Origin of the sequence: Actinomadura parmotrematis (assembly GCF_019458805.1) — a bacterium.
Taxonomy (GTDB): Bacteria; Actinomycetota; Actinomycetes; order Streptosporangiales; family Streptosporangiaceae; genus Spirillospora; species Spirillospora parmotrematis.
Window position 1 is genome coordinate 1 of the sequence record NZ_JAIBOA010000015.1, and the last position, 111,692, is coordinate 111,692.

The 111,692-nt window shown below is 73.6% G+C and carries 108 protein-coding genes and 1 tRNA gene (1 of these 109 running past the window's edge); 60 read left to right on the top strand and 49 right to left on the bottom strand.

What is annotated here, in order from left to right:
• The first annotated feature begins 18 nt into the window (after positions 1–18).
• The 3 genes from K1Y72_RS22615 to K1Y72_RS22625 all read left to right on the top strand — a co-directional run bounded on the left by K1Y72_RS22615 (position 19) and on the right by K1Y72_RS22625 (position 3,233).
• Positions 19–1,473, top strand: a complete 1,455-nt coding sequence (locus K1Y72_RS22615) for a PucR family transcriptional regulator (RefSeq protein WP_220168425.1) — start codon at positions 19–21, stop codon at positions 1,471–1,473.
• Between the two features lie 285 nt (positions 1,474–1,758).
• Positions 1,759–2,244 carry a DUF4189 domain-containing protein gene (locus K1Y72_RS22620; RefSeq protein ID WP_220168426.1) on the top strand — a complete coding sequence of 162 codons (486 nt, stop codon included), beginning with the start codon at positions 1,759–1,761 and terminating at the stop codon, positions 2,242–2,244.
• Between the two features lie 128 nt (positions 2,245–2,372).
• Entirely contained in the window at positions 2,373–3,233 is an 861-nt protein-coding gene (locus K1Y72_RS22625) for a DNA adenine methylase (protein ID WP_220168427.1), read from the top strand.
• 137 nt (positions 3,234–3,370) lie between these two features.
• Here K1Y72_RS22625 and K1Y72_RS22630 read toward each other — a convergent pair whose 3' ends face one another.
• The 4 genes from K1Y72_RS22630 to K1Y72_RS22645 all read right to left on the bottom strand — a co-directional run bounded on the left by K1Y72_RS22630 (position 3,371) and on the right by K1Y72_RS22645 (position 7,149).
• Positions 3,371–4,624, bottom strand: coding sequence for an MFS transporter (locus K1Y72_RS22630; protein ID WP_220168428.1), 1,254 nt, complete (start codon positions 4,622–4,624; stop codon positions 3,371–3,373).
• Between the two features lie 203 nt (positions 4,625–4,827).
• Positions 4,828–5,430, bottom strand: a complete 603-nt coding sequence (locus K1Y72_RS22635) for an SRPBCC domain-containing protein (protein WP_220168429.1) — start codon at positions 5,428–5,430, stop codon at positions 4,828–4,830.
• Between the two features lie 43 nt (positions 5,431–5,473).
• The gene (locus K1Y72_RS22640) at positions 5,474–6,085 is read right to left on the bottom strand and encodes a TetR/AcrR family transcriptional regulator (protein ID WP_220168430.1); all 612 of its coding nucleotides are present in this window, start codon (positions 6,083–6,085) and stop codon (positions 5,474–5,476) included.
• Positions 6,086–6,255: 170 nt separating this feature from the next.
• Positions 6,256–7,149: a LysR family transcriptional regulator gene (locus K1Y72_RS22645; protein ID WP_220168431.1), complete on the bottom strand. Its 894-nt coding sequence runs from the start codon at positions 7,147–7,149 to the stop codon at positions 6,256–6,258.
• An 84-nt stretch (positions 7,150–7,233) separates the two neighbouring features.
• Between K1Y72_RS22645 and K1Y72_RS22650 the strand changes: the two genes are divergently transcribed.
• Complete coding sequence (locus tag K1Y72_RS22650; RefSeq protein WP_220168432.1) at positions 7,234–7,788, top strand: NuoB/complex I 20 kDa subunit family protein; 555 nt, start codon at positions 7,234–7,236, stop codon at positions 7,786–7,788.
• A 21-nt stretch (positions 7,789–7,809) separates the two neighbouring features.
• On the opposite strand, the gene K1Y72_RS22655 is transcribed toward K1Y72_RS22650, so the two are convergent.
• Positions 7,810–8,454, bottom strand: coding sequence for a TetR/AcrR family transcriptional regulator (locus K1Y72_RS22655; RefSeq protein WP_220168433.1), 645 nt, complete (start codon positions 8,452–8,454; stop codon positions 7,810–7,812).
• 336 nt (positions 8,455–8,790) lie between these two features.
• Between K1Y72_RS22655 and K1Y72_RS22660 the strand changes: the two genes are divergently transcribed.
• Positions 8,791–10,077: a YncE family protein gene (locus tag K1Y72_RS22660; RefSeq protein ID WP_258573350.1), complete on the top strand. Its 1,287-nt coding sequence runs from the start codon at positions 8,791–8,793 to the stop codon at positions 10,075–10,077.
• Positions 10,078–10,444: 367 nt separating this feature from the next.
• A complete protein-coding gene (locus K1Y72_RS22665) occupies positions 10,445–11,041 on the top strand; it encodes a cadmium resistance transporter (RefSeq protein ID WP_220168434.1) in 597 nt (198 codons plus the stop codon).
• 342 nt (positions 11,042–11,383) lie between these two features.
• On the opposite strand, the gene K1Y72_RS22670 is transcribed toward K1Y72_RS22665, so the two are convergent.
• Positions 11,384–11,456: transfer RNA gene (locus K1Y72_RS22670), tRNA-Lys, on the bottom strand.
• 109 nt (positions 11,457–11,565) lie between these two features.
• On the bottom strand, positions 11,566–11,775 hold the full coding sequence (locus K1Y72_RS22675; protein ID WP_220168435.1) for a hypothetical protein: 210 nt from the start codon (positions 11,773–11,775) through the stop codon (positions 11,566–11,568).
• Positions 11,776–11,858: 83 nt separating this feature from the next.
• Here K1Y72_RS22675 and K1Y72_RS22680 point away from each other — a divergent pair, with 83 nt between their 5' ends.
• Positions 11,859–12,551, top strand: coding sequence for a dienelactone hydrolase family protein (locus K1Y72_RS22680; RefSeq protein ID WP_220168436.1), 693 nt, complete (start codon positions 11,859–11,861; stop codon positions 12,549–12,551).
• 133 nt (positions 12,552–12,684) lie between these two features.
• On the opposite strand, the gene K1Y72_RS37280 is transcribed toward K1Y72_RS22680, so the two are convergent.
• Complete coding sequence (locus K1Y72_RS37280) at positions 12,685–15,237, bottom strand: ATP-binding protein (RefSeq protein ID WP_220168437.1); 2,553 nt, start codon at positions 15,235–15,237, stop codon at positions 12,685–12,687.
• Positions 15,238–15,336: 99 nt separating this feature from the next.
• Here K1Y72_RS37280 and K1Y72_RS22690 point away from each other — a divergent pair, with 99 nt between their 5' ends.
• Entirely contained in the window at positions 15,337–16,407 is a 1,071-nt protein-coding gene (locus K1Y72_RS22690; protein WP_220168438.1) for an alkene reductase, read from the top strand.
• 49 nt (positions 16,408–16,456) lie between these two features.
• On the opposite strand, the gene K1Y72_RS22695 is transcribed toward K1Y72_RS22690, so the two are convergent.
• The 3 genes from K1Y72_RS22695 to K1Y72_RS22705 all read right to left on the bottom strand — a co-directional run bounded on the left by K1Y72_RS22695 (position 16,457) and on the right by K1Y72_RS22705 (position 19,082).
• The gene (locus K1Y72_RS22695) at positions 16,457–16,999 is read right to left on the bottom strand and encodes a C40 family peptidase (protein WP_308287198.1); all 543 of its coding nucleotides are present in this window, start codon (positions 16,997–16,999) and stop codon (positions 16,457–16,459) included.
• Positions 17,000–17,566: 567 nt separating this feature from the next.
• Positions 17,567–18,145, bottom strand: a complete 579-nt coding sequence (locus tag K1Y72_RS22700) for a C40 family peptidase (protein WP_308287199.1) — start codon at positions 18,143–18,145, stop codon at positions 17,567–17,569.
• Positions 18,146–18,785: 640 nt separating this feature from the next.
• Positions 18,786–19,082, bottom strand: coding sequence for a YiaA/YiaB family inner membrane protein (locus tag K1Y72_RS22705; RefSeq protein ID WP_220168439.1), 297 nt, complete (start codon positions 19,080–19,082; stop codon positions 18,786–18,788).
• A gap of 162 nt (positions 19,083–19,244) precedes the next feature.
• Here K1Y72_RS22705 and K1Y72_RS22710 point away from each other — a divergent pair, with 162 nt between their 5' ends.
• Positions 19,245–20,582, top strand: a complete 1,338-nt coding sequence (locus tag K1Y72_RS22710; protein WP_220168440.1) for a family 1 glycosylhydrolase — start codon at positions 19,245–19,247, stop codon at positions 20,580–20,582.
• Between the two features lie 9 nt (positions 20,583–20,591).
• Here K1Y72_RS22710 and K1Y72_RS22715 read toward each other — a convergent pair whose 3' ends face one another.
• On the bottom strand, positions 20,592–20,906 hold the full coding sequence (locus K1Y72_RS22715; RefSeq protein ID WP_220168441.1) for a hypothetical protein: 315 nt from the start codon (positions 20,904–20,906) through the stop codon (positions 20,592–20,594).
• A gap of 135 nt (positions 20,907–21,041) precedes the next feature.
• On the opposite strand from K1Y72_RS22715, the gene K1Y72_RS22720 reads away from it, so the two are divergent.
• The 3 genes from K1Y72_RS22720 to K1Y72_RS22730 are packed head-to-tail and all read left to right on the top strand — an operon-like array spanning position 21,042 to position 22,587.
• The gene (locus tag K1Y72_RS22720) at positions 21,042–21,623 is read left to right on the top strand and encodes a hypothetical protein (RefSeq protein ID WP_308287188.1); all 582 of its coding nucleotides are present in this window, start codon (positions 21,042–21,044) and stop codon (positions 21,621–21,623) included.
• An 11-nt stretch (positions 21,624–21,634) separates the two neighbouring features.
• On the top strand, positions 21,635–21,874 hold the full coding sequence (locus tag K1Y72_RS22725; protein WP_220168442.1) for a BON domain-containing protein: 240 nt from the start codon (positions 21,635–21,637) through the stop codon (positions 21,872–21,874).
• The gene (locus tag K1Y72_RS22730; RefSeq protein ID WP_220168443.1) at positions 21,871–22,587 is read left to right on the top strand and encodes a metallophosphoesterase family protein; all 717 of its coding nucleotides are present in this window, start codon (positions 21,871–21,873) and stop codon (positions 22,585–22,587) included. The genes K1Y72_RS22725 and K1Y72_RS22730 overlap by 4 nt, the downstream gene beginning before the upstream one ends.
• Here the strand turns inward: K1Y72_RS22730 and K1Y72_RS22735 are convergent.
• Together K1Y72_RS22735 and K1Y72_RS22740 are read right to left on the bottom strand one after the other, a co-directional pair.
• Complete coding sequence (locus K1Y72_RS22735; RefSeq protein ID WP_220168444.1) at positions 22,547–23,578, bottom strand: DNA topoisomerase IB; 1,032 nt, start codon at positions 23,576–23,578, stop codon at positions 22,547–22,549. The genes K1Y72_RS22730 and K1Y72_RS22735 overlap by 41 nt on opposite strands.
• Positions 23,575–24,423, bottom strand: coding sequence for an SDR family oxidoreductase (locus K1Y72_RS22740; RefSeq protein ID WP_220168445.1), 849 nt, complete (start codon positions 24,421–24,423; stop codon positions 23,575–23,577). The genes K1Y72_RS22735 and K1Y72_RS22740 overlap by 4 nt, the downstream gene beginning before the upstream one ends.
• Before the next feature lie 125 nt (positions 24,424–24,548).
• Here K1Y72_RS22740 and K1Y72_RS22745 point away from each other — a divergent pair, with 125 nt between their 5' ends.
• The 3 genes from K1Y72_RS22745 to K1Y72_RS22755 all read left to right on the top strand — a co-directional run bounded on the left by K1Y72_RS22745 (position 24,549) and on the right by K1Y72_RS22755 (position 27,317).
• Positions 24,549–25,322, top strand: a complete 774-nt coding sequence (locus K1Y72_RS22745) for an SDR family oxidoreductase (RefSeq protein WP_220168446.1) — start codon at positions 24,549–24,551, stop codon at positions 25,320–25,322.
• Between the two features lie 8 nt (positions 25,323–25,330).
• Positions 25,331–26,095, top strand: a complete 765-nt coding sequence (locus tag K1Y72_RS22750; RefSeq protein WP_220168447.1) for a crotonase/enoyl-CoA hydratase family protein — start codon at positions 25,331–25,333, stop codon at positions 26,093–26,095.
• Positions 26,096–26,231: 136 nt separating this feature from the next.
• The gene (locus K1Y72_RS22755; protein WP_220168448.1) at positions 26,232–27,317 is read left to right on the top strand and encodes a hypothetical protein; all 1,086 of its coding nucleotides are present in this window, start codon (positions 26,232–26,234) and stop codon (positions 27,315–27,317) included.
• Positions 27,318–27,335: 18 nt separating this feature from the next.
• On the opposite strand, the gene K1Y72_RS22760 is transcribed toward K1Y72_RS22755, so the two are convergent.
• On the bottom strand, positions 27,336–27,920 hold the full coding sequence (locus K1Y72_RS22760) for a hypothetical protein (protein WP_220168449.1): 585 nt from the start codon (positions 27,918–27,920) through the stop codon (positions 27,336–27,338).
• A 211-nt stretch (positions 27,921–28,131) separates the two neighbouring features.
• Here K1Y72_RS22760 and K1Y72_RS22765 point away from each other — a divergent pair, with 211 nt between their 5' ends.
• The 3 genes from K1Y72_RS22765 (at position 28,132) to K1Y72_RS22775 (ending at position 31,570) form a co-directional block, all read left to right on the top strand.
• The gene (locus K1Y72_RS22765; RefSeq protein ID WP_220168450.1) at positions 28,132–28,860 is read left to right on the top strand and encodes a response regulator transcription factor; all 729 of its coding nucleotides are present in this window, start codon (positions 28,132–28,134) and stop codon (positions 28,858–28,860) included.
• Positions 28,861–28,867: 7 nt separating this feature from the next.
• Positions 28,868–30,319, top strand: a complete 1,452-nt coding sequence (locus K1Y72_RS22770; protein ID WP_308287189.1) for a sensor histidine kinase — start codon at positions 28,868–28,870, stop codon at positions 30,317–30,319.
• A 276-nt stretch (positions 30,320–30,595) separates the two neighbouring features.
• Positions 30,596–31,570 carry a S1C family serine protease gene (locus tag K1Y72_RS22775; RefSeq protein WP_220168451.1) on the top strand — a complete coding sequence of 325 codons (975 nt, stop codon included), beginning with the start codon at positions 30,596–30,598 and terminating at the stop codon, positions 31,568–31,570.
• 259 nt (positions 31,571–31,829) lie between these two features.
• On the opposite strand, the gene K1Y72_RS22780 is transcribed toward K1Y72_RS22775, so the two are convergent.
• Complete coding sequence (locus tag K1Y72_RS22780) at positions 31,830–32,678, bottom strand: oxygenase MpaB family protein (protein WP_220168452.1); 849 nt, start codon at positions 32,676–32,678, stop codon at positions 31,830–31,832.
• A gap of 94 nt (positions 32,679–32,772) precedes the next feature.
• Between K1Y72_RS22780 and arfB the strand changes: the two genes are divergently transcribed.
• Entirely contained in the window at positions 32,773–33,198 is a 426-nt protein-coding gene (arfB, locus tag K1Y72_RS22785; RefSeq protein ID WP_220168453.1) for an alternative ribosome rescue aminoacyl-tRNA hydrolase ArfB, read from the top strand.
• 9 nt (positions 33,199–33,207) lie between these two features.
• On the opposite strand, the gene def is transcribed toward arfB, so the two are convergent.
• Together def and K1Y72_RS22795 are read right to left on the bottom strand one after the other, a co-directional pair.
• Positions 33,208–33,762 (bottom strand): peptide deformylase, encoded by a 555-nt coding sequence (def, locus tag K1Y72_RS22790; protein WP_220168454.1) that lies wholly within the window; start codon positions 33,760–33,762, stop codon positions 33,208–33,210.
• 63 nt (positions 33,763–33,825) lie between these two features.
• The gene (locus tag K1Y72_RS22795; protein ID WP_258573357.1) at positions 33,826–34,896 is read right to left on the bottom strand and encodes a DivIVA domain-containing protein; all 1,071 of its coding nucleotides are present in this window, start codon (positions 34,894–34,896) and stop codon (positions 33,826–33,828) included.
• 274 nt (positions 34,897–35,170) lie between these two features.
• Here K1Y72_RS22795 and K1Y72_RS22800 point away from each other — a divergent pair, with 274 nt between their 5' ends.
• The 5 genes from K1Y72_RS22800 (at position 35,171) to K1Y72_RS22820 (ending at position 42,180) form a co-directional block, all read left to right on the top strand.
• Positions 35,171–35,692 carry a gamma carbonic anhydrase family protein gene (locus tag K1Y72_RS22800; protein ID WP_220168455.1) on the top strand — a complete coding sequence of 174 codons (522 nt, stop codon included), beginning with the start codon at positions 35,171–35,173 and terminating at the stop codon, positions 35,690–35,692.
• 95 nt (positions 35,693–35,787) lie between these two features.
• Complete coding sequence (locus K1Y72_RS22805; RefSeq protein WP_220168456.1) at positions 35,788–39,510, top strand: hypothetical protein; 3,723 nt, start codon at positions 35,788–35,790, stop codon at positions 39,508–39,510.
• Between the two features lie 172 nt (positions 39,511–39,682).
• Positions 39,683–39,877, top strand: coding sequence for a hypothetical protein (locus K1Y72_RS22810; RefSeq protein WP_220168457.1), 195 nt, complete (start codon positions 39,683–39,685; stop codon positions 39,875–39,877).
• A 528-nt stretch (positions 39,878–40,405) separates the two neighbouring features.
• Positions 40,406–41,023: a DUF47 domain-containing protein gene (locus tag K1Y72_RS22815; RefSeq protein WP_220168458.1), complete on the top strand. Its 618-nt coding sequence runs from the start codon at positions 40,406–40,408 to the stop codon at positions 41,021–41,023.
• The gene (locus tag K1Y72_RS22820) at positions 41,020–42,180 is read left to right on the top strand and encodes an inorganic phosphate transporter (RefSeq protein WP_258573360.1); all 1,161 of its coding nucleotides are present in this window, start codon (positions 41,020–41,022) and stop codon (positions 42,178–42,180) included. Before K1Y72_RS22815 ends, K1Y72_RS22820 begins: the two co-directional genes overlap by 4 nt.
• Before the next feature lie 116 nt (positions 42,181–42,296).
• On the opposite strand, the gene K1Y72_RS22825 is transcribed toward K1Y72_RS22820, so the two are convergent.
• Positions 42,297–43,970, bottom strand: a complete 1,674-nt coding sequence (locus K1Y72_RS22825; protein WP_220168459.1) for a bifunctional metallophosphatase/5'-nucleotidase — start codon at positions 43,968–43,970, stop codon at positions 42,297–42,299.
• A 94-nt stretch (positions 43,971–44,064) separates the two neighbouring features.
• On the opposite strand from K1Y72_RS22825, the gene mshD reads away from it, so the two are divergent.
• The gene (gene mshD / locus K1Y72_RS22830; RefSeq protein ID WP_220168460.1) at positions 44,065–44,919 is read left to right on the top strand and encodes a mycothiol synthase; all 855 of its coding nucleotides are present in this window, start codon (positions 44,065–44,067) and stop codon (positions 44,917–44,919) included.
• A gap of 90 nt (positions 44,920–45,009) precedes the next feature.
• Here mshD and K1Y72_RS22835 read toward each other — a convergent pair whose 3' ends face one another.
• On the bottom strand, positions 45,010–46,260 hold the full coding sequence (locus K1Y72_RS22835) for a sensor histidine kinase (protein WP_220168461.1): 1,251 nt from the start codon (positions 46,258–46,260) through the stop codon (positions 45,010–45,012).
• A complete protein-coding gene (locus K1Y72_RS22840; RefSeq protein ID WP_220168462.1) occupies positions 46,257–46,913 on the bottom strand; it encodes a response regulator transcription factor in 657 nt (218 codons plus the stop codon). The genes K1Y72_RS22835 and K1Y72_RS22840 overlap by 4 nt, the downstream gene beginning before the upstream one ends.
• A gap of 116 nt (positions 46,914–47,029) precedes the next feature.
• Between K1Y72_RS22840 and K1Y72_RS22845 the strand changes: the two genes are divergently transcribed.
• The 8 genes from K1Y72_RS22845 (at position 47,030) to pstB (ending at position 54,705) form a co-directional block, all read left to right on the top strand.
• Positions 47,030–47,545 carry a hypothetical protein gene (locus K1Y72_RS22845; RefSeq protein ID WP_220168463.1) on the top strand — a complete coding sequence of 172 codons (516 nt, stop codon included), beginning with the start codon at positions 47,030–47,032 and terminating at the stop codon, positions 47,543–47,545.
• Positions 47,542–48,585 carry a peptidoglycan-binding protein gene (locus tag K1Y72_RS22850; RefSeq protein ID WP_308287190.1) on the top strand — a complete coding sequence of 348 codons (1,044 nt, stop codon included), beginning with the start codon at positions 47,542–47,544 and terminating at the stop codon, positions 48,583–48,585. The genes K1Y72_RS22845 and K1Y72_RS22850 overlap by 4 nt, the downstream gene beginning before the upstream one ends.
• Entirely contained in the window at positions 48,582–49,280 is a 699-nt protein-coding gene (locus tag K1Y72_RS22855) for an ABC transporter ATP-binding protein (RefSeq protein ID WP_220168464.1), read from the top strand. Before K1Y72_RS22850 ends, K1Y72_RS22855 begins: the two co-directional genes overlap by 4 nt.
• Positions 49,277–50,473, top strand: a complete 1,197-nt coding sequence (locus tag K1Y72_RS22860; RefSeq protein WP_220168465.1) for an ABC transporter permease — start codon at positions 49,277–49,279, stop codon at positions 50,471–50,473. Before K1Y72_RS22855 ends, K1Y72_RS22860 begins: the two co-directional genes overlap by 4 nt.
• Before the next feature lie 314 nt (positions 50,474–50,787).
• Positions 50,788–51,891: a phosphate ABC transporter substrate-binding protein PstS gene (gene pstS / locus K1Y72_RS22865; RefSeq protein WP_220168466.1), complete on the top strand. Its 1,104-nt coding sequence runs from the start codon at positions 50,788–50,790 to the stop codon at positions 51,889–51,891.
• Positions 51,892–51,998: 107 nt separating this feature from the next.
• On the top strand, positions 51,999–52,979 hold the full coding sequence (gene pstC, locus K1Y72_RS22870) for a phosphate ABC transporter permease subunit PstC (protein WP_372452962.1): 981 nt from the start codon (positions 51,999–52,001) through the stop codon (positions 52,977–52,979).
• Positions 52,976–53,890: a phosphate ABC transporter permease PstA gene (pstA, locus tag K1Y72_RS22875; protein ID WP_372452964.1), complete on the top strand. Its 915-nt coding sequence runs from the start codon at positions 52,976–52,978 to the stop codon at positions 53,888–53,890. Before pstC ends, pstA begins: the two co-directional genes overlap by 4 nt.
• Positions 53,891–53,928: 38 nt before the next feature.
• Positions 53,929–54,705 carry a phosphate ABC transporter ATP-binding protein PstB gene (gene pstB / locus K1Y72_RS22880; RefSeq protein ID WP_220168467.1) on the top strand — a complete coding sequence of 259 codons (777 nt, stop codon included), beginning with the start codon at positions 53,929–53,931 and terminating at the stop codon, positions 54,703–54,705.
• A gap of 73 nt (positions 54,706–54,778) precedes the next feature.
• On the opposite strand, the gene K1Y72_RS22885 is transcribed toward pstB, so the two are convergent.
• Positions 54,779–55,495, bottom strand: a complete 717-nt coding sequence (locus K1Y72_RS22885; RefSeq protein WP_220168468.1) for a winged helix-turn-helix transcriptional regulator — start codon at positions 55,493–55,495, stop codon at positions 54,779–54,781.
• A 193-nt stretch (positions 55,496–55,688) separates the two neighbouring features.
• Between K1Y72_RS22885 and K1Y72_RS22890 the strand changes: the two genes are divergently transcribed.
• The 10 genes from K1Y72_RS22890 to K1Y72_RS22930 all read left to right on the top strand — a co-directional run bounded on the left by K1Y72_RS22890 (position 55,689) and on the right by K1Y72_RS22930 (position 62,066).
• A complete protein-coding gene (locus K1Y72_RS22890) occupies positions 55,689–55,949 on the top strand; it encodes a MoaD/ThiS family protein (RefSeq protein WP_220168469.1) in 261 nt (86 codons plus the stop codon).
• Positions 55,950–56,072: 123 nt separating this feature from the next.
• Positions 56,073–56,768, top strand: coding sequence for an LmeA family phospholipid-binding protein (locus K1Y72_RS22895; RefSeq protein WP_220168470.1), 696 nt, complete (start codon positions 56,073–56,075; stop codon positions 56,766–56,768).
• A 55-nt stretch (positions 56,769–56,823) separates the two neighbouring features.
• Positions 56,824–57,342 (top strand): sigma-70 family RNA polymerase sigma factor, encoded by a 519-nt coding sequence (locus K1Y72_RS22900; RefSeq protein ID WP_308287191.1) that lies wholly within the window; start codon positions 56,824–56,826, stop codon positions 57,340–57,342.
• Entirely contained in the window at positions 57,339–58,052 is a 714-nt protein-coding gene (locus tag K1Y72_RS22905) for an anti-sigma factor family protein (protein ID WP_220168472.1), read from the top strand. The genes K1Y72_RS22900 and K1Y72_RS22905 overlap by 4 nt, the downstream gene beginning before the upstream one ends.
• Positions 58,053–58,127: 75 nt before the next feature.
• A complete protein-coding gene (locus K1Y72_RS22910; RefSeq protein ID WP_220168473.1) occupies positions 58,128–58,553 on the top strand; it encodes a TlpA family protein disulfide reductase in 426 nt (141 codons plus the stop codon).
• Between the two features lie 152 nt (positions 58,554–58,705).
• Positions 58,706–58,771: a putative leader peptide gene (locus tag K1Y72_RS37615; RefSeq protein ID WP_372452972.1), complete on the top strand. Its 66-nt coding sequence runs from the start codon at positions 58,706–58,708 to the stop codon at positions 58,769–58,771.
• Positions 58,772–58,864: 93 nt separating this feature from the next.
• Complete coding sequence (locus K1Y72_RS22915; protein WP_220168474.1) at positions 58,865–59,302, top strand: DUF4395 domain-containing protein; 438 nt, start codon at positions 58,865–58,867, stop codon at positions 59,300–59,302.
• Positions 59,299–60,138, top strand: coding sequence for a sulfurtransferase (locus K1Y72_RS22920; protein ID WP_220168475.1), 840 nt, complete (start codon positions 59,299–59,301; stop codon positions 60,136–60,138). The genes K1Y72_RS22915 and K1Y72_RS22920 overlap by 4 nt, the downstream gene beginning before the upstream one ends.
• A 103-nt stretch (positions 60,139–60,241) precedes the next feature.
• Positions 60,242–60,550, top strand: coding sequence for a DUF1416 domain-containing protein (locus tag K1Y72_RS22925; protein ID WP_220168476.1), 309 nt, complete (start codon positions 60,242–60,244; stop codon positions 60,548–60,550).
• A 148-nt stretch (positions 60,551–60,698) separates the two neighbouring features.
• Positions 60,699–62,066: a S8 family serine peptidase gene (locus K1Y72_RS22930; RefSeq protein WP_220168477.1), complete on the top strand. Its 1,368-nt coding sequence runs from the start codon at positions 60,699–60,701 to the stop codon at positions 62,064–62,066.
• Between the two features lie 61 nt (positions 62,067–62,127).
• On the opposite strand, the gene eccCa is transcribed toward K1Y72_RS22930, so the two are convergent.
• Positions 62,128–66,108 (bottom strand): type VII secretion protein EccCa, encoded by a 3,981-nt coding sequence (eccCa, locus tag K1Y72_RS22935; protein WP_220168478.1) that lies wholly within the window; start codon positions 66,106–66,108, stop codon positions 62,128–62,130.
• Positions 66,109–66,294: 186 nt separating this feature from the next.
• Here eccCa and eccD point away from each other — a divergent pair, with 186 nt between their 5' ends.
• From eccD to K1Y72_RS22980, 9 genes are all read left to right on the top strand, one after another.
• Positions 66,295–67,680: a type VII secretion integral membrane protein EccD gene (eccD, locus tag K1Y72_RS22940; RefSeq protein WP_220168479.1), complete on the top strand. Its 1,386-nt coding sequence runs from the start codon at positions 66,295–66,297 to the stop codon at positions 67,678–67,680.
• A 7-nt stretch (positions 67,681–67,687) separates the two neighbouring features.
• Positions 67,688–69,121 (top strand): type VII secretion protein EccB, encoded by a 1,434-nt coding sequence (eccB, locus tag K1Y72_RS22945; RefSeq protein ID WP_220168480.1) that lies wholly within the window; start codon positions 67,688–67,690, stop codon positions 69,119–69,121.
• A gap of 409 nt (positions 69,122–69,530) precedes the next feature.
• Positions 69,531–69,851 carry a WXG100 family type VII secretion target gene (locus K1Y72_RS22950; protein ID WP_308287192.1) on the top strand — a complete coding sequence of 107 codons (321 nt, stop codon included), beginning with the start codon at positions 69,531–69,533 and terminating at the stop codon, positions 69,849–69,851.
• Between the two features lie 46 nt (positions 69,852–69,897).
• Positions 69,898–70,194, top strand: a complete 297-nt coding sequence (locus K1Y72_RS22955) for a WXG100 family type VII secretion target (RefSeq protein ID WP_220168482.1) — start codon at positions 69,898–69,900, stop codon at positions 70,192–70,194.
• Positions 70,195–70,315: 121 nt separating this feature from the next.
• The gene (locus K1Y72_RS22960; protein ID WP_220168483.1) at positions 70,316–70,960 is read left to right on the top strand and encodes a WXG100 family type VII secretion target; all 645 of its coding nucleotides are present in this window, start codon (positions 70,316–70,318) and stop codon (positions 70,958–70,960) included.
• Positions 70,961–70,992: 32 nt separating this feature from the next.
• Entirely contained in the window at positions 70,993–72,213 is a 1,221-nt protein-coding gene (locus K1Y72_RS37285) for a WXG100 family type VII secretion target (RefSeq protein WP_220168484.1), read from the top strand.
• Positions 72,214–72,335: 122 nt separating this feature from the next.
• Positions 72,336–73,586 carry a S8 family peptidase gene (locus tag K1Y72_RS22970; protein ID WP_220168485.1) on the top strand — a complete coding sequence of 417 codons (1,251 nt, stop codon included), beginning with the start codon at positions 72,336–72,338 and terminating at the stop codon, positions 73,584–73,586.
• A 488-nt stretch (positions 73,587–74,074) separates the two neighbouring features.
• Entirely contained in the window at positions 74,075–75,001 is a 927-nt protein-coding gene (locus K1Y72_RS22975; protein ID WP_220168486.1) for a class I SAM-dependent methyltransferase, read from the top strand.
• On the top strand, positions 74,998–75,507 hold the full coding sequence (locus K1Y72_RS22980) for a hypothetical protein (protein WP_220168487.1): 510 nt from the start codon (positions 74,998–75,000) through the stop codon (positions 75,505–75,507). Before K1Y72_RS22975 ends, K1Y72_RS22980 begins: the two co-directional genes overlap by 4 nt.
• 93 nt (positions 75,508–75,600) lie before the next feature.
• On the opposite strand, the gene K1Y72_RS22985 is transcribed toward K1Y72_RS22980, so the two are convergent.
• The 8 genes from K1Y72_RS22985 to K1Y72_RS23020 form a co-directional block, all read right to left on the bottom strand.
• A complete protein-coding gene (locus K1Y72_RS22985) occupies positions 75,601–77,340 on the bottom strand; it encodes a serine/threonine-protein kinase (protein WP_220168488.1) in 1,740 nt (579 codons plus the stop codon).
• Between the two features lie 189 nt (positions 77,341–77,529).
• Positions 77,530–77,724 (bottom strand): hypothetical protein, encoded by a 195-nt coding sequence (locus K1Y72_RS22990; protein WP_220168489.1) that lies wholly within the window; start codon positions 77,722–77,724, stop codon positions 77,530–77,532.
• A gap of 345 nt (positions 77,725–78,069) precedes the next feature.
• Positions 78,070–78,642, bottom strand: a complete 573-nt coding sequence (locus K1Y72_RS22995; RefSeq protein ID WP_220168490.1) for a hypothetical protein — start codon at positions 78,640–78,642, stop codon at positions 78,070–78,072.
• Positions 78,643–78,686: 44 nt separating this feature from the next.
• Positions 78,687–79,157: a hypothetical protein gene (locus K1Y72_RS23000; protein WP_220168491.1), complete on the bottom strand. Its 471-nt coding sequence runs from the start codon at positions 79,155–79,157 to the stop codon at positions 78,687–78,689.
• 99 nt (positions 79,158–79,256) lie between these two features.
• A complete protein-coding gene (locus tag K1Y72_RS23005) occupies positions 79,257–80,207 on the bottom strand; it encodes a WXG100 family type VII secretion target (RefSeq protein WP_220168492.1) in 951 nt (316 codons plus the stop codon).
• Entirely contained in the window at positions 80,207–80,644 is a 438-nt protein-coding gene (locus K1Y72_RS23010; protein WP_220168493.1) for a hypothetical protein, read from the bottom strand. The genes K1Y72_RS23005 and K1Y72_RS23010 overlap by 1 nt, the downstream gene beginning before the upstream one ends.
• 25 nt (positions 80,645–80,669) lie before the next feature.
• Complete coding sequence (locus K1Y72_RS23015; RefSeq protein WP_220168494.1) at positions 80,670–81,104, bottom strand: YbaB/EbfC family nucleoid-associated protein; 435 nt, start codon at positions 81,102–81,104, stop codon at positions 80,670–80,672.
• Between the two features lie 56 nt (positions 81,105–81,160).
• Positions 81,161–81,355, bottom strand: coding sequence for a hypothetical protein (locus K1Y72_RS23020; protein WP_220168495.1), 195 nt, complete (start codon positions 81,353–81,355; stop codon positions 81,161–81,163).
• Positions 81,356–81,716: 361 nt separating this feature from the next.
• On the opposite strand from K1Y72_RS23020, the gene K1Y72_RS23025 reads away from it, so the two are divergent.
• From K1Y72_RS23025 to K1Y72_RS23035, 3 genes are all read left to right on the top strand, one after another.
• Positions 81,717–82,529 carry a helix-turn-helix domain-containing protein gene (locus tag K1Y72_RS23025; RefSeq protein WP_220168496.1) on the top strand — a complete coding sequence of 271 codons (813 nt, stop codon included), beginning with the start codon at positions 81,717–81,719 and terminating at the stop codon, positions 82,527–82,529.
• A complete protein-coding gene (locus K1Y72_RS23030) occupies positions 82,529–82,732 on the top strand; it encodes a DUF397 domain-containing protein (RefSeq protein WP_220168497.1) in 204 nt (67 codons plus the stop codon). The genes K1Y72_RS23025 and K1Y72_RS23030 overlap by 1 nt, the downstream gene beginning before the upstream one ends.
• 87 nt (positions 82,733–82,819) lie before the next feature.
• The gene (locus tag K1Y72_RS23035; RefSeq protein WP_220168498.1) at positions 82,820–83,026 is read left to right on the top strand and encodes a DUF397 domain-containing protein; all 207 of its coding nucleotides are present in this window, start codon (positions 82,820–82,822) and stop codon (positions 83,024–83,026) included.
• A gap of 21 nt (positions 83,027–83,047) precedes the next feature.
• Here the strand turns inward: K1Y72_RS23035 and K1Y72_RS23040 are convergent, their stop codons facing one another.
• Positions 83,048–83,899, bottom strand: coding sequence for a hypothetical protein (locus K1Y72_RS23040; RefSeq protein WP_220168499.1), 852 nt, complete (start codon positions 83,897–83,899; stop codon positions 83,048–83,050).
• A 203-nt stretch (positions 83,900–84,102) separates the two neighbouring features.
• Between K1Y72_RS23040 and K1Y72_RS23045 the strand changes: the two genes are divergently transcribed.
• Positions 84,103–84,621: a hypothetical protein gene (locus K1Y72_RS23045; protein ID WP_220168500.1), complete on the top strand. Its 519-nt coding sequence runs from the start codon at positions 84,103–84,105 to the stop codon at positions 84,619–84,621.
• Positions 84,622–84,686: 65 nt separating this feature from the next.
• Here K1Y72_RS23045 and K1Y72_RS23050 read toward each other — a convergent pair whose 3' ends face one another.
• The 3 genes from K1Y72_RS23050 to K1Y72_RS23060 are packed head-to-tail and all read right to left on the bottom strand — an operon-like array spanning position 84,687 to position 87,150.
• Complete coding sequence (locus tag K1Y72_RS23050; protein WP_220168501.1) at positions 84,687–85,460, bottom strand: ABC transporter permease; 774 nt, start codon at positions 85,458–85,460, stop codon at positions 84,687–84,689.
• Positions 85,457–86,455: an ATP-binding cassette domain-containing protein gene (locus tag K1Y72_RS23055; RefSeq protein WP_220168502.1), complete on the bottom strand. Its 999-nt coding sequence runs from the start codon at positions 86,453–86,455 to the stop codon at positions 85,457–85,459. The genes K1Y72_RS23050 and K1Y72_RS23055 overlap by 4 nt, the downstream gene beginning before the upstream one ends.
• A 35-nt stretch (positions 86,456–86,490) precedes the next feature.
• Entirely contained in the window at positions 86,491–87,150 is a 660-nt protein-coding gene (locus K1Y72_RS23060; RefSeq protein WP_220168503.1) for a DUF4097 family beta strand repeat-containing protein, read from the bottom strand.
• Between the two features lie 238 nt (positions 87,151–87,388).
• Between K1Y72_RS23060 and K1Y72_RS23065 the strand changes: the two genes are divergently transcribed.
• Entirely contained in the window at positions 87,389–88,135 is a 747-nt protein-coding gene (locus K1Y72_RS23065; protein ID WP_220168504.1) for a GbsR/MarR family transcriptional regulator, read from the top strand.
• Between the two features lie 3 nt (positions 88,136–88,138).
• Here K1Y72_RS23065 and K1Y72_RS23070 read toward each other — a convergent pair whose 3' ends face one another.
• The 9 genes from K1Y72_RS23070 to K1Y72_RS23110 form a co-directional block, all read right to left on the bottom strand.
• Positions 88,139–88,549, bottom strand: a complete 411-nt coding sequence (locus K1Y72_RS23070) for a hypothetical protein (protein WP_220168505.1) — start codon at positions 88,547–88,549, stop codon at positions 88,139–88,141.
• Positions 88,550–88,568: 19 nt separating this feature from the next.
• Complete coding sequence (locus K1Y72_RS23075) at positions 88,569–89,858, bottom strand: hypothetical protein (protein ID WP_220168506.1); 1,290 nt, start codon at positions 89,856–89,858, stop codon at positions 88,569–88,571.
• Positions 89,859–89,868: 10 nt separating this feature from the next.
• Positions 89,869–90,714: a hypothetical protein gene (locus tag K1Y72_RS23080; protein ID WP_220168507.1), complete on the bottom strand. Its 846-nt coding sequence runs from the start codon at positions 90,712–90,714 to the stop codon at positions 89,869–89,871.
• A 13-nt stretch (positions 90,715–90,727) separates the two neighbouring features.
• Positions 90,728–91,186 carry a hypothetical protein gene (locus K1Y72_RS23085; RefSeq protein ID WP_220168508.1) on the bottom strand — a complete coding sequence of 153 codons (459 nt, stop codon included), beginning with the start codon at positions 91,184–91,186 and terminating at the stop codon, positions 90,728–90,730.
• Positions 91,187–91,325: 139 nt separating this feature from the next.
• Complete coding sequence (locus K1Y72_RS23090; RefSeq protein ID WP_220168509.1) at positions 91,326–92,240, bottom strand: hypothetical protein; 915 nt, start codon at positions 92,238–92,240, stop codon at positions 91,326–91,328.
• A 143-nt stretch (positions 92,241–92,383) separates the two neighbouring features.
• The gene (locus tag K1Y72_RS23095; RefSeq protein ID WP_220168510.1) at positions 92,384–93,313 is read right to left on the bottom strand and encodes a hypothetical protein; all 930 of its coding nucleotides are present in this window, start codon (positions 93,311–93,313) and stop codon (positions 92,384–92,386) included.
• Positions 93,306–103,556 carry an ADP-ribosyltransferase gene (locus K1Y72_RS37290; protein WP_220168511.1) on the bottom strand — a complete coding sequence of 3,417 codons (10,251 nt, stop codon included), beginning with the start codon at positions 103,554–103,556 and terminating at the stop codon, positions 93,306–93,308. The genes K1Y72_RS23095 and K1Y72_RS37290 overlap by 8 nt, the downstream gene beginning before the upstream one ends.
• A 3-nt stretch (positions 103,557–103,559) precedes the next feature.
• The gene (locus tag K1Y72_RS23105) at positions 103,560–103,862 is read right to left on the bottom strand and encodes a WXG100 family type VII secretion target (RefSeq protein WP_220168512.1); all 303 of its coding nucleotides are present in this window, start codon (positions 103,860–103,862) and stop codon (positions 103,560–103,562) included.
• Positions 103,859–104,269 carry a YbaB/EbfC family nucleoid-associated protein gene (locus K1Y72_RS23110; RefSeq protein WP_220168513.1) on the bottom strand — a complete coding sequence of 137 codons (411 nt, stop codon included), beginning with the start codon at positions 104,267–104,269 and terminating at the stop codon, positions 103,859–103,861. The genes K1Y72_RS23105 and K1Y72_RS23110 overlap by 4 nt, the downstream gene beginning before the upstream one ends.
• Positions 104,270–104,997: 728 nt before the next feature.
• On the opposite strand from K1Y72_RS23110, the gene K1Y72_RS37295 reads away from it, so the two are divergent.
• Complete coding sequence (locus tag K1Y72_RS37295) at positions 104,998–106,653, top strand: nucleotide-binding protein (RefSeq protein WP_220168514.1); 1,656 nt, start codon at positions 104,998–105,000, stop codon at positions 106,651–106,653.
• Positions 106,650–107,099: a hypothetical protein gene (locus K1Y72_RS23120; protein ID WP_220168515.1), complete on the top strand. Its 450-nt coding sequence runs from the start codon at positions 106,650–106,652 to the stop codon at positions 107,097–107,099. The genes K1Y72_RS37295 and K1Y72_RS23120 overlap by 4 nt, the downstream gene beginning before the upstream one ends.
• A gap of 16 nt (positions 107,100–107,115) precedes the next feature.
• On the opposite strand, the gene K1Y72_RS23125 is transcribed toward K1Y72_RS23120, so the two are convergent.
• On the bottom strand, positions 107,116–107,751 hold the full coding sequence (locus K1Y72_RS23125; RefSeq protein WP_220168516.1) for a hypothetical protein: 636 nt from the start codon (positions 107,749–107,751) through the stop codon (positions 107,116–107,118).
• A 301-nt stretch (positions 107,752–108,052) separates the two neighbouring features.
• Here K1Y72_RS23125 and K1Y72_RS23130 point away from each other — a divergent pair, with 301 nt between their 5' ends.
• A complete protein-coding gene (locus tag K1Y72_RS23130; protein ID WP_220168517.1) occupies positions 108,053–108,439 on the top strand; it encodes an RNA-binding S4 domain-containing protein in 387 nt (128 codons plus the stop codon).
• 25 nt (positions 108,440–108,464) lie between these two features.
• Here the strand turns inward: K1Y72_RS23130 and K1Y72_RS23135 are convergent, their stop codons facing one another.
• From K1Y72_RS23135 to K1Y72_RS23150, 4 genes are all read right to left on the bottom strand, one after another.
• A complete protein-coding gene (locus K1Y72_RS23135; protein ID WP_220168518.1) occupies positions 108,465–109,061 on the bottom strand; it encodes a TetR/AcrR family transcriptional regulator in 597 nt (198 codons plus the stop codon).
• A 121-nt stretch (positions 109,062–109,182) separates the two neighbouring features.
• Positions 109,183–110,079, bottom strand: coding sequence for an NADP-dependent oxidoreductase (locus K1Y72_RS23140; RefSeq protein WP_220168519.1), 897 nt, complete (start codon positions 110,077–110,079; stop codon positions 109,183–109,185).
• A 49-nt stretch (positions 110,080–110,128) separates the two neighbouring features.
• Entirely contained in the window at positions 110,129–110,878 is a 750-nt protein-coding gene (locus K1Y72_RS23145; RefSeq protein WP_220168520.1) for an SDR family oxidoreductase, read from the bottom strand.
• Positions 110,879–110,990: 112 nt separating this feature from the next.
• A protein-coding gene (locus tag K1Y72_RS23150; RefSeq protein WP_220168521.1) for a DUF1266 domain-containing protein crosses the window boundary here: on the bottom strand, positions 110,991–111,692 show its 3' portion. Its footprint extends 699 nt past the window's final position; 702 of the gene's 1,401 nt are visible here — the last part of the coding sequence; the start codon falls outside the window, past its right edge; it ends in the stop codon at positions 110,991–110,993.

The following is a 111,692-nucleotide window of genomic DNA, read 5'->3' on the forward strand; positions in this document are numbered from 1 at the left end:
CGGTGCCACAATGCGGGCATGTCCTACGTGGCGGACCTGCTCCGCTCAGGCTCCCGGATCCCGCTGCGGCTGCTGGCCGGACCGGCGGACGCGACGCCGCTCGCCTCCGTCACCGCCGTCGAGACCCTCGACGGCCTCGGCCGCGCCCCCGCCGACGCGCTCGCCGTCGTCACCAGCCGGTCGGCCGCGCGCGCCGCCGGCTACCAGGTCGACATCGCGATCCGGACCGCCGCCGAGCGCGGCGTCCCCGCCCTGGTGCTCATCGGCGGCGGCCCGCTGCCGCTCACCGCGACGCGCCTCGCCGCGCGGGCGGGCCTCGCCGTCCTGACGGCGGAGGAGGACTGCGACGTCGCCGAGCTCGTCCTGCACCTCGGCCAGGTCATCCAGGGCAACGCCGCGGACTCGATCGCCCGCGCCCACGCCGCGCTCCGCGCCGTCCGCGACTGCACCGGCGGCGTCGACGAGCTGCTGCACGAGACGGGCCGCGTCCTCGGCCGCACCCTCACCCTCTCCGACGACCTGTCCGGCCCCGGCGACGGCGAGCCGGTGTGGGTCGCGGGCCGGCGGCACGGCAGCGTCAGCGGCCCGCCCGACGACGCGGTGCGGCTCGTCCTGCCCGCCGTCGCGGCCGCCGTCGGCCGGCGCAAGCGCGTCGCGCTGGAGCGCGCGACCGCCCCCGGCCAGACCCGCTCGGACATCCTGACCGAGCTGATCGTCGCCGAGCGGGCGCGGGCCGGGCCGCTGGCCGACCGCGCCCGCACCCTCGGCTTCGCCGTCGACGACGTCCACACCGCCGTCTGGATCGCCCCGGACCGCCCGGCCGGCGCCGACCCGGCCGAGCTCGCCGAGCGGCGGCGGCTGTTCGACACCCTGTCGCTGCACGCCTACCAGGCCCCGCACCGCCCCGACGAGTCCTGGAACCTGGCCCGCCTCGCCGCCGACGTCGTCCTGGTCGGCAGCTCCCGCACCGAGATCCGCGAGGCCGACGCCCGGCGCATGATCGACTCCCTGCGCGGCGCCGTCGCCGGCGAGCACCCCGGGACCGTGCTGCGCTTCGGCATCGGCACGCCGCAGCGCGGCATCGACGGGGTGCGGCAGACGGCCACCGAGGCGCGCGCGGCGGCGTCCATCGCGGCCCGCACCCGCGAGACCGTCCGCGCGTTCGACGCCACCGGCATCAACCGGATCCTCGCCGGCATCGCCGGCTCGCCGCTCAGCCGCCGCGTCGTCGACGACCTGCTCGCCCCCCTCGACGCCCTCGGCCCCGGCAAGGCCGCCGAGGCCATCGGCACCCTCGGCGCCTACCTCGACGCGCGCGGCTCGCTGAAGGCCGCCGCCGCCCGGCTCCGGCTGCACCCGAACGCCGTCGGCTACCGCATCCGCAAGATCACCGAGCGGCTGGGCGCCGACCTGGCCGACCCCGACACCGCCTTCGCCCTGCACCTCGCCTGCCGCGTCCGCCTGCACGACTGAACGGCGCGGCGCAGACCGCTTCCGGCCGTCCGCTCGGGGCGCGCGGATAATCGAAGATCTTTAAAGGGCGGATCGCTATCCTTGTCCGGATATCTACGCTTAGCGGGAAGAGCTGTCACGGTGCAACCCCCCCAACCGCCGTACGGCGGCCAGCCCCCCTCCTACGGCCCGCCCGGCGGTCCCCCCGGGCCGCCCGGCCCGCCCGGCCCCCCGGCGGGTCCGCCGGGATGGGGCCCGCCGCCGCCCCGGCCGCCGTCGAACAACTCGCCCCTCGTCATCATCCTCGTGGCCGCCGCGGCCTTCCTGGTGCTGATCGGCGGCGGCTTCGTCGTGTGGGTGTGGCTGATCGCCGACAGCGCCCCGTCCAGGGCGGTGGCCCGGGGCATCCCCACCTTCACCTACTCCCCGCCGACCTACAGCCCCCCGACGTACACGCCGCCCACCTACACGCCGCCGACGTACAGCCCGCCGACGTACTCGCCGCCCCCGCAGTACTACGGCGCCATCGCGGTGGCGAGCAACGGCGCGATCGGCAAGGCGTGGGACTACAGCACCGCGGCCGGCGCGCGGAAGCGGGCTTTGAACTCCTGCCCCGCCTCGGGCTGCAAGGTCCTCACGACCTTCGTCAACGGCTGCGGCGCCGTCGCCTACAACTCCCGCACCAACAAGTACTGGGGCGGCAGCGGCTCCACGAAGGCCGCGGCGCAGCGGAACGCGATCTCCAACGCCGGCGGCGGCCGCTGGATCAGCTGGGTCTGCACCACCCGCTAGCCCCGCCCGGCGTCCCGCTCCCGCCACCGGCCTTTCTCCGAGGTCCTTTCATTTACCGCGCCCTTGTGCCGGCGTCCATATTCGCGCTCAATATGCTCCCGCGTCTCCGGCTTCGCTAGACTGGTGCGGTGGCGACGGATCTGCGGACGGCGAGTGGCGCTCGGGGCGAAGGCCGTTCATTCCTCAAATGGGCGGGGGGAAAGACGCGCTATGCCGGCCGGCTCGCGGCCGCCGCGCCGGAATTCACGGGCGTCTACCGCGAACCGTTCATGGGGAGCGCCGCCGTGTTCTTCGAGCTGCGCCCTGAGCGGGCCGTCCTGTCCGACGCCAACCCGGAGCTCGTCACCTGCTTCCAGCAGGTCGCCGCGCACCCGCAGGAGGTCATGCAACTGCTGGACGCGATGCCGAACGATCGCGACTTCTTCGCGTCGGTGCGGCGGCAGCAGCCGGCGAACCTGTCCGACCTCGAACGCGCCGCCCGCGTCATCTACCTCAACAAGACCTCCTTCCGCGGCCTCTGGAGGGTGAACCGCAAGGGCGAATACAACGTCCCCTACGGCGAGTACGACCGGCCCTACTACAACCGGGAAACACTTCTTTCCGCGAGCAGGGCATTGGCTGCGGCGACGATATCCGAGATGGATTTCGAGAGCGCGATCAAAGCAGCCGATCCGGGTGACTGGGTGTACCTCGACCCGCCGTACATTCCCCTCGGCGAATACTCCGATTTCAAGCGCTACACCGCCGGCCAGTTCCACGCCGAGGATCAGGAACGCCTCGCGCGGGCCATGCGCGAAGCAAGCTCGCGGGGCGTCCTGCTCACCATGACCAACAGCGAGACACCGCTCACGCGCGAGATCTTCGCCGGCTTCGACGTCTTCCGCATGGCCACCCGGAGGGACATCAACCTCAACTCGGCCGGCCGCGGAAGCTGGGACCTGGTCTTCACGAACTACGAAGCGCACATGCCAGAGCCCGCGGCTCCTTGACCGGACCGCGCCGGCGGCCGTCGCTCGGCGCCGCGCACGCGCCTCCCGCGGCGCGCAAGACCCCGGGAGGCCGGGCCGCCGTCCACGACCGCACGACGCGGGACGGGCCGTCACGCCCGGCTGGCGGGGACCGGCGCTCAGCCGGTGGTCAGGTGGACGGTGCGGTAACTGCGCCAGACGGTGATGTCGTAGCCCAGGCCGAGAGCGGCGCCCAAGAGCAGCGGAGCGCCGAGGACGGCAAGCGGGCCGGTGAGCATCGCCGTCGCGGCCAGCGGGCCGGCCGCCACCGCGACGCTGCGGGCGAGGCTGGTCATGCTGGCGGCGGCGGTACGGTGCTGCGGGGCGAAGACGGCGGCGGTGAACGCCTGCCGCGCGGGAACGTCGATCTTCGACAGCGTCTGGCGCAGCAGCAGCAGCGTCACCGCGCCGCCCAGCGTCGGCGCCAGCGGTACGCAGGCCAGCAGCACGTTGGCGGCCGCGTGCGGCAGCAGCATCGCCGCCAGCAGCCCCCGCCGCGCCGCCAGCAGCGGCGCGGTGAGCTGGGCCAGGGCGGGCAGCAGGTTCGCGGCGAAGAACATCATCCCCAGCTGCGGGGTGCCGGCCCCGTAGCGGTGGGCGAACCACCAGGCCAGCACGGCTTGGACCGCCAGCCCCCCGGCGAAGGCGTCCAGCGCGAACAGGCCCGCCAGCCGCCGGATGTGCCCCGGCACACGCACGCCCGGCGGCGTCGCCTCGGCCGCCGGAACCTTCGGCCGATCGGCCGGTGACGCCGCCGGGCGGGCCTCGGCGTCGGGGGTCAACCGCGCGAACAGCAGCACGGTCCCGATCGCCAGCACCGCGTACAACGCGAACGCCGCGTCGCCGGCCGAGACCCACGGCTGGGCGCCCAGGCCGGCGGCGGCCAGGCCGCCCAGGGCCCCGGCGGCCATCGCGGTGACGTTGTAGCAGGTGAACACGCGGGTGCGGCACGACGGCCCGCAGGTCTGGGCCAGGATGGCCTGCTCCACCCCCGAGAACGGGGTGTTGTCGTTGGTGGAGGGCGAGATCGTGCCGACGAACGCGGCGGCGATGAGCACCGGATAGCTCTCGCTGACCGCGAACAGGACCCCCGCCACGGCCATCAGGCACCCGCAGGCCATGAGCACCCGCCGCCGTCCCCAGGCGTCGGCGAACAATCCCAGGGCCAGGCTGGCGGCCACCGAGCCCGCCGCCGCCACCGCCAGCAACAGCCCGGCCTGCCAGGGCGTGTCACCGTCCTGGGTGAGCATCTCGGCCAGGAGGACGCTCGTGGTGCCGTAGCCGAAGGTGCGCAGAGCCCGCGCGGCGACCACCAGCCGACCGTTGCGTCCCAGCTCGCTCCAGAACGTGCCACTGACCTGCGGTTCTGCCATACGTCATGGTGACCGTCCGCCCAGCCGGACGTGCCGCCGAACCGCAAAGATCTCCCAACGCGTTAGAGGTCGCCGCCGCCGCGCCCGGAACGCCGTCCTGGGCGAGGCCGACGTCAGGAGTTCTTCTCAGTACCAGCGGCTGAAGGCCGCGACGCCTTGACGGGCGGACGCGCGGGATCGGCCTGGCGGCCGCAGGTCCCGGTTCAGCGGTGGAGGGTTTCGACCCGCTGGGCGAGCGCCCTGTTCATGGCCTGGAACTGCGGCAAGGTGTTGGACTTCAGCATGCCCTGGGCGAAGGGGACGGCCACTCCGGTGAAGCGTTCGCTCTGCGTCAGGCGGACGCGGCCGGGGCGGATCTGCTCGATGGTGAAGCGATGCTCCCCGTCCCCGATCCATCCCGGTCCGATCTTCCCGAGCCACCGCAGTTCCCTGCCGGGGATGTCGGTCAGGACCTGGGGCGTGAAGGTCGAGTCGCCGCTCGCGTCGTGCATCACGATGCGCAGGCGCGCGCCCTTGCCGAGGCGGCCGCCGGGCGAGGTCACTTGCGCCGAGGTCAGGAACGGGTTCCACTGCGGGTAGGCGGTGAAGTCCGTCAGCACCTGCCAGACCTCCTCGGGCGTCGCCTGGATCTCGATCGAGGCGTTCAGCCGGACCGCGTGCAGGTTGGCCCACACCGTGTAGCCGCCGAGCAGCGCGACCAGTCCGGCCAGCGCCGCGAGCAGCCGGTGCCGCCGACGAGGTGCGGATCGTCGTGCGGCGGGTGCCGGGGCGTCGACCGGTGTGGGGGAGTCCGTCGTGGAGGACATGATGCGGCCTCTTTTCTATCGGCGGGGGAGCCGTGCGGAGGGTTCAGGCGGACGCGCCGCGCAGGGCGCTGCCGACGAGGCGGTCGATGTACGCCGCGTCGAGGGGGCGGCCGGTGATGAGCAGCCGGTAGTACAGGGCGCCGGCGAGCTGGTCGAACACCACCTCGGGCTCGACATCGGCGTGGAGCTCGCCGCGTTCGCGGGCTTGTCCGAGCAGCGCCAGCACCAGGGCGTTGCGGCGGTGGAACATCGCCTGGACCGCCGCGCCGACATCGGCGTGACGGGCGGCCGCGGCGGCGACCTCGGCGACCAGCCCCGCGGAGGTCTCGCCGGACGTGGCGGGCCGGCCCGCCCGCCGCATCCGGTCGAGCCCGGCGGCGATCTCGCCCAGGTAGCGGGTGAGGTCGGAGCGGACGTCCCCGCTGTACTCCACCGGCACGGAGTCCTGGAGCCGCGCGACGACGGCGACGATCAGATGGTCCTTGGTGGGCCACCTGCGGTACAGGGTGGTCTTGGCGACGCCGGCCTTCGCGGCGACCTCGTCGACCGAGAACCGGTCGTAACCGCGGTCGAGCAGCAACGCCAGCGCCGCGTCCAGCAGGCGGACGTCGGCCTCCCCGGAACGCGGCCGGCCGCGCTGTCCAGCGGATCCCAAGGCGTGCCCCCTATTTTCGCTCCGTTAGTTGCGTAAATCAGCGTAAGCGCCCTTCCCCGCTTTACGCAACAGGAGTAGCGAAAATCTTCCGCGCCCGTCTCCCGTCACCGGAACCCCGCGTTCGCCTCGCTCGACGGCGCAGAGGACTCGGAGGAGCCGGGCGGGGGAGTTCAAGGCCGGGGCGGCGTTCCGGTGGCCCGGGCGAAGTCGTGGACGACAGCGTTGTCGGTGCCGGTGGGCCAGACGGGGGCGCAGATCACCGGTGGCAGGCCGGACACCGGCACGGTGACGACATGCGGGCTGTCCGGGCGCACCGCGGCGACCGTCAGGTGGACGGCGTCTCCGGCGGCGACCAGGACGATCGCCTCCTCCAGCGAGGCGGACCTGTGCCGGTGCACCCGGCGCAGCGGGGCGCCGCCGGGGGTGGCCGGCGGTATCCACAGGTCGGCGAGCCGCTGCGGCATGCCGCTCGGATACAGGATGTCCTGACCGGCCAGTTCCTCGACGTCGACGGCGGCACGCCGGGCCAGCGGGTGCCCGGCCGCCACCAGCACCGCGCGTTCCTCGCGCGTCCAGGCGGGGCCGACGGTGAACCCCATGGCCGCCACGGGGGCGGGGTCGGCGGGCAGCCAGCCGACGAAGACGTCCACCGGCCAGTCGTCCCCCCAGCGGGTCGGATCGGTGTTGGGGTGCGCGGAGCGCACCAGGGCGCAGTGCGGACGGGCCCGCTCGAACGCCTGGATCGGCCCGTCGACGACGGCGCCGGGCAGGCTGGTCGCGATGCCGACGCGCAGCACCTCGGCGCCCGCGCTGCTGCGCGCCTCCTCCAGCGCCCGTTCCATCCGCTCGTACGCGGGGCGCAGTTCGGCGCGCAGACGTTCGCCGAGCGGCGTCAGCCGGACCCGCCTGCTCGTGCGCTCGAACAGCGGAGCGCCGACCCGGCGTTCCAGCGCGCGCACCGCCTGGCTCACGCGCGGGGCGGACACGCCCAGCCGCCGGGCCGCGCGGCCGAAGTGCAGCTCCCGGGCGACCGCCAGGAACGCCTCGATCTCGCGCATCTCCATGCGCCCATTGTGCCGCCCGGCTTAACGATCATGGCGCGATCGATCGTTGATCGTCCCGGCCCGCCCGGCCAGCCTGGAAGGACTATGGGAATCGAAGAACACCTCCCCGGGGACTTCCTGCTCACGACCGTGGAGAAGGCGGCGGGGCTGGCGCGCGCGTCGTCGATGTGGCCGATGACGTTCGGGCTGGCCTGCTGCGGCATGGAGCTGATGGCCGTCGGCGATCCGCGCCACGACTTCTCGCGGTTCGGCATGGAGCGCGCCTCGGCGACGCCGCGCCAGGCCGACCTCATGGTCGTGGCCGGGCGGGTGAGCCAGAAGATGGCTCCGGTGCTGCGGCGGCTGTACGACCAGATGGCCGCCCCCAAGTGGGTGATCGCGATGGGCGTGTGCGCCTCGTCGGGCGGCATGTTCAACAACTACGCCGTCGTGCAGGGCGTCGACCACGTCGTGCCGGTCGACATCTACCTGCCGGGCTGCCCGCCCCGCCCGGAAATGCTGCTCGACGCCATCGTCAAGCTGCACGACCAGGTGCGCAACACCAAGCTGGGCGCGCACCGCCGCACCGAGATCGCCGGCCGGGAACGGGCCCGCCTCAAGCAGCTCCCGCTGAGCGACACGCGCTCCACCACGGAGTAGGAAACGGGCGACGGGTCGCGGTCAGGTGGCGATCTTGTATCTGCCGAGCACGATCTGGAGGAGCTCCCCGGCGATCTCCTCCAGGGTCGCGTCGACCCACCCGACGGCCCAGTCGTGCATGAGGCCGTTCACGGCGCCGATGAGGGCCGCGGCGGTGATGCGGTAGTCGCCCGGGGGCGCTTCCCCGCGTTCGACGGCCTCGCCGGCCATCCGGCTCATCATCTCGATCCAGACGGCGCGGCGCTGGAGGCGCCGGCGGTCCATGCGGGGGCCGACGCCGACGATCTCGACGTAGGCGATGCGGGCATGGCGCATGTCGCAGGTGGCGCCCCTGACGTAGGCGCGCACGTACGCGGTGATCCGCTCGACGGCGGGAAGGTCCCGGACGTCGGGCAGCACGTCCAGGACGGCCTGCTGGGCGACCTCGTTGACGTACAGGTGCAGATCGGCCAGCAGGTCTTCCAGCGTGCGGTACTCCTCGTAGAACTGGCGGGTCGACAGCCCGGCCGCCTTGCACAGGTCCCCCAGCCTGGTCGCCCGGTACCCCGGGCCGGCGCCGAAGCACTCCAGGCCCGCTTCACGGAACCGCGCGCGCCGCTCGGCGCGCCGCTCGGCCGCGTCCTTGCCCCCGTACCGGCCCTGCGCCGGGGTGATCCTGCCCGCCACCGCACCCCCCGCCTGCTGATGCGCACGATCCTCGCGCACGGGTCTTGCGCCGTCTCGCAGCCCCTGCCTACTATCCGGTAACCCAAATCTGAATATGAACATATTCAGACTTGCGGGGCCGCGCGCGAGGCTCCGCAACGCCGGCGCGCCCCAGGCCGGCCATGACCGAGATCGCCACCCACCAGCCACCGGACCGCCGACTCCGCGAACCGCGATCCGCGTGAGAATCCGCGCGTGAACGCCTCCGGCGCTCACAGCCGAGCGCCGCCCCGAACGTCCAGCAGCTCCACGTTTCGCGCCCGTTCCCGGGCATCCCACCCCCTTGGAGAAACGAACATGCACGCTGCGCCCACCCCCGCCCCCACCCCCGCCCCCGCCCGCAGGCTGAGGAGGCTGCGGTCCGCGGCCGCCGCGGCCGTCCTGGCCGCCGGCGCCGTCGCGCCGGCCGTCACCTCCGCCGGAGCCGCGCACGCGGCGCCGGCGCTCCAGGAGGTGATGTTCGTCGGCAACAACTGGGAGGGCACCGCCGACGTCATCGCCTCCAGCGGCGACTTCCACAAGATCGGCCGGATCAACGTCATCCCCGACAAGGCCGAGCGGCTGGCCGCGATCTACACCAACCCGATCAACCTCGTGGTCTTCCTCGGCATCCGCCAGACCGCGGGCGAGGGCCACGACCAGTTCGTGGACGACATGTACTCCACCCCCGACGGCACGGCGATGGTGGTCTCCCGGCCCAGCTTCGGCGACGTCGTCTCCATCGACCTGGCCACCGACAAGGTCAAGTGGCGGTTCCCGGTCTCGGGCTACCGCTCGGACCACATGGCGCTGTCCCCCGACGGGACCAGGGTCGCGGTCTCCTCGTCGCTGTCCAACAGCGTCTACGTGCTCGACATCAACACCGGCAGGCAGCTCGGCTCGTTCGCCACCGGCGCCAAGCCGCACGAGAACATCTTCACCCCCGACGGGAAGATCTGGAACATGTCGATCGGCGAGGTCAACAACGACCTCGACGCGCCCTGGCAGGACTTCCTCAAGGGCGACCGGCACATCACCGTCGCCGACGCCTCCACCTACAAGGTCGTCAGGACCATCGACATGCGCTCGCGGCTGGACGCCTTCGGCCGCAAGGACCTGTCCAACGCGGTCCGGCCCGCGGTGTTCAGCCCCGACTTCGCCAAGCTGTACTTCCAGGTCTCCTACTTCAACGGCCTGGTGGAGTACGACGTCGCCACCGACAAGGTCACCCGCGTCAAGACCCTGCCCAAGAACCCCGCCACCAGCGACGACCGCACCACCTTCGTCAACGACTCCCGCCACCACGGCCTGTCCATGAACGCCGACGGCTCCAAGCTGTGCGTCGCCGGCACCATGGACGACTACGCCACCGTCGTCGACCGCGCCACCCTCCAGGAGGGCCCGCTCGTCACCGCCTCCAAGCCCTACTGGGCGACCGTGAGCGGCGACGGCGCGTCCTGCGTCATCTCCGAGAGCGGCGCCGACCAGGTCACCGCGATCAGCTTCGCCACCGGCCAGAAGACCGTGTCGGTGCCCGTGGGCGACCACCCCCAGCGCGTCCGCATCGCCCACATCCCCGCCGGCTGGACCGGCTCCACCAGCTGACCGCTTCCCCGATCTCCAGGGCGTAGGGGCGGGCACGCAGGAGCCGCCCCTACGCCCCGGCCACCGTCTCCCATCAGCTTCTTCGGCTGAGGACACCCGGCGGCGCGCCGCCGCCTGCACCGCGCCGGCCGAACCACTGCCCCACCAGCCACCTGACCGGGGACCGTTCCGGGGACGAGCGCAGCCTCGGCGTGGCGAGGATGCCGCCGCGGCCGGTGCGGGTGAGCCGGGTCGGCGCCGAACCATGTGCCGTCGTGCCGTTGTGACGGCGGTGTCCGGGCCGTCGGCGAGTGCGCGGCGGCGCTCCCGGGCGGCCGACGTCGGTAGGCTCGCCGGGAATCTCCCGTGAAAGGACGGCTGCCGCGCTGTGGACCTGGGCATCATCGGGCAGGCGGCCGGGCTGTTCGCCGTCACCAACATCGACGACATTCTGATCCTGGCGCTGTTCTTCGCCCAGGGCGCCGGGCACCGGGGCGTCACGCGCGCCATCGCGGTCGGTCAGTACCTGGGGTTCGCGGCCATCCTCGCCGTCGCGGTGGCGGCCGCTTTCGGTGCCACGTTCCTGCCCGAGGACGCCATCCCCTACCTGGGGCTGCTGCCGCTCGCGCTCGGCGTCAAGGCCGCGGTGCAGGCGTGGCGGCACCGCCACGACACCCAAGAGGAGAGGCAGGCGGCCGAGGGCGGTCCCAGGCCGTTGGAGGTGGCCGCGGTCACCTTCGCCAACGGCGGCGACAACATCGGCATCTACGTCCCGGTCTTCGCCACCGCGGGCGCCGGCGGCATGAGCGCCTACGCGGTGGTCTTCCTGATCCTGGTCGCGGTGTGGGTCGCGGCCGGCCGCTACTTCGCCACCCGCCCCGCCATCGCCAAGGCACTCAGCCGGTGGGGCCACATTCTGCTGCCCGCCGTGCTGATCGGCATCGGAGCGCTCATCCTCGTCGAGGGCGGAGCCTTCGGCCTGTAGCCCCTTCGCCGCGTTCGCTGTTGGTGTCGAGATGGACGCTGTGGCATTCCCGTGCCAGGCCGGCGGCAGTCTGCCCAAGTGTTCAGCCGGCCGTTCGTTTTGCAGGGTGATTCGTCCAGTTCACCTCTCACGTTCGGTGAACGCAAGGCGGCTTCCTGGGCGGCCTAGAGGTGCTGAACTCGTTGCTGGAACACGCAGGGACGCTCTTTGTTCCTCGGTCGGTTCCCAGCAGGCGGGTGGGGATCGCCGAGGGCGGCTCGCCGAGCGAACACGGGGACGGAACGGGGCGAAACCGGCAGGGGATAGGCCGGGCATTTTCGCGTTTGGGCTGGTCAGGGTGGGTGGGTCGCGTGGGACTCGAACCCACAACCTACGGATTAAAAGTCCGGAGCTCTGCCAATTGAGCTAGCGACCCTCGGGGCGTGCGGTGCGGCGTACATGGGTTGTACGGGCGGGCTGTCGATCCTACAGGTCCCGGTTCGAGTGTAGGGATCTGAGGCGGTGGTCGCATCCGGGTATGGGGGTCAGCCGGTGGGGGTGAGCATGCGGCGGACGACCTCCTCGGGGCCGCCGTCGGGGACGAAGAGGCCGCGGAGGGCGCCGCCGGCGAGGCGGACGTTCCACCAGCCGCCGCCCTCGTCGGTGAAGGAGCCGATGAGGGCGCCCGTCTCGTGGTCGATCGCGAAGTAGCCGCCGGTGTGTTGCTGGCGGATGTCGATGCGCCAGTCGCTCATGCCCCCTACATCGGAGCGGATGGCCTCGGTGGTTGCAGGGTGGCGGGAAGTCGCTCCGGGCGGGGCTGGGCGATGATGAGGGGATGACGACGAAGGTGGCCGTTCCGGACGGCGAGTTCGATCTGCACGTGTGGCTGCCCGAGGCGGGACGGGGGCCGGGGGTCCTGCTCATCCAGGAGATCTTCGGGGTGGGGGAGTACATCCGCGCGGTGGCGGAGGACCTGGCGGGGCTCGGGTACGTGGTGGCCGCGCCCGACCTGTTCTGGCGGATGGAGCCGAACTGGACGGTGCAGGCCACGCCCGAGACGATGCCGCAGGCGATGGAGGCGCAGGCGCGGTTCGACCAGGCCAAGGGGCTGGACGATCTGGAGGCGTCGCTGGCGAAGCTCGTCGAGATGCCCGAGGTGGCCGGGAAGGTGGGGGCGCTCGGGTTCTGCATGGGCGGGACGCTCGCCTACCTGCTGGCGGCACGGACGGATCTGGACGCTGTCGTGTCGTTTTACGGGTCCGGTGTCGCGGGGGCGCTGGATCAGATCGACCGGATCGGGGGGCCGCTGCTGTTCGTCTTCGGGGGCAGCGACCCCTACATCTCGCGGGAGAGCGTCGCGGAGGTCGAGCGGGCGGCGGAGACGCGCCCGAACATCGACATCGCGGTCGTCGAGCAGGGCGGGCACGCCTTCCACAACCGCACGTCGCAGATGTTCTACCAGGAGGAGCCCGCCAAGGAGGGCTGGGCGCTCGCGGAGGACTTCCTGCGCCGGCATCTGGCGTCCTAGGACGCCCAGGGCGGCAGCGGCTCGGTCAGAGCGAGGGCGGCCGCCACGGCGACGGTCACGGCGCCCGCGACGCCGTCGGGGTGCGGGTGGGAGACCTCGGCGGAGACGGCGGCCTCGCGGGCGGTCAGGGGGTTCAGGATCCCAGGGGGAGGCGGGCGAGCTCGCGGCGGGACGCGACGCCGAGCTTGGGATACGCCTTGTAGAGGTGGTACTCGACGGTGCGGGGGCTGAGGAACAGGCGGGCGGCGATCTCGCGGCTGCTGGTGCCCTCGGCGGCGAGGCGGACGACCTGCAGCTCCTGCGGCGTGAGCTGGTTCAGCAGGCCGGGCGCGGGCGGGGCGGCGTCGGGCGCGCCGGTCGCGCGCAGCTCGGCGCGGGCGCGCTCGGCCCAGGGGGCGGCGCGGAGCGACGCGAAGGTCTTGAGGGCGGAACGGAGCGGGTCGCGGGCGTCGGCGCGGCGGCGGTGGCGGCGCAGCCACTCGCCGTGCAGCAGCTCGGTCCGGGCGCGCTCGAACGGGCGGGACGTCGCGGGGTGCAGCCCGGCGGCGCGGACGAAGGGGGCCTCGTCGTCGGCCAGCAGCGCGGCGTTGCGGGCGGCGATGGCGAGGGCCCAGGGCTGGCCGCCCGCCTCCGCCCAGGCGGCGAAGCGGGCGGCGGCGGGGCGGGCGCGGCCGGGGTCGCCGAGGCGGACGGCGGCCTCGACGAGGTCGGCGCTCGCGGGGAAGGCGCCGAGGGCGTGCCGGCGCGGGCCGTCCGCGATCTCCTCCAGCAGGGCGGCGGCGGCCGCGTGGTCGCCGGTGCCGAGCAGGAGGAGGGCGCGGGCGTGGTCGGCGAAGCCGCCGCCGGGCGCGGGCGCGCCGGCGGTGAGGGCGTGCAGCCGGTCCGCGTCGCCCTCGACGGCGGCGATGCGCGCCTCGACGGCGCCGAGGCGGCGGGCGCGGCGGTCCAGGCAGGTGTCGCGGGCGAGGGTGCGGGCCTCGGCGATGGCGGCGGCGGCGTCGGCGTGCCGGCCGGTCGCGATCTGGACCTGGGCGAGCGACTGCAGGAGCGTCGGCAGCGCGCCGATGAGGCCGTGCCGCCGGTCGTGCTCGATCTGCGCGGTGGCCAGGTCCAGGGCGGTCTCGTCCGCGCCGACGATCAGGGCGGCGTGCAGGGCCCGCGCGCGGTCGCCCGGCTCGGTGGCGAGGCGGCGCAGGAGGGGGAGTCCGGCGGCGTGGTCGCCCGCGGCGATGAGGGCCATGCCCTGGACGGCGAGGTCGTCCGGGAGGAGTTCGGCGGTCCGGCGGATGACGGCGGTCTCGCCGGCGATCCAGCCGTAGGTCGCGGCGTCGGGGTGAGCCGTGGGGAGGGCGGCGAGCATGCGGGCGGCGGCGGCCGCGTCGCCGCGCTCGAACTCCGCGGCCGCGCGGACGCGGGTCGCGCGGGTTCCGCCGGGGGCGAGCAGGTCCGCATTGAGGGCGGCCTTGTCGGCCTCGTCGATCGAACCGGTGTCCAGCAGTGTTTCGGCTGCGGAGAGGAGACGCTGCGCGCGCGCGGCGGGAGCCGGGGTGAGTTCGGCGGCGCTCAGGAGCAGGGACGCCGCCGTGGTGTGGCCGCCGCGGCTGCGCGCGCGCTCGGCGGTGGAGACGAGGTCGGCGGCGACGTCCTCGTCGGGTCCGGTCGCGGCGGCGGCGCGGTGCCGGACGCCGCAGTCGGCGTCGTCGGCGGAGTCGGCGAGCGCCTGGTGCGCGGCGATGCGCTGGGTCGAGACGGCGTGGGCGTAGGCGGCGTTGCGGATCAGCGGATGCCGGAAGGACAGCGAGGAGCCGTCGACGTCGACCAGCCGCGCGCGCTCGGCCGGCTCCAGGTCGGCCAACCCGACGCCCATCGTTTCGGCCGCTCGCAGGAGCGACGGCATGTAGCCGCGTCCTTCGGCGGCCGCCAGCAGCAGCATCAGCCGGGTCGCCTCCGGCAGCGCGTCGATCTGCGCCTTGAAGGAGGCGAGGACCCGTTCGGTGACGGCGAGGGGTTTCGCGCCGCGCGGCACGCAAGGAGCGGCTGCGGCGAATTCCAGCAGGGCGAGGGGATTGCCGTCGGATTCGGCGATGACGCGGTCGCGCAGGGCGGGCGCTAGACCCTGCTCGGCGAGCAGCGCGCGCGCAGCGTCGAGCGGGAGCCGGGGGAGCGCCAGTTCGGGCAGGCCGGTCCCGGTGAGCCCGTCGTCGCGGGTGGCGAGCAGCATGACGACGCGCTCGGCGCCGAGCCGCCGCGCCGCGAACATCAGCGCGCCCGCCGACGCGGTGTCGAGCCACTGCGCGTCGTCGGCGAGCAGCAGGACGGGGCTCTCCTCGGCGAGATCGGCGAGCAGGGTGAGCAGCGCGAGGCCCGTCGTGAAGCGGTCCGGCCCGGCGCGCTCCAGGCCGAGCGCGCCGCGCAGCGCGCCCGCCTGCGGGGCGGGCAGCCGCTCCAGCCGGTCGCGCAGCGGCCAGACGAGCTGGTTCAGGCCGGCGAACGCGATGCCGGACTCGGCCTCGAAGCCGGTGACGCGGAGCACCCGCAGATCCGGTGCCGCCGCCGCCTCCAGCAGCGCCGTCTTGCCGATGCCGGCCTCGCCGCGCAGCACCAGCACGCCGCTGCCGTCCCCGCGGCGCGCGGCGTCCACCAGTTCCGCGACGCGCCGCCGCTCGTCGTCCCGCCCGTAGAGCACGGGTCCAAACTACGTGCCCGGTTCCCGAAACCGTACGGATTCGGCCGTCGGCGGATGTTCCTACCGTTGAGATCTGGAACGCCTAGCGAGGAGAACCTGATGAGCGAGCTGTTCGAGCCCCTGGACGCCGGGAAGCTGCACCTGCGGAACCGGCTGGTGATGGCGCCGCTGACGCGCAGCCGCGCGTTCGAGGGCGGCCGCGCGACCGAGCTGATGGCCGAGTACTACGCGCAGCGCGCGTCCGCCGGGCTGATCATCACCGAGGGCGTGCAGCCGAGCGTGCGCGGCCAGGGCTACGTCTGGACGCCGGGCCTGCACGACGCCGGGCAGGTGGCGGCGTGGCGGCGGGTGACGGACGCGGTGCACGAGCGCGGCGGCACGATCTTCGCGCAGCTGATGAACGCCGGCCGCGTCGCGCACCCGTCGCTCTACCCCGACGGCGGGCTGCCGCTCGCGCCGTCGGCGCTGGCGTCGGGCGAGGCGATGTGGACGCCGGAGGAGATGCTGGAGCACCCCGTCCCGCAGGAGATGACGGTCGCCGACATCGAGGAGGCCGTCCGCGACTTCGCGGCGGCGGCCCGCAACGCCGTCGAGGCAGGGTTCGACGGCGTCGAACTGCACGGCGCCAACGGCTACCTGATCCAGCAGTTCCTGGCCGACGGCAGCAACCACCGCACCGACGCCTACGGCGGCTCGGTCGAGAACCGCGTCCGGTTCGCGGTGGAGGCGGTGCGGGCCGCCGCGGACGCGATCGGCGCCGACCGCGTCGGCCTGCGGATCTCGCCCGGCGGCGACGCCAACGGCCTCAGCGAGAGCGACACCCCGGAGCTGTACGCGGCGCTGCTGGCGGAGCTGGCGCCGCTCGGCCTGGCCTACCTGCACGTCCTGGAGCTCGGCGACCGGGGGCTCACCCGCTCCCTGCGCGCGCAGTGGCCGGGGACGCTGCTGCTCAACCCGCACCCGGAGCCGGGCGCGTTCCCGGCGAGGCCCGAGTACGGGGAGGAGGCGCTGCGGGCGGGCGACGCGGACGCGATCGTCCTCGGCTCGCTCTGGCTCGCCAACCCCGACCTGCCCGAGCGGATCAAGGCGGGCGGCCCGTACAACGAGCCCGACCCCGCGACGTTCTACGGCGGCGACCACCGCGGCTACACCGACTACCCGGCGCTGTAGCCGCGGGCCGCGCCCCGCACCGCGCCGCGCGGTGCGGGGCGCCCGCGGATCAGTACCCGGGGCGGACGCCGCCGCTGAACTGCCGCTTGTAGTAGGAGTTCAGCTTGACCTTCTTCACCCGGCGGCCGGAGCCGGGCGCGTGGATCATGTAGCCCTTGCCGACGTAGATGCCGACGTGGGTGCGGCCCTTGTAGAAGAACAGCAGGTCGCCGGCCTCGGCGCCCTTCCAGGACACCTTGTACTTGATGCCGCGGTAGATCTGCTGCGTGGTGCGCGGCATCTTCACGCCGGCCTTCTTCCACGAGCCGCCGGCGAGGCCGGAGCAGTCCCAGGAGCTCGGCCCGGTGCCGCCGTAGCGGTAGCGGTCGCCGATCTGCTTGTAGGCGTAGCGGACGGCGTAGTTCGCGCGCGACTTCTGCTTGGCGACCCGGGCCTTGGAGGGCTGGGCGGCGAGGGCGGGCGCCGCCGGCGCCGCGGGGGCGGCCTGGACGGGCGCGGCCGTCAGCAGCGTGGCGCCGAGGACGGCCGCGGAGGCGACCGCGGCGGCCTTGCGGGCACGCGGGAAGAACGGGGTGGATCGGGGGGTATGCAGGACGACTCCTGAGCTCGCAGGCGATGCCTACCGGGCAAGCCCGTGCGGCCGCACACCGGGGGCGTGCGACGCGGCGGGGGGTTCTCGCGGCGGCGCGCGGGCACGGCGCAGCCCATGGGAGGTGGCTGCGGAGCCCGCTCGACCGCACTTCCGGCTCCGTGCTCATGGCTGCACGGACGCGGCGACTCGACGGCGCGCACGCGGCATGGAGACTGGGGATGCCGTGACCGCACGTCGACAGTGCTGTTGAGTTGTCGATCCAGCGTCGTGGCCGTGCGGGGGCGGCCACGGCCAGCACCGTGAACGGCAGGAAGGTAGCCAGGTGCCGGTATATCTGGCAAATCACGGGCGGGTAATGCGGCGCCCCCCGCGTTGTCGATCACTGTGCCGGGGGCCTTCATTCCCCCTGCTGCCTGCGCTGATTCCTCGCCATTGGAAGAGATGTGATACGGGTCACAGATGTGGCTCTGGAGAGAGAAAGACGTCGCGCCGAGGGCATTCCACCCTCGGCGCGACGTCCCCGTCACGGCCCCGCGAGGCCGCTCCGGGCACGCTCTGCGGTCACCGTCAGTAACCGGGGCGGACGCCGCCCGCGAAGTGCCGCTTGTAGTAACCGCCGAGCTTGACCTTCTTCACCCGCTGGCCGCTGGACGGCGCGTGGATCATGTAGCCGTGGCCCACGTAGATGCCGACGTGGCTCTTGCCGCCGTAGAAGAACAGCAGGTCACCGGCCACGGCGCCCTTCCAGGACACCTTCTTCTTGACCGCCCTGTACTGCGCGGTCGTGACGCGCGGCAGCTTCACGCCGGCCTTCTTCCAGGACGCGCGGGCGAGGCCCGAGCAGTCCCACGAGCCCGGACCGCTGGCGCCGTAGCGGTACGGGTCGCCGATCTGCGCGTAGGCGTAGCGGACGGCCTTCTTCGCGCGGGCCTTCTGCCTGGCCTTGCGAGCTGCGCTGATCTTGGCGCTGGTCGCCGCGGCGGCCCGCGCGGGCGCCGCCGGTGCCGCCGGCGCGGCCTGCGCGGGCGCCGCCGACAGGGCGACGGCGCCGGTCGCGGCCGAGCCGAGGACGAGTCCGCTCGCCAGCAGCTTGGCGGAGCGAGCGGAAAGGGGGGTCGGAATGCCGTTCAGGAGTGCTCCTCGAATCGCCGATCATGCCTACCGGGCGGCCGGATGCGGGGTGTGGCGAAAGGGGGTCCGGCCGAGCTGGAAAAGGGCGGCCGCGCCGGCCTGCGCCGGCGCCGCGCGCCACCCGGTTCCGCGCCTCTGGGCTGCGCGGACGCGGCGGGCCCGCCGCCGCGCGCCGCCTTCCGGCGCGCGGTCGCGGCCCCGCACGAAAGGTGCGGGGCGGGCGGGCGCTGTTCGGTTGTCCGGGCCGGCGGCGGGAGGCCGCCGGCCGCCGATCACGGTGCCACGCCGCACCGTTCCCGGCAATCCGGACGGCTCCCGCGGCGCTTTTCGATCAAGGAAAAGGGTGATTACGGTAGGTGATGTCCGCTGCTGAAAGGGAAGGGTCTTTATCTGTTTGTGATGCCGCACACAATCGCATTCGGCCGGCTCGGAAGCGGCCGTTTCCGACCTCCGGTGGCCGTTCGTCCGGATCGGGAGCGACGGGCGATCCATGCTGCGCGGGCATGGAAAAGGCGCCCGCGATGGCGGGCGCCTTTGCGGCCGCCGTTCCCGCCGGCGGCTGCGGCAGGCCGGATGCGGCCTATAGCGATTCTGTTATTCCGCTCACTTCCGGCGGCGCCGGCGGGGCGGATGCGTCCCGGATCACCGCCGGCGGTCAGCTCCACGAGCCGGCGGCCCCCTCCGCGAACGGCGCCCCCGGCGGGAGCGCCGACGCCGGGACCCCGGGCGGGCGCGGCGCGGCGGCGGCCTCCTGGCGGTCGCGCACGCACTTGGCCAGGGTGAAGGTCGAGGTCGTGAGGTAGAGCATGCCGAGGCCGATGAAGGCCCGCACCCAGATCGGCGCGGGCAGGAACCAGACGCCGAGCGAGAGCGCGGCGAGCGCGGCGACGAACGAGATGATCGCCTGGATGAAGTACGCGGTGGTGCCCTTGAGCTGCGCGAGAACGTCCATGCGGCGACTCTGCCGCGCCGCGCCCGGCGGCGCCTGAGTAGCCGAGCGGGGGCGGCTACTCAACTGGTACCCGGGAACGATCCGGTCCCGGTCCGCGCGCGGGCATTGACTTTGTCCGGTTTCGCACTTGTCATCCGAATGAAGGTTCGGAGGGAGAAGCCGATGACCGGCAGGCCGCGCACCGCATCCGTCCTCCCCGCCCTCGTCCTCCTGCTCGCTGCCGCGCTCGCCGCGCCGGCGGCCGCGGCGGGCCCGGCGGGCCGCTTCCCGGCCGGCTTCCTGTGGGGCGTCGCGTCCTCGGACTTCCAGAGCGGCGGCTCCTTCCCCGACAGCAACTGGACGCGCTACGCCGCGCGCGGGGCGCCCGACGTCAAGGAGCCCTACGGGAACTCGGTCGACTTCCGGCACCGCTACCCGTCCGACATCGCCCTCGCGCGCGGCCTCGGCGTCGAGGTGTTCCGCACGTCGGTCGAGTGGGCCCGCGTCGAGCCGCGCCGCGGCCACCGCGACCCGGCCGCGCTCGCCTACTACGACGACGTCGTCCGGCGGATCGAGGCGGCCGGGATGCGGCCGATGCTCACCCTCGACCACTGGGTCTACCCCGGCTGGGTGGCGGGCCGGGGCGCCTGGGACGACCCGCGCACGGCCGCCGACTGGCTCGCCAACGCGCGCTTCCTGGTGGACCGGTACAAGGGCCGCGGCGTCATCTGGATCACCTTCAACGAGGCGAGCCAGTACCTCTACCACGAGTTCCGCGACCGGCCGATGAGCGCCGCGCAGCTCCTCACCATGCGCGACGCGCTGATCCGCACGCACCGCGCCGCCTACGACATGATCCACAAGGTGGACCCGGGCGCCCTCGTCTCCAGCAACGTCGCCTACGGCACCGCCCTGAACGGGCTGTTCGACGCCGCCCTGTTCAACCAGGCCACCGACAAGCTCGACTTCGTCGGCGTGGACTACTACTACGGCGCCAACCTGGAGAACCTCACCGCCGCCAACAGCCTCACCGGCGAGTACTGGAAGATCGACCCCGAGCCCGAGGGCCTGTACTACGTGCTGCGCAGCTACCAGCGCCGCCTGCCGAAGCTGCCGCTGTACGTGGTGGAGAACGGCATGCCGACCGATGACGGCAAGCCCCGCGCCGACGGCTACACCCGCGCCGACCACCTGCGCGACCACCTGTACTGGGTGCAGCGCGCGATCGCCGACGGCGTGAAGGTCATCGGCTACAACTACTGGAGCCTCACCGACAACTACGAGTGGGGCAGCTACCGGCCCCGCTTCGGCCTCTACACCGTGAACGTCCGCACCGACCCGGCGCTCGTCCGGCGCCCGACGGACGCGGTGGCCGCCTACCGCTCGATCATCGCGGCGCGCGGCGTGCCGTCCGGCTACGTCCCGAAGCGGCGGCCCGGCTGGTGCTCGATCGAGGACCCCGTCGCGACCTGCCTCGGCACCACCCCCACCCCGCCCGCCGCCTACGCGCCGGCGGGCTGAGCGGGCGGGTCAGGGGATCACGCGGACGCAGATGTGGTCCTCGACCTTGCGGCCGCCGCGGTCGAGGGCGGCGCAGATGTCGTGGAAAGGGCGGGCGTCGTTGACGTTCCAGGTGAAGCGGGACGCGTGGACCAGGGAGCTGTGCCAGTCGCCCCAGGACACGCGGAGCGTGCCGGGCCGGCCGTCGCGCGTGTAGGCGGTGGCGTCGCGGACGAAGGATCCGGCGCGGGTGATCTCCAGGCAGACGTGGACGCCGCACGCCGCGGTCGGCGGGGCGGGGACGCCCAGCAGGGCGGCGGCGAGGAAGGGGAGGACGGGGCTCATGGGACGGACGATGCGTCACCCGCGGCCCGTCCCGGGAGGGGGTGAAGAGGTGGCCGGGCGGAGAGGGGAAGGTCGCCCGCCGGACTAAGGACGCCCTGCGCGGGTACCGGCACCGGGACCGCGAGGGAGGGCAGCGTGGAGATCCAGGACGCCACCGGCGCCGAGAACGCCGAGGGACTGCGGCTGACGTTGAAGCGGACCGGGTCGGTGCTGCGCGAGTCGGGCGTGCCGTTCGCGCTCGCCGGCGGGTGCGCGGCGTACGCGCGCGGCGCCGCGATGTCGACGCACGACGTGGACGTCGTGGTGCGCGAGGAGGACGTCGAGGCCGCCGTCGGCGCGCTCGTCGCCGCCGGGATGCGGCCGCACGAGGCGCCGGAGAACTGGCTCGCCAAGGTCTACGACGGCGACCAGCTCATCGACCTGATCTTCGCGCCGTCGGGGCGGCCGGTCGACGCCGCGCTGCTCGGCCGGGCCGAGGAGCTGAACGTGGCGGCGGTGCTCATGCCGGTGCTGCCCGCCGACGACATCATCACCATGCGGCTGCTCGCCTTCACCGAGACCGCCTGCGACTTCGGCGCCGTGCTGCACGTCTGCCGGGCGCTGCGCGAGCAGGTCGACTGGCCGGGCGTCGCGGCGCGGACGGCGGAGTCGCCGTACGCCTACGCGTTCCTGACGCTGCTCGCGCGGCTCGGCGTCATCGAGGGGGAGTTCCTGTGAACGAGCGGCCCATGACCGACGAGTACGTCGCCGCGCACGTCCAGGAGGCGATCGCGGCCGGCACGCACGAGCTCGGGGTGCGGGTGGACGTGCGGGGCGGCGTCGTCGTCCTGCGCGGCCAGGTCGCCGCCGCCGGGCGGTGCGCGGAGATCGAGGCGGCCGCGCGGGCCGCCGCGGAAGGGTTCCAGGTGCGCAACGAGGTGTCGGTGGTCCCGCTGGAGGAGCCCGCCGGAGGGGAGACGCTGCGATGATCCGGATCGCCGCCGCCGGGGACGTCCACCTCGGCCGCGAGACCGCCGGGACCTACCGGCCGCGCCTGGAGGGGCTGCCCGACCGGGCCGACGTGTTCCTGGTCGCGGGCGACCTCACCCGGCACGGCACGCCCGAGGAGGGCCGGATCGTGGCGGCGGAGCTGCGCGACCTCGGCCTGCCGGTGATCGCCGTCCTCGGCAACCACGACCACCAGTCCGGCGCCCAGGACGAGGTCGCCGCGATCCTGGCGGACGCCGGGATCATGGTGCTGGAGGGCACCGGCACCGTCCTCGACGTCGCCGGGACGCGGCTCGGCGTCGCGGGCGGCAAGGGCTTCGGCGGCGGGTTCGCCGGGCGCTGCGCCAGCGACTTCGGCGAGCGCGAGATGAAGGACTTCGTCGGCGTCACCAAGCGGTTCGCCGCCCGGTTCGGCGCCGCGCTGGACGCCCTGGACTGCGACGTCAAGGTCGCGCTCACGCACTACTCGCCGTCCGCGGACACGCTGGAGGGCGAGCCGCTGGAGATCTACCCGTTCCTCGGCAGCTACCTGATCGCCGAGCCGGTCGACGCGGCGGGCGCGGCGCTCGCGGTGCACGGCCACGCGCACGCCGGCACCGAGAAGGGCGCGACGCCCGGCGGCGTCCGGGTCCGCAACGTCGCCCTCCCGGTGATCAAGCAGGCGTACGCGGTGTACGAGCTCGCAGCAGTCTGAGGACGGCGGCCTCGGCGGGGCCCTGGGTGGCGGGCGCGCCCTCGTCGACGTCGACGCCGAGCTCGGCGAGGACGGGCCGGATCGTCCGGCCGTCCTCGTACGCCTCGATCACGCGCGGGTCGATGTAGGAGGCGCGCGCGACGGCCGGGGTGTTGCCGAGGTACCCGGCGACCTCCTGGACGACGCGCGCGACGGCCTTCCGCCGGGCGCTCTCGCTGTCGGGCGCGCCGGTGGACACGGCGAGGCCGACGGCGGCGAGGACGGTGGCGTGCCAGGTGCGGAAGTCCTTGGCGGTGAAGTCGCCGCCGGTGACCTCCTGGATGTAGGTGTTGATGTCGGTGGTGGTGACGTCGTGCCAGCCGCCGTCGCCGGCGCGGTGCGCGAGCAGCTCGGGGCCGTCGCCGGCGCGCCGCTTCAGGCCGGTGATGACCTTGCAGACGGCCTCCTCGGCGACCGAGCGGTGCAGCTCCTTGGCGTGCTTGGCCGGGTAGCGGAAGGTGATCTCGCCGCGCGCGCAGGTGACGTGCTCGCGGAGGACGGTGGCGAGGCCGTAGGTGCCGTTCTCCGACTCGTAGCGCTCGCCGCCGATGCGGAAGAAGCCGAGGTCGATGAGGCGGACGGCGGCGGCGAGGACGCGCTCGCGGGTGTAGCCGCGCCCGGCGAGGTCCGCGGCGAGGCGCTCGCGGACCTCCGGCAGGACCGCGCCGAGGTCCAGGACGTGGTCGTGCTTCTCGCGGTCGCGCTCGGCCCGCCACTCGGGGTGGTAGAGGTACTGGCGGCGGCCCGCGTCGTCGGTGCCGACGGCCTGGATGTGGCCGCCGGCGTCCGGGCAGATCCAGACCTCCGCCCAGGCGGGCGGGATCACCAGCGCCTTGATCCGCTCGATGACGGCCCGGTCGGTGATCGGTTCGCCGCCGGTGCCCAGGTAGCGGAACCCGCGACCGCAGCGGCGGCGCCCGAAGCCGGGCTCGGCCGGGTCCGAGCGCCTCATCCGGGGTGGATCTCGCCGCCGCCGGGGACGAGCGTCTGCCCGGTGTAGTAGGACGACAGCCGGTTGGCGGCGAAGAACACGTAGGACGGCGCGATCTCGTCGGGCTCGGCGGCCCGCCCCATCGGGGCCTGCTCGCCGAACTCCTCCACCTTCCCCTCGGGGAGGGTGGCGGGGATCAGCGGCGTCCAGACCGGCCCCGGCGCGACGACGTTCACCCTGATCTCCCGTTCCATGAGGTTCTGCGCGAGCGAGGCCGCGAGTCCCATCGCGGCGGCCTTGCTCGCCGCGTAGTCGATGAGGGTCTTGTTCCCGCGCAGGCCGTTCACCGAACCGGTGACGACGATCGACGAGCCGCGGCCGAGGTGCGGCAGCGCCTCCTGCACGATCCAGAACAGCGACAGCACGTTGACGTCGAAGGTGCGGCGCAGCCGCGCGCCGTCGATCTCGCGGATGTCGTCGACCGGCGCCTGCGTGCCGTGGTGCAGGACGAGCACGTCGAGGCCGCCGAGGTCGCGGACGGCGTGCGCGACGACCTCGCGGGCGTGCCGCTCCTCGGCGAGGTCGCCGCCGAAGGCGAAGCACCGGCGGCCGGCGGTCGCCACGTGCTCGGCGGTGTGCCGGGCGTCGTGGTCCTCGTCCAGGTAGGTGATCGCGACGTCGGCGCCCTCCTTGGCGAAGGCGATGGCGACGGCGCGGCCGATGCCGGAGTCGCCGCCCGTCACGAGCGCGCGGACGTCCTTCAGCAGGCCGCTGCCGGTGTAGTCGAGCATCTCGTCGCGGGGCTCGGGCGACATGTCGCCCGAGCTGCCAGGGTAGGACTGGGCCTGTGCTGGGCGTTCGCTCATCGCCTCCCCTTCGGTGACCGGAATCCCCCGGTCCCCCGGTGGGAGGGGGGCAAACATTCCCCGTATTGTGACTTGTGGGTAACATCACCCGAACCAGATTCGGTTCCTGACGTAAGGTGCTGCTTATGGACCTGAACGGAGTTTCCGCCGTCGTCTCCGGTGGTGCGAGCGGCCTCGGCGAGGCCACCGCCCGCGCGCTGGCCGCCGGGGGTGCCACGGTCGTCGTGGCCGACCTCAACGAGGACAAGGGCAAGGCCCTCGCCGACGAGCTCGGCGGGGTGTTCGTCAAGACCGACGTCTCCGACGAGACGCAGGTGCAGGCCGCCGTCGACGCCGCCGTGCAGACCGGCAAGCCGCTCCGCGTCGTCGTCAACAGCGCCGGCATCGGCTGGGCCTCGCGCACCGTCAACCGCGACGGCAGCCCGCACGACCTCGCCACCTTCCAGAAGGTGATCCAGGTCAACCTGATCGGCACCTTCAACCTGATGCGCATCGGCGCCGCCGCCATCAGCAAGACCGAGCCGGCCGACGCCGACGGCCAGCGCGGCGTCGTCGTCAACACCGCCTCGGTCGCGGCCCTGGAGGGCCAGACCGGCCAGGTCGCCTACTCCGCGTCCAAGGGCGGCATCGTCGGCATGACGCTGCCGGCCGCGCGCGACCTGGCGGCGATCGGCGTCCGCGTCAACACCATCTGCCCCGGCATCATCGACACGCCGATCTACGGCGAGGGCCCCGAGTCCGAGGCGTTCAAGGCCAAGCTGGCCGCGCCGGTGCCGTTCCCGAAGCGCATGGGCAAGGCGTCGGAGTTCGCGCAGCTCGTCACCGCCCTGATCGAGAACGACTACATGAACGGCGAGACGATCCGCTTCGACGGCGGCATCCGTTTCCAGCCGAAGTGAGGCTCTGAATGTCGGAAGCGGTACTCACCGAAGAGGACGGCGCCGTCCTCGTCATCACCATCAACCGGCCCGAGGCCCGCAACGCCGTCAACGGCGCGGTGGCGCAGGGCATCGCGGCCGCGATGGACGAGCTGGACACCCGCAAGGACCTGTCCATCGGCGTCCTCACCGGCGCGGGCGGCACGTTCTGCTCGGGCATGGACCTGAAGGGCTTCCTCACCGGGGACAACCCGATCGTGGAGGGCCGCGGGTTCGCCGGCATCGTCGAGCGCCCCTCGGCCAAGCCGCTCATCGCGGCGGTCGAGGGCTACGCGCTCGCCGGCGGCTGCGAGGTCGCGCTGTCCTGCGACATGATCGTGGCGTCGCGGGACGCGCAGTTCGGGCTGCCCGAGCCGAAGCGCGGCCTCGTCGCGGCGGGCGGCGGCCTGCTCCGGCTGCCGCAGCGCATCCCGTTCCACATCGCGATGGAGATCGCGCTGACGGGGGACAAGTACCCGGCGGAGCGGATGGCCGAGCTCGGCTTCGTCAACCGGCTCACCGAGGCGGGCGGCGCCCTCGCCGCCGCCAAGGAGCTGGCGCTGAAGGTCGCGGAGAACGCGCCGCTGGCGCTCGCCGCCACCAAGAAGATCATCGTGGAGTCCGCGGACTGGACCGACGCCGAGGCCTGGAAGAAGCAGGGCGAGATCGTCATGCCCGTCTTCGGCTCCAAGGACGCGATGGAGGGCCCGGCCGCCTTCGCCGAGAAGCGCAAGCCCGACTGGAAGGGCGAGTAGCGCCTTCCTGAAGAAGTGCCCGGCGGCCGGCTCCGGCCGCCGGGCACTCTCGCGCTCGCCAGGTTCCTCTTACCAAGAGGTAAGCGTTCCCGTACTCTGCAACCGCATTCGGGGCGAGGGTCGAGGAGTGGGTGGCATGGGACGGAACGTCAGGCTCGCGTCGGTCGGTACGGTGACGGCGCTGGCGTGCGCCGCCGGGGTCGCGACGGCCGCCCCCGCGCTCGCGGCGGGCTGGCGCAACGTCGACGGGAAGGCGTCCACCGCCTTCACCGGCGGCCTCGACCGGGTGGACTTCGCGAGCAAGAACGTCGGCTGGGCCATCGGGTCCGGCGGCTCGCTGCTGTCGCCGCGGACCCGCTTCGCCCGCTGGACGTCCGCCGGCTGGTCGGCGCAGGCCAGCCCGGTCGGGTTCGCGCCCACCGACATCGCCGTCGCCTCCGTGTCCCGGGCGTGGGCCGTCGGCTACAACCTCGACGGCGTCGTCGCCCTGTACTGGAACGGCGCCAAGTGGGCCAAGGTCGCCTACCCCGGCGCCGGCCTGCCGTCGCAGGTCGCGGCCGCCGCCGACGGGACCGCCTACTCGCTGTCGAGCCTGAACGCCAACAGCGGCGGCCTCGGCAAGGTGCTGCGCTGGACCGGCTCGGCCTGGGCCGACGCGAAGGTGGCGCTGCCCGCGTCGTCGGTCGCGACGGCCGTGGACGTCCGCTCCAAGTCGGACGTGTGGCTCGCCGGGACGACCTCGACCGGCACGGCCGTCACCGGCTGGGTCATGCACTACAACGGGACGTCGTGGAAGCGGACGGCCGTCCCCGGCTCCCTCGGCACCGCGGCCTACCAGGCCGTCCTGCACAAGATCGTGGCGGTGTCGGCGACGACCGTGTACGTGCTGCGCGACGCCCAGCAGTCGCAGACGACCAACGCGCTGCTCCGCTACGACGGCAAGACCTGGAAGACCGCGAACACGCCGCTGCTCGCCGCCGGCATCGGCCTCGCCGCCGACGGCAAGGGCGGCGCCGTCGTCCTCCGGGTGTCCACGCGGAACAAGAGCATGTACCTGCACTACAACGGGACGTCCTGGTCGACGCTGTACGGGCCGGTGCGCACGGGCGCGTCCGTGCAGGCGTCCGACATCGACCGGCGGCCGGGCACCGCGGGCGTCGTGAGCGTCGGCGCCGCCGCCAGGTCCGGCAAGAACAGCCCCTTCATCGAGCTGTACGGCTGACGGCGGCGCCCGCGCGGGTCAGCCCTGGAGCTGGTTGTAGATCTGCGTGCCGAGGCTGCTCGCGCGCTGGGCGGTGGAGCGCAGCGGCATCCGCTCGGCGCCCGGGTCCGCCCCGCCGTTGATCCAGGCGAGGACCTGCCCGTGGGCATCGGCGAGCGCCCGCAGCCCCTGGCGGAACAGCTGCCGGCCCTGCGCGGGGTCGGCCGCCTGCTCCGCCTGGGTGCGCCGGTTCAGGGCGGTCCCGATCGCGGCCTGCGCGGTGGTGTGGTGCTGCCCGGCCGCGGCGGCGAGGGCGGGCACGGTCTGCTGGACGGTCATGAGGCGGCCCGCCAGGCTGGTGGTGAGGCCGAGCAGCGTGTGGTAGCCGGCCTGCACGTCGTCGGACGTGCCGACCTCGTACGCGCCGTTCGCGAGGGCGCCGGGGAGCCCGGCGTCGGCCGCCGACCCGAACAGCGACGAGTGGTCGGGGGCGCCCTCGTCCGACCAGCGGTAGGAGTAGCCGCCGGTGCCGGTGTCCAGGCGCCGGAACCAGATCCGGCCGTTCACCGCCGGGTGCCACTGGTCGATGAAGTACTGGTCGCCCCGCGTCGTCCGCCACGCCATCGCTCTCCCCGTTCCCTCGCCGTCGCTGTGACCTCATGATGCGCACCCGCCGTGATCCCGTGGGGACTCCGGGCGATAATCGCCGATTACGGTCAGCGGCCTTGGCGTCACCGTCCGCGTGAGGTACGGGCCGCGCGGCGGGCAGGCAGAGGGCCTTCAGGGTTCTCTCAGGTTGGTGTGCCAGCCTCGGCGGTGACCTGGAGGGGGTCCCGTGGCTGAACGCACGCTCGGTGCCGTCCCGGGCAGGACGCCCGAGGCGCGCCTGCTCGTCGTCGAGGACGAGCCGAACATCCTGGAGCTGCTCGCCGGCAGCCTCCGCTTCACCGGCTTCGACGTGGTCACCGCGACCAACGGCGCCGACGCGGTGCAGGCGGCGCGGCGGCACCGGCCCGACCTCGTCGTGCTGGACGTCATGCTGCCCGACATCGACGGGTTCGACGTCGCGCGGCGGCTCCGCTCGGGCGGCGACCACACCCCGGTGCTGTTCCTCACCGCCCGCGACGCGGTGCAGGACCGGATCAAGGGCCTGACGATCGGCGGCGACGACTACGTCACCAAGCCGTTCAGCCTGGAGGAGGTCATCGCGCGCATCCGCGCGGTGCTCCGCCGGTTCCGCGGCGGCGCCGCCGAGCCGCCGCCGCGCCGGGTGTTCGCCGACGTCGAGCTGGACGAGGACGCGCACGAGGTGTGGCGCGGCGGCAAGGTCGTCCAGCTGTCGCCCACCGAGTTCAAGCTGCTGCGCTACTTCATGGCGAACGCCGGGCGCGTCCTGTCCAAGGCGCAGATCCTGGACCACGTGTGGAACTACGACTTCCAGGGCGACGCCGGCATCGTCGAGTCCTACGTGTCGGCGCTCCGCCGCAAGGTCGACAACACCGAGCCGCGGCTCATCCACACCCTGCGGGGCGTCGGGTACGTGCTGCGCGAGCCGCCGGGCTGACCCGCCGGTGGACCTGCGGGGAGCCCTCGGCCGGGTGCCGCTGCGCACCAAGCTGATCGCGGGCATGCTGGCGCTGGTGCTGCTCGGCCTCGCGGTGATGAGCGTGGCCGGCGCGTTCGTGCTGCGCGGCTACCTCATGGGGCGCGCCGACGACCAGCTCCGCACGACGTCCGTGAAGATCGTCCGGCAGCTCGTGGAGGGGCGGCAGCTGGACGAGCCGCGCACCGGGGTGCGCCTGCACGCGCCGAGCGAGATGTACGTCCGGGTCACCGACGCCTACGGCGCCGTCCGGCCGGGCGAGCAGAGCTACTGGGGCGACGGCGGGCCGCACCTGCCCGGCGGCCTCGCCGCGCGCCTCGGCGAGACGTTCACCGTGCCGGGGCAGGGCGGCTCCCGGTCGGACTGGCGGGTGCACGCCGTGCGGCTGCCCGACGGGGGCCTGCTCGTCACCGCGCTCCCGCTCGACGAGATCGACAGCACCGTCGGGCGGCTCGCGCTCATCGACGCGTTCGTCGGCGTCGCCGTCCTCGCCGTCCTCGCCGGGCTCGGCGTCTGGGTGGTGCGGGCGAGCCTGCGGCCGCTCGCGGCGATGGAGGAGACCGCCGGGGCGATCGCGGCGGGCGACCTGTCGCGCCGGGTGCCGGCCGCCGACGGCCGCACCGAGGTCGGCCGGCTCGCCGGGTCCATCAACGGGATGCTCGCCCAGATCGAGGCGGCGTTCGGCGCCCGCGCCGTGTCGGAGGCGGCGGCGCGCCGGTCGGAGGAGCGGATGCGGCGGTTCGTCGCCGACGCCTCGCACGAGCTGCGGACGCCGCTCACCGCCATCCGCGGGTTCGCCGAGTTCTACCGGCAGGGCGCCGCCCGCACCCCCGCGGAGCTGGACCGGCTGATCGGGCGGATCGAGAGCACCGCCGCCCGGATGGGCCTGCTCGTCGAGGACCTGCTGCTCCTCGCCCGCCTCGACCGGCAGCGGCCGATCGAGCGCCGCCCGGTGGACCTGCTCGCCGTCGCCGCCGAGTCGGTGCAGGAGGCCCGGGTGACCGCGCCGGGCCGCGACCTCGCCCTGACCGTGCACGGCAGTGTCGCCTTCCAGGTGCTCGGCGACGAGCCGCGCCTCCGGCAGGTCGTCGGGAACCTGCTGTCCAACGCCGTCGCGCACACCCCCGACGGCACCCCGATCGGCGTCGCGCTGCGGCCCGGCGGCCTGCGCGGCGCGCCCGCCGCCGTCATCGAGATCGCCGACGCGGGGCCCGGCCTCACGCCCGAGCAGCGCGAGCGGGTCTTCGAGCGGTTCTACCGGGCCGACCGGGCCCGCTCGCGCGAGGACGGCGGCACCGGCCTCGGCCTCGCCATCGTGGCGGCGCTCGTCGCCGCGCACCGGGGCCTGGTCGAGGTCGAGTCCGAGCCCGGCGAGGGCGCGGTGTTCCGCGTCCTGCTGGCGCTGGACGAGGGCGCCTGAGCCCGCTCTCTCAGACAAGCTTGGGATCCGTTTCAGAAAGCGTTCAGATTCGCCGTGTTCCCTGGTCGGCACAGGGCGCCCCCTGGTCCCCGAGGGTCGATCGGGGGTGCGCGCCCTGGCCAGGCCACCGCGGTCCGGGAGCGCACGCCGCACGCTCCCGGGCCGCGGTCTCAGGAAGGGGGGCGGGCTTTTCAGACGCCTCTCAGACGGACCTCAGCGGTGGATCAGATTCCTCCGGCAATGTCGGTGATGACGGAAACGGCAGGGGGAGTTCAGATGAGCGAGGAGCAGGGCGGCGCGCCGGCGCAGCACTCCGGGGCCTACGCCGGGAGTCACACGCCGTGGACGGCGCCGCACGCGCCGAACGCGCAGTACGCGCCGTGGGGGATGGAACCGCAGGCGCCGGAGCGGCAGGACGGGCCGCGCCGCGGCTGGTCGCTGCGGCGCAAGCTCGCGGCGGTGGGGGCGGCCGGGGCGCTCGCGCTCGGCGCGGGCTCGGCGGGCGCCGCCGTCGCGGTGTCGCTGGTGGACGGGAACACCGTCTACTCCAGCCCGACCGCCGTGTCGGGCGCGTCCACGACGGGCGGCTCGACCACCCAGGTCGCCGCCGCCGTCTCGCCGAGCGTCGTGTCGCTGCAGACGCAGGACGGCTCGGGGTCGGGCATCGTCCTCCGCTCCGACGGCATGATCATGACGAACGCGCACGTCGTGTCCGGGGCCACCCAGGTCTCGGTGAAGTTCAGCGACGGCAAGACCGCGACGGCCAGGGTGCTCGGCAGCGACACCTCGACCGACATCGCGGTGGTGCAGGCGTCGGGGGTGTCCGGGCTGAAGCCGATCACCTTCGGGGACAGCGGCTCGGTCGCCGTCGGCGACGCGGTGCTCGCCGTCGGCAGCCCGCTCGGCCTCGACGGGTCGGTCACCTCGGGCATCGTCAGCGCGCTCGGCCGCGAGATCCAGGAGGAGAGCGACTCGCAGAGCGAGCAGCAGCAGGGCTTCCCCGGCTGGCAGGGGCAGCAGTCGCAGCAGCGGACCGCCACGACCACGATCAAGAACGCGATCCAGACGGACGCGGCGATCAACCCGGGCAACTCCGGGGGCGCGCTGGTCAACGGCGCCGGGCAGCTCATCGGGGTGAACACCGCGATCGCCACGTCCGGCAGCGACTCGGGGAGCATCGGCGTGGGGTTCGCGATCCCCTCCGCCACCGCCAAGGCCGCCGCCGAGACGATCATCTCGGCGGCCGTCTAGATCGCGCGGTCTTCACCGGCGGCGCCGTCCGTGCAAGGGCTCTGGGGGGAGCGGGCGGACGGGCGGCGCCGCCGGTGAAAAAGGTCGGCGGGACCGGGCCGGGTCCCCGCCGACCGGCATGGGAGGCACGGCCGCGCGGACGCCCTGCTGTCCGCGCGGCCGTGTGCCGCCCGAAACGAACGAGGCGCCCTGTGCGCGCCGTTCCCGCTGGGGAGGGAACGGCGCGCACAGGGCGCCTCGACGTTTTCGGGGGAACGGCTCAGGACGTGGCGCCGGTGACTCCCAGCGCGGGACGCCGCGGCGCGTCCAGCTTGGCGAGCATCCGCCGCGTGCTGCTCAGGTAGTGGTCGCGGGGCGCGGTGCGGATCCGCAGCGGCAGGCGCGGGTAGACGGCGGCGAGGGCGCCGACCAGCAGGCGGAAGCGGCGCTCGCGCGCGGCGTCCCACGTCCAGCCGTACTGCTCGCGGATCGGCGCGGGCATCAGGCCGGCGGTGAGGAGCCGGACGGCGGCGAGGCCCGGCCGGGCGGCGGCGCCCGCGCCCGCGGGCAGCTTGGGGTACAGCACCTGGTCGGCGATGGCCCGGGACGCGTCGGTGATCTCCAGGTCCCGCAGCATGCCGGCGTAGTAGCGGCGGAAGGCCGGGTAGTCGGCGGGCGGCCGGTCCGCGGGGCAGCCGAGGATCGTCGCGTACACCTTGCACTGCTGGTAGTACTCCTCCAGCTCGGCCGGGGTGAGCGCGCGGCGGAAGACGAGCTGGTAGACCTGCACGGCCACCGCGTACAGCGTCGCCATGACCCAGACCTGGAGCTCGGGGTCGTTGGCCTCGTAGCCGGGGCCGGTGATCTTGCCGTGCCCCCGGGTGACCAGGTCGCTGAACCGGGCGGCCTCCTCGCGGGTGCCGAACTGGACGGCGTAGAGCCAGCCCATGGTGTTGCGGAGCCGCCGGACCGGGTCGTCGGCGGTATAGCTGTGGTCGTAGACGCCCTGGGCGACCTTGGGGTGCGCCGTCTGGAGGAGGGACGCGACGCCGCCCGCGGCGATGAGCAGGCCCTCGCGGCTCACCACGCGGATGACGTCGTCGTCGCGGAACAGTCCGTCGTCGGTCATGCCGATCATTGTAAGTAAGCACTTGCATATGCACCAGGGCGGCCCTGCGGAAATGCATGCGACATGATCGGGTACCGGCGGGGATAATCGGAGCATGCCCGACACGATCCACGTCCGCGGCTCGGTCTCCATCCCGGAGTCCGAGCTGTCCTGGCGTTTCTCCCGCTCCTCGGGGCCGGGCGGGCAGCATGTGAACACGAGCGCCACCGCCGCCGAGCTGTCCTTCGACGTCGCGAACTCGCCGTCGCTGCCCGAGCCGCTCCGGCAGCGCGCCCTGGAGCGCCTGCACGGGCGCCTCGTCCGCGGCGTCCTCAGCATCCGCGCCGAGGAGTACCGCTCCCAGCAGCGCAACCGCGACGCCGCCCGCGAGCGCCTCGCCGCCCTGCTGTCCGAGGCGATCGCGCCGCCGCCGAAGAAGCGCATCCCGAAGAAGATCCCGCGCGGCCTCAACGAGCGGCGGCTGGCCGACAAGAAGCGACGCTCCGACGTCAAGCGCCAGCGCCGGTCCCGCTGGGACTGACCCCGCCCGTCAGCCGCGGGCGGACTCGCGGATGGCGCGCATCGCGGCGCGGCGGGCGTCGCCGTCCAGCCCGTCGACGTAGACGCGGCCGTCCAGGTGGCCGGTCTCGTGCTGGAGGCAGCGGGCGAAGTAGCCGGTGCCCTCGACCCGGACCGGCCGGCCCTTGGCGTCGACGCCCTCGACGACGGCGTGCGCGTACCGCGGCGTGTCGAAGCGCAGGCCCGGCAGCGACAGGCAGCCCTCGGGCTCGACGAGCGTGTCGCCGTCCGCGGCGACCAGCACCGGGTTCACGACGTGGCCGACGTGGCGGCGCCCCTTGTCGTCCTCGCAGTCGTAGACGAACAGGCTGCGCGCGAGGCCGATCTGGTTGCCGGCGAGGCCGGCGCCCTCGGCCTCGTACATGGTGACGAACATGTCGTCGACGAGGCGCTCCAGCGCCGCGTCGAAGGTGCGGACCGGGTCGCACGCGGTGCGCAGCACCGGGTCGCCGAGCCGCCGGATGGGACGGGCCGTGCCGGGGTGGCCCGCGCCCCGGGCCCGGCCGCGGGGGGTCGCTCTCGCCATGAGCGCGATTCTACGAACCGGGCGCGGCGCCCCGCGAATCCGCGGAACGCCGCCCCGCCCGGCTCACCGGTGGTCGCGGCCGTTCGGCTGGATCGGACCGGCGTGGTCGTCGTCGAGGTCGTCGAAGTGCAGGGGCTTGGCGGGCGCGGGGTTCGGGCGCTGCGCGGCGTCGGGGCCGGCGGCGGGCTCGGGCTTGGCCGCCGGGACCGGCGGGGCGGGCTGCGCGGGCTTGGCGGGCTGGACCGGCTGCACGACCTGCGCCGGCTTGGCCGCGACCGGGCCCGGCGCGTGCTGCGCCTGGACGGGCGCGGGCTGGTGGTGCTGGTTCTGCGGCGCCTGCTGGTGGTGGGCGGGCTGGTGCTGGCCCTGCTGGCCCTGCCCCTGCTGGTGCGGCGCCTGCGCCTGGGCCGGGACGGCGGGCTTGCGCGGCGCGGGCTGCTTGACCGCGTCGTCGACCATCTTCTCCAGCGGGCCGGCCTCGTTCTCGGCCGTCAGCAGCCGGTGCAGCGTCTCGCTGATCTCGGTGAGCCGCTGGAGCGCCTGGGTGTGGTTGCGGGTGAGCTGGTTCAGCCGCTGGGTGGCGCCCTCGTTGATCACTCCGGCGCGGCGCTCGGACGCCGTCAGCGTCCGCTCGGCCTCCAGGCGGGCGCCGGTGACGGTCTGGTCGGCCTCCTGCTTGGCGGCCGACAGCACGCTGTCGGACTCCTTCTTGGCCGACGCCAGGACCTGCTCGGCCTTCTCCTCGGCCTGCGCGAGGCTCTTCTCGGCGTGCGCGCGGGCGTCCTCGACGATGCGGCGGGACTCGTTCTCGGCGTCCTGGCGGATCTGGAGGCCGCGCTGCTCGGCGTCGGCGACCTTCTCCTTCGCCTCGTCCTCGGCGAGGTTGATGATCTGGCGGAGCCGGTCGCTCAGGTCGTCGCCGGTGGGCTTGCGCGCCTCGACGACCTCGGCCATCTCCCGGCGGATCCGCTCGGCATCGTCCTGGGCGCGCTGCAGCCGGGCCTCGAGCTCCCGGTTCTTCTGCTGCGCGCGGGCGATGGCGTCGTCGACCTGGCGGCGGTTGTAGCCGCGCATGACGATCTCGAAGGACTCTTCTTGCATCAGGTTCGGCAGGATCTCAGCGTCGTTGCTCATGGTGCCTTGAGGGGTCTCGTTGGCGGGGGGATCACCCCGTCAGGGTCGGTTGCGATCCGCCCACCCGGCGGGCGGGCGCCACAGAGAAAGCGTCAGCTTCGACCTTGTCCGGTCGGTCCCATTCGCGCAACCGGAACGCCGTTCTCGCTGCCGTTTCTTCATCATCGCCGGGTGGACAAAGTATCCAATGGCAGGAATGGGCCGGTGACCGCGTCCACCTGCCGAGACGCCCTCGCGCCGCCTGCGGGGCGGCGCGGGTCCTACCATCGGCGGCATGAGCTATGTGGGGTCTTTGGGCGATGACGGACCGGCGATCCACCCGGAGGCGTGGGTGGCGCCCGGCGCCGTCGTCGTCGGCCGGGTGACGCTCGGCCGGCTGGCGAACGTCTGGTACGGCACGGTGCTGCGCGCCGACGACGAGGAGGTGGTGGTCGGCGCGGAGGTCAACATCCAGGACCTGTGCTGCCTGCACTCCGACCCGGGCATGCCCGCGGTCCTGGAGGACCGGGTCAGCCTCGGGCACAAGGCGATGGTGCACGGCGCGCACATCGAGCGGGGCTCGCTGATCGGCATCGGCGCGATCGTGCTGAACGGCGCCCGCGTCGGCGCCGGCTCGCTGATCGCGGCGGGCGCGCTGGTGCCGCCGGGCAAGACGATCCCGTCCGGCGTGCTGGTCGCGGGCACCCCCGGAAAGATCGTCCGGGAGCTCACCGACGACGACCGCGCGGTGCTGGAGTACACCCCCGACGTCTACGTCAAGAAGGCCGAACGCCACGCCGCCGCCACCTGGCGGTGACCGGTACCTGCCGTCCCCGGCGGCCTGACCTGCGGAGATCGCATTCGTGCCGGTAGCGGGCACCTCGGCGGCCCCGGTCTGAATACGATGACCGCATGGTGTGGGGACCGGGCTACGGCAGCGTTCCGCCGCCCAGCCCCCAGGCTGGCGGCGATCCCTTCGACGCGGCCGAGCGCGACACCCGCGCGATGGTCGCCGCCGGATGGTGGTCGTCGGCGCCTCCGCAGCAGCGCCAGCACGCCATAGCCGGGCGCCTGCTGATGGTGCCCGACGGCACCTGGTGGGTGTTCGGCGCGTGGGCCCGCTGGTACCGGCTGCACCCCTCCGACGGCCAGTGGTACCTCTGCCCGCCGCCGCGCGCCGTCGCCGACCGCATGGCGGCGCGCCCCGGGCAGGCCGGCCAGGTGCCGGTGCTGCCGCCGCACGTGGTGCCGGCCGGCCCCGACTTCTCCTACGACCCGCCCGAGCCGCTGCCGTTCGTCCGCTACGGGTTCGCGCCCGACGTGACGACGCGGGTCCGCTCGACGGTCGAGTCCGCCGCCGCGCTGCCCGCCGCCGACTACCCGCACACCTGGAAGGAGTTCCGCCCCGAGACGCCGGCGACCGTCGTCGCCTGCTGGGGCGTGATGCTGTGGAGCGCGGGCGCCCCGGTGTTCGACTCCCGGATGGACGGCCAGCTCCTCGACCTCTGGCAGCCCTACCGCGCCGTGCCGCTGCCGCAGGTGGACGGGCCGCGCTGGCTGACGCCGCCGACGCTGGAGGCGCTGGTCGGGCTGTACGCCGAGCGGCTGCGCGCGGGCCGCGTGGACGCCGCCGTCGTGGTGCTGCGGACGATGTGGGCGGTGGCGAGCGCGCTGCGCGAGGACGTCCGGTTCCAGATGCGCGCCGACGCGCTGCTGGCGATCCTCGGCACCACCCTCGGCAACCCCACCGCCGACTACGCGGCGCTGCCCTACGGCGACCAGGCCATCGCCCAGCAGTGGCTGCCGCGCTGCCCGCCGCACCTGGTGCCGTCGCTGCGCAACGAGAGCTCGCCGGGCGACGCGTTCCGGCACGCCTTCTACACGCTGGCCGAGGTGCTGGCGGGGTTCGACGAGCAGGGCTACATCGAGCCGCGGCTCCAGGCGGCGGCGCTGCTCGCCGCCGACCTCGCGGTGCTGCGCGGCGACATGGCCGCCGGGATCGTCCCCTGGCTCGACCCCGAGGTCCGCTACACGGTGCAGGCGGTGCTGGCGCAGAGCGGGCACCCGCTGCGCCGGATGTGGCCGGCCGACATGCGGCTGCCGGAGCCGCTCGGGTCGCTGCCCGCCGAGTCCGCCGAGACGCTCCTCGCGACCGCCTTCGAGCTGGACCTGGCCTGGTGCCGCCTCGCCGGGATGCCGGCGCGGCCGCGCGGCTTCCCGGTGCCGACGGCCGTCATCGCCCAGCTCGTCGGGCGGGCGCGGGCGTCGAACGTCGCGAGGGCCGCGACCGTCACCGGGATGCCGACGCCGGTGCCGCAGCCCGAGCGGCGCCCGCCCGCGCACGGCCTGCACCAGCCGGGCGTCGCGCCGAACGCGCCCGCCCGGCCCGCCCCGGCGCCCGCGCAGCCGGACCGGCCGTACGTGCAGGCGCCCGCGCAGGAGGAGAACGCCGCCGCGTCCGGGACGCCGCCGCAGGGCTTCCCGCCGCCGGCCGCGCCGGACGCCGACCGGGCGGGCGTCTACTCGCTGCCCGAGGACGCCGCGGACGACGCGCCGTTCTCGCCGCCCTACACCGCGCTCGGCTTCCAGCCCGCCGACCGCCGGCCGCCCGAGCAGCAGCCCGCCTACGAGCAGCCGGCGGCGCAGGAGCGGCCCGAGCGGCCCGCGCCCGGGACGCGCTTCGACCCGCGTCCCGACCTGGAGGGCACGCGCTTCGACGAGCGCCCGCTCGCCCCGCAGCCCAGGCAGGCGCCGCCGTCCCCGCCCGGGACGGTGTTCGACGCCCAGCCCGCACGGCAGGATCCGCCGGTCCCGCCCGAGACCCGCGACATGCCCGCGCAGCCCGCGCCCGCGCCCCCCGGCAGGCCCGCGCCGCCGCCCCCGCCGGGCACCCGCATCATGTCCGAGACCATGATCGGGAACTTCGACTTCCTGGACGACGCCCCCGCCCCCGAGCGGCCCGTCCACGAGATCCCGCCGCCCGCCGACCGCCGCGAGCGCGAGGTGCTGGAGCGCTTCGGCGTCGGGTTCGTGTCCGGGCCGCTGAGCGCGGGCGAGCTGCTCGACGAGGTCCGCGCGCAGGTCGAGGCGTGGAACGCGGTCGGCGGCGACGGCGTCGAGGAGACCCGCATGGACGGCGCGCCGGGCGTGCGGAGCGGCGTCCCGTCGCTGCTGCTCGTCGGCGCCCCGCACACCGGCCAGCGCCGCCTCGCCCGGCTCATCGCCCTCACCCTCGCCGACGCGGGCCTCGGCGACGGCGCGATCCGCCTGCACGACGCCGAGGACGTCCGCGAGCGGCCCGCCGAGCTGCTGCCCGCGCTGCTCGCCCGGCCCGGCCCCGCGCTGCTGTTCGAGCGCCTCGACGTCGCGATCATCGGCGCGCCCGACCCGGCCGAGGCGGCCGCCGCCGTCCGCCGGGCCCGCAAGGACCCGACCGCGACGACGCCGCTCATCGCCACCTGCGACCCGGGCACCTACCGGCGGCTCCTCCGCGAGCACCCGCGCCTGGTGGAGGCGTTCCGCGTCTACCGGCTGCCCGACCTCACCGGCGTCGACAACCGGCTCACCCTGCTGCACGTGCTGGCCGGGGAGCGGCGCGTCACCCTCGGCGGCGCCGTGCTGGAGGCGGCCCGCGCCGACCTGGAGCGGATGCGCGGGCCGGGCGACCAGGTCAACGCCCGCCTCGTCGAGACCTACCTCGACCAGGCGTGCCAGAAGCACCTGGAGCGCGCCGGGTCCGCGCACGACCGGCTCGTCCTCACCACCGCCGACCTGGAGGGCGTCGCCGAGGGCATCGAGCCCGCGCTCCGCCCGGCCGGCGACATCAGCGGCTACCTGGCCCGCCTGGACGCGCTGACCGGCCTGGAGGCCGTCAAGGACGCCGTCCACGAGCTCGCCGCCGAGGCCGGGGAGGCCGCCGAGCGGCGCCGCCACGGCGTCGCCGCCGGCGCGCCGCTGCACCTGGTGTTCACCGGCCCCGGCGGCACCGGCAAGACCACCGTCGCCGGGCTGCTCGGCGGCGTCTACGCCGCGCTCGGGCTGCTCGCGTCCGGGCACGTCGTCGCCTGCCGCCCCGTCCACCTGGCCGGCCGCGACCGCGGCGACACCGCCGCGCGGGTGCGCGGAATGGTCGACCAGGCGGTCGGCGGCGTGCTGCTCGTCCAGGAGTCCTACCTGCTGGACCGCACCCCCGCGGTGATCGAGGAGCTGGTGCGCGCCCTCGACGAGCGCGGCGAGCGGTTCATGGCGGTGTTCTCCGGCCCCGGCCCGGAGATGGACGCCTTCCTCGCCAACCGCCCGGAGGTGCGCGACCGCACCGGCCGGGCGCTGGAGTTCACCGGCATGAGCGACCGCGACCTCGTCCGCCTCTTCCAGCGCCACGCCGAGCGCGACCTGTACATGCTGGACGAGGAGCTGCGCGTCGAGCTGCTCGCCCGCTTCGAGCAGCTGCGCGGCGACCCCTCGTTCGCCTACGCCCGCACGGCGCGGATGCTGTTCGAGCAGACCGTCGCCCGGCAGGCCGCGCGCCTCGCGGGCGCCGACGTGGACGCCGCGGCCGTCGCCCGCCTGTCGGTGCGGGACCTGCCCGAGACGGGCCTGGAGCGCATGCTCGGCGAGTTCCACCAGAGCGGGTGATCACCCGAACGGGCCACCGGGCGGCCCGTCCCGGGGTGGCCCGCGAATGGCCCTGTTGGGTCATGTCCCGCCGCGGGCCTGCGGCGTAACCTGGACGGCAGGGTGTGGGGCCCGGCCCCGGGCGCGCCCCGCGCGGGCGGGGGACCGGTCCCGCTGAGTGGAGGTGGACGCGATGCGCCGGCAGAACCTCGATCTGCGCGTCCAGGACCTGGTCGCGCTGGACGAGATCGAACTCTACGCCGAGATGCTCGGCGCGGTGGCGACGGCCGAGGAGCCGCTGACCACCGCGGAGATCGACTCCGTCCTCGGAGTGCGCTCCGCGACCGGAGCCGAGGGCCGCCGCGACATCGACCCCCACGGCTCCTAGCCCGCCACGGCCCGATCGTCCGGCGCCCTCGGGCGCGGCGTTCATTCCCTCTACGGTCCGGCCGGATCGCCTGCTTTTCGGGGGCCGGAATCCCTGTCCGGCCGCGATCCCGCAACCCGCGCGGCGTGCCCGTACGGCCCGCCGGGCGCCTCCGCCCCCTCCGTCGCGCACCGCGCCGGCGCCGTGATCGGGTCCGGTGCGAGGCGCCGCGAGGACGTCCCCGGTCCCGGACCTGCGGGAGCGCGCGGCGCCGTTCGCGCGGAGTGATCGCAGGTCAGCGGTGGAACGTTGTAATGAATCTCACCCGGGGAGTTTCCGCGCGGTCCGGATACGGGCCCGGATCGCCCCGCACTCCCGGCCATCCGCGCAGATGGGCACGTGTGTCGCGGGTGTGCGGCACGTGATCTAGGGCAGTCTTGTAGGTGAGAGGATGGGTGACACTGGTCGAAGCTGGGGCAAAGGTTCTTTTTACGGCCGGTAACGCCTACGATCCTCAGCGGACCGTTCCGGCACCTTCAGGAGAACGACGTGCGTTTGCGTCTCACACCGCGTGAGGACAGCTTCTACGACATGTTCGCCGACTCGGCGAACAATCTGGTCACCGGCGCCAGGCTGCTCGTGGAGCTCATCAGCGACGGCGCCGACCGGGAGGCGATCGCCGAGAAGATGCGCGCCTGCGAGCACGCCGGCGACGAGGCGACCCACGCGATCATGCGGCGGCTGAACGAGACGTTCATCACGCCCTTCGACCGCGAGGACATCTACCGTCTCGCCTCCACCATCGACGACGTCATGGACGAGATGGAGGAGTTCGCCGACCTGGTCGTGCTCTACAAGATCGAGGAGTTCCCCAAGGGCGTCGTGCACATGGTGGAGGTGCTCGAGCGCGCCGCCGAGCTCACCGCCGAGGCGATGCCCAAGCTGCGCTCGATGAAGGAGCTCAACGAGTTCTGGATCGAGATCAACCGGCTGGAGAACCAGGGCGACCAGATCTACCGCAAGCTGCTCGCGCAGCTGTTCAGCGGCGAGTACGACACCCTCACGGTGCTCAAGCTCAAGCAGATCATCGACCGGCTGGAGGACGCGGCGGACGCCTTCGAGCACGTCGCGAACACGGTGGAGACGATCGCGGTCAAGGAATCATGAGCGACTCCGGTCTCACCACCGTCCAGCCGCCCAGCCCGCCGCCGCAGCCCGGACCGCCGCCGCTGTCGGAGCAGGTGCGGCGCGGGCCGAACCGGTTCTGGCTGCTGCTGCCGCTCGGGCTGCTGGTCGTCATCGTGCTCGGCATCATCGGGATCCGCTCCGAGGCGCAGATCGCGGTGCTCGTCCTGGTCGTGCTCGTGTCGCTGGTGTTCGACTACACCAACGGCTTCCACGACGCGGCCAACGCCATCGCCACGTCCATCTCCACCCGGGCGCTGACGCCCCGGGTGGCGCTGCTGCTCGCCGCGGTGATGAACATGGTCGGCGCGCTGCTCGGCGTGCAGGTGGCCAAGACCATCAGCGAGGTGATCACGCCGCCGACCGGGCTGCACGGCCTGACGGTCGTCGCGGCGGGCGTCATCGGCGCGATCTCCTGGAACCTGATCACCTGGTACTTCGGGCTGCCGTCCTCGTCCTCGCACGCCCTCATCGGCGGCGTGGTCGGCGCGGGCCTCGCCTCGGCGTCCACGGTGAGCTGGGACAAGGTGGTCGACAAGGTCGCGGTGCCGATGGTGGTCTCACCGGTGATCGGCTTCTTCGCCGCCTACGCGGTGATGCTGGCCATCCTGTGGATCTTCCGGCGGGCCAACCCGTCCCGGGTGTCGCGCCGCTTCCGCATCGCCCAGTCCCTGTCGGCGGCCTCGCTCGCCCTCGGCCACGGCCTGCAGGACGCGCAGAAGACGATGGGCATCATCGTGCTCGCGCTCGTCACCACCGGGCACTCCGACGGCGAGTCGGTGCCCACCTGGGTGATCATCTCGTGCGCGGGGGCGCTGTCGCTGGGCACCTACGCGGGCGGCTGGCGGATCATGCGGACGCTCGGCCGCAAGGTGATCGAGCTGGACCCGCCGAAGGGCTTCGCGGCCGAGGCGACCGCGTCGGTCATCCTCTACCTGGCCGCCTACATCTGGCACGCGCCGATCTCCACCACGCACACCATGACCGCCTCGATCATGGGCGTCGGCGCCACCAAGCGGCTGTCGGCGGTGCGCTGGGGCGTGGCCGGCAACATCGTCGTCGCCTGGGTGCTGACGATGCCGGCGGCGGCGCTGGTCGCCGCGGTCGTCTACTACCTGGTGCACCTGTTCGGCGCCTGACCACCCGGTCACCATCCGTTGAGATGCGGCGTGTTGCGCACTTTCGATCTTCGAAGTGCGCAACACGCCGCATCTCGACTTTCGGTGACCGGGGGGTCAGCCGGTGCCCGTCATGATCACTGGCCGGAGATGCGGTCCAGGGCCGGCGGGGCGATGGGGGAGTTGGCGCCGAAGTAGGCCACCAGGGCGTCCAGGTCGATCGGGCCGAGCACCTGGCCGGTGCCCTGGGTGAAGACGGTGAAGCCGTCGCCGCCGCCGAGCAGGAAGTTGTTCGCGGCGATCTTGTAGCTGGCGGCCGGGTCGACCGGCGTCCCGTCGATGGTGATGTTGGAGACGCGGTCGCCGACGGCGCGGCTGCGGTCGATGGTGAAGTGCAGCCCGGACGACGGCTGGAGGATCTTCTCCCCGGCGCTCGTCCACTGCTGCTCCAGCACCGCGTCGAGCTGCGCGCCGGTCAGCGTCGTCACGCCGGTGACGTTGCTGAACGGCTGCACGGCGAACGCGTCGCCGTAGGTCACGACGCCGTCGTTCTCGGTGCCGGGCTTGTCGTAGGTGAAGTCGGTGCGGATGCCGCCGGGGTTGGTGACGGCGACCTGCGCGCCGAGGCTCTTGGTCGCGGCGAGCTGGGCGTCGGCGATGACGTCGCCGAGGGGCGACTCGCCGGCCGGGGACGCGGTGCGCTTGAGGTCGGCGGTGATGGTGCCGATCTTCTTGTTCGCGATCGAGGCGACCCGGTCCTTCCAGGTCTCCACGAACGTCTGGGTGTCGGGGTCGGGGTCGATGTCGCGGGTGACGACGTGGTTCTGGCCCTTGAGGCTGGACCGCACGACGTCGCGGGTCAGCCGGTTGACCTTGAAGTCGACCTGGCTGATGATCCGCCCGAACGACGAGCCCGAGGAGTACAGGCGCGGCTGCCCCTTCGGGTCGGTGACCGAGCACATGTACTGCTGGTGGGTGTGGCCGGACAGCACGACGTCGATGTCGGCGTCGGCGTTCTTGGCGATCGCGGTGCCGGCGCCCGGCACGACGCCGCAGTCGTTGGGCTTGGAGCCCGCCACGACGTTGTCGCCCTCGTGGACGAGCAGCACCATCGCGTGCACGCCGAGCAGCTTGAGCTGCTTGGCGGCCTTGTTCGCGGCGGCGACCTCGTCGCCGAACTCCAGCCCCTTGATGCCCTCGGCGGTGACGATCGTCGGGGTCGTCTTGGTGACCACGCCGATGAACCCGACCGGGACGCCGTTGATCCAGCGGATCGTCCACGGCTTCAGGATCGGCAGCTTGTTCTTGGTGACGTTGGCCGCCAGGTAGTCGAACTTGGCGCCCTTCCAGGGCCCGGCGGGCGAGCAGCCGTCGGTGGGGTGGCAGCCGCCCCACTGGATGCGCTGGAGCTCCTTGTAGCCCTCGTCGAACTCGTGGTTGCCGACGGCCGAGGCGGTGATGCCGAGGTCGTTCATGAACTGCACGGACGGCTCGTCGTGGTAGGCGGCCGAGATCAGCGGCGAGGCGCCGATGAGGTCGCCCTGCGCGACCTCCAGGGTGTTCTTGTCCCGCAGCTGCTTCATGTGCGCGGCGACGTAGGCGGCGCCGCCGGCGAGGACGGTTTTGCCGTTCTCGTCGATGGCGTTGGCCGAGCTGCCGGTCGGCGGCTCCAGGTTGCCGTGGAAGTCGTTGAGCGAGAGCAGCCGGACGTCCGCGGTCGGGACTCCCGCCGCGCCCGCGGGCGCGGCGGTGAGGCCCGCGAGCGCCACCGCGGCCGCGGCGCAGGCGAGGGTGAGGCGTGGTCTGAACATGATCCGGACATTAGAGACGTCCGGCGTCCGGATGCCTTCGGCTCCATGACGGTTGGGTGACGGTTCGGCCAGGGCGCCGCATAAGCTGGCGATCATGAGTGTCGCGCTGCCGGAGCCCGCCGTCCCGGACGTGCTCGCCCTCGCCGACGCGGCCACCGCCGCCGACGGGGTCGGCCCGCTGTCGGAGCACGCCCTGATCGCGCTGCGCGCGGGCCGGGGCGGCCGCGCCGTCCTGGTGGACGGCGCGCCGGTCGCCTACGCCCACCTCGATCCGGCGACCGCCGAGGAGAGCGCCGCCGCCGAGCTGGTCGTGCACCCCGACCACCGGCGCCGGGGCCACGGGCGGGCGCTGCTGCGCGACCTGCTGGACGAGGCGGGCGCGCTGCGCGTCTGGGCGCACGGCGACCTGCCCGCCGCCGCCGCGCTGGCCGAATCCGAAGGCTTGACCCGCGTCCGCGCCCTGTTCCAGATGCGGCGCCCGGCCGCCGACCCGCTGCCGGAGGTCCGGGTCGCGGGCGGCGTGGCGCTGCGCGCCTTCGAGCCCGGCCGCGACGAGGAGGCGTGGCTGCGCGTCAACGCCGCCGCGTTCGCCCACCACCCCGAGCAGGGCGCCTGGACGCTGGACGACGTGCGCGCCCGCGAGGCCGAGGACTGGTTCGACCCGGCCGGGTTCTTCCTCGCCGAGCGCGGCGGCGACCTCGCCGGCTTCCACTGGACCAAGGTCCACCCCGACGGCCTCGGCGAGGTGTACGTCGTCGGCGTCGACCCGGCCGCGCAGGGCCTCGGCCTCGGCCGCACGCTCACCCTGGCGGGCCTGCACCACCTGCGCGACGCGGGCGTCCCGGCGATCCTGCTGTACGTGGACGAGTCCAACACCGCCGCCGTCCGCCTCTACGAGTCGCTCGGCTTCACCCGCCACGCCGTCGACGTCATGTACGGCACCCCCTGAGCTTGACGCGTCCCTCGGGCCGTCCCACCCTGAACCCATGACGGGGCCGGCGGAACGCGCGGTGCTCGCGCCCGGCGCTCGCCGCGCTGCTCATGCCGGTGCTGCCGCTGTTGAGCGCTGCCGCGCGGGCGGCGACGGGGACACCGCCGCCGGGAGGCGGACCGTGACGACGAGGCCGCCGCCGGGGCGGGGGACGGCGGCGACGGTGCCGCCGTGCGCGGCGGCGGTGGCGCGGACGATGGACAGGCCGAGGCCGGAGCCGCGGTCGGAGTGCAGCCGGTCGGTGCCGAGCCGCCGGAACGGCTCGAAGATCGTCTCGGTCTCGTAGGGCGGCACCACCGGGCCGGTGTTGGCGACGGCGAGCTCGCTCCAGCGGCCGTCCGCGCCGCCCGCCGTCCGCGTCGTCACGCCGACCGTGCCGTCCGCGCGGTTGTGCCGGATCGCGTTCTCGACGAGGTTCTGCACCAGCCGCTCGACGAGGACGGGATCGCCGGTCGCGGGCGCGGGCGCCAGCGACCGGGTGACGGCCAGGCCGTGCCCGGCGGCCTCGCCCGCCGCCTGGTCGAGGACGTGCCGGGCGACCTCGGCGAGGTCGAGCGGGCGGGCGTCGCGGACGCTGTTCTCGCTGCCGGCGAGGGTGAGCAGCCCGTCGATCAGCCGCTCGTGCCGGTGGTTCACCACCAGCAGCGACGCGCCGAGCCGCTTGACGTCCTCGGTGGCGTCGGCGCGGCGCACCGCGACGTCCACGAGCGTCCGGTTGATGGCGAGCGGGGTGCGCAGCTCGTGCGAGGCGTTGGCGACGAAGCGGCGCTGGCCGTCGAAGGCGCGGGCGAGGCGGCCGAGCATCGTGTCGAAGGTGTCGGCGAGGTCCTTCACGTCGTCGCGCGGGCCGGTGTAGGCGATCCGCTCGGTGAGGTCGTGGCTGCGCGCGACCCGCCGGGCCGTCTCGGTGATGCGGTGGACGGGGCGCAGCGCCCGGTCGGCGAGCAGCCATCCGGACCCGAGCGCGGCGACCGTCACCAGGCCGAGCGCGATGCCGCCCCGCGTGAGCAGCGCGTTCAGCGTCGCGCGCTGGGTGTCGTCCTTCGCCCGGATGATGATGTTGCGGTAGACGACGTCGGGCGCGCCGGGCGCCGGCGCGCCGGCCTTCGGCTCCTCCGACACCCCCGCGACGCCCTTCATCGCCGTGACGGCCTCCTGCCGCTGCGGCTGGAGGCTCGCCTTGACCAGGGCGTAGGTGAGGCCGAGCAGCACCAGCCCGCCGAACAGGAACATCCCGCCGCAGAGCAGGGTGAAGCGGAGGCGGATGGTGGGCCGTAGCCGGGCCGTGAGGGCGGTCATGGGATCCGGTACCCCGCTCCCGGGACGGTCTCGATGAGCGGCGGGTCGCCGAGGCGGCGGCGCAGCTTCATCAGCGTGACGCGGACGGTGTTGGTGAACGGGTCGGTGTGCTCGTCCCACACCTTCTCCAGCAGCGCCTCGGCCGACACGACGCCGCCGCCCGCGCGCAGCAGCTCGGCGAGCAGCCCGAACTCCTTGCGGGCGAGGTGGACGTAGCGGCCGTCGCGGTACACCTCGCGGCGGGCCGGGTCCAGGCGCAGCCCGGCGCGCTCCAGTAACGGCGGGTCGGCGGGGCGGGCGCGGCGGCCGAGCGCGTGCACGCGGGCGACGAGCTCCTCGAACGCGAACGGCTTGACCAGGTAGTCGTCGGCGCCGAGGCGCAGGCCGTCGACGCGGGCGTGCACGGTGGCGGCGGCCGTCAGCATCAGCACCCGCACCTGCCCGCCCGCCTCGGCGACGGCGCGGCAGACGTCGTCGCCGTGCACGACCGGCAGGTCCCGGTCCAGCACGAGCACGTCGTAGTCGTTGACGCCGAGCCGTTCCAGGGCGGCGTCGCCGTCGTAGGCCACGTCCACCGCCAGGGCCTCGGCGCGGAGCCCCTCGGCGATGGTGTCGGCGAGCATCCGCTCGTCCTCGGCGATCAGTATCCGCACCCCGCACCCCTCGTCCGCCCGGTGTGTCCGGCCCCAGCGTGCCGGGACGGGCATAACGTCCGGATAACCTCGCGCGGTTACGGCGGGGTTATCGGCGCGCGGCTGGACTTGCGGCCATGACGAAACCGACACGGCTCCCGGCCGCCCTCGCCCTGCTGCCCGTGCTGCTCAGCGCCGGCTGCCTGTGGGGCGGGAGCGCCGGCGCCGACAAGCCCGCCGACCGGCTCGCCAAGGAGCGCAAGTACGCGGCGTGCATGCGCGCCAACGGCGTCCAGATGAACGACCCGACCGGGGACGGCCGCGTCCAGATCAAGGTGAGCGGCGGGCCCGGCCGCGACGCCGACGCCATCATGAAGAACGCGCAGGCCAAGTGCCGCAAGTACCAGCCGGGCGGCGGGAAGGCGCCGACCGCGGCCGACGTCGCGCAGGCCCGCAAGATGGCCCAGTGCATGCGCGACCACGGCATCGACATGCCCGACCCCGACGCCCAGGGCCGCGTCACGGTGAAGCGGACCGGCGCGCCGGGGGAGAAGGGCACCGACCACATGGGCCCCGACGACCCGAAGTTCGCCGCCGCCGACAAGGCCTGCCGCAAGCTGTACCCGCCGCTGCACCGGGACGGCGGCAAGTGAACAGGGCGCGGGCGGCGGTGACGGCGGGCACCGCGGTGGTGCTCGCCGCCGTCGCCGGGCTCGCCACCGCCGGCCTCGGCGGCGGGGGCGGGACGCCCGCCGCGCACGCCACGCTGCCGCCCGCGACCGCCGGCGTCGAGCGGACGACGCTCGTGGAGACCCAGAAGGTCGACGGGACGCTCGGCTACGGCGACGCCACCGCCGCCCCCTCCGGCGGCGCGCAGGGCACCTGCACCTGGATCGCCGCCCCCGGCCGGGTGCTGGCGCGCGGCGACGTCGCCTACCGGGTGGACGGCCGCAAGGTCCCGGTCCTCTACGGCGCGCTGCCGATCTACCGGACGCTGCGGGACGGCGTCACCGGCCCGGACGTCCGCCAGCTCGAACGCAACCTGAGCGCCCTCGGCTACACCGGCTTCACCGTCGACACGACCTTCTCCGCCGCGACCGCCGCCGCCGTCGAGGAGTGGCAGGAGGACCTCGGCCTCACCGAAAACGGCCAGGTGAAGCCCGGTGACGCGGTCGTGACGCGCGGCGCCGTCCGCGTCGCCGAGCGCAAGGCGCAGGTCGGCGAGCGCGTCGGCGGGACGGTGTTCACCTACACCGGCACGAGCCGCGTCGTCAGCGTCGACCTGGACGTGCAGTACCAGCGGCTCGTCCGCAAGGGCGCGGGCGTCTCGGTCGAGCTGCCCGGCGAGCCCGCGCTGAAAGGCCGCGTCACGAGCGTCGGGAAGGTCGCCACCAAGGGCGGCCAGGACGACCCGACGACGATCCCGGTGACCGTCGCGGTGAGCGGCGGCCGGATCGGCGCCTACGACAAGGCGCCGGTGAAGGTGTACCTGACGACCGGCGAGCGCCGGAACGTCCTCGCCGTCCCCGTCGGCGCGCTGCTGGCGCGCGGCGACGGCGGCTACGCGGTGCAGGTCGTGCAGGGCGGGACGAGCCGGCAGGTGCCGGTCGAGACCGGCGTCTTCGCCGGCGGCAGGGTCGAGGTCTCGGGGGGCGGCCTCGCCGCGGGCATGAAGGTGGGGGTGCCGTCGTGACGCCGGTCGTGGAGCTCCGTGCGGTCACCCGCACCTACCCGGGGCCGGTCACCGCGCTGGACGCGGTGTCGCTCGCCGTCCCGGCGGGCGAGCCGGTCGCGATCGTCGGGCCGTCGGGGTCGGGCAAGTCGACGCTGCTGCACGTCCTCGGCACGCTGGACCGGCCGACGAGCGGGACCGTCCTCATCGAGGGGCAGGACGTGTCGCGGCTGCCGGACCGGCGCCTGTCGGCGCTGCGCGGCGCCCGCATCGGGTTCGTGTTCCAGCAGTTCCACCTGGCGGCGGGCGTCCCCGCCCTGGACAACGTCGCCGACGGGCTCCTGTACAGCGGCGTCCCGCTGGCGCGGCGGCGCCGCAGGGCCCGCGAGGCGCTGGAGCGGGTCGGGCTCGGCCACCGGCTGGACCACCGCCCGCACCAGATGTCGGGCGGCGAGAAGCAGCGGGTGGCGATCGCGCGCGCCGTCGTCGGGGAGCCCGCGCTGCTGCTCGCCGACGAGCCGACCGGGTCGCTGGACTCGGCGTCGGGCGCCGAGGTGCTGCGGCTCGTCCACGAGCTCGGGGAGGGCGGCACGACCGTCGTCGTCATCACCCACGACGCCGAGGTCGCCGCGACGATGCCGCGCCGGATCCACATGCGCGACGGCCGGATCACCGGCGACACCGCGCGGCCCGCCCTCGCCGGGGAGCCGGCGTGAGGGCGGCGGGGGCGCCGGGGGCGCGGCTCGGCGCCCGCGACGTGCTGCGCGTCGGCGCCTCGGGCCTCCGCGCCCGGCCGCTGCGGGTGGTGCTGTCGGCGCTCGGCATCGCGATCGGGATCGCCGCGATGGTCGGCGTCGTCGGGATCTCCACCTCCAGCCGCGCGCAGCTCCAGGCCACCCTGGACCGGCTCGGCACCAACCTGCTGACGGCCGGGCCCGGCCGGGACGTGTTCGGCGACGACGCGCAGATGCCGGTCGAGGCCGTCGGGATGATCCAGCGGATGCCGCACGTGCGGTCGGCGTCGGCGACGGCGTCGCTGGCCGCCAAGGTGTACCGCAACGACCACATCCCGGAGGCGCAGAGCGGCGGCATCGCGGTCAGCGCGGCGCGGCTCGACCTGCCCGCGACCGTCGGCCTGACGGTGGCGTCGGGGCGGTGGCTGAACGCCGCGACGGCCCGCTACCCGGCCGTGGTGATCGGCGCCGAGACCGCGCGCGTCCTCGGCCTCACCGGGCCCGGCGCGCGGGTCTGGCTCGGCGGGCAGTGGTTCACCGTCGTCGGGATCCTCGCGCCCGCGCCGCTCGCGCCCGAGCTCGACACCGCCGCGCTCGTCGGCTGGGACGCCGCCCGCGACCGGCTCGGCTTCGACGGGCACCCGACGACCGTCTACACCCGCGCCGACAAGGCGCACGTGGCCGCCGTCCGCGAGCTGCTCGCGGCGACCGCGAACCCGCAGGCGCCCGGCGAGATCGACGTGAGCCGCCCGTCGGACGCGCTCGCCGCGGAGGACGCCGCCGACCGGACGTTCACCGCGCTGCTCCTCGGCCTCGGCGGCGTCGCGCTGCTGGTCGGCGGGGTCGGCGTCGCCAACACGATGGTCATCTCGGTGCTGGAGCGGCGCGCCGAGATCGGGCTGCGCCGCGCGCTCGGCGCGACCCGGGGCCAGATCAGGACGCAGTTCCTCACCGAGTCGCAGCTCCTCGCCGGGCTCGGCGGGGTCGGCGGCGTCGCCCTCGGCATCGCGGTCACCGCGGCGTTCGCGCTGTCCCAGGGGTGGCCGGCGGTGGTGCCGGTCTGGGCGATGGCGGGCGGGATCGCCGCGACGCTCGTCATCGGCGGCGTCGCCGGGCTGTACCCGGCCGTCCGCGCCGCCCGGCTCGCCCCGACCGAGGCGCTCGCCGCCCCCTGACGGCCCCGTCCGGCCCACGCCCCCCGCCCGTCCCGGAAGGGGGGCGTGGACCGGTCCGTCACCTGCGGAAAACAGGCTGTTTATAGGGGGTTCTGGGGGTTTTGACCTGGGGTGTTAACCCTACGGCCATGGCGAATCGGGGCATTCTTCGTGGCGCTGCCCGTCCCGGTTCATCCTCTGTTCACCTGGTTCAGGGTGTCAGTACACCTCTCCTGCTTAGCGTCGCATCCGACGGCGCCCCCGCCACCTGGACAGACGGGTCCAGTGACCCGCTCCGGGGGACCGCGATGACGAATCTAAGAGGAGACCCTCCGGTGAAGAACGGTTCTCGGCTGGCCGCCCTGGGCGGCGTGGTCGTTGCTGGGGCGCTGGCCCTGTCGGCGTGCGGCAGTGACAACAACGGCGGCACCTCGGCGAGCAACGCGCCGGCCGGTGACATCGACTGCGCGAAGACGACGGTGAACGCCGCGGGTTCCAGCGCGCAGAAGAACGCCATCGAGGAGTGGTCCAAGATCTACGCGCAGAAGTGCGCGGGGGCCAACCTCAACTACAACGCCAACGGCTCGGGCGCGGGCATCCAGAACTTCAACCAGAAGCAGGTCGCGTTCGCCGGCTCCGACTCCGCGCTGAAGCCGGAGGAGGCCACCGCCGCCAAGGCGCGCTGCGCCGGCAACGCCGCGCTGAACCTGCCGATGGTCGTCGGGCCGATCGCCGTGGTCTACAACGTGAAGGGCGCGGACGGCCTCCAGCTGGACGCCGAGACCACCGCCAAGATCTTCTCCGGCAAGATCAAGACCTGGAACGACCCGGCGATCGCCAAGCTCAACGACGGCGTCAAGCTGCCGAGCACGCCGATCAAGCCGATCTACCGGTCGGACGAGTCGGGCACCACCGACAACTTCACCAAGTACCTGAACACCGTCGCCCCGGCCGTGTGGACCTGGGAGCACGCCAAGAAGTGGCCGAACGGCACCGGCCAGGGCGCGGCCAAGTCCGACGGCGTCACCACGCAGGTGAAGAGCACCGACGGCGCGATCTCCTACGTCGAGATGTCCTACGCCACGCAGAACCAGCTCGCCACCGCCAAGATCAAGAACGGGGCCGGCGAGTTCGCCGCGCTGAGCCCCGAGAGCGCCTCCAAGACGATCGAGGGCGCCAAGGTCAAGGGCACCGGCAACGACCTGGCCCTGGACATCGACTACAAGACCACCACGGCGGGGGCCTACCCGATCGTCCTGGTCACCTACGAGATCGCCTGCGAGAAGGGGCTGGACGGCGACCAGGGCAAGTTCGTCAAGTCCTTCCTCACCTACACCTCCAGCGCCGACGGCCAGAAGATCCTGACCAACCTCGGCTACGCCCCGGTCCCGGCCGCGGTGCTGACCAAGGTCCAGGCCAGCGTGAAGGCGCTGTCCTGACCGGCGAACCCGAGCCCAGCAGCCCCGCCGCCGACCTCGGCGGCGGGGCCGCCCTGGGTTCACCGCACGAACCCCGTCGCACCGACGACGCACAGGGAGGACCCCCCGTGACCAGCGAGACCGGCGTGCAGGCCCAGGCGCGCGCCGCCGAGCGGCGCCCGATGCGCGACCTCGGCACCGGCCGCTTCGGCGACAAGCTCTTCGAGTGGGCCGCCCGCGGCTCGGGGCTGCTCGTCCTCGGCATCATGGCCGCCATCGCGATCTTCCTGATCTGGAAGGCGATCCCGGCGCTGCGGGCGAACGAGGCGAACTTCTTCACGGCCGAGACGTGGGACCCGAACGCGACGCCGCCGAAGTTCGGCATCGCGCAGCTGGCGTTCGGCACCGTCATGTCGTCGCTCATCGCCATGCTGATCGCGACGCCGGTCGCCATCGGCATCGCGCTGTTCATCTCCTTCTACTCCTCGCGCAAGGTCGCCTCGGGCCTCGGCTACGTGGTCGACCTGCTCGCCGCGGTGCCGAGCATCGTCTACGGCCTGTGGGGCGTGTCGGTGCTCGTCCCGCACATGGAGGGCATCTCCAAGGCGATCAACGCGGTGCTCGGCTGGATCCCGCTGTTCGGCGGCGACGGCGTCGGCAAGGCGTCGATCTTCACCGCCGGCGTGGTGCTGGCCATCATGATCCTGCCGATCATCTCGTCGATCTCGCGCGAGGTGTTCCTCCAGGTCCCGCGGGCCAACGTGGAGGCCGCGCTCGCGCTCGGCGCCACCCGCTGGGAGACGATCCGGCTCGCGGTGCTGCCCTACGGCCGGTCCGGCATGATCGGCGCGGCGATGCTCGGCCTCGGCCGCGCGATGGGCGAGACGATCGCCGTCGCGCTGGTGCTGACCTTCGTGCCCGGCATCAACATCCACATCCTGCAGGACGGCGGCGCCACGTTCGCCTCCAACATCGCCAACAGCTTCAGCGAGGCGTCCGAGACCGGCCGCGGCGCGCTGATCGCCTCCGGCCTGGTGCTGTTCGTCATCACGCTGCTGATCAACATGGCCGCGCGCGCGGTGGTCGCGCGCCGCAAGGAGTTCGTGTGACCACGCTGACCGAGGACACGCCGCCGGCGGCGCCCGCCGCGCGGCTGAACCACGTCTCGCCGTCCCGCAAGATCAAGGACCGGGCCGTGCAGGGCCTGGTCTACCTGTCGTTCCTGCTCGCGCTGATCCCGCTCGTGTCGGTGCTGTGGACGGTGGTCGGCCACGGGATCGGGCGGCTGGACGCGCAGTTCTTCCAGTTCTCCATGAACGGCGTCTCGGGCAAGGACCCCGGCGGCGGCGCCTACCACGCCATCATCGGCACCCTGGAGCAGGTCGCGATCACCACGGTGATCGCGGTGCCGATCGCCGTGCTCACCGCCATCTACCTGGTGGAGTACGCCGGCAACGGCCGGCTCGGCAAGGTCGTCAGCTTCTTCGTGGACGTGATGACCGGCATCCCCTCCATCGTCGCCGGCCTGTTCGTGCTCGCCCTCTGGCTGCTCACCTTCGGGTTCGAGTTCTCCGGCCTCGCCGGGGCGCTGGCCCTCACCATCCTGATGATCCCGACGGTGGTGCGGGCCACCGAGGAGATGCTGAAGCTCGTCCCGAACGAGCTGCGCGAGGCGTCCTACGCCCTCGGCGTGCCGCGCTGGCGCACCGTCACGCGCGTGGTGCTGCCGACCGCGCTCACCGGCATCGTCACCGGCATCATGCTCGCCGTCGCCCGCGTCATGGGCGAGACGGCGCCGCTGCTGCTCACCATCTTCTTCACCAAGGCGATCAACACCGACCCGTTCACCGGGCCGCAGGGCTCGCTGCCCACCTTCATCTGGGACCAGATCGCCGACCCCAACGCCAACGCGCACGACCGCGCCTGGACCGGCGCGCTCGTCCTCATCGCGATCATCATGCTGCTGAACCTGGCCGCCCGGCTGATCGCCCGCCGCTACCGGCCCGCCGCGGCCCGCTGACCCCGCACCCGCGCATCACCTCTAAGGAGCTCCACCCCATGGCCAAGCGGATCGAAGTGTCCGGGCTGCACGCCTACTACGGCGGCGTCCACGCCATCGAGGACATCTCGATGACGGTCGAGCCGCGCTCGGTGACGGCCTTCATCGGTCCGTCGGGCTGCGGCAAGTCCACGTTCCTGCGGACCCTGAACCGGATGCACGAGGTGATCCCGGGCGCCCGCGTCGAGGGCAAGGTCATGCTGGACGAGGAGGACCTGTACGGCCCCTCGGTCGACCCGGTCGCGGTGCGCCGCACCGTCGGCATGGTGTTCCAGCGCCCCAACCCGTTCCCCACCATGTCGATCTACGACAACGTGGCGGCCGGGCTGAAGCTGAACGGGGTGCGCGGCAAGGCCCGGCTCGACGAGATCGTCGAGGAGTCGCTGCAGGGCGCCAACCTGTGGAACGAGGTCAAGGACCGCCTCGGCAAGCCCGGCGCGGGCCTGTCCGGCGGCCAGCAGCAGCGCCTCTGCATCGCCCGCGCCATCGCGGTGCGGCCGCAGGTGCTGCTCATGGACGAGCCCTGCTCGGCGCTCGACCCGATCTCCACGCTCGCCATCGAGGACCTGATCGGCAAGCTGAAGAACCAGTTCACCATCGTGATCGTCACGCACAACATGCAGCAGGCCGCGCGGGTCAGCGACAAGACGGCGTTCTTCAACATCGCCGGCACCGGCGCCCCCGGCAGGCTCATCGAGATCGACGACACCAGCAAGATCTTCACCAACCCGGAGCAGAAGGCCACCGAGGACTACATCACCGGCCGCTTCGGCTGATCCGCCCCCCGGAACGCCGGAACCGCCGTCCCGCAGGGGCGGGGACGGCGGTTCCGGCATGTCTCGGGGCGGTTCAGGTGGCGACGGGCGCGGCCTCCTCGGTCTCGCCCGGACGGTGGTCGGGGACGAACCGGTAGCCGACGTTGCGGACCGTTCCGATGAGGCTCTCGTACTCGGCGCCGAGCTTGGCGCGCAGGCGCCGGACGTGCACGTCGACCGTCCGGGTGCCGCCGAAGTAGTCGTAGCCCCACACCTCCTGGAGGAGCTGCGCGCGCGTGAAGACCCGCCCCGGGTGCTGGGCGAGGTACTTCAGCAGCTCGAACTCCTTGAAGGTGAGGTCCAGGACCCGGCCGCGCAGCCGCGCGGTGTAGGTCGCCTCGTCGATCGTCAGCTCCCCGCTGCGGATCTCGCCGGGGACGTCGTCGGTCTCGCCGACCGCCGCGGCCCGCCCGACGGCGAGCCGGAGCCGCGCCTCGACCTCGGCCGGGCCGGCCGACTGGAGCAGCACGTCGTCGAGGCCCCACTCGGGGCTGAGGGCGGCGAGACCGCCCTCGGTGACGATCGCCAGCAGCGGGCAGTCCAGGCCGGTCGTGCGCAGCAGCCGGCAGAGGCTCTTGGCCTGCACCAGGTCGCGGCGGGCGTCCACCAGCACCACGTCCGCGGGCGGCGCGTCGATCAGCGCCGAGCCCTCCGCGGGGGCCACGCGCACCGGGTGCAGCAGCAGCCCGAGCGCGGGCAGGATCTCATCGGACGGTTCCAACGCGTTGGTCAGCAGGAGCAAGCTGCTCAAGTGCCGCCTCCTCGCCCCGAAGGGGTGTCCCGGGAACCAGGCGGTCCGCGCCGGCTCCCTGGGAGGCCAGCCGCGCGAACTCCTGGCCTCATCGCCCGGATCCCTCACCGTGAGCATATCCGAGGCGTCCGGCGGGGCAATGGGGGGGATGTCCGCCGCGCGACGGCCGTAGCGCGAATGAGACGCTGGACCCATGGCGACGGGAACGATCCGGTACTGGGCCGCGGCGAAGGCGGCGGCGGGCACGGGCGAGGAGCCCTACGACGCGGCGACGCTGGCGGACGCGCTCGTCCAGGCGTCCGGTCGGCCGGGCCGTGCGGGCGATTTCGCGCGGGTCCTCGCGCGCAGCTCGTTCCTGATCGACGGCGCCCCCGTCGGCACCCGCCCCCACGACGCGGTGGACCTGCCCGACGGCGCGGTGGTCGAGGTGCTGCCGCCCTTCGCGGGTGGCTGAGATCACAGCCGGGCCGCCCGCGCGGGTGACCCCGGGCGCCGCCGGCTCACCCCGCAAGGCGACTCCGCGGGCCCGCCGCGCCCCCTAGGGTGAGGAACGATCACCGAAGGGGCGAGGAGAGCCATGCGCAAGGTACTGCTGGTGTTGCTGATCCTGGTGGCGGTCGGCCTGGTGGTCGCCGACCGGGTCGGCGTCCGGGTCGCGCAGGACGAGATCGGCAAGCAGATCGCCGCCGAGTACCGGCTGGCGCAGCGCCCGGACGTGACGATCCACGGCGTCCCGTTCCTCACCCAGGCGGTGTCGGGGAACTACGACCGGATCGACGTGAAGATCGGCAACTGGACGGAGCAGGGCGTCACCGTCGGCGACGTGCGGATCGACATGCGCGGCGTGAACGCCCCCGTCAAGGAGGTCACCAAGGGCGAGCAGGGGCGCATCACCGCCGAGACCGCGACGGCCTCCGCCGTGATCCCCTACGACGTCATCCGCAAGAACGCGCCCGAGCAGGTCACCAGCATCGCCAAGCAGGGCGACGACCTGAAGGTCGGCCTCGCCGGCACCCTGCTCGGCCTCCGGCTCACCGGCGACGCGGTCGTGAAGGTGACGCCGTCGGCGAAGGGCATCACGATCAAGCCGGTGACGGTGAGCAGCGCCGGTCTCCAGCTGCCCGTCGCGCAGGTCGCCCAGCTCCAGTGGACGGTCCCGGTGACGAACCTGCCCGTCGGGTCGCGCATCACCAGGATCGAGCCGACCGACGCCGGCCTGCGCGTCGCCGCGACCGCCGAGAACGTCGACCTGAACGAGCTCCCGGCGAACTGACCGGAATTCGTCATGGAGGACTGAACCGGTCGTGCCGCGGAGACGTGTCAGTGGTGTGGGTCCCACTGCAGACGAGGCGTTGCTCCGCGCGCTCTACGGCGAGCACGGCGGCCCCCTGCTCGGTTACGTCCTCCGGCTGACCGGCGGGGACCGCGCGCACGCCGAGGACGTCGTCCAGGAGACGCTGCTGCGCGCCTGGCGGCACCCCGAGGCGCTGACGGGGCGCCCGGTGCGGCCCTGGCTGTTCACGGTGGCGCGCAACCTGGTGGTGGACGCGCACCGGGCGCGGCGCTCCCGCCCCCAGGAGACCGAGATCGACGACGAGAAGGTCGCGCACGCCGCCGTCGGCGCCGACGACATCGACCGGGCGCTGGAGTCCTGGACGGTCGCCGAGGCGCTGGCGCAGCTCAGCGCGGCCCACCGGGCCGTGCTGGTGGAGACCTACTACCGGGGCCGGTCGGTGGCCGAGGCGTCCGAGGCGCTCGGCATCCCGCCCGGTACCGTGAAGTCCCGCACGTACTACGCGCTGCGGGCGCTGAAACTCGCGCTGGAGGAGCGGGGGGTGACGCCGTGACCGAATGCGCGCGGACGCGCGGCGCGCTGGGCGTGTACGTCCTCGGCGCGATCGACCCCGCCGAACGCACCGCGCTGGAGGAGCACCTGGAGGGCTGCCCGGCCTGCCGGGACGAGCTCGCCGGGCTCGCCGGCCTGCCCGCCCTGCTCGGCCGCGTCGACGAGCGGCAGATCGAGGAGCTCGCCGGGCCGCCGCCCGAGCTGCTGGAGACGCTGCTCGCCCGCGCCGCCGAGGACGAGCGCCCCGTCCGGCGGCTGCGGCGCCTGCCCTGGACGCCGCTCGCCGCCGCCGCGTGCGCGCTGCTCGTCGCGGGCGGCATCGCCGGCGGCCTGCTCGGCGGCTCCCGCGGCAGGACGGTCAGCGAGCAGCGCCCGGTGCCGCCGGCGTCGGTGTCGGCGGAGCCGTCCGCGCGCGTCGAGCGGCTCACCGCGGTGAACGCGCGGACGGGCGTGAAGGGCTACGTCCTGGTCAGCCGCAAGCGGTGGGGCACCAGCCTGGAGATCTACGTGGCGGGCGTCGCCAAGGGCTCCAACTGCCGGCTGCGGGTGCTCGCCCGCAACGGCCAGCACGACGTCCTCGGGAGCTGGTCGGTGCCCGCGGAGAAGGGCTACGGCGAGTACGAGGCGTCCACCCGGTTCCAGCGCGACGACCTGTACTCCTTCGAGATCGTCACCGTGGACGGGCAGCCGCTCCTCACCATCCCGGCGTGACGGCGCGGGTGCGGGTGCGGGTGCGGGCGCGGGCGCGGGAAGCATTCGGCCGTCCGCGCGGTTGTCGCTAGGGATATGACCGGCGCAATCGTCGCCGTCGCGGTCCTGCTGGCCGCCACGGCCTTCGGACTCATCAAGCGGAAGCGGGACGGCGTGCTGCGCGCGCGCCGCGAGGGGAGCGGTGCCGTGGCCGAGCCGATCGCCGCCGCCGACCTCGGCGCCGACCTCGGCGAGCGGGCGACGCTGCTCCAGTTCTCCAGCGCGTTCTGCGCGCCCTGCCGGGCGACGCGCCGCGTGCTGGCGGAGGTGTCGGGCATGGTCGAGGGCGTCGCGCACGTCGAGCTCGACGCCGAGGCGCACCTGGACCTCGTCCGCCGCCTCGGCGTGCTCCGCACCCCGACCGTCCTCGTCCTCGACGCCGCCGGCCGCGAGGTGCGCCGCGCGTCCGGGCAGCCGCGCAAGGCCGACGTGATCTCCGCGCTCGGCGAGGCCGTCACGTGAGCGGCGCGGGCCGGGGCGCGGGCGCCACAGGATGGGCCATGCCCGCGATGACCTGCAACAAGACGTACGTCACTGTCTCGGGGAGCGAGACGGAAGTGACAGCGCCGCAATGTCGGCTTACCATCGAGGACGTGCGTTACTGGACAGAGCAGATGCTCACGAAGCGTCGCGCGGTGGACTTCTGCCGCGTGGCCGCCTCGCTCTGTCGCGCTGTCTGAGGCATCGAGCCCGCCGCTCCGCCCGGCCGCCCGGCCGCCCGAGCCCTCCGTCCTCCAGCTCCGAACGCACGCTCTCTCCCGCAGGGGAAACCGATGCACGTAGATCCGCGTGGGCAGCGCTTCGGCGCGGCCCTCACGTCGGCCGTCCTCGTCGTGGTCCTGATCACCGGGAGCGGCCCGCTGCTCGCCGTCCAGGCCGCGGTGTTCGCCGCCGGGGCCCTGCTGGGGCTGCGGTTCGCGCCCTACGGGTGGCTGTACAAGGTCGCGGTCCGGCCCCGGATCGGGCCGCCCGCCGAGACCGAGCCCGAGGCGCCGCCCCGGTTCGCCCAGGGCGTCGGCCTGGCCTTCGCGCTGGCGGGCGTGGCGGGGTTCGGGTTCGGGATCACCTGGCTCGGCCTCGGTGCCACCGCCCTCGCGCTGGCGGCGGCGTTCCTGAACGCGGCGTTCGGGTTCTGCCTCGGCTGCGAGACGTACCTGCTGGTCCGCCGCATCACCACGAAGAGTCACTCCGACAGGGAGGTTCCCGTATGAGCCGCACCGACGTCCTGGTGGACGCCGCCTGGGCCGAGGCCCACATCGACGACCCCGGCCTCGTGCTGGTCGAGGTCGACGAGGACGTCTCGGCCTACGACAAGGGCCACATCCGTGGCGCCGTGAAGATCGACTGGAAGACCGAGCTGCAGGACCCGGTCCGCCGCGACTTCGTCGACAAGACCGGCTTCGAGGAGCTGCTGTCCCGCAAGGGCATCGCCAACGACGACCTGGTGATCCTCTACGGCGGCAACAACAACTGGTTCGCCGCCTACGCGTACTGGTACTTCAAGCTGTACGGGCACCAGAACGTCAAGCTGCTCGACGGCGGCCGCAAGAAGTGGGAGCTGGACTCGCGCGAGCTCGTCGTCGACGTGCCCGAGCGCCCGGCCACCCAGTACAAGGCCCAGGACCAGGACCTGTCCATCCGCGCCTTCCGCGACGAGGTCGTCGAGGCGATCGGCAAGGAGAACCTGGTCGACGTCCGCTCGCCCGACGAGTTCAGCGGCAAGCTGCTCGCGCCGGCCCACCTGCCGCAGGAGCAGGCGCAGCGCGCCGGCCACGTGCCGACCGCCCGCAGCATCCCGTGGTCCAAGGCGGCCAACGATGACGGCACCTTCAAGTCCGACGACGAGCTGCGCGCGCTGTACAGCGAGGCCGGCGTGGACCTGACCAAGGACACCATCGCCTACTGCCGCATCGGCGAGCGCTCGTCGCACACCTGGTTCGCCCTGCACGAGCTGCTCGGCCTGCCGAACGTCAAGAACTACGACGGCTCGTGGACCGAGTACGGCTCGCTCGTCGGCGTCCCCGTCGAGCTCGGCGACGCCAAGTAGGACCCGCACGACCCGCACGAACCGCTAGGCCCCGAACCGAGCTTTCCCCCGCTCTCCAGCGGATCAGCGACACCCGCCGTGCCGGCGGAGAAGGAGGATCATCATGACCCAGGGATGCGCAGCGCCCGCGCAGACCGCGCAGCTCCCGGCCACCGTCGACCTCGCCAACGAGGCCGTCATCCAGGGCACCGTCACCCGTGACGGCAGCCCGGTGGCCAGCGCCTACGCCCGCCTGCTCGACGCGACCGGCGAGTTCACCGCCGAGGTCGTCACCGGCGACGAGGGCGTGTTCCGCTTCTTCGCCGCCGACGGCGACTGGACGGTCCGCGTGCTCGCGGCCGGCGGCGTCAGCACCGACAACCCGGTGAGCGCCAGGACGGGCGAGGTGGCCTCCCTGGAGGTCGCGATCTGATCCGGCTCGGTCCCGCCAGGACCCCGCCGCCCCGTCCGGGGCGGCGGGGTCCTGCCGTTGCGGACCCGGGGAGGCACTGGATCCTTTATGCGGCCTTCCCATCGTTTAGGGTTCTTGCCGTTGTCCGCGATGCGGGAGAGGCGAGCGAATGCGTATCCCTGGACTGGCCGCCGGCGCCGGCTGCCTGGCCCTGTCCGCCGTCGTCGCGGCGTCCGCGTCGGCGGTCGCCGCGCCCGGCGCCCCGGGCGCCCCCGGCGCGCGCCCGGCCGCCGCCGCGACGACGAAGCGGCCGACGGCCGAGCCCACGAGGAAGCCCACGAGGAAGCCGACGAGGAAGCCGACGCCGAAGCCCACCAGGAAGCCCCCCAAGTTCGTCGAGGGGCAGGGGACGGGCGGCAACGCCAAGTGCGACCGGGTGGACGGCGCCGCCGCCTCGGCGATCACCGTGGAGCCGTGGGCGCAGCGCCGGCTCGACCTGGACCAGGTCTGGACGACGACCCGCGGCGAGGGCGTCAAGGTCGCCGTGGTCGACAGCGGCATCGACGACCGCAGCGCGCAGCTGCGCGGCAAGGTCGTCGACCGCTACGACGCGACGCGGACCAGCACGACCGACTGCTACGGGCACGGCACCGCCGTCGCCGGCATCATCGCCGCCTCGGACCTGCGCAAGTCCAACGTCCCCTTCTACGGGGTGGCGCCGGCCGCGCGGCTGCTCAGCGCCAAGTTCACCACCGGCGAGTCCGGCAACGGGCCGCTGCTGCCCGGGGCCATCCGGTGGGCGGTCGAGCGGGGCGCCAAGGTGATCAACGTGTCGGTGGACGCGGGCGACACCCCGCAGCTGCGGGCGGCGGTCCAGTTCGCCAAGGCCCACGACGTCCTCATCGTCGCCTCCGCCGGCAACGTCAGCGAGCAGGACCGCGCGAACGCCAAGGAGAGCGAGTCCTACCCGGCGAACTACCCGGGCGTGCTGTCGGTCGCCGCCGTCGACCAGAACGGCAGCATCAGCGATTTCTCCAACATCAAGACCCGCATCGACGTGTCGGCGCCGGGCCAGGACATCATCTCCATCCAGGGCCGCGGCTACATCGGCGGCCTGGAGGGCACCAGCTTCGGCGCTCCCTACGCGGCGGGCGTCGCCGCGCTCGTCCGGTCGCACTTCCCGCGGCTGACCTACCAGCAGGTCATCAACCGGATCCTCATCACCGCCGAGGGCGGCAACGGGCAGGGCAGCGGCCACGGCATGATCAGCCCGTTCGCGGCGGTGACCGCGCAGCTCGACCCGGACGCCAAGGTGGACGCCGCCGCGACCCGGCCGCTCGCGGGCGCGGTGCCGATCGCGCCGGTCCCGCCGACCGACCACCGGACCCGGAACATCGCGTTCGGGATCGCGGCGGGCGCGCTCGGCGCCGGCCTCGCCGTCGCGTTCGGCGGCGTGGTCATCCCGCGCGGACGCCGCCGCGGCTGGCGGCCCGCCCGCGCCGCCGTCCCCGCCGGCGACGACCGCGCCGAGGACTGAGCCGCGCGGGAACGCCGGAGGGGGCGGGGGCCGGCCGGCCCCCGCCCCCTCCGGCGTCCGGTCAGCCCTGCCGCGGGTCGCCCACGAACGCGGTCTGGATGAGCCGCTTGCCCGCGCGCCGGTCGGCGTGCGTGCCGCGGCCGACCGGCTGCGGCGAGGGCCGCACGTCGAACAGCGCGCCCTCGTCCTTGTTGCCCGACATGATCAGCGCGGGGCTGGCCATGTCCTTCAGCCGCTGCATGACCGGGTCGAACATGGCCCGGCCCGCGCCGCCCATGGTGCGGGCGAGGATCAGGTGCATGCCGATGTCGCGGGCCTGCGGCAGCAGCTCGGCGAGCCCGGCGAGCGGGTTGCCCGACGGGGTGGCGACCAGGTCGTAGTCGTCCACGACGAGGAACAGCTCCGCGCCGCTCCACCACGACCGGTTGCGGAGCTGCTCGGGCGTGAGGTCGGACGGGGGCAGCCGGTTCGCCAGCGCCCCGTGGGTGTCCTTCATCAGCGACTGCGCCGCCGTCGACGACGCCGCGTACCCGATGACGTGGTCGCTCTCGGCCGAGTCCAGCAGCGCCCGCCGGTAGTCCAGCATGATGATGCGGGCCTCGTCGGTGGTGTAGCGCGCCTGGACGGACTCCACGAGCAGCTTCAGCAGGTTCGACTTGCCGCACTCGTTGTCGCCGAGGACGACGAAGTGCGGGTCGGCGTCGAAGTCCAGCAGCACCGGGTCGAGGGTGTTCTCGTCGATGCCGATCGGCACCCGCTTGCCGGTCTGGTTGAGCTGCGGCAGCGCCGACACCGGCAGCACGTCCGGCAGCATCCGCACCTGCGGCGCGCGCGGCCGGTCGCCCCACGCCGCCCGCACGCTCTGCACCAGGTGCTTGACGCCGTCCATCAGCGTGGCCGGGTCGGCCTGGCCGTCGATGCGCGGCAGCGCGGACAGGAAGTGCAGGCCCTCGCGGGTGATGCCGCGGCCGGGGCGCCCCTCGGGGACGTTCGCGGCGAGCTTGCGGTCCATCTCCGACTCGTAGGGGTCGCCGAGCTTCAGCTCCAGCCGGGTGGTGAACAGGTCGCGGATCGTGGTGCGGAACTCCGACCACTTGTTGGACGAGGCCACCACGTGGATGCCGTAGCCGAGGCCGCGCGCGGCGAGGTCGGTGACGGTCGACTCGACCTGCTCGAACTCCGACCGGACGGTCAGCCAGTTGTCCACGACGAGGAACACGTCGCCGAAGCCGTCGCCGGGGATCTGGCCCTCGGCGCGGAGCCGCCGGTAGGTGCCGATGGAGTCGATGCCGCGCTCGGTGAAGAACCGCTCGCGCGACTCCAGCAGGGCCGCGACCTCGGCGACGGTGCGCCGCACCCGGTCGGGGTCGAGGCGGGAGGCGACGCCGCCGACGTGCGGCAGGTCCGCGAGGCTCGCCAGGGTGCCGCCGCCGAAGTCCAGGCAGTAGAACTGGATCTCCTGCGGGGTGTGCATGAGCGCCAGCGAGGTGATGAGCGTGCGCAGCACCGTCGACTTGCCGGCCTGCGGGTTGCCGGCGACGCCGACGTGGCCGGCGGCGCCCGACAGGTCCAGCCACATCGGGTCGCGGCGCTGGTCGAAGGGCTTGTCGACGATGCCGGCGAACGCGTGCAGCCGCCCCCGGCCGTCCCATCCGGCGGTGGTGAGGCCGAACTCGGGGGTGTTCTGCAGGTTCGGCAGCACCTGGTCGAGGGTGGAGGGGTCCTCCAGCGGCGGCAGCCAGATCGGGTGCGGCGGCGGGCCGTGCCCGGCGAGCTGCTTGACGACCAGGTCGAACATGGAGATCTGCGGTCCCTCGTCCTCGCGGCGCCGCTGCCGCCCCGGCTGCTCGGGCTGCTGCTGCGGCTGGATGTAGGACGGGGTGAACGGCACGATCTGGCCGGGCCGGCGCGGCGCGCTCGCCTGCTTCTGAGGGTCCTCCTCCGGCTTGTACGGCCCCGACACGTAGGCGGCCTTGAACCGCGTCATCGTCTCGGTGCCGATCTTCAGGTAGCCGTTGCCGGGGGCCTGGGGGAGTTCGTAGGCGTCGGGGACGCCGAGGACGACGCGGGACTCCATGGCGGAGAAGGTGCGCAGGCCGATGCGGTAGGACAGGTGGGTGTCCAGGCCGCGCAGCTTGCCCTCCTCCAGGCGCTGGGAGGCCAGCAGGAGGTGGACGCCCAGGGAGCGGCCGAGGCGTCCGATCATGACGAACAGCTCGGCGAAGTCGGGCTTGGCCGACAGCAGTTCGGAGAACTCGTCCAGGACGACGAACAGGGTCGGCATGGGTTTGAGGGCGGCGCCCTGCTCGCGGGCCTTCTCGTAGTCGCGCAGGGAGGCGTAGTTGCCGGCGGCGCGCAGCCATTCCTGGCGGCGGACCATCTCGCCGTGCAGGGCGTCGTACATGCGGTCGACCAGGGGGAGTTCGTCCTCGAGGTTGGTGATGATGGCCGAGACGTGCTGCAGGCCGTCCATGCCCAGGAACGTCGCGCCGCCCTTGAAGTCGACCAGGACGAAGTTCAGCACCTCCGACGAATGCGTCATCGCCAGGCCGAGCACCAGCGTGCGCAGCAGCTCCGACTTGCCGGCGCCGGTCGCGCCGATGCAGAGGCCGTGCGGGCCGAAGCCGCCCTGCGCGGCCTCCTTGATGTCCAGCTCCACCGACCGGCCGTCGGTGTCCACGCCGATCGGGACGCGCAGCCGGTTGCGCGGCGCGCGCGGGCGCCAGGCGACGCGCGGGTCCAGCGACGCGGGGTCGCCGACGTTCAGCAGCGACGTCAGCGTGGTGCTCGCCGACAGCGCGTCCATCTCCGGGCCGGCGGCGGCGCTCGCGCGCAGCGGCGCGAGCTGGCGGGCCAGGCCGTCGGCCTGCACGTAGCTGAAGTCGTCGGGGCGGCCGAGCGACGTCGGCACGTCCTTGCCGGTCCGGTCGCGGCGCAGCATCGCCATCCGGTCGGCCGCCACGCGCAGCCGCAGCATGGTGTTGTCGCTGGTCGGCGCGGTGTGGCCGGACAGGTCGATGACGCAGACGCCCTCGATGCCGTCCGCGCCGATCTGCGAGTCGGCGCCGACCGCGCCGCCGTCCACGATCACCACGTGGTAGGGCAGGTCGGCCTGCGACATGCCGGGCGTGAACCGCGCCCGGTCCTTCACCTCCTGGCCGAACATGGCCTCCAGCTCGGCGAGCGAGTGCGCCATGAGCCGGACCGGGCCGGCGGCGTCGTGCACGGTCGGGTGCATGGCGTGCGGCAGCCACTTCACCCAGTCCCAGTGCGGCATGTTCTCCGCCGACGCGCACACCCCGACGCGCATGTCGTCGGGGGAGTGGAACGCGGTGATCTGCGCGATCATCGAGCGGACCATGGCGCGGATCGCGTCCGGGTCGCCGGCCGGCAGGATCCGCGCGAACGAGGGCAGCGACACCGACACCGGCAGGTTCGGGACGGTGGAGTGCGCCCGCACGAAGCGGCGGAGCGCGCCCGCCGTCATCGGCTCCAGGTCCTCGATCGGCTTGGTCTCCGGCGGGATCAGCTGCACGGCGAGCTTCTGCGGGCCGGCGCCGATCCGCACGTTGCCGAAGTCGGGGTCGGTGGGGCGGCGCTCCCAGATGCGGGCGCTCATCACCAGCGACCAGAGCGAGCCCGGCTCGGGGGAGTTCCACTCCAGCGACTCGCGCTGCTGGTCGGCGGCGCGCCGCACCTTGCGGCGGGCCTGCGACAGGTAGCGGAAGTAGTCCCGGCGGGCCCCGTTCAGCTTGAACTTGCGCTCGCCCGACCCGCGGCCGAGCTGGCCCACCATCATGCCGCCCATGGCGAGCGCCATCCCGCCGCTGCTCACCATCATGAGCGGGCTGCGCGTCCCGCCGCCGAGGAACATCAGCCCCATCATCAGCGGCATGACGGCCATCGGCAGGTAGGTCAGCACGTTCTGCATGCCGCCGCTCTGCATCTCCGGGATCTCCGGAGGCGATTCCAGGAGCAATTCCCCCTTGGGAGCCGGCGGGGGCTTCCTGCGCTCCTTGCGTTTGACGAGGACAGTGCTCACCAGGGAGTTCCCTCCACGGGACGCTGACTCCGCTGCGTGAGGCCGGTGGAACGCCTGGTCAGCAGAGATACATCGGTTTTTGTGGTGGTTTAGCGTAGCGGGCCGGTGCATTCTAAGCTGCCCCCGATCAGGGCCGTCCGCTGATCTCTGAGCCGGAGAACGGGAGACTCGGTGAATCCCCCCGCCATGACAGAACTGAGCAGGGTCACGATCGTGGCGCCGCGGCGCCGCATCGACGTCTCCCTGCCGTCCGACGTGCCGCTCGCCCACATGCTCCCCACGCTGCTCCGCGCGGCGGGGGAGCAGATGGCCGACGCCGGGCTCGCCCACTCGGGCTGGGTGCTGCAGCGCCTCGACGAGGGAGGCTTCGACCCGTCCCAGACGCTCTCGGCCCTCGGCGTCCGCGACGGCGAGATCCTCTACTTCCGGCCGCGGATGGCGCAGCTCCCGGAGATGTCGTTCGACGACGTCGCCGACGTCATCGCGACCGGCATCAAGGACCGCTCCGACCGGTGGCGGCCCACCACCACCCGCGCCTACGGGCTCGGCGCCGCCGCCGCCGCGCTCACCGTCGGCGCGGCCGTGATCGCCCTGTCGGGGCCGCCGTGGCTCGCGCCCGCCGGCGCCGCCGGGCTGATCGCGCTGATCGGCGTGATCGTCGCGGCGATGCTGTCGCGCGCCTACGGCGACTCGGGCGCGGGCGCCGTCCTCGGCTACGCGATCCTGCCGCACGCCTTCCTCGCCGGGCTCCTCGCGCCCGCCCGCGACCGGACGGCGCTGCTCGACCTCGGCGCCCCGCACCTGCTCGCCGGGTTCGGGGTGCTGACGCTGTTCGCCGTCATCGCGATGTTCGCCGTCGCCGACGGGCTGCCGGTGTTCCTCGGCGCCGCCATCGCGGGCGTCGTCGGCGCGGCCGGCGCCGCCGTCGGGTTCGTCACCTCCGGGCTGCCGGCCGCCGGGATCGCGGCGGTCTGCGCCGTCGTGGTGATGATGTTCATCGGCGCGATCCCCGGCCTCGCGTTCAAGCTGGCCCGGATGCCGCTGCCGCCCGTCCCCGGCAGCGCCGAGGAGCTGCGCCGCGACACCGAGAACGTCGACGGCCGCGCGGTGCTCGCCCGCACCGCCGCCGCCGACCGGTTCGCGACCGGCCTCATCGCCGCGATCGCGCTCGTGTCGGCCGGCGCGATGCTCGCGCTCGCCGCCGCCGGCGGCTGGGCGGCGCGCGCCACGATCGCCGCGATGGCGCTGTCGCTGCTGCTCCGCGCCCGCGTCTTCCGCGGCCTCGCCCAGCGCGCCTGGATGCTCGTCGCCGGCCTCACCGGCCTCGGCCTGCTCGCGCTCAGCGCCGCCGGCACCGGCGACCAGTACGTCGTCCTCGCCGCGACGCTGGTGCCGCTGCTCGCCGTCACCGGCATCGTCATCGGCGTCACGATGTGGCTGCCCGCCCACAAGCCCACCCCGTTCTGGGGCCGCGCCGGCGACATCCTCGACATCCTCGTGATGATCGCGCTCATCCCGCTGGCGCTCGCCGTCCTGGACGTGTTCTCCCGCGTCCGCGGCCTGGCCGGGTGACGCGCGGATGCAGAGCAGACGCGACCTCTACCAGGCGCACCGGCTGATGCAGCAGCGCGTCGGCCTCGCCCTCCTCCAGGGCGAGCCCGACATCGCCGAGTCCCCCATGAAGCGGCTCTCGGTCGGCGCCTTCTCCGGCGTCATGGTCGCCCTGGTCGTGGTGGCCGTCTTCGGCATCTGGGGCCTGCTGTCGCCCGGCGGCGCCAGGGGCCTCGACCAGCCCGGCAAGCTCATCATCGAGAAGGAGACCGGCACCAAGTACGTCTACGACGCCACGACGAAGAAGATGTTCCCGGTCGCCAACTACGCCTCGGCGATGCTGGCGCTGAACTCCGACAAGGTCGAGACCCGCTCGGTGTCGCGCAAGTCCCTCGCCAGGTTCGCCCGCGGCCCGATGATCGGCATCGTCGGCGCGCCCGACTCGCTGCCCGACACCAAGAGCCTCGTCCGCGGCCCCTGGTCGGTGTGCGTGCGCGAGGCGCCCGCCGCCAACGGCGTCAAGCGGAACTTCACCGCCCTCGCCGCCGGCACCAAGGTCGGCGGCCGCCCCCTCGGCGACGACGAGGCCGCCGTCGTCCAGACCGCCGGCATCCCCTGGGTCATCTGGAAGGACCACCGGATGCAGATGGGCATCGGCGCCGCCCAGGTCACCGCCGTGACCGGCGGCCCGACGGCGGCGGAGGTCCCGGCGTCCTGGCTCAACGCCATCCCGGCGGCCGGCGCGTTCAAGGCCCCCGACGTCCCCGGCCGCGGCACCCCCCGCTCCGGCCCCGGCGGCCGCCCGGCCCGCGTCGGCCAGGTCTTCAAGGCCGACACCGGCGACGGCCGCCCGCTCTGGTACGTCATGCTCCGCGACGGCCTCGCCCAGATCAGCCAGACGCAGGCGCAGCTGCTGCTCCGCGACCCCGTCACCACCCAGGCGTACGGCGGGCAGACCGTGCAGGCGCTCCCGGTGGACGTGGCGTCCGCGCAGCAGGCCGCGTCCGCGACCAGGCTGCTCGACGACAAGCTCCCCCCGAACCTGCCGAAGTTCCTCGCCTGGGATCCCGCGACGCCGCTCTGCACGGTGTTCCCCGTCGGCTCCTCCACCGGCCGCCTCACCGTCGGCGGCAGCCTCCCGGCCCCGTCCACCGGCACCCTCGGCGCGGGCTCGGCCGGCTCGGCGACCTCGGTCGACCAGATGGTGCTGCCCCCCGGCGGCGCCTCGCTGATCAGCCTCGTGCCGACCGGCTCCACCACCGGCACCGGCTCGGGCTCGCTGTCGCTGGTCAACGACCAGGGCGTCCGGTACGCGCTGCCGTCGGCGGACGTGGCGAAGAAGCTCGGCTACGACGCGGGCAAGGCCGCGCCCGTCCCGGCGTCGGTGATCCAGCTCATCCCCTCCGGCCCGGCGCTCGACCCGGCGCTCGCCCGCCAGCCGGTGTCGTCCGCGCACGGCTAGCCCGGCACGGTAAGGGCCGCCCCGGCGGCCCTTACCGTGTTTTCCGTAAAGGCCCCTCGACTGGCGCCGACCGGCATTGTCGAAATGCCATCCGACCTGCACCGGACGCTTCCCGGCCACCCGCCCGGACCTGCGAACGCACCGGTCCGGGCACCGTCCGTAGTGATCCGCGGGCTGACCAGCGGGAATGATCGGCAGGGTGACAAAGCGTCCGGTGTCGCTCAAAATAACTAGCGATAGTGCGGAACCCCCGGCTCCCCTATTACGTCGACATAGCTGGCGAAGAACCCATATGATCGTTGGCATTTCGCGTGACAGGTGCTCCCCCTGGGCCACGCCCGGCCTCCGGAGTGCCGCCTCACCGTCGTGTGACGCGAAGTGATCCAGCACTCGTGATGGAGGTGACACTGTGGCCGGACAGTCCGCAGTAGACAGAGCAGCAATGGCGCAGGCGGCCACGCGGATCCAGGACTCCGCAGGCATCGTCAAGGGCCTGCAGAGCAACCTGGAGGGCCACAAGTCCTCGCTGATGTCGGGTTGGGCGGGCAACGCCTCGGTCTCCTTCGACCGGGTCTTCAACGAGTTCCAGCAGGACATGAACAAGGTCCGCACGGCGCTGGAGGGCATGCACGAGAAGCTCGTGCACACCAAGGTGCAGTACGAGAGCACCGAAGAGGAGCAGACCGAAGCGGTCAACAAGATCAACTCGCTGCTCAACGGCGGCACCTGATCCCCCTCGTCTCCCCGCCCCCATCCCCACCTCCGGAGGACCCCCCGTGAGCGACAGCTACACCAAGGCGAATTTCGGCACGATGCAGCAGGCCCAGGCGGACTTCAGCCTGGCCTACCGCGCCCTGGTCGACGAGCTCGACGACCTGGAGAAGACCCTCGAGAAGCACCTCAACCAGTGGGAGGGCGACGCCGTCACCGCCTACTGGGAGGCCAAGCGCCAGTGGGACGCCGCCGCGGCCCACATCGGCCAGGTCCTCAACCAGCTCGGCGTCGTCATCGGCGAGGCGCACAGCAACTACAGCAGCGCCGAGCGCCGCAACCAGGGCATCTGGGCCGGCTGACGCCAGCGCCCCCGCCCGCGTCCGCTCCGCGACGCCGTGCAGCTCCGCCCGCCACCGCGGGGCTGCACGGCGTCGGTGCTCAGGTCACGCAGCAGCGCATCCCAGCCAGGAGATCGAAGTAATGGCCCCCAACGACCCGCCTCCCCTGTCGAACCAGTACAACCTGACGCCGGAAGAGCTCAAGAAGGTCGAGTACTACACGTACGGACCGAACGGGCCCGTCACGACGACCCCCGTCTACACCGGCAACGAGTACGGCGACACGTACAACCAGCAGCACACCGGCATGACGCAGGCCCAGTGGGACGCCCTCTCCCCGGAGGACCAGAAGTCCCTCTACGTCCAGTACGCCGGGCAGGACATCAAAGACCCGAAGGACATGGACGTCCCGCGCAGCACGCCGCCGGACGGCAAGAACTTCGACCCCAAGGCGGAGAAGGGGTACGAGGTCGATCCGGGCGAGCTGCGGGCGCTGGCCAAGAAGATGGGCCAGGACCTGGACGGCTGGATGAAGCACTTCGGCGCGGTGAAGGGCACCTCGATCACCACGGCGGCCGTCACGAGCACGGACGCGGGCAGCTCCTTCGCGAAGGTCACCGAGGAGGTCAAGACCAACTTCGACCAGCAGATCGGGCTCATCAGCAAGGCGTTCAACGGCCTGATCACCAAGCTGAACAGCACCGCCGACGCCTACGAGGCCGCGCACCACTCGACCAAGAAGGCCGTCGACACCGTGCCGACGTCCGGCGGCAACGTCGACGCCTGAGTCCGCCGTCCGGGAGAACGGGGAAGGAAGCCATGGGCAAAGAGATTACGATCCGGGGCCAGAGCGCGCCGGGCGCCACGAAGTCGTCGGAGAGCTTCGACGAGATCAAGAAGATGCTGTCCAACATCCAGCCCGGCCCGGTGCAGGATGCTTCGGACGCGTACGCCAAGGCTTCCGACTCGCTCGGGGCGATGGCCAACGCGATGCAGAACTACGCCGCGACGGTCATCAAGCACTGGAAGGGCGACGAGGCGCAGAAGGCGCTGGATCAGTTCAAGCAGATCCACACCACCGCCACCGACCTGTCCAACAAGACGCACACGACCGCGCAGAACTACACCTGGTACAAGACCCAGATCCTGGACTGGTACCAGGCCAAGGCCCAGGAGATGAGCGACGGCCTGTTCAGCACCGGCGGCGACGACGACTACGCCCGCCAGATGATGGACAAGTTCAAGATGCGCGCGGGCCAGGCGTACAACAACATCCCGGCGACGGTCACGCAGGACCTTCCCGAGGGGCTCGAGAACGGTAAGACGCCGTACAACGGCGGCGGCCCCCCTGGCGGTCCCGGCGGTGGTCCTGGAGGCGGCCCGGGCGGTGGTCCCGGTGGTGGTCCCGGCGGCTCGCCCAAGTTCAGCGACACGAGCAACCCGTTCGCCAGCAAGAACGACGCTGCGAACCCCCACCTGGCCGGCTTCAGCGACAAGAACGGCGGCTTCGGGACGGGCGGCACCGGTGGTCTGGGCTCGCACCCCGGCGCCGGCGGCTTCGGATCCGATGGCGCCGGGGGCTTCGGCAACAGCGGCAGCGGCGTCGGGAGCGGCTTCGGCGGCGATGGCACGAAGCTGTCCGGCTTCGACCCGACCGGCGGCCTCTCCGGTGGCGGCGGCTTCGGCGGCAGTGGTGCCGGCGGTGGCGGTTTCGGCGGCGGCGCGGGCGGCTTCGGCGGCGGTCCGGGCGGCGGTCTCGGCGGCGGTGCCGGTGCCGGTGGCGGCCTCGGCTCGTTCGCGGGTGACGGCGCGGGCGCGATGGGCGCCGGTGGCGGCCTGCGCGGCGCAGGTGGTGCCGGTGCGGGCACCGGGGCCGGTGCCAACGGCGCGGCCGGGCGCGGCGCCGGCGGCATGCCGATGGGCCATGGCGGTCACGGTGGCAAGGAAGGCGAGCAGGAGCGCGAGCGCTCCACCTGGCTGACCGAGGACGAGGACGTCTGGGGAGCGGACGACGACACCGCGCCCCCCGTCATCGGCTGAGTGCAGGAACGGCGATCGTGACATGGGCGGTCGGGGACGAGATCCCCGGCCGCCCACACGCGCTTCGAGACAAAGGTGGATCAAGGATGCGACGGCGGTTCATGCGACTGGCGGCGGCGACGTTGGCGTTGGGCCTTGCCGCCCTCCCGACGGCCGCTAACGCCGACCCACGGCTCGACAAAGAGCAGTGGTGGTTCGACTCCTGGCACATCCAGCAGGAGGTCTGGCCGCAGACCAAGGGGCAGGGCGTCACGATCGGCCTCATCGACTCGGGCGTGAACTCCCAGCTCCCCGAGTTCAACGGCGCGCTGGTCGCCAGCAGCGGTAAGAACGGCGACGGTCTCAAGGACACCGACTCCGAGGGGCACGGCACCGAGATGGCCGGTCTGATCGTCGGCCGTGGCGGTCGGGTCACCGGAGTCGCCCCGGCCGCCAAGGTCATGCCGATCGTGAACGAGGCCATCGGCGACGTCGAGATGGCTGCGGCCATCCGATACGCCGTCGATCACGGCGTGAAGGTCGTCAACGTCTCTCAGGGCGGTGGCAGCTCATCCGACAAGGACTCCTGCCCACCCAAGACCGCCGAGGCCGTCGCCTACGCTGCGACCAAGGACGTTGTAGTGGTGGCCTCTTCGGGCAACACGGGCGACACCCAGAACTGGCCCGAGTGGCCCGCATCGTGCGCGGGCGTCCTGGCCGTCGGCGGGATCGACCACACCGGCCGGCCCTGGGCGAATACGCAACGGCAGAGCTACGTGACGGTCGCCGGCCCGGGAGCCGGGATCCGTGAGATGTCCAGCGACGGCAAGCTGTACCTGGGTAACGGCACTAGCCAGGCCGCCGCCCTCATCTCCGGCGCCATAGCGCTGATCCGCAGCAAGTACCCGGACATGCCGGCCCGCAAGGTCGTCCAGGTCGTCACCAACACCACCGTGGACGTCGGCCCGAAGGGGCGCGACGACCAGACGGGCTACGGCCTCGTCAGCATCCGGCGCGCGCTCGCCAACGCGAACAAGATCCCTGAGAGCGCGCCCAACCCGGTGTACCAGCGCCTCGACAAGGCCGTCGCCGCGCAGAAGGCCAAGGACGGCCCGTCCGCCACGCCGCAGGCCGCGGGCACCAAGGACGACGACGGGGGCGGTTCCGGGACGCTGATCCTGGGGGTCGTCGGCCTGGTCGTCCTCGTCGCGATCGTCCTCGTCGTGTTCCTGGTCCTGCGCGGCAGGAAGACCCCGCGCGGCCCGCAGCCGCCGTCCGGCCCGTCGTTCGGCCCGCCGTCCGGCTCGGCCTACCCCGGCCCGCCCCCCTCCTTCCAGCAGCCCCCCTCCGGCCCCCCGCAGAGCGGCAACTACCCGCCCCCCGGCAACCGCTGATCCCTTCGACCATTCGGCAGAGCCGATGAACGGACCCGGAAATGGCCATTTCCGGGTCCGTTCATCGGCTCTGCTTTTTCGGCTGCCGATTCTTTCTGCGCTTTTCTCCGTTGCCCGGGCATGCGGAAAATCCACTAGAGGCGCCCGTACCCGCCATAGAGAGGCTCGGGCCGGAGCACGTCCCGGCTGTCCGACGTCAGAGAACATCGTTCCTCGGCCCCCGGTACCGCACCTTCGCTCCCGACCTGCAAGAGCACGCCGCCTTGCGGCACCGCAGCGGACGGCCGCGCTTGGCGACCGCCGTCAGGACAGTGTTCGTGCTGTTCAGGATCGTCTACGCGATGGCCGGCCGAAGGGGGCGGCTGGCGCGCAAGACCGCGCGGCCGAGGCGGCGACGATAGGGATGCGAACAGTTGCGTCCGGAGGGCGATGGACCCGCGCGTCCGGTTGGGCCGGGGGAAGATCTTTCGCTCGCTAGGCTGGGCGTGATGCCCCAGTTTGAGATCTCCGATCTGATCACGGTCACGGACCCGCGCAGCCTGCGGCGCGCCCCGGTCCGCCGGGACGATGTCCTCCGGACGCTCGCCGAGGCGGGGAACAGGCGCGCGGCCCGCATCGTCGGCACCCTGCCCGTGGACGGGGACGGCGTCCTCGATCCCGCCGCCGTGGACCGGCTGCTGATCGGCGTGCACACCGAACTGCAGCGCCTCAGCGAGGAGATGCGCATCGGCGAGCGCGTGCTCCACCTGCTCGGACCGCTGCTGGAGGCGATCCGCGAGACCGCCGAGCCGGGCGCCCGGCTCCGCCTGGTCGACATCGGCTGCGGGCTCGGCTACCTCGTCCGCCGGCTCGCCGCCACCCGCGCCCTCGGCCCCGGCGTCGAGCTCATCGGCGTCGATCTGGACGCCGCCCTGGCCGGCGAAGCCGCCCGCCTCGCCCAGGCCGAGGGATTGGACTGCCGCTTCGTCCACGCCAACGCCTTCGACCTGCCCGAGGCGGCGACCGTCTACGTCTCCACCGGCGTCCTGCACCATTTCCGCGGGCCCGCCCTGGCGGAGTTCCTCCAGGCCCAGGCGGCGTCCTCGGCGGTGGCGTTCTGCCACTTCGACATCGCGGCGACGCCCATCACGCCCCTGGGTGCGTGGGTGTTCCACCGGGCCAGGATGCGCCACCCGCTGGGCCGCCACGACGGCGTCGCCTCCGCCCGCCGCGCGCACAGCGACGAGACGCTGCTGCACGCCGCCGACATCCCGGGAATCCGGCCGCTGGTCTACGAACCCCGGGGCCTGGCGAACCCCTTCTGCACGACCCTGCGTCCCCTCCTCGGCATCCGGCCCCACCTGGAAGAGCCCTTCCGCCGGGCCATGGGCCGCGCCTCCCGCCGCCTCGTCGGCCCCGAACGGTTCGCCGCATGACCCCCGCCCTCCCGCTGGCGGCGCTCGGCCTGATCGACGCGGCCTTCAGCGGCTTCCGCGCCTACGCCGGGCGCGACGCCCGCATCCGCAAGCACCGCGCCGTCCTGCGGGCCTCGCTCCGCGGCCTGGCCGTCGGCTCGGCCCTGCTCCTGGTCCCCATCCTCACGGCCTGCGCCGTACTGCTGACAGCGACCGACCAGTCCCGGGCCTACGACCGCCTGGTCGACGGCGGCACCGCCTACCTGCTCTGCATCGCCGCCTACGCCCTCGCCGTCGCGCTCTCGCTGGCCGCTTACTTCGTCCTGCCCTTCCGCGCCAGCACCCTCGCGATGGTCATCGGGCTGGGCCCGCTCACCCTCCTGCGCCCCCTCGTCCTGGCCGCGGGCTGCACCGTCGCCCTCGCCGCAGGCGGCTGGCCGTCCCTGCTGGTGAGTGCGACCGCCGGCGCCGCCGCCCTCGCGACCGAGCAGATCGTCCACCGCCGCTGGTACTCCCGACCCCTCTGACCGCGCTCACCCGGCGACGACCGGGCGGTCATCCCCGTGGCGCCGCTCCGCCTCCGGCGGCATGGACGATCCTCGCCCCGCCGGCGCTGTGGATCAGGACCACGCCTGGAGCACGACGTCGTCGCAGGAGCCCTTGCCGGCGCCGTCGAGCCAGCAGTAGACGGTGCCGGAGGTGGTCCCGGCGCCGCCGGTGGTGAAGCCCATGGTGAAGCGGGTCCATGAGGAGGAGGTGGTGGCCCGCCACGAGCCGACGTTGGGGTCGGGGGTCTTGAGTCCGAGCATCGTCCGCGGACCGGCGGCGCGCGCCCAGCCGGTGAGGGTGTAGCGGGTGTGCGGGCGCAGGGTCAGGTGCTGCTCGATGGCCGCGTCGCTGCCGCTGGTCGCGGACAGCAGGACGCCGCTGCCGGTGTGGCCGCTGCCACCGGTCACGCTGCCGCGGAACGTCCACCCGGCGGTGCCGTTGAACCCGGCGTTGGCGATGAGGTTCGGCCCGGACGGGCCCGTCGCGGTCGCCGGGGCCTTCGACCGGCGCTTCTTGGCGGAGGCGGTGGGGCTCGGCCGTCCGGAGGCCGTGGTGGTGGCGGTGGCGCTCGCGGAGGGCTTGGCGCCGGGCTCGGCCGTCCTGGACGCGGCCCGCCCGGTCCCGCTCCGGGGCCGGGCGGCCACTCCGGCCTGTGCTGCCTGCGTGGAGGTGGCGGACGCCGGTTCCTCGCCGCCGCTCCGCATCAGCAGGGCGACGGGCGCCGCGCCGAGGAGCGCGACCCCGGCCGCAGCGGCGACCGGGACCGCCCAGCGGGGGCGCCTGCGGGCCGGACGCCGATCGGCCACGGGCATCGTGCCGGCGTCCCGGGGACCGGTCGCGGGCGGCGGTGCGGCGGGGACGGACGGGCTGGGCGGCGCGGGGATGGACAGGCCGGGCGTCAGCCCGGGGAAGGGAGGGGGCTCGGCGGGCAGACCGGGGAAAGGCGGGAGGTCGGCCGGCAGGCCGGGGAAGGGCGGGGGCTCGCTGACGACCTGCGCGGAGCCGGTCAGGCGGGCGACGATCTGGTCGGCGGTGGGGCGGTGCGCCGGGGACTTGGCCAGGCACGCCGCGACCAGGTCCCGCAGCGGCGGCTGGAGCACGCCGAGGTCGGGGGTGCCGGTGATGATGGCGTTGAACAGGGAGGGCAGCGTCGTCGAGGCGAAGGCCGGTCGCCCGTTGGCGGCGCGGACCATGGTGACGCCCCAGGAGAACACGTCGGCGGCCGGTCCGACCGGCTCCTCGGTGAGCTGCTCGGGCGCCAGGTAGGCGGGGGTGCCGATGAGCTGGCCGTGCCGGGTCACGCCGCCGCCGGCGTCGTCCAGGGCGCGCGCGATCCCGAAGTCGATCACCACGGGGCCGTCGGGGCCGAGCAGGATGTTGTCGGGCTTGAAGTCGCGGTGCTGGACGCCCGCCCGGTGGATCGCGGCGAGGGCCGTGGCCGTGTTCAGCGCGAGGCGTTCCAGCGCCGCACCGGTGCGCGGGCCGTCGGCGCGCAGGGACTCCTCCAGGGAAGGTCCCGGCACGTACTCGCTGGCGATGTAGGGGACGCCGTCGATCAGGCCCGCGTCGATGATCTGCGCGGTGCAGAAGCGGGCGACGCTCCCGGCCGTGCTGACCTCGCGCAGGAAGCGGCTCCGGGCGGCCTCGTCGCCGACCAGGTGCGGGTGCAGCACCTTGACCGCCGCCTGCCGCCCGTCGTCCCCCCGGCCGAGGTAGACGACGCCCTGGCCGCCCTCGCCGAGCCGGCCGAGCAGCCGGTAGCCCGCGACCGACGCGGGATCGCCCGCACGCAGCGGTTGAAGCTTCGCCATTCGCCCATCCCCCGACAGAACGTCCAAGATCGCCATCGTAGCGATCAATGTCGGCGGCGTGGGCGGAACGGACTCCGCCGATGAACGCCCACCGATCACCCGGCCCCGCGACCCGCGTCGCGCCGCGCCGCGCCGCGAACTCCGGACGCAGGCGCGCGATGGGCGCTCGCGGCGATCGCCCACGTGCGGTCAGAGGTGGAACCAGTCGGAGTTGTCCTTACCGGGCCGGGAGCCGTAGAGCGGGATGGCCTGGGGACGGGCGCCGGCCCGCGTGTTCTCATCACCAGAGGGGAAGGCGCGCAAGACGCGATCGACCCGGGTATCGACGTAGAAGTTCGACGGCTTCTTGGAATGGCCGGATCTCCTTCCATCCAGCGAATCCATGCGGGGAGCATCCAATGCGCCGGGCAGAGCCGGTAGGCCGCGGCGACGAGAATGCAGAAGAAGCCCGGCGGAAGGCATGAAATGAAAACCGCACCGCTCGCGCCCGGGGGGATTCGGATGGAGACGAAGGCGCCGCCGTAGAAGAAAAGGCCGACGCCGGCGAACCATCCTAAACTGAGCGGGTGCCAGGCTTTTTGATTCCCCGTGTAGGACACTTCTGGATCGCAGAAGAGTCCGTAACCGCCGTGCGGATACCAGGAGAACCACAAGCCTTTGAAGGCGAGGACGGAAAGGGTGATGGCGATCGATGATATCGCCAGGAGTATGACGAACCAGGGTAGAGGGTCACTCACTGTCGTCCTTGGTGATACGGCCGTAGGTGATGGTGGAGTCAGTCGGCTTTGCCCTTTCCGGAGGGGGATCGCGAAGCGGGATGGGTTCGGGGTGGGCGCCGGCCCGGGTGTTCTCGTACCGGAAGGGGAAGGTTCGCAGGACGCGATCGACCCGGGTGTCGACGTAGAAGTTCGACGGCTTCTCGGGGACGGCCGGGTCGCCTTCCATCCAGCGAATCCATGCGGGGAGCATCCACCGCGCAGGGCGGACCCGGTAGATCACGCCCACGATGACGCAGACGACGCCGGGTGAGATGGAAGTCGTGAAAACCGCGTTGAACATGTCCGGGGAAACGGAAGTGGCGACCAGAGGTCCGCCGTAGAAGAAGACGGCGGATCCACCGTTCCATCCGATGCTGAAAGGGTGGACCGTGCCCCGGTTCATGGTCGTCGACACCCTGTTTTTCTGGAGGAGCCCGTAGCCGCCGTGCGGATACCAGGAGAACCACAGGCCCTTGTAGGCCAGGACGGCGAGGGTGGTGGTGGCGGAGACTGGAATCAAGATGAGCAGGAGGAGGAGCGTCACATTCATTGCGTCCCCTGGTACTGCGGCTGGATCCAAATATGGAATCAGTCGGAACTGTCCTTGCCGGGCCGGGATCCGTAGAGCGGGAGGGGCTTGGGATCGGCGCCGACCCGAGAGTTGCCGGCGTGGAAGGGGAAGGTGCGCAGGATGCGATCGACTCGGGTGTCGATATGGAAGTCAGGTGGTCTCTCCTTTATTTTTGGATCTCCTTCCATCCAGCGTATCCAGGGAGGAAGCATCCAGCGAGCCGGGAGTATTCGATACCATATTCCGATGGTGAAGCAGAGGAGTGCGGAGATGCTGCCCGCGAGGAAAAGGGCGTTCTGTGCGGCCTGCGGGATGTGGAAATACAAAATGGCTTGCACGTTCAGGATGGCTCCGCCCATGGCGTGCCATCCGAAAACGAATGGTCGAGAAAATTTCGGATACCAGGAGAACCACAGGCCCTTGTAGGCGAGGACGGCGAGCGTGATGGCGGTGAAGTATATGAGAAAGAGGAGGGCGAACCAGATCATTTTTCACCACGGGAGGTGTCGGGGCGGGGCGGAGCGACCAGTGCCGATGGGCGGTCCCGGTCGTGGAGGACGGGCGAGCTCCGGTCCGTCGTGAGCTGCTCAGCGGTGTGGCTGTGTGCCATCGACGTAGGTGCGGGCGGGCTTGTCCGATCCCTTGTCGTCGGTGCCGTAATCGTCGGCCTGGATGCCCCCGGCGGCGAGCCCCTTTTCCAGCAGGTCGGATCCGATCGGACCCCCGTGGCGTGTGTCGGCGCCTCCGATGGCGCTGAGAATGCCCTCCAGGTTGGAGAACCCCGCGGTGCGAGCCGTGCCTCCCGCTCCGGCCTTGCCCATGAATTCCCCGGTGTACTTCTGCTCCAGAAAGTTGACCAAGCCCTTGAGCTGGTCGTCCAGGCTGTGCACGAGCGCTTGCCGGAAAGTGCTGCCCACCTCGTCGTTGCCATGGGCTCGCTGGCGGTCCATGTCCACGCCGAGCAGGACCGAGAACAGCGCGGCCACGGCGATGGAGGTTCCGGTCAGCACTTTGGAGGAGATGTTGAGGATGGTGAAAGCCTGGGTGGCGAACGTGTTCGCCTCTGCTTCGATCTCCAAGGCGGCTGGGGCACCGACGATGCTGCCGGCGGCGATCGCGATCGCGGTGGCGAAGATCGTTAACAGGGTCACCACGCCGAACATCAGATAGATGAAGACGCCGATCAGCATGGCGAGCAGGCGGAGCGCCGTCTCGATGACCTGGGCGTAGTCGGCTGCCGCGGTAAGTTGCGCGTGGTAGTCGTGCATCCGGTCGGTGAAGGCGGTGCGGTCCTCGCCCGCCCAATCCGTTTCCGGGATGCGGCCGATGAGCTGAGTGACGGCGGCTTGGGCGTGCCGGATCTGGTCGGCGGTCTCCTTCCAGCCGTCGGCTCCCTCCCAGATGCCGGCCGGATCGCCTTGGGCTGCGTAGACGATCGGGTTGATGGGGATGGCGGCCGGGATGATGCACGACGCCCACAGCGACTCGTACATGGACGCCTCGGCGAGTCCCTTGCAGGGATCCAGCGGTGTTCCCATCAGTCGCCCTTCTTGATGGTGGACTTGCGCTCGGCCTCGTCCTGCACGCCGGCGGCCTTGTGGAGGCGGTCGTTGACGTCCATCGCGTACCTGGTCTTGGTCTTGAGGTCTTCGTCGACGAACTCGATCACCTGCGTGTAGGCGGCCGCGCAGGTGTAGGCGAAGGTGGTGAAGGCGTCGGACTGGACGTCGCGGGGTGCGGCGTTGAGCTTGTAGCGCGCCTGCGTGAAGATCTTCTGGAGTTCGGTCTCGATCTCGTCGCCGAGCTTGCGCAGGTCGTCCGGAGCGAAGCGGACCTCGCCGCTGCTCTTCGCGGGCCGCATGCCCGGCTCCGGCTTGGCCGGGCCGGGGGCCGGGGGCCCGCCGGACGGGTCACCGGACGGACTGCGGTCGCGCGCCGGGGAGTTGAGGATCTGGTCGATGCGGTTGCCGCCCACGGGTCTGCTCCCTGCTCTCTCCGGCTCAGCCGAACCGGCGCTTCAGTTCGCTCATCATGAGCTGCGAGTCCCGGCCGGCCTTCTCGAACATGTGCTGCGTCTCCTTCAGCGACGCCATGAGCTGGTCGGCGTTGCGCAGCGCGGCCAAAGGGTCGGTGTCCGTGCCGTATTCCGCTTCGGTGAGCCGCTGGACCTGGGCGTCCAGGTCTTGCCGGGCCGCGCGGGCGGCGGCGCGGACCGCCGACGAGAGCTCCTCCGAACCGAGCCGCATCGCCCTTGGATCGATGCGGAGTTCGGCCAGCGGATCGTTCGGGGCGCAGATGACGCTGACGCGTCCGTCGCCGGACTCGCCGTGCCCGCGCAGCCCGGTCATCTCCTCCCGGAGCCGGGCGAGGCGCTGCGTGCGCTCGATGGCCGCCTTGGCCAGCTCTTGCGGATCGGTGCTGTTGAAACCGGCCACCACAGCTCCCCTGACTGAGTTATCGACAATGGAAAGGACTGTAGTGGAGAATGATGTTACGTGTAGCGGTTTGAGGTGAAATGTGGAGGGTGAGGGATGGGGGGTGCGGGAGGCTTCGAGAGCGGGGTGGGGCGATGCCTGCCGTGGTAGTCGGGGGCGCGGAGGGCGGCGACCGTGAAGGCGGTGAGCATGATGAGTGCGAAAGCGGCGATGAGGGCGGCCGCCGCGATGGCGACGATCATGAAGTTCACAGGGCCGCCTCGATGCGCGCCTGCTGCGCGAGGGCGGCGCGAGGTGCTCGCCGTCGTCCTCCACGAGCGTCGCGCTGAGGCCGTGGTAGAGCTCGCGATCGGTGAGCGGCCGCCCCATGCGCGTGGCGACGAGGTATTTCGCGGACGGCGGCCGGCGGATGCGCCAGGACGGATACATCGCGCGGAGCGATGCGAGTTCCCGATCATTCACGAATGCCCTCCTCGATACGCCGTGAATTCGTGGTGGCAAGGTTCGCAAAGGGGGATTACTCTGGGCTACGAACCGTTCACCCCCCGCACGGCACCCCCGCCAGGCTGTACGGGAACCGGCACCGGCGGGACGGCATCCGGGAGCACCCCCATGGCACCCCAGCGCGGAAACGAACCGTTCGGCCCGCAGAAGTCGTTCGTCATCGAGATGCGGAGCCGCCGCGAGAACGCCGGCCTCTCCCGGCACAAGCTGGCCGAGGCGCTCGGCTGCTCGCCGCAGTGGCTCGCCAAGGTGGAGAACTACGAGAAGCCGCCCTCGGAGGGCCTGGCGGACGACCTCGACACGTTCTTTGAGGCCGTCGGCGCCTTCCACCGCCTGTGGGAGCAGATCGTCGAGGCACGCAAGCAAGGCTTGATCCCGCGCGGCTTCCGCCCGCTCATCGAGGCGGAGAAGGAGGCCAACCAGATCTGCATTTACGGGCCTCTGCTCATCCCGGGGCTGCTTCAGTGCGAGGAGTACGCGCGTCTAGCGTTGAGCGTCGGTCGTCATCCGGAGAAGGCGGAAGAACTCGTCAGTATTCGTATGGATCGGCAGAAGCTGCATTCGAAGGCCGTGCCGCCCTGGCTCTTCATCCTGCTCAAGGAGTCGGTGATCCGCGACCTGCCAGAGGCCGTGCGGATCGAGCAGTGCAAGATTCTGCTGACGCTGATGCAGCAGCCCAGGGTCTCCATTCAGATCATCCCGAACAGTGCGGCGGTTTTCGAGCCGAGCGGCTTCCAGGTGCTGAGCTTCGACGGCTCACCGGACGTCGCCTACGTCGAAGGGGCGAACGGCCACGGCCAGATGCTCGACGACCCGTGTGACGTCCACGGGCTTGTCGTACTCTTCAATGCGTTGAGATCGGCGGCGCTCTCGACACGGGAGACCACCGCTCTGATCCGCTCGATCATGGAGGACCAGTGATGACGATCGGCCCGGTTACCACTTCCTGGCGTAAGAGTTCGTACAGCGGTTCCGCCGGTGACGACTGCGTTGAGCTGGCGGGAGCCGTCGACGGCGTCCTGCTGCGCGACTCCAAGGACCCGGACGGGCCCAAGCTGGCCTTCGGGCGCGTCGTGCTGGCCGCGCTCGCCGACGAGATCCGTGCCGGGCGGCACGACCTCTGATTCATCGGTGTGCGGGCGCTCGGAGCGGTCTCCGGTGGTACTGGCCGGAGGGTCCGGGCGCCCGATCGATTCGATCCTGGAGGACTAGTGATCACAATCGGCCCGACGTCCACCTCGTGGCGTAGGAGCTCCTACAGCGGTTCCGCCGGGGACAACTGCGTTGAGCTGGCGGGCGTCGCCGGCGGTGTCCTGGTGCGCGACTCCAAGGAGCCGGACGGGGCCGGGCTGGCCTTTCGGCGCGGGGTGTTCGCCGCCTTCGCTCGGGAGGTCCGGGACGGGCGGCACGATCTCTGAGGGTGCCGAGGTGAGCGCGCGTCAGTGTGTGGTGAGGCAGGGTTTGCAGGCTGCCAGGGCCGCGGCGGCGTCGCGGGCCGCGGCTTCGGCGCCCGCGCGGGCCTGGGCCTCGTCCAGGGGGCGGGCCTGTGACTGGCGGGGCGTGCCGAGCGAGCCGGGCAGGAAGGTGGCGCCCTCGTAGCCGACGACGATGAGGGCGTTGCGGACGCGCACCGTCGCCTCGACCTTGCCGGTAGCGCTGAGCCCGCCGGCGACGGCGTGCTGAGTGAACGCCTGGTCGCCGACGCCGGGCAGGAGGGTCGGCGCCTCCGAATGCACCTGGAGGCCGGCGTTCTCGGACGTGCCCGCCAGGTCGCGCGCCGCCTGCCAGGCCGTGGTGTAGGCGGACCGGGCCGTGTCCAGGCCCTGCCGGGGGTCGCTGTAGAGGCGGATCAGGACGTCGATGTCGTGGGAGGCCGTCTCCTGGTCGCGCGCGCCGGTGAGCGGCTGCTCCCAGTGGCACGACGCGGCGCGCTGGCCGGCGCTGCCGTTCGTCGGGGGGAGGGCGCGGGCGGTGGCTCCCGGCGCGTACTTCCCGAGGGTCGCCGAGGTGATCGTTCCGCAGGGGGCGGGGAGCGAGGTGTAGCGGTCCGGGGTCTTGTCCGAGCCGGACAGGCCCCACACGGCGGCGCTCGCCGCGAGGGCGGCGAGAGCGGCGGCTCCGGCGGCGTAGAGCCAGGGCTTGCGGCGCGGGCGGGGGGACGGGCCGGGCGCTGTTTCCGGTGCTGCGGGCGGCGGTCCTTCCGGTGCGGTCGGTTCCGGTGCGGCGTCCGCCGGTTCGGGGGGCAGGAACTGCGGCTGCGCGCTGTGCTCGGGCGTGCCGGAGGTACCCACGCGAACTCCCCAGAGGCTCGGAAAAGACGCGTTCGAGCCTAACGGGTCGGCCGCCGTCACCGCGGCCTTCGCGCTGGTGCGTACCCAAGGGGAGTACCGGGAGACGCTCGATGCCCGGACGGCCATGACCGGACATTGACAGCCGTGCGAGGGGTCGGTTTGCTGGTCCGTCAATGACCGGCGACGGTAGAAGAGGGTGACGTATGAGCGGGTTTCTGGGGCACCGGGAGTTGCTCCTGGTCGAGGACCGGCTCGCCACCTGGGAGCGCGACGTCCTCGCCACCGTGCGGCGGCCGCGCGGCAGCTGGCGGACGCTGTTCCTCACCACCGACCGGACGATCTGGCTGGAGCGCCCGGACGGCGCGCGCCTCCTCGGCGTCGAGCTGACCGCCGGGAACGGCAGGGTCGAGCACGTGGACGTCCTGGACGCGGCGGGCGAGCGGTTCGCGCGGATCCCGCGCCGGCCGGGCGGCCTCACCGGCGAGCGGTTCGAGATCTTCGACGGGGCGGGCGCCGTGGCGGGCGAGATCAGCGGGAGCGGCGTGACGCAGGAGCACACCGTCCGCGACGCCCGGCGCACCGACGTGGCGCGCGGCTCGGGGACGGAGGGCGACCGCCGCGTCAGCCTGAGCCCGCAGTGCTCGGCGCCCCTGGCCGCCGCGTTCGTCGGCTTCAACGTCGCCTACGCCGAGTGGAGCCTGCGCCACGTCGCCGACATCTGAGGCGGGAACGGCAGCGGGCCGCCGGACCTCGTCGGTCCGGCGGCCCGCGTTCGGCCGGCGCACGGTCACGCCCGGTTGAAGATGCGCTTGGCCCACAGGTAGGAGAGGGCGGCGATGCCGGCGCACCAGGCCACCGCGATCGGGCCGCTGTCGCCGATCTCGGAGCCGAGCAGCAGGCCGCGCAGCGTCTCCATGATCGGGGTGAAGGGCTGGTACTCGGCGAACCAGCGCAGGACGGTCGGCATGGAGTCGGTCGGGACGAAGCCGCTGCCGAGGAAGGGCAGGATGATCAGCGGCATCGGGGCGTTGCTGGCGGACTCGGGGTTGGGGGACTTCAGGCCGAGCGCGACGGCGAGCCAGGTGATCGCCAGGGCGAACAGGGCGAACAGCCCGGTCGCGGCGAGCCACTCGACGACGGAGGCGTTCGGGCGGAAGCCGATGGCCAGCGCGATGCCGACGAGGACGGCCGCGCCGAGGAGCTGCTGCACGATGCTGCCGACGACGTGGCCGGTGAGGACCGACGCCCGGGAGATCCGCATGGTGCGGAAGCGGGCGATGATGCCCTCGGTCATGTCGGTGGCGACCATGACGGCGGTGCCGGTCGCGGCGGTCGCGGCCGCCATCAGCAGGATGCCGGGGACGACGTAGTTGACGTAGGCGTGGCGGCCGCCGCCGATGCCGTCGCCGAGGGTGCCGCCGAAGACGTAGACGAACAGCAGCAGCAGGATGACCGGCGTGACGATCAGCTGGATGGTCATGGACGGGTAGCGGACCAGGCGCTTCAGCTGGCGCCGGATCATGGTGGAGGAGTCGCGGGCGGCGAGGGAGAGGGTGCTCATCGGGAGGTCTCCTGCTTCTGGTCGGCGGGGGCGGGGGCGGGGACGGCGGCCGGCCGGCCGGTGAGGGTGAGGAACACGTCGTCGAGGTCGGGGGTGTGGACGCTCATCTCGGCGACGTCGACGGAGCGCTCGTCCAGGCGGGCGAGGAGCTCGCGGACGGCGCGGACGCTGCCGTCGCTCGGCACCTGCAGGGTGAGCGCCTCGGGGTCGGGGACGCCCGCGCCGACGGCGTCGCGGGCGGCGTCCAGCAGGTGCGCGCTCGCGAAGGTGAGCTCGATGTGGCCGCCGGGGATGAGGCGCTTGAGCTCCTCGGGGGTGCCCTCGGCGATCAGCCGCCCGTGGTCCAGGAGCGCGACGCGGCCGGCGAGCTGGTCGGCCTCCTCCAGGTACTGGGTGGTGAGGAAGATGGTGACGCCGGCGGCGACGAGCTCGCGGACGATGCCCCACATGGCGCGGCGGCTGCGCGGGTCCAGGCCGGTGGTGGGCTCGTCCAGGAAGATCACGCGGGGGTCGCCGACCAGCGTCATCGCCAGGTCGAGGCGGCGCTGCATGCCGCCGGAGTAGGTGGAGGCGGGCTTGCGGGCGGCGTCCACCAGGTCGAAGCGCTCCAGCAGCTCGGCGGCCCTGCGCCTGCCGTCCCGGCGCGGCAGGTGCTTGAGGTCGGCCATGAGGAGCAGGTTCTCCTCACCGGTGAGCAGCTTGTCGACGGCCGAGTACTGGCCGGTGACGCCGATCGCGCCGCGCACGTCGTCGGCCTGGCGGGCCAGGTCGAACCCGGCGACGCGGACGTCGCCGGCGTCGGGCTTCAGCAGGGTGGACAGGATCTGGACGGTGGTGGTCTTGCCGGCGCCGTTCGGGCCGAGCAGGGAGAAGATCGTGCCGTCCGGGACGGCGAGGTCGACGCCGTCGAGGACGATCTTGTCGCCGGTCCCGTCGCCCTTGGCGGCGGGGTAGGACTTGCGCAGTCCGGTCGCTGAGATGGCCAGGTCGCTCATGGTGGGGGGTTCCTCCGGGAGTGGGCGGTCGCGGGTCAGAGGCTGCGGGCGGTGATGTCGCCGCTGACGGTGGTGGCGCGGATGTCGAGCGCGGGGGCGCCGTCGTTCTTCAGGGCGTTGCTGACGCGGCCGTGCGAGGTGCCGGCGTCCAGGGCGGCGGAGACGCCCGCGGCGGCGGCGATGGTGATGTCGCCGTCCTTGGTGTCGAGCGCGACCTCGCCGCCGGTGGCCTCGGCGATGGTGATGTCGCCGCGCTGGACGCTGATCCGCGCCGGGCCGCCGAGCCGGCCGACCTCGACGTCGCCGTCGGTGGCGGTGAGGGTCAGGGCGGCGGTCTCGTCGAGCTTGACGCTGCGGTAGGCGCCGTCGAAGGCGACGTCGCCGAGGCGGCCGACGCCGCGCAGCTCGGCGGCGGCCGAGGTGCCCTGGACGCGGGAGCCGGCGGGCAGCCGGACGGTCACCTCGACCGAGCCGCCGCCCTTGAGGCCGCGGTCGGCGGGGACGTCGACGCGCAGGACGCCGTCGGCGCAGGTGACGGTGGTCCGCTCGGCGGTCCTGGCGTCGCGGCTCTTGCCGGCGGTGGCGGGCCGGACCTCGACGGTGGCGTCGGCGCGGTCGGCGGCGATGACCTGGACGCGGCCGGCGGGGACGTTCAGGACGGCGGTGACGGGGGTGGTGGCGGCGAAGGTGTGCACGGTGCGCTCCTGGGTGTTCCGCCCTGCGGCGGCTTGTTTCTGACATTGGAAACGCTACGTTGCCTTCACGAATCCTGCAATGTCATTTTTGCGCTCTAGCTGTATATATGCAGGTCAACAACATGATTTTGTTGCAACGATGCTGTGGGCGAACGCAACGCGCACCGCGGGTTCGTTGCATTGGCATGGCGGTGAACGCTATGCTGGCGGCGCCGGAGCAACGTGAAGGAGAGTGCCGATGCCGGGAGGCAGGCTCACCCAGCAGGACCGCCAGCAGATCGCGCTAGGGCTGGCCGACGGCCTCGCCTACGCCGAGATCGCCCGGCGCCTCGACCGCCCCACGTCCACGATCACCCGCGAGGTGATGCGCAACGGCGGCCCCACCGGCTACCGCGCCGACCTCGCGCACCGCGCCACCGAGCGCCGCACCCACCGGCGCCGCCCCGCCGCCCGCGACGCCGCCGCCGTCCCCGACGCGCACGGGCGCGACGCCGCGGCCGTCCGGGAGTACCAGGAGGCGCTCATCACCGTCTTCATGACCTCGGGCGTGCCGAAGATGATGGCCCGCGTGCTGAGCTGCCTCTACGTGACCGACTCCGGCGGCCTCACCGCCGCCGAGATCGCGCAGAACCTCCAGGTCAGCCCGGCGTCGGTGTCCAAGGCCGTCGCGACCCTGGAGAGCCTGGAACTGCTGCGCCGCGAGCCCGCCGAGGGCCGCCGCGAGCGCTACCTCGTCGACAACGACCTCTGGTACCGGTCGATGATCCGCAGCGCCCGCGACAACGAGGCGTTCATCGAGGTCGCCCGGCAGGGCGTCGGCATCCTCGGCGCGGGCAGCCCGGCCGCCGTCCGCCTGGAGAGCGCCGCCCGCTTCCTGAGCTTCATCCACGAGAACCTGATCCGGGCCGCCGAACAGGCCCGCGAGGTCCTCTACACCCAGCCCGCGCCGCCCCCGGACGACGCCGCCGGACCGGAGCGCGGCTAGCCGTCAGGAGGCGGCGAGGGAGGTGAGGGCGTCCAGGGAGGGGGCGGACCGCTCGGAGCCCGGCAGGACGCGGCCGGTGTGGTTGGCGTTCGGGGCGACCGGCAGGGACGCCGCCGCGAACTCGGCCAGCAGGGACGCCGCCGGGACGCCCCGCTCCTTCGCCGCGCGCAGCTCGTGCGACCAGGCGACCGCCTCGTTGCCGGCGGCGTCGCCGCCGTCGGCGCGGCGGACGAAGCCCGCCGACGCGCCGTCCTCGCCCGCCCACAGGTAGCCGAGGACCGTGCCGTCCGCGGCGGCGACCGTCAGGTGGCGGACGGGCCCGTCCGTGCGGTTCGCGTACCGGTCGGCGCCGCCGACGCGGCGCAGGTCCAGGTCGGCGGTGGTGCGGCGGACGTCGCGTTCGTCGATGGCCATGGCTCGTCGTCTCCTCGGGTCACGCCGGGGGCGGGGGCTTCAGGACGCCGTTCCACTGCAGCGTGCGGATGGCGGCGTCCAGGGCCGTGCCCGGCAGGGCGGGGACCTGGTGGTCGTTGGCGCGGATGTGCGCGAGCAGGTCCGGCTCGGGCGCGACGCCGTGGGTCCGAAGGTAGTAGGCGACGGACGCGGGCCACACCCACGTCCCGTCCGTGCGGTAGCCGGCGGGCACCACCGCGCCGCGCGAGGCGTCCAGCAGGTCGCTCCCGGCGGCGGACGACTCGTGCGCGGCGGGCGCCGACTCCAGGTAGGCGAGCACCCGCTCGCGCTCGTGGTCGGGCAGCTCCGGGCCGCGCGGGGCGCCCGGGGCGATGGCGGGGAACGTCAGGCGCAGCGACTGCACGTACTGCCCGGCGAACGCGCGCAGCTCGTCCAGGCTGCCGGCGCGCTGCTCCTGCGCGTCCGCGCGGACGCCGCCGGTGCGCGGATCCTCGGGCGTGCCGCGCAGCCCGCGGACCGCGTCGAGCGCGGGAACGCCCCGCTCGAACGCCTCCCGCAGCCGCAGGATCAGCGGGCCCGCCGCGTTGGTGCCGGCCGTGCCCGCGTCGCGGCGCGCCTGGTAGAAGGCGGCGGGACCGTCCTCGGCGGCCCACACGTAGCCGAGGACGGTGTCGCCGAGGCTGACGGGCAGGAACACGACCGGGCCGGCGGTCTCCAGCTCGTAGCCGGGCGGGAGCTGGAACGACAGCGGGCCCCAGCCCTTCGCGCGGTCCACCGGCGTGCCGTCGGCGAAGGTGCCGTCGGCGATGAGCGGCTGCGGGAGCGGCGGGGCGCCCGGGTTGGTGAGGAGGTCGAGGTCGGTCAGCGACGCGGCCCGCCGCTCGGCGGCCCCGGCGGGGACACCGCCGCCGCGCGGGTCCTCGGGGGCGCCGATCCAGGCGCGGACGGCGTCGCGGGCGGGCAGCCCGGCGGCGTGCTGCCGCGCGAGCCGCTCCGACCAGACGAGCGGCGCCTCCCAGGCGGCCTGGAGCTTGTCGTTGCGGCGCACGAACCCGGCGGCGGCGTCGCTCTCCGACGCCCACAGGAACCCGATCGGCTCGCCGTTCAGCTCCACCGGCAGGTAGACGACGGGCTTGCGGGTGACGGTCTCGTAGCCGGACGGCCCGCCGGAACCGCCGTAAGGTGAGCCGCCCGCGGCGGGCGGCGGCGCGGCGGCGCCGAAGGCGGGGGGCGGCGCGGGCGCTCCCGGCGCGGCGGCCGGGGCGTTCTGCCACCGGCCGTGCGGGCTGCGGTCGTCTGGGTTGCTCATCGTCGGACCTTCAGGATCGGGGAGCGCCGGTGACGACGGCGATCGCTGCGTTGCGGGCGTCCTCGGACACCTCGGGCACCCGGAAGCCGCCCGAGCGGATGTGGTCGACCAGCTCCCGTTCCGGCGGGACGCCGTGCGCGCGCAGGTAGTACCCGACGGCGCCGGGCCACACCCACGTTCCGTCGGTGTGGAAGGTCAGCGGCACCTTCGGCGCGCGCGCGTCGTCGAACAGGTCGCCGTCGAAGCTGCGCGCGGCGAGCACGATCGGCGCCTGCTCCAGGTAGCGGACGACGGCGTCGCGCTGGTCGCCGGGCACGTCGGGGCGCTCGACGAGCGGCGACCCGTCCGGCCGCCGCCCGTCCACCGCCCGCGCCACCCGCAGGCCGCCGGCGCCGGAGCCGGCGGCGTCGGGGCCGTCGCTCGGGGCGGAGGGGGCGGCCAGCCAGGACGGGGTGAGGTGCGGCGGGCGCGGGAAGCGCGCGAGCTCCTCGGCGCGGGCGTCCGGCGGGGGCGGGGACTGGAAGGCGGGCTCCCGCTCGGCGTCGTAGGCGATCTCGTACGCGTACGGGTAGGCGAGCGTGTAGGCGGCGGTGAACCACGTGCCCGCGTCCGGGGTGTGCATCCCGGCGCGCAGCCGCGCGAACAGGTCGCCGAGCGCGGCGGGCGCGTCGGCGGGCTCCCAGTCAGCGCGGCCGACGCCGCGCACCTGCAGCACCGTCTCGGCGTGCGGGCCGAGCGCGGCGTACCGGACGGCGGCGGCCTCCCACTGCGGGGGCAGCTCGTGCGTCAGCAGCATCAGCACGTCGAGCAGCAGCGCGTCCTGCCCGGCCTGGTCGAGCGGCCGATCCTCGCTCACCGCGTACCTCGTTTCATCCTCGGGCGCCGGCCCGCTCGCGCAGCCAGCCGGGCAGGTGGGCGTCGTCGCGGGGGAACGCGGCCAGGTCGGCGGCGTAGGCGCCGTCCGGCGCGGGCGCGGCCCAGCCGGGCTCGAACCGCGGGTTGAACACGATCCGGTAGGTGCCGGGCCGGTCCACGGTGAGCCGCGTCCCGAACCAGGTGCCCTCGCCGGGCCGGTACATCATCGCGCGGACCTCGGCGGCCGCCTGGAGCAGACCGGGCGGCACCGGCACGTCGCGCACCGACCCGTCCGGGGCGACGGCGGCGAGCGCCGCGTCGGCGGACTCCGCGGTCATCGCGACGCGCAGGTCGATCCGGTGCCAGCCGGCGGGCGCGACCTCCAGCAGCACCGACACCGCCCACTGCACGAGCTGGTCGTAGCGGCGCTGGTCGTAGGGCAGCGGCCGCTGCCCGGCCTGCGGGTGGCTCATGTCCTCCTCCAGGGCGCGTCCGGCTCCCGTCCTGCTTTCCGGGATCCGCTTCGCGAAGCCGCGCCTTCCGGCGGGTCCGCCAGCCTAGCGGCGCTCCGGGGAACCGGTCCGGGCCGGAACGCGGTCGGGCGAGTGGTGATCATAATGCCGCCGGCCCTTCCTCGGCGAGGGCGCGCAGCCAGCCGGGGACGTTGGCGGTGGCGCGGGGGAAGCGGTCCAGGTCGGTGCGGGCGTCCTCGGCGGTGGGAGGTTCGTCCCAGTCCGGAACGGTGCTCCAGTTGTAGCGGAAGGAGACCTTGGCCGGATAACCGAACTCGGCGGTCCACTCGGCGCTGAACCAGGTGCCGCGGCCCCGCTCGGGATCGCCGTCGATCTCGTAGTACATGGCGTCGTGCAGCCGCGCGACAGCGTCCCTGATCCGGGTCGGCGGCTCCCACGGGTACACCCGGCCGCCCACGCCCCACACCAGCGGCGTCGGGAACTCCACGTGGTCGCCCAGCACCCGGTAGGAGCCGACGACCCGCTCCCAGTCCGAGGGGGCGTAGAGCGAGAAGTAAGGGGCGATCTCGCGGGAGATGAAATCTGAGGTGTCGGCGAACATCAGGCCCCGGATCCGCGGCGCCGGAGGGGCCGGGGCGTCGTCGGCGCGGGCCCGCATCCAGGCGGGGACCGCTTCGGGCGCGCGCGGGAACCTCTGCAGTTCGGCCCGCCACAGCCCGGCCGACGGCATCGCGCCCCACTGGGGCTCGTAGCGGTCGTTGTAGTTCTTCTCGACCATGGGGCCGGGGGCGTTCATGACGAACCGCGCCTCGAACCAGGTGCCCTCGTCGTCGCGCATCATCCGGCGCAGCGCGACCCACTTGCGCCCGAGGCCCTCCGGCGGCTGGACGAGGGGGGTGGAGCCGTCGGGCATCACCACCGTGAGCAGCAGGTCGAACCGGTCGCCGACCGCCTGGAACCGCAGGTCGACGCGCCGCCAGCCGGACGGGCAGGCGTCGATCACGTCCCAGCAGATGTCGTCGGCCAGCGCCCGCGTCTCATCGCCCCTACGCACGGCTACCGCCTGAACCGGAGGACGGACGTCGCGCCGCGCGGTGCATCAGCCCACCGCCGCTGCGGCGGCCGGCACCGTCCGCCCGCCCACCTGGGAGACGCGGACGGCGGCGTCCGGGCGGGAGGCGCCGGAGCGGACAACGATCATGCCGGTGGCGGTCCGTCCCCGGCGCCGCCCTCGCCGGCGAGGGCGCGGAGCCAGTCGGGGACGTTGGCGGCGGCGCGGGGGAAGCGTTCCAGGTCGGTGCGGGCGTCCTCGGCGGTGGGCGGCTTGTCCCAGAGCGGTTCGGCGCTCCAGTTGTAGCGGAAGCCGATTTCGGCGGGGTAGGTGAACTCGGCGGTCCATTCGGCGCTGAACCAGGTGCCGCGGCCGCGCTCGGGGTCGCCGTCGATCTCGTAGTACATGCTGTGGTGGAGCCGGTCGATGGCCTGGCGGACGCGGGCGGGGGGCTCCCACGGGTACATTCGGCCGTCCACCCCCCACACGAGCGGCGTCGGGAACTCCACGTGGTCGCCGAGGGCGCGGTAGGAGCCGATGATCCGCTCCCAGTCCGAGGGGGCGGAGAACACGACGTACGGGGTGACCTCCTCGGCCACGAACTGCGCGACCGCGGCGTGCATCAGGCCGAGAATCGGGGGGTCGGGCCGCGGCTGCAGGCCGTCGGCGCGGGCCTGCATCCAGGCGGGGACCGCTCGGGGCGCGCGCGGGAACTTCGCCAGCTCGGCGCGCCAGAGGCCGGCCGAGGGCATCGCGTCCCAGGACGGTTCGTAGCGGTCGTTGAAGTCCCGGTTGACCATGGGGCCGGGGGCGTTCATGACGAACCGCGCCTCGAACCAGGTGCCGTCGTCGTCGCGCATGCCGTGGCGCAGAGTGATCCATTTGTGGACGAGGTCGTCCGGCACCTGGACGGCCTGCGCCGACCCGTCCGGCATCAGCACGGTGAGCAGGACGTCGACACGGTCGCCGACGGCCTGGCAGCGCAGGTCGACGCGCCGCCAGTCGGACGGGCAGGCGTCGAGCACGTCCCAGCAGATCTCGTCGGACAGCGCCCGCGTCTCATCGGTCCTACGCATTGTCGAAGCCTCTCATGTGCATCGTGACCTGGCCGTCGACAACCTCGACCCAACGCACCTGGAGATGGTGGGGAACCTGCTCGCCGGCGTCGCGGAGCGCGAACACGCTGAAGTCGCGCAGTTCCACGCCGGCGGCGGCGCGGGCGGCGAGATCTCCCTCCATCGCGTGCCAGGAGTCGGGCGGAAGGAGACCGGTGAGAGGATCGTTGTTGCCCTGGTTCTGCGCGCGGTTCTGCGACACGTAGTTGATCAGCTCGCGTGGGGAGTCGAACTGGTGGCCCTGCGTGTGACCGCCGTCGTTGACGCTCTGCCAGACCACCTTGCCGTCGTTGCGGGTGACCTGGACGCGCCCGCCCAGCGCGGCCGACCGTTGCTGGCCGGGGTCGTTGCGCTGCCGCAGCAGCGTCGGATCGCTGTTGCTCGCGGGCCTCAGATCGGCGCCCGAGGAGGCCGACGTGTCGGTGAAGTGCTCCGGTCGCACGCTGGCGGTGGTGTTCTCCGGCCCCGTCTCGAACCGCCACCGGCCCCCGTCCACCGAGTACTGGGTGTTCGGGTGCGGGTGGTTCAGGTCGGGATTGAACGGCCGGTAGGTGTCGACGATGCGCACCCTGCCGTTCTCGTCCGTGTAGAACACGCCGCGCGGGTCGCCGTTGCTGCCGTGCACCACGTAGCGCGCGTTCGGCTCCAGGCCGCCGCGGGCGGCGAACGACTCGCGGGCCTTCGGCGCCGCTCCGTTCTCCGGATGGTCGGGGTCGGGGACGGCGATGGTGCGGGCGTCCGGCCGCGGAGCGAAGTCCCCGCCGGCGGGCGGCGGGCGGTTGGGGTCGAACGTCTGCGACGTCCGGTAGACCACCTCGGACCTCGGCGACCTCAGCTCCGGGTTGTTCGACGAGACGCGTCCCGAGTCCGTCTCGACCCAGCGGACGCGGCCGGTCGAATCGGTCTGGTAGGTGCCGCGGAAATCGCCCGCCGTGTCGTAGACCTCGTAGCGGGTGTTGGGATCCAGCGTCCTGCCGGCGAACGGCTCGTGCGGCTTCGGCGCGGGAACGCCCCCGGCGGGGCCGGTGCCGCCGTCGGGACCACCGACCTGCGCCGTGTGCTCGGGCGTGGGCCGGTCGAAGGCGACGGCGGACGGGGGCATGCCGTTCTCGTCGGTCCGGAAGATCTGGTGGTGATCGCCGACCTGGACCCGGTAGTCGACGTCGGGGTGGGGACGGCTGATGTCAGGGTTGTCCACGTACTGCGGGTGGTCGCGCCGCAGGTTGGACACTTCGCCTTCGATGTGCGAGATCCGGCCGTCGGGGCCGGTGAAGATCCGGGCACGCGGGACGGGGTCCCCGCTCGCGTCCGTACGGCCGTCGTACACGTCGTAGCGGGCGTTGGCGTCGCCGACGAATCCGGGGGCGGCGAAGGGCTGCCCGGGCGCGACGTGCTGCGGCCGCACGTTCTCCGGCAGGACGCTCGGCGGGTTGAAGGGCCGCGGCAGCAGATCGTCGTTGACGAGCTGGTGCTGCGGATTGGCGCGGTACTCCTCGCGATTCGCAGGCGACAGCCGTTGCTCTTGCGGCGCCGGCCGATGCTCCTCGCCGCCGGGACGGCGCAGCGGACCGTGGTCGTCCTCGCCGCCGGAGGCGTCGCGGGCGCGGGCGCGGGTGTGCTCGCCGGGGGCGCCGGTGCCGGCGGCGGGGCGGGGGTGGCCGGGGGCGTGGCCGCCGTTGCCGGCCTCGGCGGCGTTGCCGTCGGGGTGGTGCGTCGTCCAGCCGCCGTCCGGCGGGATCGTCGGATGGCGCTGCCCGTCGGCGCCGGTGTGGGCGGACGCGGCGTACACGTTGCCGTTGTTGTCGGTCCAGGCGAGGCCGCGCGGGGCCGTCACCGGGACGCCGAGCTCGCGCGACAGGCGGGCGGCGAAGTCGCCCTCGCCGGTGCGGCAGGACAGGAGCATGACCTCGCGGCCGTTCCAGTCCGGATGGTTGCGGATGAGCGCGGCGGCCTCCTCGACGCTGAGGCGGCGGCCGTTGACGACGATGCCGTCGGGTCCGCCGTGGGCGTCGAGGACGAAGCGCTGCGGATCGGCGGGGACGCGGCGCGCGAGGTCGCGCATGGCCGGGTCGTCGGGGCCGTACAGCGCCATGCCGGCGGGGGTGTGGTCGGCGTCGCGGTAGAGGTCGTGCAGGTGCTCGGGGAGGCCGGGGGGGACGTCGTTGTGGTGGCCTTGCGGCTCGCCCTCGTGGGGGGCGGGGTTGTGGGGATCTTGGGCGTGGTGCTGCTGGTGGGGGGCGGGGCCGTTGGCGTCGCCGGGGTGCGCGGGGTGCGCGGGGTGACGGCCGGGGGCTCCGCCGGGGGTGGCGGCCGGGTGCGTGCCGGGGGTGGTGTTTCCACCGAGGGTGGTGGGGGTGTTGGCGGGGCGCGGCGACTCGGGGGAGCCGCCGGCCGGCCGCGTGTTTCCACTGTTTCCGGAGCTGGGCGAGTTGCTGCCCGGCGCCGCTCCGCCTGGCGTCGTCCCGCCCGGCGCTGCTCCGCCTGGCGTCGTCCCGCTGGGGGTGGGGGAGGCCGCGCCGCCCGAGTTCGGAGAGGCGTTCGGGCCCCCAGGCTCCGCATTCGCGGCGGAGGTGGTGGCCGGACCGGCGTGCGGGGTTCCCGGACCGGACGCCGAGTCGGGTGCACCGCCGGTGGCGTAGGCGATGCGCGGATCAGGGACCGAGTGCGGCGTGGTCGTGCCCCCTGGGTGCGACGCCGGACTCGGACCGCCGGCCGGGTCGGTCGTACCGCCGTTGCCGTAGGCGATGCGGGGATCAGGGACCGAGTGCGGCGTGGTGGTGCCGCCGGGGTGCGGCGTCGTACCACCGGCAGGCCCGCCGGTACCGGGCGCGGGAACGTGCGGAGCGCCCGTCCCGCTCGCCGAAGGCGCACTGCCCGCCCCGGCGACGGGATGCGCGGGACCGGAACCATCGGAACCACCCGCACCCGCGACGGGCGGCGCGGGAGCAGCGCCCCCAGGATGGACGCCCCCCGCGCCGGCACCCGGCTGATCGCCACCGGCGACGTGAGGACCGCCGGCACCCGCAGCGGGCTGAGCCGCCCCACCGGAATGCGCCGTCGCATCGCCGACCCCCGACCCCGAACCGCCTACGGACGTGGAGCCGGCCGTAGGCGCCGCACCCGACGCGGGCGTGGGCGTCGCGCTGGACCCGGGCGTCGCATTGGAGGCGGGCGCGGAGCCGGTCGCAGGCGCCGCACCCGACGCGGGCGTCGCGCTGGACCCGGACGTGGAGCCGGGCGTGGCCGTGGAACCGGTCGTGGGCGCCGCGCTCGACGCGGGCGCACTGTTGGACGCAGGCGTGGCGCTGGATGTGGGGCCGGTCGAGGGCGCCGCACCTGATGCGGGCGTCGCGCTGGACCCGGGCGTGGAGTCAGGCGTGGGCGTGGGGCCGGTCGTGGGCGCCGCACCTGATGCGGGCGTCGCGCTGGACCCGGGCGTGGAGCCGGGCGTGGGCGTGGGGCCGGTCGTGGGCGTGGGGCCGGTCGTGGGCGCCGCGCTCGACGCGGGCGCACTGTTGGACGCAGGCGTGGAGCCAGGCGTCGCATTGGAGGTGGGCGTGGGGTCGGTCGCGGGCGCCGCACCTGACGCGGGCGTCGCGTTGGACCCGGGCGTGGAAGCGGCGTTGGGCGCGGGTGCGGAACCGGTGGTGGACGCCGGGTCTGGGCCGGGCGTGGGCGTGGAACCGGGCCCGGATGTCGGGTCGGGCGTGGGTGCTGCGCTGGGGTTGGCCGCCGGGGGAGTCGGGGAGGCGGGTGCGCCGGGGTGGGAGGTGGGTGCGGACGCGGCGGCGCCCGGGTGCGGGGCGGTCGGGGGCGGGCCCTGCGGGACGACGGTCGCGCGGATCTCGTAGACGGGGCGCCCCATGGCGTCGTAGCCCGTGTGCGTCACGTCGGTGATCTGGTACTGGACGCCGCGCGGCAGGATCAGCTCGCGCTGGTCCGGGAAGCGGCTGTCGTGGCCCATCCACACGCCGTGCGAGCCCGGCGGCAGGTCCAGGTGCAGCCGGAACTCGAACGGGTTGTTGTCCACGACCGCCGGGTCCGCGCCGAGCGAGGTGGACATGTACCCCGGTTCGGTCTGCGTCGAGCCGATCAGCAGGCGCGGGTCCTGCACGCCGAGCGGGCTGCCGTCCGCCGTCCGCATGAAGGAGATGTCGTGCAGGCCGCGGATGGCCTCCAGCGGCACCGGCAGCGTCTGGGCGAGCGCCTGGTCGAGGTCGGCGATCCGCCGGTAGTGGGCGTCCGGGGTCGGCGTCTCACCGAAGTAGTCGGTGAGGAAGCGGTGGTAGCCCGCGTCGCTCCACATCCCGCCGAGCGTGCGCATCGGGTCGGGGGACGCCAGCACGTACTGGACGACGCTGCGCTGGTAGGCGTCCAGCGGCTGGTTCCACATCCGCTGCAGGTCCGCGACCGACGGCGGACGGCCGCCGTTGAGGGACGTCAGCATGTCCATGTTGTAGCGGCTGGCGTTCAGGTTGTTGAAGAAGCCGTCCACGTCCGCGCCGGGGCGCAGGAGGCCGTTCTGCATGGACTGCTGGGTGTACCAGTCGAGCGCGTTGCGCTGCTCGGGCGACAGGTTGTCGTAGACGTCGCCGAGGTGGTTCTCGCCCCAGGCGTCGGCGAAGTCGTTGTCGTCGAAGCGGGCGTAGCCGTCCGGGCCGATGGCGCTGTCGAAGTTCGCCGGGTCGTTCGGGTCGGAGCGGGGGACGGCGGAGTCCGCCGTGTTCGGGTGCGGCGCGGCCGCGTCGGGGGCCGGGAGGGGCGCGGACGCCGGGGGCGTCGGGTGATGCGTCGCCCAGCCGTCGGACGTGGGGCGGCCGTGCGCGTCGTGCGCCACGTTCCCGGTGGGCGAGACGACGGGGGCGCCGAGCTGCCGGGCGAGCTGCGCGCCGAAGTCGCCCGCGCCCGCGTGCGGGCTGAGCAGCAGGACCTCGCGGCCGTTCCAGTTGGGGTCGTTGCGGACGAGGTCGGCGACCTCGCTCGGGCCGAGGTGCCGCCCGTTGACGACCAGCCCGTTGCCGTCGCCGGGACCGTCCAGCACGAAGCGGTTGGGGTCCGGCTCCATGCGCTGGGCGCGGTCGCGGAGGGCGGGGTCGTCGTGGAAGGAGCGCCCGGCGGGCGTCTCCTCGCTGTTGTGCCAGGCGTCGTGCAGGTGGTCGGGGAGGGTCTCGGGGACGTGCGCGGGCTCGTGCTGCGGTGACGGGCCGTCGTCCTCGGCGGGGGTGCGGTGCTGCCCGTCCTGCCCGTCCTGCGCGGACGGCTCGTCCGTGCGGGGCGTGGACGGCTCGTCGGCGTGCTGGGCGGGCGGGGTGCGCTCGTCGCCGCCGGGGTCGGAGGGCCGGTGCGGACCTTCGGCGTCGCCTTCGCCGGGCTGGCGGTGCTCGGCGCGGGGACCGGCCTCGCCGTCGCTCCGGGCGCCCGGCGTCGACTCGTCGCCGGCGGGCCGGTGCTGTGGTCCGTCGGCGGCCGACGGCTCATCGGCAGTGGAACGTTGCTGCTGCTCGTCGCCCGAGCGTGAGCGGTCGTCGTCGCCGGAGCCCGGCCGGTGCTGGCCGTCAGCTGTGGTCCCGGGCTGCTCGGAGCCGGAACGTTGCTGGGGGTCTCCGCCGCCGGGCCGCTGCTGGCCGTCGGCCGAGGTGGGCTGCTCGGCTCCTGGGCGTTGCTGGCCGTCGGTGGTGCTGGGCTGTTGCTCGGTGTCCGGACGCTGCCGGGGATCTCCGCTGCCCGGCTGCTGCTCGGCGCCGGGGAGAGGTCCGGCGTCCTGGGTGCCAGGCCGCTGCTCGGTGCCGGAAGGCGTGCGGGTGCCGTCGGCGGTGGACTGCGGCTCGTTCGTCGGGCCGGGCTGGGCGTTCTCGGTGGCGGGACGCTGCTCGCCGCCGGGGTGCGCCTGCGGGTCCGGGGTGGACGTCTGCGGGTCCGTGGTGCTCGGCGGCTGGGCACCGGCGCCGGGCTGCTGCTCGCCCGAGGAGGGGGCGCCGCCGTCGGTGGAGGACGGCGCGCCGCCGTCACCGGCGCTCGGCGTCGGGCCGCCGGCCGGCGTTGCCGTGGCGGCGCCGCTGTCGGAATACCAGCCGTAGCGGTCGTGCGTCTCGGGGCGGGGGGTGGAGCCCTGGTCCGCGCCGCCGGTCTCGGGGGAGACCTCGCCGCTGCGCGGCATCGCGCCGTCGGCGGGGCCGCCCTCGGCGGGGTGGAAGCTGCCGTAGACGTGCCACTGGCCGCCCTGCTGGACGACCTCGTCGACGTGGAAGGTCATGCCACGGCCGAGCAGCAGCTCGCGCTCGCCACCGCCGAACGCCGACACGTTCTCCACCCACAGCGCCGGGGTGCCCGCGGGCACCCGCATGTGCAGGACGGCGTCCTTGTCGGAGAAGGCGCCGGCCGGACCGCCGAGCGACGTGGACAGGTAGCCGGGGTCGTTGAAGTCGCCGCCGACCATGTCGGGGGCGTCCATGTCGAGGTGCCCGAGGTTCATGCCGCGGGTGATCATGACGTCCTCGGGGACCGGGTTGCCGCGCAGCGCGGCGTCGATCTGGTCCACGTGGTGCTGGAGGTCGGGCGGCAGGTCGCCGCCCGCACGCAGCGCGCCGTTGATCTCCACGTAGGTGGGGCTCGGCGGGGGCTCGCGCGTGTAGTCGTAGACGGCCTGCCGTTGCTCCTCGGGCAGGTTGTCGGCGTAGTCGTTCCAGTGGTCGGCGCCGTACCGCATGGCGTCGGCGTTGTCCTCGAAGCGCAGGGCGCCGTCGGCGGCCGCGTCCTCGGCCTTCGCCATCTGCTCTTCGGGCGTCAGGGGACGCGCGGGCTCGCTCTCCTGCGGGGCGCCGCCCTCGTGCGGGGCGGCGTTGTGCTCGTCGCCGCCGCCGTCACCGCCGTCGTGGTGCGGCGTGCCGGTGCCGCCCGGCTGCTCGTGCGGCGTCGCGCCGGGTTCGCCGGACGCCGGACGCCGGTCCTCCGGCCCCCGATCGCGGGGCCCGGAGCCGCCCTGTTCCGCGGACGGCGTCGGCCGGGCGTCTTGCGGCGTGCCCTCGGCGGCAGACCGTGGACGGCTGCCCTCTCCGAACGGCTGCCCGCCCGGCGTGGTCTGCGCCGACGGCGGGGCGCCCTGGCCATCGGGACGCGGCTGCCCGTCGGGCGCCGCCGCTGTTTCCTGGGGGTTCGTCGCCCCGTCGAGACGAGGCTGTGTGCCGTCGCCGGTGGTGGGCTGCTCGCCAGGTGCCGGGCGGGTTTCCTGCGGGTCGGGTTCGCCGCCGGGACGTGGCTGCGCGCCGTCCCCGGCGGCGGGCCGTCCGTCGGGTGTCGGGCGGGTTGCCTGCGGGGACGCCTCGTCGCTGGCAGCGGGCTGCTCGTGCGGGGACGGCGCGGCCTCCCGAGGAGTTGCTTCGCCATCAGGGCGCGGTTGCGCGCCGTCGCTGGCTGCGGGCTGCTCGCCGGGTACCGGACGGGTTTCCTGCGGCGACGCTTCGCCCGTGTCGGGCTGTCTTCCGGCTGTCGGGTCGGCTGCGCTGTTGGGGGCTGGCTGCTCGGTCGATGCCGGAGTTGTACCCGCGTCGGAGCGCGGTTGCGTGCTGGGCTGGTCGCCAGTGGCGGACTGCGCGTCGGGTGCCGGGCGGGTTTCCTGCGGCGACGCTTCGCTGTCGGGGCGCGGTTGCGTGCCGGTGGGGGCAGGGCGCTCGTTCTGGGGCGACGCTTCGCCTGTGGCGGGCTGTCTTCCGGCTGTCGGGTCGGTTGCGTTGTTAGGGGCGGGCTGCTCGGTCGGCGACGGAGTCGTACCGGCGTCGGGGCGCGGTTGCGTGCTGGGCTGGTCGCCGGGGGTGGGCTGGCTGGACGGGGGCTCGATCGGGTCGTGCCGGATGGAGCCGCGGTCGTCCATGCTGACGGTGTGCTCGCCCGGAGCGCCCGCAGGGCGCGGGGAACTCTCCGGCTGCGACGGGCGGGGCGCGGCGTCGGGGCGCTGGGCGGACGGGGCGCTGCCGCCGCCCGTGCTGCCGCCGCCACCTGTGCGGCCGCCGGTGCTGCCGGCGCCCGCGCTCGGGGCATGGCCGCCTCCAGCGGGCGTGCCGCCCATGGGCGGCACGCCCATGATCGGGACGACCGTCGGGGCCGCGGACGTCGTGCCGTCCTGCGGGTGGTCGGAGGCGTCGCCGCCGTCGCCGGTATAGCCCTCCTCGCGGCCCCGTGAGGGCGCGGCGGGCGAACCGGGCGAGCCGCCCGCCAGGGACGACGGGGTCGCGCCGCCGGAGCGCGGCGCACCGCCGCTCGGCGACGTGCCGCCGCCGGCGCTCGAAGGCGTGGCGCCGCCCGACGACGCGGATCCGGTGCCGCCGCCCGGCAGCGATGAGCCGCCACCGCTCGGTGCGGACGAGCCCATCCCGCCCGCCGGGGCCGTACCGCCGCCGGCCGGGGACGTGCCGCCTGCGGGAGCCGTGCCTGCACCGGTCGGGGCGCCGCCCGTCGGAGCGGTGGTGCCGCCCCCGCCGGTCGGCGCGCTCGACGACGAGCCGCCGCCGAGACCGCCGTCACCCGCCGACGAACCGCCGCCGCCGAAAGCCGAAGGATTGCTGAAGGAGGAGCCGCCCCCGCCGGAACTGCTCGAACCGCCGCCGCCACTGCCGTCATAGGCCGAGGCCAGGGAAGTGCCGCCACCACCGCCGGACGACGAGCCGCCGCCGCCGGTGTGCACGGTCCCGCCGCCGCCACCGCCGCTGGTGTGGCTTCCGCCGCCGCCCAGCGCGTCGGCGATGCGGTTGCCCGAACCACCTCCCGTTGAAGCGGTGTGCGTTCCGCCGCCGGACGACGAACCGCCGCCCTCGCTGCTGTAGGAGCCGCCGGACGAGGAACCACCGCCGCCCTGGCTCGTGTGACCCCCGCTGCCGGACGAGGATCCGCCACCAGTGGAGGAGGTGTGGGTACCGCCACCGCCACCGCCGTCACCCGAGCCCGAGCCCGAGCCCGAGCTTGAGCCGCTCGACGTGTGGGAACCGCCGCCGCCGTCGCCGGAGCCGCCGGTACCGCTGGGACCGCCGCCGCCACCGTCGCCGGAGCCGCCGATACCGCTGGGACCGCCGCCGCTGCCGTCGCCCGAGCCGCCGGTACCGCTGGAACCGCCGCCACCGTCGCCGGAGCCGCCCGTCCCACTCGGACCGCCGCCGTCGCCCGTCCCGCCGGGTCCGCCCGTGCCGCCGCCACCGCCGTCGCCGGAACCCGACCCGGTCCCGTTGGAACCGCCGAGGTTGCCGATCCCGCCCGTGGACGGCGTCGGCGTCGGGCCGCCGCCCTCGCCGGGACCGCCCGTCCCGGGCGGCCCCGTCACTCCGCCCTGGGAGTTGTACTCGCCGATCCCGCCCTTGGCGCCGCCCACCGCGCCGCCGAACGCGCCGGACGTGGCGCTCTTCGCCAGCCCGTCGAGCGTCAGCGGGTCGCCGTGGATCGCCGACGTCGCGACCGTCCCCGCGACGCCCGACACCGCCTCGGACAGGCCGTCGCGCAGCGCGCCCTTCGCCATCGCCCCGCCGAGCGAGTTCGCCGGCCCGTTCAGGCCGGGGATGTGGCCGGCGCCGACGCCGATGCCGCCGGAGATCGCGCCGCCGACGCCGCCGTCGAAGGCGGCCATCGCCGTCTTCTTCCAGTCGATGCCGTCGCGGTTGCCCTGCGCGACCTGGACGAGCTGCACGACGAAGTCCAGGCCGCCGCCCTGCAGCGCGCCCTTCAGCGCGCCCATGGCGATCTCGCGCAGCAGCGTCTGGAAGATCGTGCGGGACGCCACCTGGGCCCCCGCCTCCGCCGCCGGGATGCCGGCGGTCGAGGCCCCGAAGGTCGCCCACGCCGCCGCCAGCAGCATGGCGATCTCGATCGCCGTCATGATGAGGAGGGCGATGAACATGTACTTCGCGTACTCGATGTCGAGCGCGCCGTTGTCCATCGCCTCGGCGAGCTGCTGACACGACTCCTGGAGCTTGGTCAGCATCTGCGGGTCCTTGGTGACCCAGGTGTCCCAGTACTCCTGGAACTTCTCCGCCGCCTCGGAGTCCAGGACGCCGCGCACGTTCGCGGCGGTGCCCTGCACCTCCCCGATCAGGGTGCCGATGTCGGTGGCCGCCTTGTTCCACGCCTCGGCGTCGCGGCGCATCGCGGTCTCGTCGCCCTCGGGCCAGTCCGAGCCGACGATCCACGACAGCCACTTGACCTCATCGGGGATCTCCAGACCCACGGGTCACCGCACCTTCGAGTTGTGCTCGGCGTCCTTGTAGTTCTTGGCCATGTCGTCGACGCCCTTCTTGACGGCGTCGAGACCCTTGGTGAGCTCGCCGAACGCCTTGAGCGTGCTCTCCGCGCCCTTGAGGTAGCCCTCTTCGAACTGCTTGCCGGTGTCGTCGGCGCCCCAGCACTTGCCCTCGGTCTGCAGGGCGCTGTTCAGCGTGTCGAAGATCTGCTTCAGGTGGACCGCGCCGTCGTGGAACCCGGTGCCCGCCTTCTTCAGGCGGTCGGCGTCGACCTCGTAGCCGTCGGCGGTCACCGGTCGAGCAGCCCGTAGCGGCGCTTCACGCCGTCGATGTCGGTCGGGACGTCCGCCGACAGCAGCTTGGACAGGTCGACGCCGCCCTCGCCGTCCGCGGCGCCCGCCGGCATGACCGCGGCGGTCGCGGCTCGCACCTTGGCCGCGGCGTCGGCGGCCGCGGCGTTCGACGCCTCCAGCACCGCCTCCGCGAGCTCCTCCGAACCGAGCCGCCGGAACACGCGGGGATCGAGTTCGAGCTCGGTCAGCTTGCCCTGGCGGTCGACCCGCGCCCGGACCTGGCCGTCGACGGCCTCGCCCGCGCCCTCGATCTCCTCCAGGGCCTCTTGCAGACCTTGCAGCTGCTGGCGCTTCTCCCGGTAGGTCTCCAGGAGTTGGTCGATATGCGCCTGCCATTCAGCGCGCACGGGGAGCCCCTCTGCTCGGTCGTCGGTCGGACACGGTCACGAGCCGGTGATCGCGCATGATCACAGACACAGGGATTGGTCTTTTATAGGGTTTTGCCGTGACATGCGCAACCGGATGCGCCACACCCGCAGTGCAGGACTCCGCTGCGTGAGCAGGCCCCCGCTGCGGGGCGAACGCCGAGGCGCCGCGACCTTCCAGGTGTGGCGGGGGGCACATCGACTCCAGGGGCGGGCGGGGCGGTACGGCACGGATCGGTCGCCCTTAGATCATCGACAAAGAGGTGCGGTTCCCTGTGAACCGTACTTATTCGGTCGGTGATGCGCCGTTCGCTCTGTGTCGCTCGAAATGCGCGCCGAATGCGGCCCCGGGAAGAAGGGGATGAACGGGAGCACCTCGCGTGCCGCCGCCCGCTGCGCTTTCGCCAAGGACGCTCCCGGGCGTGAATCCGAAGTCCGGGGCCTACGGGAACGCGCGGCGCCGGGTGGAGTGCGACCGGCCCGGAGGCGGCAGGGCCATGTGCTTCCGCGTTCCGTGCGGGAGCCGGTCGCGGACGGCGCGCGCGCCGGGGACGGCCGGGAAGGTTGCGACCCCGTGAACATGGGGACGCCCGGCGGGCATCGTCCCGGTTGGAGGGGGAGAATGGTCCTGCGCCCCCCTCGTCGTGATTTGGTGGGCGGTGCGTGCAGTGGGCCGAGTCTCGTAGGCTTGCGCCACCGAAGGGAGGCAGGTGTCCGACTCCAGCTGGCAGCAGGCCGTGCTCCGCGACCTCGGTGCCGCACAGCGCGGATTCGTTTCCGATGCTCCGCCGGCCTCCGTTCTCAGCCGTGAACAGTGGAGCGACGGCGCGCCCTGGCCCGCCGAGCAGGCGACGGCCGGGTCGGCCGACCCCTCCGTCACGACCGGCGCGCCGCCTCCCGCCGAGTGGGGCGCCGCCCCGCCCGCGCAGCCCGTGCAGCCGGACGTGCCGGTCGCCCCGGTGCCGGACGGTCAGAGCCGCGTGAGCGGCGGATGGCCCGTCCAGCAGCCCGAGACGCCCGCCCCCGACGCGTGGCAGCCCGCGCCGGCCGCCGACCAGGGCGCGGGATGGGCGCCCGACCCGCAGCAGACCGGGCAGCAGCCGCCGAGCCCCGATCCGGCCGTCGCCTGGAACGTCGAGCAGCCTCCGCCGGAACAACCGCAACAAACGCAACAGCCGCAACGGCAGGAGCAGCCGCCCGAGCAGCAGTGGCAGCAGGAGCCCCAGATCCAGCCCGCGCCCGAAAGCGCGCCGCTCGCCGCCCCCGTCACCCCGCCGGCGCAACACCCGCAACAGCCCGAGCAGCCCCAGGCCGACCCCCTCGTGCACCCCGACTTCGACTGGGGGCAGGCCGTCAGCCCCGTCCTCGGCATGTCGGCGCCCGCCGAGGAGCAGCAGCCGCCGCAGCAGCCCGACGCGGCGTCGCTCGGCCAGGCCCAGCAGCCCACCGGCCGGCACGCGGCCGTGAACCAGCCGCCCGCCCACGACCTGCTCCGCAAGAGCCAGCACGGCGACGGGCTCGTCCGCCGCGTCGGCCGCGGGATGCGCGGCGTCGTCGGGACGGGCCTGCGGAACGCGCAGGAGCAGGCCGCGTTCGCCGACCTCATGCAGCGGCAGGTGCCGAGCTTCCGGCAGATCGCGATCGCCAGCGTGCGGGGCGGCGCGGGCAAGACGAGCGTGTCCGCGCTGATCTCGACGGAGCTGGCCCGGCACCGCGGGGACCGGGTGCTCGCCGTGGACGCCGACGCCGAGCTCGGGTCGCTGCCGCTCCGCCTCGGCGTGCAGTCGGAGCTGTCGCTGTTCGACCTCGCCGGGGAGAACCCGCGGTCGTTCGAGGAGGCGGCCCGGTTCCTCACCCGCACCCCCGAGGGCCTCTGGGTGCTGACGTCCACCCGCGGCGGCCGCATCGTCGGGGAGTTCAGGCTCCCGACGCTGCAGGCGGCGCTCGCCGCCGTCAGCCGGTTCGTGTCGGCGGTCGTGGTGGACTGCGGCGCCGGCATCCTCACCGAGGTCAACCAGGGCGTCATCGGCACCAGCCACGCGCTGGTGCTGGTCACCCCCGGCACGGTGGACGGCGCGCTCAGCGCCCGCGGCGCGCTGGAGTGGTTCGCCGGCAACCAGCAGCAGGACCTGCTCGGCCGGATCGTCGTGGCGATGGTGTCGCACGCGCCGCAGGCGGGCGCCGACCTCGGCCGCGCCTCGGAGATGATCTCCGCGTGGGGCGTGCCGGTGGTGCTGGTGCCCTACGACCGGCAGCTCGCCACCGGCGCGGCGGTCGACATGGGCAAGGTCGGCGCGAACACCCGCGCCGCCGTCACCCGGATCGTCTTCGAGGCGTTCGGCCGCTCCCTGGGCGCGCCGCGGTGAGCGCCGACCTCGTCGCCCTGGTGCGGCGGCGGCCGGACGTGCCCGCCGTCGCCGACGGCGTGCTCGCGCTCGGCGAGCGGTTCGAGCTGCGCGGCGGCGAGACCGGCCCGGTCGGGTTCCACGACCCCGACGGGCGGCTGCTCGTGTCCGTCGAGGAGCCGACGCAGGTGTCGGTGACCGGCGAGATCGGCCGGCTGCTCGGCCCCGAGTTCGCCGAGCGCGTCATCGGCCCGGTCTGGTGGGTGGAGATCCGCGCCGCCGCCGACGTCCCGGACGCGGTGCGGGTGGCGCGCAGGTTCGCCGAGGCCCTCGTGCACTGGCTCGGCGGCACCGTCTACCCCGACGGCGGCGGCCCCGACACCGACGTGCGGAGCTGGCGCGCCGCGGACGCCGCCGGGGTGCCGCCGCAGCAGCACCAGCAGTTCCCCGGCGGCGTCATCGGCTAGCGCCGCTCGGCCGCGCTCAGTTGCTCCACAGGATGGTGTTGGTGACCTCGGTGCCGAGCTCGCCGGCGGTGAGGAAGACGGTGCCGGAGCGGTCGCCGCTCTGCCCGCCGCGGGACGGGTAGGACTGCGCGTAGACGACGGTCGAGCCCTGCGACCAGCTGCGCGTCCAGTAGCCCGGCTTGCCGGACGGGCGCGGCAGGCCGCTGTCGGCGGTCGGGTAGAGCAGCGTCGGCTCCGCCTCGCCGTTGGTGGCGCTGCTGATCGCGCTGGCGTCGCTGGAGCTGGCGAACTTCGCGATCGACACGACGGTGGTGACGGTCTGCCCGGGGTTCATGTAGAGCGCCGACTGCATCTGCCCGACGCACGGGTGGGAGGCGAGCTCCGTCAGCAGGTCGGAGTTGGCGCGCGCGATGCAGGAGGCGGTGCGGCTGCCGCCGCGGGTGAAGGTGTTGCCCTTGGCGGTGCGGATCGTGGGGCCGAGCACGTCGGTGCCGGTGCCGGTCGTCGGCCGGGTCGTCGGCACGCCGTAGGTGACGGACGGCAGCGTCAGCGGCCGCCGCGGCTTGTCGTCGCTCTTGGCGACGACGGCGACGACGGCGACGATGACGAGGAGCAGCACCAGGCCGCCGCCGACCAGCAGGACGGCGAGCACCGCGCCGCCGCCTCCGCCCGACGGGGGAGGGGGCGGGGGGAAGCCCGGCGGCGGCGGGGCACCGTACGGCGGCTGTCCCTGCGGCGGCGGGTAACCCGGCTGCTGGGGCGGGAAACCCGGCTGGCCGGGCCACTGGGGGGATGACATGGCGTCTCCAGACCGAAATAAGCGAAATCGGTGTTTTGGACGGTGGCCGTCGCGGCGCGGTTCCCGTCCCGCCATCACGATGCGGTCCACGCCCGCGGCCCCGGCCCGCCGGACGTCGGCGAGCGGTGTCGGAGGTCCCGGCTATCGTGGCGGGATGTCCGGTGAACAGGGGAGGGTGCGCGTCGACAGCTGGCTCTGGTCGGTGCGGCTGCTGAAGACGCGCTCGGCCGCGTCCGACGCCTGCCGGGGCGGCCACGTCCGCGTCAACGACGTGCGGGTGAAGCCGTCGCAGCCGGTGAAGCCGGGCGACGAGATCCGGCTGCGGGTCGGCGGCCGCGAGCGCATCGTCGTCGTCGAGCGGACGATCGCCAAGCGCGTCGGCGCGCCCGTCGCCGCCGAGTGCTACATCGACAAGAGCCCGCCGCCCCCGCCGCGCGAGCTGGTCCCGATGCCGCCGGTCCGCGACCGCGGCGCGGGCCGCCCCACCAAGCGCGAGCGGCGCAGCATCGAGCGCCTCTTCGGCCGGCCCCCGCAGCCCTGACGCGCCCGCGCGCCGGCGGCGGGCGTCACGGGCGCGGGAACCCCTTCAGCGCCCGCTCGGCGACGCGGAGCAGCTCCTCGCGGGTGGCGCCGCCCGCGGCCTGGACCGCGATGCCGGCGGAGACGGTGCTCACGTACTTGGCGAGGTCGCCGGGGTCCTCCCCGGCGGGCAGGTCCCCGGCGCGGATCGCGCGGGCGAAGCGCTCGGCGAAGCGGGCCTCGCCGTCGGCGCGCCGGGCGGCGAGGTAGCGGACGACCCGGTCGTCCTCCGGCGCGGCGGACAGCCCGCCCTGGACCGACAGGCACCCCGCGGGCCGCCCGGGGGCCGTCACGGCGGCCACGTTGTCGTGGAGATAGCGCCGCACCGCCCCGTACGCCGTCGGTTCGGCGAGGGCGGCGCCGACGTAGGCCATGTCGACGCGCGCGTACCGCTCGACGGCGAGCCGGAAGGTCTCCTCCTTGCTGCCGAACGCCGCGTAGAGGCTGGGCCGGTTGATGCCCATCGCCTCGGTGAGGTCGCTCAGGCTGGTGCCGCCGTAGCCCTGCCGCCAGAACACCTCGATCGCCCTGTCGAGCGCGGCGTCGGTGTCGAACTCGCGGGGCCTGCCCCTCGGTGCCGCCACTCCTCCTCCTCCTCCTCCTTCCGGGAGCCGCCGGCCGCCGCCGTCACCGGGAGCGGGGGCCGCGGCTCCGCGGAGTGCGACTGTAGCGGCCGCACCGGAGTCGCGTCCCCGCCCCGGCCGGTCAGCCGAGCGTGAGCACGACCTTGTCGCGGATCGCGCCGGAGGCGAGCAGCCGGTGCGCCTCGGCGGCCCGCTCCAGCGGGAGCTCGCGCCGCTCCTTGAGCCGGAGGTCGCCGGCGGCGAGCAGCGGCAGCGCGACGTCGAGGGCGTCCGGCGCCCGGCCGGGGCCCGGCTGCGACATCAGCGCGCCGGCCGCGGCCGCGCCCGCCGGGTCGGCGAGGGTGACCACGCGCGCCGGGTCGCCGGTCGCCGCCACCGCCTCGGCGAGCCCGCCGCGTCCGGCCGCGTCGATCACCGCGTCGACGCGGCCGGCGCGGGCGGCGGCCCGGTCGAACACGCCGTCGCCGTAGGCCACGTGCTCGGCGCCGAGCCCGCGCACGAGCTCCGCGTCGCGCTCGCCGGCCGCTCCGATCACCCGGACGCCCCGGGCGCGGGCGAGCTGCACGACGATCATGCCGACGGAGCCCGCGGCGCCGAGGACGACCAGGGTCTCGCCGGCGGCCGCGCCGATCTCGCGGAGGGTGCCGACGGCGGCCTCCGCCGACGCGGGCAGCGCGGCGGCCGCGGCCCAGCCGACCCCGGCGGGCTTGGCCGACCACACCGGCGTCGCGACCAGCTCGCCGTAGCCGCCCTGGTGCGGCAGGTAGGCGACGACCTCGTCGCCGGGCGCGGCGCCCGCCGTCCCCTCGCCGACCGCCGCCACGACGCCGGCCGCCTCGAAGCCGAGGACCGATCCCGGCCCCTGCGGGAACACCTTCGCCAGGTGCCCCGCGCGGATGTTGAGATCCGTCGGGCCGACGCCCGCGGCCCGCACCCGGACGAGCACCTCGCCCGGCGCCGGCACCGGGTCCGGCACCTCCCGCCACTGGAGCACCTCGGGCTCCCCGAATCCGGTCATCACCATCGCGTACGACATGTGCCTCCCCCTTCTTCCGCTGCGTTCCCGGTCAGATCTGGCTCGCGCCGCCGTCGACGTAGAACTCCGCGCCGGTCACGTAGGAGCTCCGCGGCGAGGCGAGGTAGAGCACCGTGTCGGCGATCTCCTCGGGCGTGCCGAGCCGCCCCATCGGCACCCCCGCCGCGAGGCCCTCCAGCAGCGCCGCGGCCTGCTCGGGCTCGGCCGCGAGGCCGCTCAGCCCGGGCGTGGCGATCGGCCCGGGAGCGATCGCGTTCACCCGGACGCCGCGGCCGACCAGCTCGGCCGCCCAGCTTCGCGCGAAGCTGCGGATCGCGGCCTTGGAGGCCGCGTAGACGCTGAACGACGGGCTGCCCTTGACGTCGATGTTGGACCCGGTGAGCACGATCGAGGCGCCGGGGTTGAGCAGCGGCAGCGCCTTCTGGACCGTGAAGATCGTGCCGCCGACGTTGGCCTCGAAGATGCCGGTGAAGTGCTCCCAGGTGACGTCCTCCAGGGCGGCGAACTCGCCGCCGCCGGCGTTGGCGAACACCGCGTCGAGGCCGCCGCCGCGCGCCGCGACCGCGGCGAAGAGGGCGTCCAGATCGGCCGGCGAGGCGACGTCGGCGCGGACGACGGTGACCGCGTCCCCGAGCTCCTCCCGGACCGCCGCCAGCCGCTCCTCGCTCCGTCCCGCCACCACCACGTGCGCCCCCTCGGCGGCGAACCGGCGGACGACCGCCAGCCCGATGCCCGAGGTCCCGCCCGTGACCAGCGCCGTCCTGCCGTCGAGCTCTGCCATGATGCCCTCCCCTATATATGTACCAAGCGATACAGAAAGGGAGGTTAGCGCGCCGGCCGGCCGGCGTCAAATTTCTGTACCGTCCGATACAGATATGGGGGCGGGGCGGGCGTCAGGACCAGTCGTCGCGCAGGTCCAGGTCCCAGGGGACGAGGTTCCAGGGGCTGAGCGAATCCCCGGTCAGCTCCTCCATCAGCCGGTCGTACTCGGCGCGGGCCTCCTCGTCGGCGCCCGACCAGAGCCGCCGCCCTTGGAGGTAGCAGGTCGCCATGTCCTGCCAGGAGCCGTAGCCGCGCTGGATGTCGCGCGCGAGCGGCAGCATCCTGTCCCAGCAGTAGCGTTCGGTGAGCCAGCCCGCCATGTGGCCCCACCGGTAGAGCATGAGGGCCCGGCTGTAGTCCCAGATGAGGAACCGGCCGGTGTTGGCCCGCAGCCCGGGGTCGGCGAGGACGTCCAGGCGGTGCAGCTCCTCGGCGGCGTGGTCGCGGTCGTTGAACAGCTGCCCGAGGAACTGGGCGAGCGCGGCGCCCTCCTCGCTGGCGTCGGCGCCCGGCTCGTCGCGCAGCAGGGACGGGACGAGCTTGGCGTACACCTCGCCCTCGGTGCCGTAGCGCACCCGGACGAGCTCGATCAGCCGCTCCACGAACGGCGGCTCCATCCGGTCCTCGGCGATCAGGCCGTCCACCTCGCGGAGCAGCCGCGCGTACTCGTCCTGCTCGGCGGCGGGGCGCGCGGCGAGGTCGGCGTCCTGCGCGAAGTCGGCGCGGTGCCCGTCCTGGACGAGCCAGGTGACGGCGGCGAGGAGCTGGTCGAG

What these genes read in the sequence shown, in the direction of transcription:
- K1Y72_RS22615 (WP_220168425.1), top strand. Translation starts at nt 19, where the DNA reads ATGTCCTACGTGGCGGACCTGCTCCGCTCAGGCTCCCGGATCCCGCTG.
- K1Y72_RS22630 (WP_220168428.1), bottom strand. Translation starts at nt 4,624, where the DNA reads ATGGCAGAACCGCAGGTCAGTGGCACGTTCTGGAGCGAGCTGGGACGC.
- K1Y72_RS22635 (WP_220168429.1), bottom strand. Translation starts at nt 5,430, where the DNA reads ATGTCCTCCACGACGGACTCCCCCACACCGGTCGACGCCCCGGCACCC.
- K1Y72_RS22645 (WP_220168431.1), bottom strand. Translation starts at nt 7,149, where the DNA reads ATGGAGATGCGCGAGATCGAGGCGTTCCTGGCGGTCGCCCGGGAGCTG.
- K1Y72_RS22650 (WP_220168432.1), top strand. Translation starts at nt 7,234, where the DNA reads ATGGGAATCGAAGAACACCTCCCCGGGGACTTCCTGCTCACGACCGTG.
- K1Y72_RS22660 (WP_258573350.1), top strand. Translation starts at nt 8,791, where the DNA reads ATGCACGCTGCGCCCACCCCCGCCCCCACCCCCGCCCCCGCCCGCAGG.
- K1Y72_RS22675 (WP_220168435.1), bottom strand. Translation starts at nt 11,775, where the DNA reads ATGAGCGACTGGCGCATCGACATCCGCCAGCAACACACCGGCGGCTAC.
- K1Y72_RS22680 (WP_220168436.1), top strand. Translation starts at nt 11,859, where the DNA reads ATGACGACGAAGGTGGCCGTTCCGGACGGCGAGTTCGATCTGCACGTG.
- K1Y72_RS22690 (WP_220168438.1), top strand. Translation starts at nt 15,337, where the DNA reads ATGAGCGAGCTGTTCGAGCCCCTGGACGCCGGGAAGCTGCACCTGCGG.
- K1Y72_RS22705 (WP_220168439.1), bottom strand. Translation starts at nt 19,082, where the DNA reads ATGGACGTTCTCGCGCAGCTCAAGGGCACCACCGCGTACTTCATCCAG.
- K1Y72_RS22710 (WP_220168440.1), top strand. Translation starts at nt 19,245, where the DNA reads ATGACCGGCAGGCCGCGCACCGCATCCGTCCTCCCCGCCCTCGTCCTC.
- K1Y72_RS22715 (WP_220168441.1), bottom strand. Translation starts at nt 20,906, where the DNA reads ATGAGCCCCGTCCTCCCCTTCCTCGCCGCCGCCCTGCTGGGCGTCCCC.
- K1Y72_RS22725 (WP_220168442.1), top strand. Translation starts at nt 21,635, where the DNA reads ATGACCGACGAGTACGTCGCCGCGCACGTCCAGGAGGCGATCGCGGCC.
- K1Y72_RS22730 (WP_220168443.1), top strand. Translation starts at nt 21,871, where the DNA reads ATGATCCGGATCGCCGCCGCCGGGGACGTCCACCTCGGCCGCGAGACC.
- K1Y72_RS22735 (WP_220168444.1), bottom strand. Translation starts at nt 23,578, where the DNA reads ATGAGGCGCTCGGACCCGGCCGAGCCCGGCTTCGGGCGCCGCCGCTGC.
- K1Y72_RS22740 (WP_220168445.1), bottom strand. Translation starts at nt 24,423, where the DNA reads ATGAGCGAACGCCCAGCACAGGCCCAGTCCTACCCTGGCAGCTCGGGC.
- K1Y72_RS22745 (WP_220168446.1), top strand. Translation starts at nt 24,549, where the DNA reads ATGGACCTGAACGGAGTTTCCGCCGTCGTCTCCGGTGGTGCGAGCGGC.
- K1Y72_RS22750 (WP_220168447.1), top strand. Translation starts at nt 25,331, where the DNA reads ATGTCGGAAGCGGTACTCACCGAAGAGGACGGCGCCGTCCTCGTCATC.
- K1Y72_RS22755 (WP_220168448.1), top strand. Translation starts at nt 26,232, where the DNA reads ATGGGACGGAACGTCAGGCTCGCGTCGGTCGGTACGGTGACGGCGCTG.
- K1Y72_RS22760 (WP_220168449.1), bottom strand. Translation starts at nt 27,920, where the DNA reads ATGGCGTGGCGGACGACGCGGGGCGACCAGTACTTCATCGACCAGTGG.
- K1Y72_RS22775 (WP_220168451.1), top strand. Translation starts at nt 30,596, where the DNA reads ATGAGCGAGGAGCAGGGCGGCGCGCCGGCGCAGCACTCCGGGGCCTAC.
- K1Y72_RS22780 (WP_220168452.1), bottom strand. Translation starts at nt 32,678, where the DNA reads ATGACCGACGACGGACTGTTCCGCGACGACGACGTCATCCGCGTGGTG.
- arfB (WP_220168453.1), top strand. Translation starts at nt 32,773, where the DNA reads ATGCCCGACACGATCCACGTCCGCGGCTCGGTCTCCATCCCGGAGTCC.
- def (WP_220168454.1), bottom strand. Translation starts at nt 33,762, where the DNA reads ATGGCGAGAGCGACCCCCCGCGGCCGGGCCCGGGGCGCGGGCCACCCC.
- K1Y72_RS22795 (WP_258573357.1), bottom strand. Translation starts at nt 34,896, where the DNA reads ATGAGCAACGACGCTGAGATCCTGCCGAACCTGATGCAAGAAGAGTCC.
- K1Y72_RS22800 (WP_220168455.1), top strand. Translation starts at nt 35,171, where the DNA reads ATGAGCTATGTGGGGTCTTTGGGCGATGACGGACCGGCGATCCACCCG.
- K1Y72_RS22805 (WP_220168456.1), top strand. Translation starts at nt 35,788, where the DNA reads ATGGTGTGGGGACCGGGCTACGGCAGCGTTCCGCCGCCCAGCCCCCAG.
- K1Y72_RS22810 (WP_220168457.1), top strand. Translation starts at nt 39,683, where the DNA reads ATGCGCCGGCAGAACCTCGATCTGCGCGTCCAGGACCTGGTCGCGCTG.
- K1Y72_RS22820 (WP_258573360.1), top strand. Translation starts at nt 41,020, where the DNA reads ATGAGCGACTCCGGTCTCACCACCGTCCAGCCGCCCAGCCCGCCGCCG.
- K1Y72_RS22825 (WP_220168459.1), bottom strand. Translation starts at nt 43,970, where the DNA reads ATGTTCAGACCACGCCTCACCCTCGCCTGCGCCGCGGCCGCGGTGGCG.
- mshD (WP_220168460.1), top strand. Translation starts at nt 44,065, where the DNA reads ATGAGTGTCGCGCTGCCGGAGCCCGCCGTCCCGGACGTGCTCGCCCTC.
- K1Y72_RS22835 (WP_220168461.1), bottom strand. Translation starts at nt 46,260, where the DNA reads ATGACCGCCCTCACGGCCCGGCTACGGCCCACCATCCGCCTCCGCTTC.
- K1Y72_RS22845 (WP_220168463.1), top strand. Translation starts at nt 47,030, where the DNA reads ATGACGAAACCGACACGGCTCCCGGCCGCCCTCGCCCTGCTGCCCGTG.
- pstB (WP_220168467.1), top strand. Translation starts at nt 53,929, where the DNA reads ATGGCCAAGCGGATCGAAGTGTCCGGGCTGCACGCCTACTACGGCGGC.
- K1Y72_RS22890 (WP_220168469.1), top strand. Translation starts at nt 55,689, where the DNA reads ATGGCGACGGGAACGATCCGGTACTGGGCCGCGGCGAAGGCGGCGGCG.
- K1Y72_RS22895 (WP_220168470.1), top strand. Translation starts at nt 56,073, where the DNA reads ATGCGCAAGGTACTGCTGGTGTTGCTGATCCTGGTGGCGGTCGGCCTG.
- K1Y72_RS22910 (WP_220168473.1), top strand. Translation starts at nt 58,128, where the DNA reads ATGACCGGCGCAATCGTCGCCGTCGCGGTCCTGCTGGCCGCCACGGCC.
- K1Y72_RS22915 (WP_220168474.1), top strand. Translation starts at nt 58,865, where the DNA reads ATGCACGTAGATCCGCGTGGGCAGCGCTTCGGCGCGGCCCTCACGTCG.
- K1Y72_RS22920 (WP_220168475.1), top strand. Translation starts at nt 59,299, where the DNA reads ATGAGCCGCACCGACGTCCTGGTGGACGCCGCCTGGGCCGAGGCCCAC.
- K1Y72_RS22925 (WP_220168476.1), top strand. Translation starts at nt 60,242, where the DNA reads ATGACCCAGGGATGCGCAGCGCCCGCGCAGACCGCGCAGCTCCCGGCC.
- K1Y72_RS22930 (WP_220168477.1), top strand. Translation starts at nt 60,699, where the DNA reads ATGCGTATCCCTGGACTGGCCGCCGGCGCCGGCTGCCTGGCCCTGTCC.
- eccD (WP_220168479.1), top strand. Translation starts at nt 66,295, where the DNA reads ATGACAGAACTGAGCAGGGTCACGATCGTGGCGCCGCGGCGCCGCATC.
- eccB (WP_220168480.1), top strand. Translation starts at nt 67,688, where the DNA reads ATGCAGAGCAGACGCGACCTCTACCAGGCGCACCGGCTGATGCAGCAG.
- K1Y72_RS22960 (WP_220168483.1), top strand. Translation starts at nt 70,316, where the DNA reads ATGGCCCCCAACGACCCGCCTCCCCTGTCGAACCAGTACAACCTGACG.
- K1Y72_RS37285 (WP_220168484.1), top strand. Translation starts at nt 70,993, where the DNA reads ATGGGCAAAGAGATTACGATCCGGGGCCAGAGCGCGCCGGGCGCCACG.
- K1Y72_RS22975 (WP_220168486.1), top strand. Translation starts at nt 74,075, where the DNA reads ATGCCCCAGTTTGAGATCTCCGATCTGATCACGGTCACGGACCCGCGC.
- K1Y72_RS22980 (WP_220168487.1), top strand. Translation starts at nt 74,998, where the DNA reads ATGACCCCCGCCCTCCCGCTGGCGGCGCTCGGCCTGATCGACGCGGCC.
- K1Y72_RS22985 (WP_220168488.1), bottom strand. Translation starts at nt 77,340, where the DNA reads ATGGCGAAGCTTCAACCGCTGCGTGCGGGCGATCCCGCGTCGGTCGCG.
- K1Y72_RS22990 (WP_220168489.1), bottom strand. Translation starts at nt 77,724, where the DNA reads ATGGATTCGCTGGATGGAAGGAGATCCGGCCATTCCAAGAAGCCGTCG.
- K1Y72_RS23000 (WP_220168491.1), bottom strand. Translation starts at nt 79,157, where the DNA reads ATGATCTGGTTCGCCCTCCTCTTTCTCATATACTTCACCGCCATCACG.
- K1Y72_RS23005 (WP_220168492.1), bottom strand. Translation starts at nt 80,207, where the DNA reads ATGGGAACACCGCTGGATCCCTGCAAGGGACTCGCCGAGGCGTCCATG.
- K1Y72_RS23025 (WP_220168496.1), top strand. Translation starts at nt 81,717, where the DNA reads ATGGCACCCCAGCGCGGAAACGAACCGTTCGGCCCGCAGAAGTCGTTC.
- K1Y72_RS23030 (WP_220168497.1), top strand. Translation starts at nt 82,529, where the DNA reads ATGACGATCGGCCCGGTTACCACTTCCTGGCGTAAGAGTTCGTACAGC.
- K1Y72_RS23045 (WP_220168500.1), top strand. Translation starts at nt 84,103, where the DNA reads ATGAGCGGGTTTCTGGGGCACCGGGAGTTGCTCCTGGTCGAGGACCGG.
- K1Y72_RS23050 (WP_220168501.1), bottom strand. Translation starts at nt 85,460, where the DNA reads ATGAGCACCCTCTCCCTCGCCGCCCGCGACTCCTCCACCATGATCCGG.
- K1Y72_RS23055 (WP_220168502.1), bottom strand. Translation starts at nt 86,455, where the DNA reads ATGAGCGACCTGGCCATCTCAGCGACCGGACTGCGCAAGTCCTACCCC.
- K1Y72_RS23065 (WP_220168504.1), top strand. Translation starts at nt 87,389, where the DNA reads ATGCCGGGAGGCAGGCTCACCCAGCAGGACCGCCAGCAGATCGCGCTA.
- K1Y72_RS23070 (WP_220168505.1), bottom strand. Translation starts at nt 88,549, where the DNA reads ATGGCCATCGACGAACGCGACGTCCGCCGCACCACCGCCGACCTGGAC.
- K1Y72_RS23075 (WP_220168506.1), bottom strand. Translation starts at nt 89,858, where the DNA reads ATGAGCAACCCAGACGACCGCAGCCCGCACGGCCGGTGGCAGAACGCC.
- K1Y72_RS23085 (WP_220168508.1), bottom strand. Translation starts at nt 91,186, where the DNA reads ATGAGCCACCCGCAGGCCGGGCAGCGGCCGCTGCCCTACGACCAGCGC.
- K1Y72_RS23095 (WP_220168510.1), bottom strand. Translation starts at nt 93,313, where the DNA reads ATGCGTAGGACCGATGAGACGCGGGCGCTGTCCGACGAGATCTGCTGG.
- K1Y72_RS23130 (WP_220168517.1), top strand. Translation starts at nt 108,053, where the DNA reads ATGTCCGGTGAACAGGGGAGGGTGCGCGTCGACAGCTGGCTCTGGTCG.
- K1Y72_RS23140 (WP_220168519.1), bottom strand. Translation starts at nt 110,079, where the DNA reads ATGACCGGATTCGGGGAGCCCGAGGTGCTCCAGTGGCGGGAGGTGCCG.
- K1Y72_RS23145 (WP_220168520.1), bottom strand. Translation starts at nt 110,878, where the DNA reads ATGGCAGAGCTCGACGGCAGGACGGCGCTGGTCACGGGCGGGACCTCG.